Origin of the sequence: Pseudomonas sp. SR18 (genome assembly GCF_023701505.1) — a bacterium.
Classification (GTDB): Bacteria; Pseudomonadota; Gammaproteobacteria; order Pseudomonadales; family Pseudomonadaceae; genus Aquipseudomonas; species Aquipseudomonas cyclaminis.
The window spans coordinates 1-101569 of record NZ_JAMQAU010000021.1; the positions used below are offsets into that span (position 1 = coordinate 1).

At 60.8% G+C, this 101569-nt stretch carries 89 protein-coding genes, 1 rRNA gene and 1 pseudogene; 40 read left to right on the forward strand and 51 right to left on the reverse strand.

Translation table 11 applies throughout. The annotated features are described in order from the left end of the window. Both rrf and mrdA read left to right on the forward strand, forming a co-directional pair. Positions 1 to 110, forward strand: a 5S ribosomal RNA gene (gene rrf, locus NDJ82_RS24265); the annotation flags it as partial. Between the two features lie 273 nt (positions 111 to 383). After that, complete coding sequence (mrdA, locus tag NDJ82_RS24270; protein WP_099584831.1) at positions 384 to 2276, forward strand: penicillin-binding protein 2; 1893 nt, start codon at positions 384 to 386, stop codon at positions 2274 to 2276. Position 2277: 1 nt separating this feature from the next. Here the strand turns inward: mrdA and NDJ82_RS24275 are convergent, their stop codons facing one another. Beyond that, on the reverse strand, positions 2278 to 2679 hold the full coding sequence (locus tag NDJ82_RS24275; protein WP_099584832.1) for a GFA family protein: 402 nt from the start codon (positions 2677 to 2679) through the stop codon (positions 2278 to 2280). A gap of 99 nt (positions 2680 to 2778) precedes the next feature. Here NDJ82_RS24275 and NDJ82_RS24280 point away from each other — a divergent pair, with 99 nt between their 5' ends. The 4 genes from NDJ82_RS24280 (at position 2779) to NDJ82_RS24295 (ending at position 7134) form a co-directional block, all read left to right on the forward strand. Further along, positions 2779 to 3246 (forward strand): SRPBCC family protein, encoded by a 468-nt coding sequence (locus tag NDJ82_RS24280; protein ID WP_250926444.1) that lies wholly within the window; start codon positions 2779 to 2781, stop codon positions 3244 to 3246. Between the two features lie 115 nt (positions 3247 to 3361). After that, entirely contained in the window at positions 3362 to 5719 is a 2358-nt protein-coding gene (locus NDJ82_RS24285) for a DNA polymerase II (RefSeq protein WP_250926445.1), read from the forward strand. 42 nt (positions 5720 to 5761) lie between these two features. Next, a complete protein-coding gene (locus NDJ82_RS24290) occupies positions 5762 to 6394 on the forward strand; it encodes a glutathione S-transferase N-terminal domain-containing protein (protein ID WP_250926446.1) in 633 nt (210 codons plus the stop codon). 164 nt (positions 6395 to 6558) lie between these two features. Further along, the gene (locus NDJ82_RS24295) at positions 6559 to 7134 is read left to right on the forward strand and encodes a DUF4174 domain-containing protein (RefSeq protein ID WP_112194421.1); all 576 of its coding nucleotides are present in this window, start codon (positions 6559 to 6561) and stop codon (positions 7132 to 7134) included. A gap of 40 nt (positions 7135 to 7174) precedes the next feature. On the opposite strand, the gene NDJ82_RS24300 is transcribed toward NDJ82_RS24295, so the two are convergent. The 15 genes from NDJ82_RS24300 to NDJ82_RS24370 all read right to left on the reverse strand — a co-directional run bounded on the left by NDJ82_RS24300 (position 7175) and on the right by NDJ82_RS24370 (position 27014). Further along, positions 7175 to 8218, reverse strand: a complete 1044-nt coding sequence (locus NDJ82_RS24300) for an acyltransferase family protein (protein WP_250926447.1) — start codon at positions 8216 to 8218, stop codon at positions 7175 to 7177. 22 nt (positions 8219 to 8240) lie between these two features. Further along, positions 8241 to 9650, reverse strand: a complete 1410-nt coding sequence (locus NDJ82_RS24305; protein WP_250926448.1) for a lipid II flippase MurJ — start codon at positions 9648 to 9650, stop codon at positions 8241 to 8243. Beyond that, positions 9650 to 11086, reverse strand: a complete 1437-nt coding sequence (locus NDJ82_RS24310; RefSeq protein WP_250926449.1) for an O-antigen ligase family protein — start codon at positions 11084 to 11086, stop codon at positions 9650 to 9652. The genes NDJ82_RS24305 and NDJ82_RS24310 overlap by 1 nt, the downstream gene beginning before the upstream one ends. Then, positions 11083 to 12186 carry a glycosyltransferase family 4 protein gene (locus NDJ82_RS24315; RefSeq protein ID WP_250926450.1) on the reverse strand — a complete coding sequence of 368 codons (1104 nt, stop codon included), beginning with the start codon at positions 12184 to 12186 and terminating at the stop codon, positions 11083 to 11085. Before NDJ82_RS24315 ends, NDJ82_RS24310 begins: the two co-directional genes overlap by 4 nt. After that, entirely contained in the window at positions 12177 to 13394 is a 1218-nt protein-coding gene (locus NDJ82_RS24320) for a glycosyltransferase family 4 protein (RefSeq protein ID WP_158876386.1), read from the reverse strand. The genes NDJ82_RS24315 and NDJ82_RS24320 overlap by 10 nt, the downstream gene beginning before the upstream one ends. An 8-nt stretch (positions 13395 to 13402) precedes the next feature. After that, positions 13403 to 14731 carry a GH39 family glycosyl hydrolase gene (locus tag NDJ82_RS24325; protein ID WP_250926451.1) on the reverse strand — a complete coding sequence of 443 codons (1329 nt, stop codon included), beginning with the start codon at positions 14729 to 14731 and terminating at the stop codon, positions 13403 to 13405. Further along, positions 14721 to 15911 (reverse strand): glycosyltransferase, encoded by a 1191-nt coding sequence (locus NDJ82_RS24330; RefSeq protein WP_191948404.1) that lies wholly within the window; start codon positions 15909 to 15911, stop codon positions 14721 to 14723. Before NDJ82_RS24330 ends, NDJ82_RS24325 begins: the two co-directional genes overlap by 11 nt. Next, positions 15911 to 17902: a GumC family protein gene (locus NDJ82_RS24335; protein ID WP_099584844.1), complete on the reverse strand. Its 1992-nt coding sequence runs from the start codon at positions 17900 to 17902 to the stop codon at positions 15911 to 15913. Before NDJ82_RS24335 ends, NDJ82_RS24330 begins: the two co-directional genes overlap by 1 nt. Before the next feature lie 14 nt (positions 17903 to 17916). Then, positions 17917 to 18693: a polysaccharide biosynthesis/export family protein gene (locus NDJ82_RS24340; protein WP_099584845.1), complete on the reverse strand. Its 777-nt coding sequence runs from the start codon at positions 18691 to 18693 to the stop codon at positions 17917 to 17919. Positions 18694 to 18722: 29 nt separating this feature from the next. After that, positions 18723 to 19634 (reverse strand): glycosyltransferase family 2 protein, encoded by a 912-nt coding sequence (locus tag NDJ82_RS24345; protein WP_099584846.1) that lies wholly within the window; start codon positions 19632 to 19634, stop codon positions 18723 to 18725. A gap of 1 nt (position 19635) precedes the next feature. Continuing rightward, positions 19636 to 21096: a mannose-1-phosphate guanylyltransferase/mannose-6-phosphate isomerase gene (locus tag NDJ82_RS24350; RefSeq protein WP_250926452.1), complete on the reverse strand. Its 1461-nt coding sequence runs from the start codon at positions 21094 to 21096 to the stop codon at positions 19636 to 19638. Further along, complete coding sequence (locus NDJ82_RS24355) at positions 21096 to 22535, reverse strand: undecaprenyl-phosphate glucose phosphotransferase (RefSeq protein ID WP_250926453.1); 1440 nt, start codon at positions 22533 to 22535, stop codon at positions 21096 to 21098. The genes NDJ82_RS24350 and NDJ82_RS24355 overlap by 1 nt, the downstream gene beginning before the upstream one ends. Positions 22536 to 22969: 434 nt before the next feature. Continuing rightward, positions 22970 to 25456, reverse strand: coding sequence for a TonB-dependent siderophore receptor (locus NDJ82_RS24360; protein ID WP_250926454.1), 2487 nt, complete (start codon positions 25454 to 25456; stop codon positions 22970 to 22972). Between the two features lie 105 nt (positions 25457 to 25561). Further along, positions 25562 to 26512, reverse strand: a complete 951-nt coding sequence (locus tag NDJ82_RS24365; protein ID WP_250926455.1) for a FecR domain-containing protein — start codon at positions 26510 to 26512, stop codon at positions 25562 to 25564. Further along, complete coding sequence (locus tag NDJ82_RS24370; RefSeq protein ID WP_191948400.1) at positions 26499 to 27014, reverse strand: sigma-70 family RNA polymerase sigma factor; 516 nt, start codon at positions 27012 to 27014, stop codon at positions 26499 to 26501. Before NDJ82_RS24370 ends, NDJ82_RS24365 begins: the two co-directional genes overlap by 14 nt. A 158-nt stretch (positions 27015 to 27172) precedes the next feature. Between NDJ82_RS24370 and NDJ82_RS24375 the strand changes: the two genes are divergently transcribed. Further along, the gene (locus NDJ82_RS24375) at positions 27173 to 27802 is read left to right on the forward strand and encodes a LysE family translocator (protein ID WP_191960350.1); all 630 of its coding nucleotides are present in this window, start codon (positions 27173 to 27175) and stop codon (positions 27800 to 27802) included. 33 nt (positions 27803 to 27835) lie between these two features. Here NDJ82_RS24375 and inhA read toward each other — a convergent pair whose 3' ends face one another. Continuing rightward, a complete protein-coding gene (gene inhA / locus NDJ82_RS24380; protein ID WP_250926456.1) occupies positions 27836 to 28516 on the reverse strand; it encodes an isonitrile hydratase in 681 nt (226 codons plus the stop codon). 89 nt (positions 28517 to 28605) lie between these two features. On the opposite strand from inhA, the gene NDJ82_RS24385 reads away from it, so the two are divergent. Continuing rightward, a complete protein-coding gene (locus tag NDJ82_RS24385) occupies positions 28606 to 29574 on the forward strand; it encodes a GlxA family transcriptional regulator (RefSeq protein WP_250926457.1) in 969 nt (322 codons plus the stop codon). On the opposite strand, the gene NDJ82_RS24390 is transcribed toward NDJ82_RS24385, so the two are convergent. The 3 genes from NDJ82_RS24390 to NDJ82_RS24400 all read right to left on the reverse strand — a co-directional run bounded on the left by NDJ82_RS24390 (position 29544) and on the right by NDJ82_RS24400 (position 33312). Continuing rightward, on the reverse strand, positions 29544 to 30470 hold the full coding sequence (locus NDJ82_RS24390) for an alpha/beta fold hydrolase (RefSeq protein ID WP_250926458.1): 927 nt from the start codon (positions 30468 to 30470) through the stop codon (positions 29544 to 29546). The genes NDJ82_RS24385 and NDJ82_RS24390 overlap by 31 nt on opposite strands. 207 nt (positions 30471 to 30677) lie before the next feature. Continuing rightward, the gene (locus NDJ82_RS24395; protein WP_250926459.1) at positions 30678 to 32519 is read right to left on the reverse strand and encodes a glycoside hydrolase family 15 protein; all 1842 of its coding nucleotides are present in this window, start codon (positions 32517 to 32519) and stop codon (positions 30678 to 30680) included. Beyond that, a complete protein-coding gene (locus NDJ82_RS24400; RefSeq protein ID WP_112194452.1) occupies positions 32512 to 33312 on the reverse strand; it encodes a glucose 1-dehydrogenase in 801 nt (266 codons plus the stop codon). Before NDJ82_RS24400 ends, NDJ82_RS24395 begins: the two co-directional genes overlap by 8 nt. A 155-nt stretch (positions 33313 to 33467) precedes the next feature. On the opposite strand from NDJ82_RS24400, the gene NDJ82_RS24405 reads away from it, so the two are divergent. From NDJ82_RS24405 to NDJ82_RS24430, 6 genes are all read left to right on the forward strand, one after another. After that, positions 33468 to 33968, forward strand: a complete 501-nt coding sequence (locus NDJ82_RS24405) for a sigma-70 family RNA polymerase sigma factor (protein ID WP_099584858.1) — start codon at positions 33468 to 33470, stop codon at positions 33966 to 33968. Between the two features lie 29 nt (positions 33969 to 33997). After that, on the forward strand, positions 33998 to 34942 hold the full coding sequence (locus tag NDJ82_RS24410) for a FecR family protein (RefSeq protein WP_250926460.1): 945 nt from the start codon (positions 33998 to 34000) through the stop codon (positions 34940 to 34942). Positions 34943 to 35039: 97 nt separating this feature from the next. Continuing rightward, positions 35040 to 37445: a TonB-dependent siderophore receptor gene (locus NDJ82_RS24415; protein WP_099584860.1), complete on the forward strand. Its 2406-nt coding sequence runs from the start codon at positions 35040 to 35042 to the stop codon at positions 37443 to 37445. Between the two features lie 367 nt (positions 37446 to 37812). Then, a complete protein-coding gene (locus NDJ82_RS24420) occupies positions 37813 to 38556 on the forward strand; it encodes a hypothetical protein (protein WP_250926461.1) in 744 nt (247 codons plus the stop codon). Positions 38557 to 38728: 172 nt separating this feature from the next. Next, positions 38729 to 38956 carry a hypothetical protein gene (locus NDJ82_RS24425; protein WP_250926462.1) on the forward strand — a complete coding sequence of 76 codons (228 nt, stop codon included), beginning with the start codon at positions 38729 to 38731 and terminating at the stop codon, positions 38954 to 38956. A 155-nt stretch (positions 38957 to 39111) separates the two neighbouring features. After that, positions 39112 to 40023 (forward strand): hypothetical protein, encoded by a 912-nt coding sequence (locus tag NDJ82_RS24430; RefSeq protein ID WP_250926463.1) that lies wholly within the window; start codon positions 39112 to 39114, stop codon positions 40021 to 40023. 56 nt (positions 40024 to 40079) lie between these two features. Here NDJ82_RS24430 and NDJ82_RS24435 read toward each other — a convergent pair whose 3' ends face one another. Beyond that, positions 40080 to 41231, reverse strand: coding sequence for an MFS transporter (locus NDJ82_RS24435; RefSeq protein ID WP_250926464.1), 1152 nt, complete (start codon positions 41229 to 41231; stop codon positions 40080 to 40082). A gap of 174 nt (positions 41232 to 41405) precedes the next feature. On the opposite strand from NDJ82_RS24435, the gene NDJ82_RS24440 reads away from it, so the two are divergent. The 5 genes from NDJ82_RS24440 to NDJ82_RS24460 all read left to right on the forward strand — a co-directional run bounded on the left by NDJ82_RS24440 (position 41406) and on the right by NDJ82_RS24460 (position 48479). Further along, entirely contained in the window at positions 41406 to 42392 is a 987-nt protein-coding gene (locus NDJ82_RS24440; RefSeq protein WP_250926465.1) for a diaminopimelate epimerase, read from the forward strand. A gap of 302 nt (positions 42393 to 42694) precedes the next feature. Further along, entirely contained in the window at positions 42695 to 44713 is a 2019-nt protein-coding gene (locus NDJ82_RS24445; RefSeq protein ID WP_250926466.1) for a type VI secretion system Vgr family protein, read from the forward strand. Continuing rightward, complete coding sequence (locus tag NDJ82_RS24450) at positions 44713 to 45549, forward strand: DUF4123 domain-containing protein (RefSeq protein WP_250926467.1); 837 nt, start codon at positions 44713 to 44715, stop codon at positions 45547 to 45549. Before NDJ82_RS24445 ends, NDJ82_RS24450 begins: the two co-directional genes overlap by 1 nt. Beyond that, positions 45542 to 46324, forward strand: coding sequence for a hypothetical protein (locus tag NDJ82_RS24455; RefSeq protein ID WP_250926468.1), 783 nt, complete (start codon positions 45542 to 45544; stop codon positions 46322 to 46324). The genes NDJ82_RS24450 and NDJ82_RS24455 overlap by 8 nt, the downstream gene beginning before the upstream one ends. A 4-nt stretch (positions 46325 to 46328) precedes the next feature. Beyond that, entirely contained in the window at positions 46329 to 48479 is a 2151-nt protein-coding gene (locus tag NDJ82_RS24460; RefSeq protein WP_250926469.1) for a lipase family protein, read from the forward strand. A 9-nt stretch (positions 48480 to 48488) separates the two neighbouring features. Here NDJ82_RS24460 and codA read toward each other — a convergent pair whose 3' ends face one another. The 4 genes from codA to NDJ82_RS24480 all read right to left on the reverse strand — a co-directional run bounded on the left by codA (position 48489) and on the right by NDJ82_RS24480 (position 52870). After that, positions 48489 to 49724: a cytosine deaminase gene (gene codA / locus NDJ82_RS24465; protein ID WP_112194465.1), complete on the reverse strand. Its 1236-nt coding sequence runs from the start codon at positions 49722 to 49724 to the stop codon at positions 48489 to 48491. An 84-nt stretch (positions 49725 to 49808) separates the two neighbouring features. Continuing rightward, entirely contained in the window at positions 49809 to 51101 is a 1293-nt protein-coding gene (gene codB / locus NDJ82_RS24470; RefSeq protein WP_250926470.1) for a cytosine permease, read from the reverse strand. A gap of 256 nt (positions 51102 to 51357) precedes the next feature. Continuing rightward, on the reverse strand, positions 51358 to 51714 hold the full coding sequence (queD, locus tag NDJ82_RS24475; protein WP_017736453.1) for a 6-carboxytetrahydropterin synthase QueD: 357 nt from the start codon (positions 51712 to 51714) through the stop codon (positions 51358 to 51360). A 76-nt stretch (positions 51715 to 51790) separates the two neighbouring features. Continuing rightward, positions 51791 to 52870, reverse strand: coding sequence for a patatin-like phospholipase domain-containing protein (locus NDJ82_RS24480; protein WP_099584869.1), 1080 nt, complete (start codon positions 52868 to 52870; stop codon positions 51791 to 51793). A 158-nt stretch (positions 52871 to 53028) separates the two neighbouring features. Between NDJ82_RS24480 and NDJ82_RS24485 the strand changes: the two genes are divergently transcribed. From NDJ82_RS24485 to NDJ82_RS24500, 4 genes are read left to right on the forward strand one after another with little or no spacing between them, the layout of a single operon-like run. Next, on the forward strand, positions 53029 to 53331 hold the full coding sequence (locus NDJ82_RS24485; protein ID WP_250926471.1) for a PepSY domain-containing protein: 303 nt from the start codon (positions 53029 to 53031) through the stop codon (positions 53329 to 53331). Then, entirely contained in the window at positions 53331 to 53642 is a 312-nt protein-coding gene (locus NDJ82_RS24490; protein ID WP_099584871.1) for a PepSY domain-containing protein, read from the forward strand. Before NDJ82_RS24485 ends, NDJ82_RS24490 begins: the two co-directional genes overlap by 1 nt. Then, a complete protein-coding gene (locus NDJ82_RS24495; protein ID WP_099584872.1) occupies positions 53642 to 54310 on the forward strand; it encodes a response regulator transcription factor in 669 nt (222 codons plus the stop codon). The genes NDJ82_RS24490 and NDJ82_RS24495 overlap by 1 nt, the downstream gene beginning before the upstream one ends. Further along, positions 54307 to 55626: a sensor histidine kinase gene (locus tag NDJ82_RS24500; protein ID WP_099584873.1), complete on the forward strand. Its 1320-nt coding sequence runs from the start codon at positions 54307 to 54309 to the stop codon at positions 55624 to 55626. Before NDJ82_RS24495 ends, NDJ82_RS24500 begins: the two co-directional genes overlap by 4 nt. Positions 55627 to 55652: 26 nt before the next feature. On the opposite strand, the gene NDJ82_RS27770 is transcribed toward NDJ82_RS24500, so the two are convergent. Then, positions 55653 to 56408, reverse strand: coding sequence for a methyl-accepting chemotaxis protein (locus NDJ82_RS27770; protein ID WP_371926575.1), 756 nt, complete (start codon positions 56406 to 56408; stop codon positions 55653 to 55655). A gap of 102 nt (positions 56409 to 56510) precedes the next feature. After that, positions 56511 to 57827: pseudogene (locus NDJ82_RS27775) on the reverse strand (methyl-accepting chemotaxis protein); the annotation flags it as partial. A gap of 318 nt (positions 57828 to 58145) precedes the next feature. On the opposite strand from NDJ82_RS27775, the gene NDJ82_RS24510 reads away from it, so the two are divergent. Together NDJ82_RS24510 and ctpM are read left to right on the forward strand one after the other, a co-directional pair. Then, positions 58146 to 59465 (forward strand): Na+/H+ antiporter NhaC family protein, encoded by a 1320-nt coding sequence (locus NDJ82_RS24510; protein WP_191948416.1) that lies wholly within the window; start codon positions 58146 to 58148, stop codon positions 59463 to 59465. A gap of 61 nt (positions 59466 to 59526) precedes the next feature. Beyond that, positions 59527 to 61206 (forward strand): methyl-accepting chemotaxis protein CtpM, encoded by a 1680-nt coding sequence (gene ctpM / locus NDJ82_RS24515; protein WP_112194471.1) that lies wholly within the window; start codon positions 59527 to 59529, stop codon positions 61204 to 61206. Here ctpM and trhP read toward each other — a convergent pair. Continuing rightward, positions 61203 to 62516, reverse strand: coding sequence for a prephenate-dependent tRNA uridine(34) hydroxylase TrhP (gene trhP, locus NDJ82_RS24520; RefSeq protein WP_099584877.1), 1314 nt, complete (start codon positions 62514 to 62516; stop codon positions 61203 to 61205). The two genes, ctpM and trhP, sit on opposite strands and share 4 nt — an antisense overlap. Before the next feature lie 160 nt (positions 62517 to 62676). Here trhP and NDJ82_RS24525 point away from each other — a divergent pair, with 160 nt between their 5' ends. After that, positions 62677 to 63744, forward strand: coding sequence for an AI-2E family transporter (locus tag NDJ82_RS24525; protein ID WP_099584878.1), 1068 nt, complete (start codon positions 62677 to 62679; stop codon positions 63742 to 63744). 3 nt (positions 63745 to 63747) lie between these two features. On the opposite strand, the gene NDJ82_RS24530 is transcribed toward NDJ82_RS24525, so the two are convergent. The 3 genes from NDJ82_RS24530 to NDJ82_RS24540 all read right to left on the reverse strand — a co-directional run bounded on the left by NDJ82_RS24530 (position 63748) and on the right by NDJ82_RS24540 (position 64815). Further along, entirely contained in the window at positions 63748 to 63930 is a 183-nt protein-coding gene (locus tag NDJ82_RS24530) for a hypothetical protein (protein WP_099584879.1), read from the reverse strand. Positions 63931 to 64021: 91 nt separating this feature from the next. After that, complete coding sequence (locus NDJ82_RS24535) at positions 64022 to 64216, reverse strand: hypothetical protein (RefSeq protein ID WP_032886687.1); 195 nt, start codon at positions 64214 to 64216, stop codon at positions 64022 to 64024. A gap of 245 nt (positions 64217 to 64461) precedes the next feature. Beyond that, the gene (locus NDJ82_RS24540) at positions 64462 to 64815 is read right to left on the reverse strand and encodes a hypothetical protein (RefSeq protein WP_099584880.1); all 354 of its coding nucleotides are present in this window, start codon (positions 64813 to 64815) and stop codon (positions 64462 to 64464) included. 156 nt (positions 64816 to 64971) lie between these two features. Here NDJ82_RS24540 and NDJ82_RS24545 point away from each other — a divergent pair, with 156 nt between their 5' ends. Beyond that, positions 64972 to 65790, forward strand: coding sequence for a shikimate 5-dehydrogenase (locus NDJ82_RS24545; RefSeq protein WP_250926472.1), 819 nt, complete (start codon positions 64972 to 64974; stop codon positions 65788 to 65790). 119 nt (positions 65791 to 65909) lie between these two features. On the opposite strand, the gene NDJ82_RS24550 is transcribed toward NDJ82_RS24545, so the two are convergent. Continuing rightward, positions 65910 to 66557: a YceH family protein gene (locus NDJ82_RS24550; RefSeq protein WP_099584882.1), complete on the reverse strand. Its 648-nt coding sequence runs from the start codon at positions 66555 to 66557 to the stop codon at positions 65910 to 65912. A 117-nt stretch (positions 66558 to 66674) separates the two neighbouring features. Here NDJ82_RS24550 and NDJ82_RS24555 point away from each other — a divergent pair, with 117 nt between their 5' ends. Next, positions 66675 to 67184: a DUF1993 domain-containing protein gene (locus NDJ82_RS24555; protein ID WP_250926473.1), complete on the forward strand. Its 510-nt coding sequence runs from the start codon at positions 66675 to 66677 to the stop codon at positions 67182 to 67184. 71 nt (positions 67185 to 67255) lie between these two features. Here the strand turns inward: NDJ82_RS24555 and sstT are convergent, their stop codons facing one another. Continuing rightward, complete coding sequence (gene sstT / locus NDJ82_RS24560; RefSeq protein WP_099584883.1) at positions 67256 to 68476, reverse strand: serine/threonine transporter SstT; 1221 nt, start codon at positions 68474 to 68476, stop codon at positions 67256 to 67258. 240 nt (positions 68477 to 68716) lie between these two features. Between sstT and NDJ82_RS24565 the strand changes: the two genes are divergently transcribed. Next, positions 68717 to 69874 carry an MFS transporter gene (locus tag NDJ82_RS24565; protein ID WP_099584884.1) on the forward strand — a complete coding sequence of 386 codons (1158 nt, stop codon included), beginning with the start codon at positions 68717 to 68719 and terminating at the stop codon, positions 69872 to 69874. A 4-nt stretch (positions 69875 to 69878) separates the two neighbouring features. Here NDJ82_RS24565 and nhaR read toward each other — a convergent pair whose 3' ends face one another. Then, a complete protein-coding gene (gene nhaR, locus NDJ82_RS24570) occupies positions 69879 to 70781 on the reverse strand; it encodes a transcriptional activator NhaR (protein WP_112194477.1) in 903 nt (300 codons plus the stop codon). Between the two features lie 134 nt (positions 70782 to 70915). On the opposite strand from nhaR, the gene NDJ82_RS24575 reads away from it, so the two are divergent. The 4 genes from NDJ82_RS24575 to mnmH all read left to right on the forward strand — a co-directional run bounded on the left by NDJ82_RS24575 (position 70916) and on the right by mnmH (position 74174). Further along, a complete protein-coding gene (locus NDJ82_RS24575) occupies positions 70916 to 71167 on the forward strand; it encodes a hypothetical protein (protein ID WP_112194479.1) in 252 nt (83 codons plus the stop codon). A gap of 28 nt (positions 71168 to 71195) precedes the next feature. Beyond that, positions 71196 to 71945 (forward strand): TerC family protein, encoded by a 750-nt coding sequence (locus tag NDJ82_RS24580; protein WP_032886672.1) that lies wholly within the window; start codon positions 71196 to 71198, stop codon positions 71943 to 71945. A gap of 94 nt (positions 71946 to 72039) precedes the next feature. Then, positions 72040 to 73074, forward strand: coding sequence for a selenide, water dikinase SelD (gene selD / locus NDJ82_RS24585; protein WP_250926474.1), 1035 nt, complete (start codon positions 72040 to 72042; stop codon positions 73072 to 73074). Beyond that, positions 73074 to 74174, forward strand: coding sequence for a tRNA 2-selenouridine(34) synthase MnmH (gene mnmH, locus NDJ82_RS24590; protein WP_112194483.1), 1101 nt, complete (start codon positions 73074 to 73076; stop codon positions 74172 to 74174). Before selD ends, mnmH begins: the two co-directional genes overlap by 1 nt. On the opposite strand, the gene NDJ82_RS24595 is transcribed toward mnmH, so the two are convergent. Next, positions 74164 to 75219: a permease gene (locus tag NDJ82_RS24595; RefSeq protein WP_250926475.1), complete on the reverse strand. Its 1056-nt coding sequence runs from the start codon at positions 75217 to 75219 to the stop codon at positions 74164 to 74166. The genes mnmH and NDJ82_RS24595 overlap by 11 nt on opposite strands. A gap of 44 nt (positions 75220 to 75263) precedes the next feature. Then, positions 75264 to 75965: a histidine phosphatase family protein gene (locus NDJ82_RS24600; protein WP_099584890.1), complete on the reverse strand. Its 702-nt coding sequence runs from the start codon at positions 75963 to 75965 to the stop codon at positions 75264 to 75266. Positions 75966 to 76220: 255 nt separating this feature from the next. Here NDJ82_RS24600 and NDJ82_RS24605 point away from each other — a divergent pair, with 255 nt between their 5' ends. From NDJ82_RS24605 to hemB, 3 genes are all read left to right on the forward strand, one after another. Further along, positions 76221 to 76919, forward strand: a complete 699-nt coding sequence (locus NDJ82_RS24605) for a glutathione S-transferase N-terminal domain-containing protein (RefSeq protein ID WP_250926476.1) — start codon at positions 76221 to 76223, stop codon at positions 76917 to 76919. Between the two features lie 3 nt (positions 76920 to 76922). After that, positions 76923 to 77765: a PhzF family phenazine biosynthesis protein gene (locus tag NDJ82_RS24610; protein ID WP_250926477.1), complete on the forward strand. Its 843-nt coding sequence runs from the start codon at positions 76923 to 76925 to the stop codon at positions 77763 to 77765. Between the two features lie 116 nt (positions 77766 to 77881). Continuing rightward, entirely contained in the window at positions 77882 to 78856 is a 975-nt protein-coding gene (gene hemB, locus NDJ82_RS24615) for a porphobilinogen synthase (RefSeq protein ID WP_112194491.1), read from the forward strand. A gap of 58 nt (positions 78857 to 78914) precedes the next feature. Here the strand turns inward: hemB and NDJ82_RS24620 are convergent, their stop codons facing one another. The 5 genes from NDJ82_RS24620 to NDJ82_RS24640 all read right to left on the reverse strand — a co-directional run bounded on the left by NDJ82_RS24620 (position 78915) and on the right by NDJ82_RS24640 (position 85897). Further along, on the reverse strand, positions 78915 to 79328 hold the full coding sequence (locus NDJ82_RS24620; protein WP_250926478.1) for a hypothetical protein: 414 nt from the start codon (positions 79326 to 79328) through the stop codon (positions 78915 to 78917). Positions 79329 to 79477: 149 nt separating this feature from the next. Continuing rightward, entirely contained in the window at positions 79478 to 79840 is a 363-nt protein-coding gene (locus NDJ82_RS24625) for a hypothetical protein (RefSeq protein WP_250926479.1), read from the reverse strand. 329 nt (positions 79841 to 80169) lie between these two features. Then, entirely contained in the window at positions 80170 to 80580 is a 411-nt protein-coding gene (locus tag NDJ82_RS24630) for a hypothetical protein (protein ID WP_250926480.1), read from the reverse strand. 134 nt (positions 80581 to 80714) lie between these two features. Continuing rightward, positions 80715 to 81101 (reverse strand): hypothetical protein, encoded by a 387-nt coding sequence (locus tag NDJ82_RS24635; RefSeq protein WP_250926481.1) that lies wholly within the window; start codon positions 81099 to 81101, stop codon positions 80715 to 80717. Then, a complete protein-coding gene (locus NDJ82_RS24640; RefSeq protein ID WP_250926482.1) occupies positions 81098 to 85897 on the reverse strand; it encodes an RHS repeat-associated core domain-containing protein in 4800 nt (1599 codons plus the stop codon). The genes NDJ82_RS24635 and NDJ82_RS24640 overlap by 4 nt, the downstream gene beginning before the upstream one ends. Positions 85898 to 86325: 428 nt before the next feature. On the opposite strand from NDJ82_RS24640, the gene NDJ82_RS24645 reads away from it, so the two are divergent. Further along, the gene (locus NDJ82_RS24645) at positions 86326 to 87411 is read left to right on the forward strand and encodes a DUF1615 domain-containing protein (RefSeq protein WP_112194501.1); all 1086 of its coding nucleotides are present in this window, start codon (positions 86326 to 86328) and stop codon (positions 87409 to 87411) included. On the opposite strand, the gene NDJ82_RS24650 is transcribed toward NDJ82_RS24645, so the two are convergent. Beyond that, positions 87412 to 88206 carry a DUF4349 domain-containing protein gene (locus NDJ82_RS24650; protein ID WP_191960521.1) on the reverse strand — a complete coding sequence of 265 codons (795 nt, stop codon included), beginning with the start codon at positions 88204 to 88206 and terminating at the stop codon, positions 87412 to 87414. It abuts the gene before it with no gap. A 155-nt stretch (positions 88207 to 88361) separates the two neighbouring features. On the opposite strand from NDJ82_RS24650, the gene NDJ82_RS24655 reads away from it, so the two are divergent. Continuing rightward, entirely contained in the window at positions 88362 to 88778 is a 417-nt protein-coding gene (locus NDJ82_RS24655) for a PaaI family thioesterase (protein ID WP_099585098.1), read from the forward strand. 101 nt (positions 88779 to 88879) lie between these two features. On the opposite strand, the gene NDJ82_RS24660 is transcribed toward NDJ82_RS24655, so the two are convergent. Genes NDJ82_RS24660 through NDJ82_RS24670 form a run of 3 tightly spaced genes read right to left on the reverse strand, consistent with a single transcriptional unit; the run spans position 88880 to position 91467 of the window. Next, positions 88880 to 90061 carry an acetyl-CoA C-acetyltransferase gene (locus NDJ82_RS24660; RefSeq protein ID WP_099585097.1) on the reverse strand — a complete coding sequence of 394 codons (1182 nt, stop codon included), beginning with the start codon at positions 90059 to 90061 and terminating at the stop codon, positions 88880 to 88882. Positions 90062 to 90072: 11 nt separating this feature from the next. After that, on the reverse strand, positions 90073 to 90732 hold the full coding sequence (locus NDJ82_RS24665; RefSeq protein ID WP_099585096.1) for a CoA transferase subunit B: 660 nt from the start codon (positions 90730 to 90732) through the stop codon (positions 90073 to 90075). A gap of 36 nt (positions 90733 to 90768) precedes the next feature. After that, positions 90769 to 91467, reverse strand: coding sequence for a CoA transferase subunit A (locus NDJ82_RS24670; RefSeq protein WP_017530493.1), 699 nt, complete (start codon positions 91465 to 91467; stop codon positions 90769 to 90771). A gap of 133 nt (positions 91468 to 91600) precedes the next feature. On the opposite strand from NDJ82_RS24670, the gene NDJ82_RS24675 reads away from it, so the two are divergent. Then, a complete protein-coding gene (locus NDJ82_RS24675; protein ID WP_250926483.1) occupies positions 91601 to 92506 on the forward strand; it encodes a LysR family transcriptional regulator in 906 nt (301 codons plus the stop codon). 61 nt (positions 92507 to 92567) lie between these two features. On the opposite strand, the gene NDJ82_RS24680 is transcribed toward NDJ82_RS24675, so the two are convergent. From NDJ82_RS24680 to NDJ82_RS24705, 6 genes are all read right to left on the reverse strand, one after another. Next, a complete protein-coding gene (locus tag NDJ82_RS24680) occupies positions 92568 to 92897 on the reverse strand; it encodes a hypothetical protein (protein ID WP_032886651.1) in 330 nt (109 codons plus the stop codon). Between the two features lie 506 nt (positions 92898 to 93403). Continuing rightward, positions 93404 to 94249, reverse strand: coding sequence for an NAD-dependent protein deacetylase (locus NDJ82_RS24685; RefSeq protein ID WP_250926484.1), 846 nt, complete (start codon positions 94247 to 94249; stop codon positions 93404 to 93406). Between the two features lie 9 nt (positions 94250 to 94258). Beyond that, entirely contained in the window at positions 94259 to 94699 is a 441-nt protein-coding gene (locus NDJ82_RS24690) for a CBS domain-containing protein (protein ID WP_250926485.1), read from the reverse strand. A gap of 131 nt (positions 94700 to 94830) precedes the next feature. Further along, entirely contained in the window at positions 94831 to 96780 is a 1950-nt protein-coding gene (locus NDJ82_RS24695) for a DNA topoisomerase III (RefSeq protein ID WP_250926486.1), read from the reverse strand. Positions 96781 to 96996: 216 nt separating this feature from the next. Continuing rightward, positions 96997 to 98622: an MFS transporter gene (locus tag NDJ82_RS24700; protein ID WP_158876487.1), complete on the reverse strand. Its 1626-nt coding sequence runs from the start codon at positions 98620 to 98622 to the stop codon at positions 96997 to 96999. A gap of 65 nt (positions 98623 to 98687) precedes the next feature. Continuing rightward, on the reverse strand, positions 98688 to 100334 hold the full coding sequence (locus tag NDJ82_RS24705; RefSeq protein WP_158876485.1) for a GMC family oxidoreductase: 1647 nt from the start codon (positions 100332 to 100334) through the stop codon (positions 98688 to 98690). A gap of 129 nt (positions 100335 to 100463) precedes the next feature. On the opposite strand from NDJ82_RS24705, the gene NDJ82_RS24710 reads away from it, so the two are divergent. Continuing rightward, positions 100464 to 101354 carry a LysR family transcriptional regulator gene (locus NDJ82_RS24710; RefSeq protein ID WP_099585088.1) on the forward strand — a complete coding sequence of 297 codons (891 nt, stop codon included), beginning with the start codon at positions 100464 to 100466 and terminating at the stop codon, positions 101352 to 101354. Positions 101355 to 101569 lie beyond the last annotated feature (215 nt).

A 101569-nucleotide genomic window follows, 5' to 3' on the forward strand; every position in this document is an offset into this window, starting at 1 on the left:
GACCATAGAGCATTGGAACCACCTGATCCCATCCCGAACTCAGTAGTGAAACGATGCATCGCCGATGGTAGTGTGGGGTTTCCCCATGTGAGAGTAGGTCATCGTCAAGATTAAATTCCAGAACCCCTGTTTGCTAACGCAAACAGGGGTTTTGTTTTGGGCGCTCGGAAAGCGCCGCAATTGCTCCGGGGCGCTTCTCGTATATCCGCCGGGGCGGCAGGACGACCCCCTAGCCATCAATCTGCAAACCCTCCTCCAAGTACCGTTGAGGAATTCAATGCAAAGTGTTTCTGCATTTTTGGTATGGTGCAGCACATTTTCCCAAGGATTGATCTTTCATCGCAGGATGCGGCGTCGACCTTCTTCAACGAGATGCGGTAGCAATGCCTGAACCTATAACGATTAAAGATCACGAAAAAGAGCACCGTCTGGTCAATAAACGCCTGCTCGCTTGTGCGCTGTTGGTGATTGGCATTACATGCGCCCTGGTGGGGCGTATGTATTTCCTGCAGGTCGTGCAGTTCGACTATCACTCCACCATCTCTGAAAACAACCGTGTTCATGTGCTGCCCATCACGCCGACGCGTGGGCTAATCTACGACCGCAACGGCGTGGTACTCGCCGACAACCGCCCCAGTTACAACCTGACCATCACCCGGGAGCGCACCGCCGACCTCAAGGGCGAATTGGACGATATCGTCAACCTTCTGCACCTGCCTGCCGAGGACCGCGGACTGTTCGACAAAGCCCTGAAGCAGGCACGTCACCCTTTTGTCCCAGTGACATTGTTTTACGAGTTGACCGAAGAACAGATCGCATTGCTGGCAGTGAATGAGTTTCGCCTGCCAGGTGTCGACGTAGAGCCGCAGTTCGTCCGTCACTATCCGCTAGGCGCGCACTTCGCTCACTCCATTGGCTATGTGGGACGCATCAACGAGAAAGAATCCAAGGCCCTGGACTCGGTGGAGTACCGCGGCACGCAATCCATCGGCAAGACCGGTATTGAGCGATTCTACGAGTCCGAGTTGCACGGTCATGTCGGCTATGAAGAAGTCGAGACCAACGCCCAGGGCCGTGTGCTGCGAGTGCTCAAGCACACCGATCCGATCCCTGGAAAAAGTATCGTCCTGAGCCTTGACGTTAAACTCCAGGAAGCGGCAGAGGAGGCGCTTGGCGATCGCCGTGGTTCCGTGGTTGCCCTTGACCCGCAAACAGGCGAAGTACTGGCCATGGTCAGCAAACCGAGTTTCGACCCGAACCTGTTCGTCACCGGCATCAGCTTCAAGGAATACGCTGCACTGCACGACTCCATCGACCGACCTCTGTTCAACCGCGTCCTTAGAGGCCTGTATGCACCGGGCTCGACCATCAAGCCAGAAGTGGCCATCGCCGGTCTGGACAGCGGCGTAGTCACCGCTCAAACCCGGGTGTTCGACCCCGGTTACTACCAACTGCCCGACTTCGACCATAAATACCGTAACTGGAACCACAGTGGCGACGGTTGGGTGGACATGGACGCAGCCATCATGCGCTCCAACGACACCTACTTTTACGATTTGGCCCACAAGCTGGGTATCGACCGCCTGCACGACTATCTGGCGGAATTCGGCCTTGGTCAGAAGGTCTCCCTGGATATGTTCGAAGAGTCAGCTGGCCTGATGCCATCCCAGGCTTGGAAACGTGCAACCCGCCGCCAGCCTTGGTTTCCGGGCGAAACCGTGATCCTCGGCATCGGCCAGGGCTACATGCAGGTCACGCCGCTGCAACTGGCCCAGGCCACTGCGCTGATCGCCAACAAAGGTGTATGGAACCGACCGCACCTGGCCAAGACGATCAATGGCGTACCGCCCGTTGACGAAAACCCCATGCCGAACGTTGTGCTCAAAGACCCGCGTGACTGGGAGCAGGTCAACCACGGCATGCAACTGGTGATGCACGATCCGCGCGGTATCGCCCGGGCTGCTGCGCAAGGCGCGCAATACCGCATCGCCGGCAAGAGTGGCACCGCCCAGGTAGTCGCGATCAAGCAGGGCGAACGCTACAACCGCGAGAAAACCCTGGAACGCCACCGTGATAACGCCTTGTTTGTCGGCTTTGCTCCTGCGGAACATCCGAAAATCGTAATTTCGGTGATGATCGAAAACGGCGAGGCGGGTGGTCGCGTCGCGGGGCCGGTGGTGCGGCAGATCATGGATGCTTGGTTGCTGGACCAGGAAGGTCACCTGAAGCCGCAATATGCAACGCCGGCCAAGGCACCGGGCGATCCGCGCGTCTAGGTCATATCTTCCACTCGTCCCAGTGCTCCACGTCCTCATAGGCAAGCCAGGGCACTTCATGACTCGTCCAGATGTGCGAGGTAGGACTGACGCCCGGATCATCATCCAGCGTCGCCACTCGCACAATGACATGAGGTTGCTGCCTGCGTTCCGCCATCAGGTGTGAGCCGCAGCACTTGCAGAAATGTCTGAATTTACCCGGTGACGATTGGAAGGCCACGAGCAGTTCCTCTCCCTGCGTCCAGCGAAAATGCTCGCGCATCACCCCGGCCGTTGCGACAAACGCCGCCGCGTGTATTTTGCGGCAACTTATACAGTGGCAGTGGCTGATGGGCATATCCAATGTGTCCACCTGATAGCGCACACCTTTGCAGAAGCAACTTCCATTCAATGGTTCAGTCATAACGTATTGCCGGGTTCAAGGAGGGGGTCATCATCATTGCTTACAACCTCAGGTTGCGCATTGTTTGATGTCGCCTACTGTCAATGGAGGAGGTGACTTATGCACGTATTAGATCGCATCGAGCGAAAGGTCCTGCTCAACGCTTCACGCAAACAGGTCTGGGAAGCGCTGACCAATGCCGAGCAATTCGGTCATTGGTTTGGCGTCGCCCTTAAGGACAAAGTCTTTGTGGCCGGAGAAACCATCGAGGCCCAGATTACCTACCCAGGTTACGAGCACGTTGTCTGGAAAGCCAAAATCGAACGCATCCTGCCACAGACGTTGTTTTCCTTCTGGTGGCATCCGTTTGCGGTGGAGAAGGGCGTCGATTATGACAAGGAAACGCCCACCCTTGTGGAGTTCACCATTGAAGATCGCGCGCCGGGCATCCTGCTGCGGGTGGTCGAATCCGGCTTCTACAACGTGCCCCAAGCCCGCCGCCAGAAGGCCTTCAAGATGAACTCTCGTGGCTGGGACGAGCAAATGGGTAATATCGAAGACTTTCTGAACAAAGCCCGTCGGGCGTGAACCAAACGGGCATCATTGCTGATGCCCGCGCTTACCGCTTTCAGCTTTCATGGGGGCGTTTGCCACGATGCCGCGTAGAATCAACGCCTGAAAGCGATTCCTGAGGTGCGGTACGGTGGATTTACAGCAGGGTTTTGTCCTGACCCGGCATTGGCGCGATACCCCGGCGGGCACGGAGGTGAGTTTCTGGCTCGCCACCGACCAGGGGCCAAGGTTTATCCGCCTACCCGTGCAGACCTCGGTGATGTTTATCCCTGAAGCCCACCGCAAGCCACTTGATTGGCTGCTCAAGGGCGAGCGCGATATCGAACTGCGCCCGCTGCAGTTGTGCGATTTCCACCACCGTCCGGTGCTGGGCCTGTATACCCGCCAGCACCGCCAACTGATGGATGTGGAAAAACGCCTGCGCGCGGCCGGCGTCGATGTCTACGAAGCCGATGTACGCCCGCCTGAGCGCTATATGATGGAGCGCTTCATCACAGCCCCCGTCTGGTTCGGCGGCACGCCCGACGCCACGGGCGCGCTGTGCGACGCGCAGATGAAACCCGCGCCCGATTACCGCCCCCCGCTCAAACTGGTGTCCCTGGACATCGAGACCACCGCCCAGGGCGACCTGTATTCCATCGCCCTCGAAGGCTGCGGTGAGCGCCAGGTCTACATGCTCGGCCCGCCGAACAAAACCGATTCAGTCGACTTCAAGCTCGACTACTGCGACACCCGCGCCCAACTGCTCGAACGCCTCAACCAATGGCTCGCCACCTTTGATCCAGACGCGATCATCGGCTGGAACGTGGTGCAGTTCGACCTGCGCGTGCTCCACGAGCATGCCCAACACCTCAAGGTGCCGCTCATGCTCGGGCGTGGCGACGAACCCATGGCCTGGCGCGAACACGGCAGCCGCAATCATTACTTCGCCGCAGCGGCGGGGCGCCTGATCATCGACGGGATCGAAGCCCTGCGATCAGCCACGTGGAGCTTCGAATCCTTCAGCCTGGAAAACGTCGCGCAAACCCTGCTGGGCGAAGGCAAGGACATCTCCACGCCCTACCAGCGCATGGACGAAATCAACCGCATGTTCGCCGAGGACAAGCCTGCCCTGGCGCGCTACAACCTCAAGGACTGCGAACTGGTCACGCGGATTTTCGAGAAGACTGAACTGCTCAAGTTCCTGCTCGAACGGGCCAGCGTCACCGGGCTGCCGGCCGACCGCAATGGCGGATCGGTCGCCGCATTCACCCACCTGTACATGCCGCTGATGCACCGCCAGGGTTTCGTCGCGCCCAACCTGGGGGACAAACCGCCCCAGGCCAGCCCCGGCGGGTTTGTCATGGACTCGCGTCCCGGCCTCTACGAATCGGTGCTGGTACTCGATTACAAAAGCCTCTACCCGTCGATCATCCGCAGCTTTCTGATCGACCCCGTGGGCCTGATCGAAGGCCTCAAATACCCGGAAGACAGCGACTCGGTAGAAGGCTTTCGCGGTGCGCGTTTTTCCCGCACGCGTCATTGCCTGCCGTCCATCGTCGCCCGTGTCTCCGAGGGCCGCGAAGTGGCCAAGCGTGAACACAATGCGCCGCTGTCCCAAGCCCTGAAAATCATCATGAACGCGTTCTACGGCGTGCTCGGTTCCAGTGGTTGCCGCTTTTTCGATACCCGGCTGGCCTCGTCGATCACGATGCGCGGCCACCAGATCATGCGCCAGACCCGCGAGCTGGTTGAGGCTCAAGGCTATGAGGTGATCTACGGCGACACCGACTCCACCTTCGTCTGGCTCGGCAAGGCCCATTCCCAGGAGGATGCCAGCCGGATTGGCCAGGCATTGGTGCAGCACGTCAATGCGTGGTGGCGCGAGCATCTGCACAGTGCATTCGGCCTGCAAAGTGCCCTGGAGCTGCAATACGAAACCCACTTCACGCGCTTTCTCATGCCGACCATTCGCGGTGCGGAGGAGGGCAGCAAAAAACGCTATGCCGGCTTGGTCACCCGCGCCGATGGCCGCGAAGACATGGTCTACAAAGGCCTGGAGACCGTGCGCAGCGACTGGTCGCCCCTGGCCCGGCAATTCCAGCAGGAACTCTACCAGCGCATCTTCCACCGCCTGCCCCATCAAGACTACATCCGCGATTACGTGCGCCGTACCCTGAGCGGCGAATTCGACGAACTGCTGATCTACCGCAAGCGCCTGCGCCGCCGGTTGGATGACTACGAACGCAATGTGCCGCCCCACGTGCGCGCCGCGCGCCTGGCCGATGACTACAACGACCGCCTCGGGCGCCCGCGCCAGTACCAGCGTGGCGGTTGGATCAGCTATGTGATCAGTGTCAACGGCCCTGAGCCGCTGGAAGTGCGCCAAGCCCCCATCGACTACGATCACTACGTCACCCGGCAGTTGCAGCCGGTGGCGGACGCGATTCTGCCGTTTGTGAATGACGATTTCAGCACCTTGGTCGGCGGACAGATGGGGCTGTTCTGACCTTTAACCACGGTGTATCCCCAGCGATAGGAGACAACGCCCATGTACACGCTCTACGGCACTGACGAATCCGGCTCCTGCATGATCGAGATTGCCTTGCAACGTTGCGCGGTGCCGTGGCACCGGGTGGACGCCAGCTCGTGGCAGGAAAGCGCGGGCAGCGATGCCCTGGCGCGCATCAACCCGCTCAAGCAGATCCCTACGTTGGTCACGCCCGATGGCCAGGTGCTGACCGAAAGTGCGGCGATCCTGATCCACCTGGGCCTTGAGTTTCCCGGCTCACAGCTGCTGGGCGGCGACCGTGCGCAAGTCATCAGGGGCCTGGTGTACATCGCCGCCAATTGCTATTCGGCGATTGGTATTATCGACTACCCGCAACGCTGGCTGGGCAATGCCAATGAAGCGGCCCAAGCGCAGCTGGTAACCGGGACTCGTCGCTACCTGCATCAGGCCTGGGTGGTGTTCGCCGATCAGTTCGAACACCAGCTGTTTGCCCCGAACGGTGAGCCGAATGCACTGGCAATCATGGCCGCAGCCGTGTCGCGCTGGGACGACGCGCGTGAGGCATTGAGCCGCTTGGCCCCCGGCTTTGCCCAGACGCTGGCGCAGGTGGATGCCGACCCTGTCGTGGCCCCTGTGTTTGCGCGGCATTGGCCGGACTGGAAGGTCTCGTAATGTGTCCGCAATCAACGGAAACAATCACGCATGTTCGCGCCAAACCCTTGCTTAGCGGGCTCCCTGACCTACGCTTTCTTAAAGCTGTGTAGGAATCATCCTTGAATTTGACTGTCGCAGACATGAAACTCAAGAACCCTGCATGGAATTCAAAGGAGGTGCGCATGCTCATCCGGTCGCTGACCCTGGCTACCTTGATGGCTTTTACGGGGCCGCTGTTGGCTGCTGATGATATCAACCCGCTCAAGCAGGACCTGGGCAAGGCCCGGCCGCTTGTGGTGGTGGAGCTTGATTCAGGCAACTCCACGCTGGCGACCCTCAAGAAACAACTGGACGAACCTGCCACCAAGCAGTCCTTTGAAGAGCGCGCCATGGTGTTCTACACCGTGAAGTTCGGCAGTATCGGCGCCGAAGGCGAGAAGTTCGCCAAAGACCCCAAGGACAACAAAAAGCTCACGCCGCCCGAAACCAACGCACTGATCCGTGCGCTCAAACTGGGCGCGGGCAGTGGCACCAAGGTGATCCTTATTGGCAAGGACGGCGAGAAAAAAGTCGAGAAAACCGTGCCACCGGATACCCTCGACCTGAAGGAGTTCTTCAGCACCATCGACCAGATGCCCATGGCGGAGAAAGAAGCCGCTGCCGCCGCAGAACCCGAGCCGGCCCCACCTGCGCCAGCCAAGGGCGCCAAACCGGCCAAACCGGGCAGCAAGCCCGCCCCGCAACAACTGGACGATTGAAACACAGGCCTATGTGGGCGCTGCTCGCTCCCACATAGGTTCAGCGGCGCTGTCCAGGCGCTTTGCGTACCGGAAACGGAAAGTAGAAAAACCGCAAGAACGCTACCCGCTTGATCACTTCCCCGATCAACAACGGCACCACCACCGCCACGACAAAACCGATGCAGGCCGCGATAAATGCATGCAGCCCGAGACGCTCCATCAGGTCGAAGGTCTTGTGTTGGATCTCGCCATGAAAGATCAACAGGATCAGGGTCGACTGGCCGATATAGGTCATAGCCCGGGTGATCAGTGCCGATACCATCAGCACCCGCGCCAACGCCCAGCACAGGTACACGCCGATCACCGCCAGCAGGCTGGTCCACAGCCAATGGTCGTAGCGTCGTTGCGCCAGGTCCATGGTATCGCCTCGATAGAGGAACACCGCAGCGAACAACCCGATGGAAACCAGCAAGGTCAGCAAGGAGCCCTCATGCGTGCGCAGCCAGTCGCGCAGCAAGTAGCCATAGACAAAACACGCGCTGCTGATCAGGGTGATATCCAGGCTGAACGGCAACCCTGGCAACACCCACGCGTGGCCGCCGATGGTTACCGGCAATTGCCAGAACCACGGCAGCGTCCAGATGCCAATCAGCAGCGGCACCAGCATCACCACGCAACTCAGTGCGAGCGGCAGGCGTTGGATCAGGCGCAACAGCAGCCAACTGAACAGAATCGCGACCCAGAAGTGCGGCAAAAACCACAGCGCCTGCCACGGGATGGTGTCCACCGAGGCGTACAGCACGCCGCCGATGTCCGGCAGCAACGGCTGGCCGCGTAACACATCGCGCACGATCACATACAACAGCATGGTGAAGAAAAAAGGCTTGAGCAGGCCATCGGCCTTGCGCACGGCCATTTCCACAAACGGCTGCTCTGGCTTGAAAAACACCCCGGACAGAAAGAAGAACAACGGCAGCACGAACGACGCCAGGATCGGATACATCAGCTCCCGGGACGTCGCAACAAACCAGCTGTGGGCATACACGATCACCAGGATGCCGATGCCTTTGGCGATATCCATCTGGATCCAGCGATGTTTCATGGGTGTCTCCCCAGTCGATCCTTCATGCCTTGCGCCATGGCTTGAGCCACAGCCCCATCCCGAGCAACACCGCCGCGCCGGCCAGGGTGCTCAGCCCCAGTTGCAGCCACACGCCTTCAAGACGAAACAACACCAGTGCCGCCACGCCCAGCGCCAGCGTATTGAGCAGCCAGTGCCGTGCCCAGGGCAGGGCGCCGAGCAGTGCCTGGCGCTGCATCAGCAGCAGCCCGGTGCACATCACGCCCGCCAGCGCAGCCAGTGGAATCCCGGCCAGGCCGAACACAAACGGCAATACGCCGAGCAGCAGCACGTTGACCAGGCTGCCGAGCAATTCGCAACGCAGCGGCTGGCGCGTGTCGCCGGCGGCGTAGGCGTAACGCGCAAGCAAGGCGTTCCAGGCGCCGAACACCAACGGCACGGCAAACCACGCCAGCAGCAGCGGCAACGGCGAGTCCGCCGATTGTTGGGGCAACAGCAGCGCCACCAGGCTCGGTGCCGCAGCGACCAGCCCGACGCCGGCGGGCAGGGTCAGCACGCTGGCGGTTTCCAGGCCGCGCTTGAGCAGAGCCAGGCGCGCATCGCCCTGGCGCCGGCTCATCATGCCCAGCAGCACCTGGTTGAGGCTCATCAGAGCAATCAGCGGCAGGTTCATCAGCTTGCGGGCCAGGTTGACCCACGTCACCGCGCCCTCGCCGAGCAGCGAGGCCACGAGTCTTTCGATCAGCGCCAGGCCCTGGCTGGCCCCGTTGCTGATCAACAAGGGACCGATACGTTCGCCCAGCTCGCGCAGCGGCGCGTAGGTCAGTTGCCAGCGCCACGGCCGCCAGCCCTGACGCCACATCGACGGCAGCAACGCCAGTGGCATCAGCAGGCTCCCGGCGAGGCACGCCAGGGCCAGTGAGTGAGGTTGGGTCGCGGTGCCCGCGAGGGCGAGGTACGTCACGGGTGGCAGGTTGAACAACAACGAGCCCAGCCCGGCCAGCACAAAACGTTCGCTGGCCTGCAACGGAATGCTGAACAACGCATGCAGCATCAAGCCCGGTACGCACCAGGCGACGACTTGCAGGTTGCTGCTGGCCATCGCCGTCGCAGTGTCGGCCAGGCCCGGTCCGAGCACTTGCACCAGCCACGGCGCCGACAACGTCAGCAGCAGGCTGGTGACCAGGGCGATCAGCATCAAGGCCGGAAACAACACCGCCAGCCAGTCCAGCCGTTCGCCGTCCTTGCGCGCCAGGTACAACGGCAACGCCGCCGCACTGAGCAAGCCGCCGGCCAATGACATGCGCAGCGCCTCGGGCAAAAACAGCGCAATCAGGAACGCATCGCTGCGTTCTCCCGCGCCCCAGGCCGCCACCAGCAACCATTCACGCGCAAACCCCAGGCACAGGCCCAGCAGCGTCGCCAGGGTCAGCCATGCAGCGGAGCCGAGCATCAGGGCTGTGCGCCGTTGAGCAGCGGTTTGCGATAGACCACCGTTTTGACCTGCGGCAGGCGCGCCGGAAACAGTCGCCGCGCTTCCAGTACGTTGATGCCCACCATCAGCCAGAACAGCGCCACCATCACCACTGCAAAACTGAAGTAGTGGTCAAACAAGCCGCTCACCAGCGCCGCCAGAATTCCCGCCGTGGTGCCCAGCCACAGGGCGTTGTCCTTGGTCAGGCGGATCGGGCCTTTCTCCGGGCGGGCTTCACGCCACCAGCGCACGGTCACTGCCACAAACAGCAGCATGCCGACGAGGCCGATCTTGTAGATGTAGTTCAGCCACAGGTTGGAGATGCCCAGCAGGTGAGTGCCCGGCACCGGCGGGTCGACCTTGAAACCGATGCCCAACGGGTACGCCGCCACGGCTTGAGGGAACATGCGGTACTCGTCAAAACGCACTTCGGTACTGGCGTTGTCCGAGGAAAAAATCGTCGCCAGACGATCCTGCAACGGCGGATAAGCCATCACCAGCGCCACCGTCAGCGCCGCGCCGATCATCAACAGGCGACCGGTGTACGGCACGCGCCGCGTGGCCATCCACATCAGCACCAGCGCCAGGCTGACCATCGCGCCACGGCTACTTGCCAACAGCAGCGCGGCCGCTCCCAAGCAGGCCACGCCCAGGCCCAGTGCGCGTTTCCAGCCTTGCTCGGTCATGCCGAAACAGAAGGCCAGTGGCAGCAGCAACGCCATGATCCCGCCGATGGCATTCGGGTGAGTCCACGGCGAGCCCATGCGCGAAGACATGGCCTCCAGACCAAATTTGAGCGTGTCGAAGTTGGCGTAGTTGAACAGCCTCAGGATGGGCGCGATCCCGGCCCCTGAGCGCGTACTTACGAACACCGCGATGGACAGCACCAGCATCGCCAGGGTGCCGAGCAACAGGGCGATCACCAGGGACTCGCGGCGCTTCTGGTCCACCAGCAATTTAGCGGCGAGGAACACCCCCGACAGGTTCAGCAACCAGCGCAGCCAGTTGGCCAGGCCACTGCTGCTGTCGGCCTGGGTGATGACCTGCCCGACGATGAAGGGGAACACGCTGAACAGCATCAACCACAGCAGCATCTGATCGGTGGGACGTCGGACCAGGCTGGGCGCCTGGGGCAGGCGCGAGAGGAAGCTGTGCCACAGGATCGCGCCCCAGGTCAGGGCCAGAATCGCCTCGCTCACCGTGGTACGAATGCCCAGGTTGACCGTCGAGTACGGCATGAACGTCGCCACGGCGGCAAACAGCAACAGGCCCCAGAACGGAAAGCGCAGGATGGTCACCGCCGCCGCCAGGCCAGCCACGGCGACAAACGCCTTGGCCGGCGACAGCAGCAGGGCCAGGGCGCCAAACAGCAGGCCGAAGAGGATCGCGACGAGGCTTGCCAGATTGTCTCTCACGTCAGTTCCTCGATCAGTTCGGCCAGGCGCCGACGGTAGGCTTGGTGGTTGAAGCGCTGCGCCCATTGGCGCCGTTGCTCGGGGGATTCTTCGTCGGCCTGCTCACCCAGGCCGACCATCAAGTGCACCAGCGCCGGGCCATCGGTGGGCGAAAAGCGCGGGGCCGAGGGCGGGGTGATTTCATCCAGTGACGTACCGCTGGCCACCGCGACGGGGGTGCCGACGCTCAGCGCTTCGATCACCGGCAGGCCGAACCCTTCGGCATAGGAGGGTTGCCACAGGCGCGAGGCCTGGCGGTACAGCGCGTGCAACTCTGCATCCGACACACCGCTCAAGGCGCGAATGCCCGGCAGCGCGCGTTGGGCTTCGGGCAAATGATCGAGGCTGCCTACCAAGACCAGCTCCGGCACGGCGGATGATTGGCTGCGTGCCTGCTGCCAGGCGTCCACCAGGAACGGCACGTTCTTGCGCAACTCGCGGGTGCCCACCAGCAACCAGTAACGCGCTGGCAACTGGCGTGCGCTGAGGTCGGCGGCCAGCGCGGAGAACCCGTCGACCTGGTTGGGCAGTACGCGAATCTTGCCCGCCGCCTTGGGAAACAGCCGCGCGGTTTCATCGGCGCTGTACTGCGACGGCGTCCATACGCGGTCGGCGCTGTGTACCGCGTAGGCAATCGACAGGCGATCGCTGGTCTTGTAGATCAACGCCTTCATCCGGTTGGCGTGGTAGTTGTCCAGGGTGATCTGAAACAGATCATGCAACATCACGACGGTGCGCAACCCCGGCGGTTTGGGTGGTAGCGGCAGGCCCATATTGAAAGTGCTGATGTACAGATCGATATGCTGCTCGCGCAAGGCCCGCGGCAGGAAACCCGCCTCGAAACGCAGGCGATTCTGCGGCTGATGCATGGCCGTCTTGGCGCAGCCCCAGGGCGGACAATGGGCCCACAACCGGGTTTCATCGCCCAAAGGCGCCACGGTAAAGCGCTCGACCTCGGTGCTTGGCAGGGTGTGCAGCGCACTTTCCAGCGCATACACCTGGCGGCTGATGCCCGATTGCGGCGAGGTGCCGACGGTGCGGTAATCCAGGCCTACACGCATGCCGGCTCCTTTTGGTTTTGCGGCACGAGGGTGGCGTAGACCTGCTCCAGCTGGCTGGCGGCGACGCTCCAGTCATGGGCGCGACGCACATAGGCGCGGCCCGATTCCCCCATGGGGGTGGCGGCGCCGGGAAACTGCAGCAGGCGCACCACCGCATCGGCCAGCTCGGTGGCGCTTTGTCCGCCGAGGTAGTCCAGGCCTTCCACCAGGTCCAGCCCGGAGACGCCTTGCTCGGTGCTTGCCAGCGGCAAGCCGGCGGCCAGGGCTTCGAGCACCTTGAGTTTCGAACCGCCGCCGTGGCGCAACGGCGCCAGAAACACCGAGCAGCTCGATTGCAGATTCAGCAGGTTGGGCACAAAGCCTTGCCATTCGATGCGCGGGTCTTTCCAGCGCTCGCGCCAACTGTCCGGCATGCCAAAACCGCACACGCTCATGCGCGCGTCCGGGCAGCGCACCCAGATCTTGGGCAGGATTTCATCCAGGGCCCACTCGATGGCGTCCACGTTCGGCGCGTATTCATAGTTGCCAAGGAACAGCACACGGCGGGTCGACGGGTCGGGATGGGCGCCGGCAAAGTGATCGCAGTCCACGCCATTGACCACCACGGGCACCGGTTTGCCGGCTATTTTTTCCAGGGTCTTCGCGTCGCTGTCGGTGACGGCCACCACCTGCGCGGCCTGGCGCATCACTCGGCGTTCCCAGCGCGCATAGCGCCATTGATCGTAGCGAATGAAGGGCAGCGCCCAGCGCGGCAAACGGTCGTAAGTGGCCGCGCCGAGGGCAGACTCCACATTATGTTCGGTCAGCACAAACGGCTGGGATCTACGCGCCAGGGCATCTTCGTAAGGCTGGAAGCTGTAGCTGTGCTCGATCTGCACCACGTCCCACGGCTCACCCAGCAACCAATTGAAGGTGTCCTGCAACTCGCCCGACAAGCCATTCACGCTGGCCAGCAGCGGGTAGGGCGCCAACAGCCCGGCCACCAGGGTCGTGAAGCTGCGCAACGGGCGGCGCGGCAGGATGATCAACTGTTCGACAAACGCTTCCAGCACCTGGCGGTCGGTGAGCGACACCGGGTGCTTGTCATGCAGCAACAAGGTGATCCGGTGCCCACGCGCCGCCAGGCTGCGCAGCAGATGGAACTGGCGCGTCTTGCCGCCGCTGGTGGCGGGCGAGGGCGAGTAGGGCAGGATCCATAGAATGCGCATGGCAGGCCTCACTCCCATAACAGAATTTGCAGGTTCGGCTTGACCGTGACGGTCAGCCCGTGGGTGCCGCTCACCGGGGTTTGCGTGCCACGCAGCGGGTCATACAGGGTGGCGCTGGCCAAGCCGGGCAAGTGTGCATTGCCGCCCTCGGCCGACCAGAAAAACCACAACTTGCGCCCGTCGGTGCGGGTCCAGCCGATGCTGAACAGGCCGTCGGGCAACTGGTCGGCGCTGGGCGGGTCGCCGGGGGTGAGCTTTGGCCCGCTGACGTCGAGGAAGTTTTTCAGCGCGCTGTAGACCGGCTTGGGGTTGGCGTCGATGTCCAGCAAACCGTAGGACTGATCACGCACGCTGGCGCGCTGGTCCAGATCGCTCAAGGTGAACAGGAAGATCCTGTCGTAATCCAGCGCGCTCATCAGTGCCAGGCGACGCACCACGTAATCGGCCTGGGCCTGTGGGGTGATGATGTCCTGGGCGTCCTTGGGACCAGTGTAGGTCGACCAGCCCCACTCGGTGCTCCACAGGGTCTGCACGCCGGCGTTGCGCAGCGCCTGGTTGAGCGCGCTGGTCTTGGCGATAAAGTCCAGGTTGGCCGGGTCGTTGCCTTCGGGCAATTGGGTGTAGGGATGGTAGGAGATAACAGTGTTCAGGCTGGCCACACCGAGTGCGCCGAGGGCGTCCAACATGGTCTGGCCGTTGGGCATTTCGCTGAAGAACGCCATGCCGGCAGCGACCACCGGTTTGCTCGGGGTCACGGCCCGTAGCGCGGCGGCGGTGCTGGTCAGCAGCGTGGCGTAGCCGGCCGGATCGGCCACCGGGCGCCAGAAGCCCAGCAGGTTCGGTTCATTCCACACTTGCCAGGCGTCGACGCTGGGGTAGCGCTGGGCCAGCAATGCCATGCGGTTGGCGAATACGTTCGGGTCTTTCGGCGGGTACTGGTCCTGATACGGCGCACCCACCGGTGCGGTCGTGGCGAACGGTGCCGAACCGACCAGGTAGAACACCGACTTGAGTTGATTGTCCTGCAGCTTGCCCACCAGTTGATCCAGGGTTGCCACTTGGTACTGGCCTTCGACGGGTTCCAACTGATCCCAATGCAGGTCCAGGCGCACCCACTCCAAGCCCAGCGCCTTGAGACGGTCGATCTGCTTCTGGTAACGCTCGGGGCTGAACCACAGGAACTGCGCGTTCACCCCCAGAAAATCCTTCCACACCACCTCTTTGTTGCCCTTGAGCACATGATTTTCGGCGTCCGCCTGGCGCCCCCACAAAAACGCGGTCAGGCCCAGGGCGGCGACCACGGCCAAGGTGGCAAAGTAGGTGTGTTTACGTGCCATGGCGGGTGCCCTCGATGGCCTGCTCAAACAGTGTCTTGAATTTCAGCGCGGTCAATGGCCACAAGCGCTCGCGGCCGATTTCGCCGGCGCGCTCGGCCCAGTCCCGGGCCAGCAGCGGTGTGCGCGCCAGGCGCAGCAGTTGCTCGCTGAGTGCGGCCACGTCGCCTTCGGGGTAGATGGCGCCGTTGCCGCTGGCGACTTCTTCGGCAAACGCACGGGCATCCGAGGTAATCGCACCACGACCGCACGCCGCTGCCCAGGACAACGCGCCGCTGGTGCCGCGTTGGCGCCCGAGCAGGCCGAGTTTTTTCGATTCACGGTACGGCAGCACCATCACATGGTGCGCCTGGATAGTCTGGGCGATCTCGTCGGCCGGCAGGTTCAGTCGCCAGTCGATCGCATCCGTCAGGCCGAGGTCGGCGATCTGGCTGTTCAACTGTTCCAGGTAATTGCCGCCTGCGCCGAACGCCATTTCGGCAGCAGTACCACCGGCCAGGGTCAGGCGCACACGGTCACGCCGTTCGGGGGCTTGTTTGAACACAGCAGCCAGGGCCTGCAACAGGTCCTCGATGCCTTTGCCCCGGTAGATAAAACCGAAGTACAGCAGGTGCAACGTGTCCAGCGGCGGCAGCGGCACGGGTGGGATGGCCAGGTTGGCGTGGTTGATCACCGCCACTTTGCCCGCCGGCAATTGCATGCGCTGGCTCAGGCATTCGGCGCCCAGGCGGGTGAGGGTGATCAGCCGTGTCAGGCCTTTTGCGACCTGGCGCTCTTCACGCAGGGTCAGCGGGTCGGCCAGCACCACCGCCGCCTGGGGCAGCGGGCTGGGCAAGCGTTCCAGCAGGTTCAACGGAAACGGCAACTGCTCGCGCCGCCACACGATCCGTTCCGGGTCATGCACGGTGGCGGTCAAGGGCAAGGCCGGGTGGGCCTTGCGCAGTTCACGCAGGGCCAGAAACTCACCCAGGCGCCCGCCGCCCAACTCGGCGTGGACCAGGTCCACGCTCTGCCAGTCGAACGCAGCGATGGCCTGCTTGATCGCCTCGCTGTTGCCCGCCACACCGGTCAACGGCGTCAGCACCGTCACACCCAGGTGTTCCAAAGCCGTGCGGAAATGGTTCGCGTAGTCGGCGATCCCGTTTTTTTCCGGCGGCAATGGGGCGAGCAGGGCGATGCGCATCAGAACACCCTCTGGTACTTGGCGATGGTCTTGAGCACTTTGGCCGGCACTTCGAACTTACGCCGGTTGATGATGATGCCGTCCACCTTGCCGAACGCCGTATTGAGGATCGACAGCGCGTGCTCGACCACGGGCACTGTGCTGGTATTCGCTTCCACCACCAGGGCGATCAGGTCGGCGCGGCGCAGGTTGATAAACGCGTCGCGGTTATCCAGCAGTGCGGACGCGTCCAGCAGCACCACTTCGCCCGGCTGGGCGGGTTCAGCCCCGCCGACACGCACGGTGATGCCGTTTTCCTCAAGCAACCTACGCAGGTGTTCCACCACAAATGTCACCCCTTCGCCATGGCGCGCCGAGGTCAGCCCCAGCGTCATGCCTTGCTCGGCAATCCGCTCCAACTGCAGCAAGCCGTACAGGCGGTAGATGCTCGCGTTGAACGCGTTGGTGCCTTGGGCGGTGCTGGTGTCCAGCTCCGGCAGGGTGGTCCACAGCGGCAGGCCGAACTTGCGTTCCACCAAACCGCCGTCGTGGATGCGCTGGTCGAGCAGGTAGCACAGGTAGATCACCAACAGGCCCACGACGATGGCAAACGGAATCGCCAACAGCAGCATCATCAGGGTTTTCGGGAAGATGCGACCGGGGTTCAGGGTGGCCTCTTCGATCACCGCGATGTTGCTGATCTGGCTGTTATCCAGTTCACGGTCGATGCGCGACTTTTCCAGGTTGTCCACGTACAGCGCGTAGTTGCGTTCGGCGGTGCTCAGCTCGCGGCCCAGGCGGGTCAACTCCGGTTCGATCTCCAGGGCTTGCTTGCGTTGGGCTTCCAGGTTGCTCAGTTGCTTTTGCTGCTGGAGCAGTTGGGTGCGCAGTGCCAGGTTGTTGCTCGTTTCATCCAGCAGCACCCGCTGCAAGTGGATTTCCAGGGTGTTGGGCGCACGGTTTTCCGAGCTCTGCACAGTGTTGCTTTCGCTGGCGACGTGGGCCTGCATCGCGCGGATCGACGCATCCAGAGCTTTGACCGGCGGCGCGTTATCCGTGTAGGTGCGCAGCATGTCGGCCTTTTCCAGCAGCTTCTGGTTGAGCAGGCGACGCAAGTCTTGCTGCTGTGGGTTGAGTGCGATCTGGCGCACCGTGGTCACTTCTTTGGGCTGCGTCTTGAGCTGGGTGCGGGTGCTCCCGATGGCGCTGTCGGAAGACGCGATCAGGCGCGAAGTATTGAACGTCTCGCCGCGCAACACATTGATGCGCTCGGACAAGTCCTCCAGGCGATCAGTGATGCTGGCTGCGCCGATCTCATTGAGGTGTTTGAGAATCTGCTCCTTGAGGCTCTTGATCTCGGTGGCGCTGGTGGACACCTGGCCTTCATAGAAGACATACAGGCTCTTGCGCCCCAGTGCCTGGGTGCGTTCGTTGATGTAGGTCTCGACCCAGTCCTTGACCACCGCCTGGGCGATTTGCGGGTCACCCCAGGTGAAGCTGATGTCCATCACCGTGGAGCCCGCGGCGTGGCTCACGTCGAAGTTCTTCTCCAGGCTGGCTGCCAGGCGTTCGACCGGCGTGGTTTTTTCGACGATGCCCACCGTTTCCAGGACCACGCGCAGGCCGTCGAAGACGCCGTCGACCGCACTTTTGACGTAGTACTTGGTGCGCTTCAAAAAGCCCTCGGGCGGCGGCTGATTGGCAATCGCTTCCAGGTAGTGCTCGGCCACGGCCCTCACGATAGGGCGCCCGGTCAGCAGCCGCTCTTCATCGACAATCGGGTCGCGCTGGGTGCTGGGCATTACCAGTGCCTGGCGGTTACTGATCTCAATGGGCAGGGTCGAATCGCGCCCCGGTTTCACCAGCAGTCGAGCGGTGGATTCGTACTTGGCCGGCAGCAGGAAAGCCCCCAGCAGTATGATCACCAACGCGGCAATGGCGGCCAGCTTGAACTCGTGCCGGAAGATGAAGAACAGGCGTAGCAGATCACGAAAAGAACGGATCTCGATCATGGGATGTCGCTCCTTTAGTTGTTGCCGCCGCTGGTGCGCGTGTAGTTGTAGCCAACCCCAATGGACTTGGTGAACGGGATCAGTTGGTTCATGTAGGTATCGACTCCCTGAATGCGCTCGCCCACGTTGGATTTGGGCACGAACACCACATCACCGCGTTGCAGGTGCACCGGTTTGCGCCCGTTGGGGCCGGTCCTGAGCAGTTGGCTGAAGTCCAGGAAATAAGCGCGATAGGCGCCTTGGGCGTCTTCGCGCAGCAGCGCAACCATGCTGGCGTTGCCCGCCGGGCTGACCCCGCCGGCGCCGACAATCGCCTGTTCCAAGGTGTTGGCCGTGGCGATCTGCACCGCCGTCGGGTTATTCACCGCGCCGCCGACAATCACCGTGTTGCCGGGCGCCTGGTTGATGTTCACCGTCACACGCGGCTCGCGGTACGTCTGCGCAAGCTTGCCGGTCAGCTCTGTCGCCAGCTCCGAGGGCTGGCGCCCGGCAACCTGGATCGGGCCCAGGAATGGGTAGTTGATCTTGCCGTCGGTCTGCACGGTGTACAGCGTCAACTCGTAGATCGTGCTGACGTTGAACGCCGACAGCGTCGGCATCTCGCCGGCATCGCGCACGATGCGCAACTGGTCGCCGATACGGATGCGTTCTACCGCCGGCGGCAGCTGGGCCAGTTGTTCGAGGGCGCGCTTGCCTTCCTCGACGGTCTTGCTGTCGGGCGGCACGATGCGCGCCGGCGTATTGCAGGCGGCCAGAGCCATCATGGCCACGACGAGCAGGGTTCGTTTCATCAAGGGGGACTTCCTGTGGGTCATGATGCTCACCTCCAATAACCGGGAAACATGCTGATGCGCCGCTTGAGGGCGAGAGGCAGGCGACGCTCAAGATGGCCCAGGCGATAACCGAGCAACTTGAACGCACTGCGTACCAGCACCTCCGGCACGCGGTGCAAGGCGCCGGCTTTGCGCAAGGCCGCGAGTTCGGCCAGTACATAGCGTTTGCCTTCGCCACCCGCGTCGCCAAAGGCCTGTTTGATCCACGGCTCGCGGCCATAGAACACGCCGATATCGAAGTAGCGATGAAATTCGTCCATGAGTTTGTAATCGTGTGAGTGATGCACCAGCGCCGTGGCGGCGTAGCGCACCTTGTAGCCGTCGAGCAGCATGCGCGCAGCGACGTAGGCGTCTTCGCTGCCGATCACGTCGACGGGGAAACCTCCCACCGCGTGCAATGCACTGCGCCGGTACACGGAAAACGAGTCGGAGCTGAAGCAGGTCTTGATCCCCAGCGTGGGTGCATCGGCCAGGCTTTTACTGCGGCTGTGCTCGGGGTAGTTGAAGTGCCGCGATTGCGCGCCCAGCACCCCCGCGTCGGGGTGGGGCAGTTGGCGTCCGTAGGCGACGCCGTTGAGCGGGTCCTGCTGCAACTCGGCGAGCAGGTTGGCGAAGGTCTCGGGCGTGGCGGGAATGGCGTCCTGGGTCATCACGATCAACGCATCGCCACCCACCTGCTCGCTGGCCCAGCGGCGGGTGCCGCCGTGGTTGAAGTCACGGGCGTCGATCACTTCGACCCGAGCGCCGAACTCGCGAAAACGCGCCACGGTGTCATCGCTGGAGGCGCTGTCCACCACCAGCATCTCGTCCGGCTGCAGGGTTTGCATCTTCAGCGCCGGCAGCAGGCGTGCCAGGTGGCTGGAGGCGTTACGGGTCGGGATGATCAGGGACGTGCGCATATCATTTTTTCACGTCGGCGGGCGCACGGCCGTAAATGTCGTCGAAGCGCACGATGTCGTCTTCGCCCAGGTACTCGCCGCTCTGCACCTCGATCATCACCAGGTCGATGATGCCGGGGTTGGTCAGCCGGTGTTTGTGCCCGGCCGGGATGTAGGTGGACTCGTTGGCGTTGATCAGGAATTCCCGTTCGCCGTTGGTGATCTGCGCCGCGCCGCTGACCACCACCCAGTGCTCGCTGCGGTGGTGGTGCATCTGCAATGACAGCGATGCCTGGGGCTTGACCACGATGCGCTTGATCTTGAAGCGGCTGCTTTCCTCCAGCACGGTGTAGGTGCCCCACGGCCGGGTGACGGTGCGGTGCAGGCTGTACGCCGGATGGTTCTGGCGCTTGAGCTCGGCGACGATGTAGCGCACATCCTGGCTGCGTTGGGCATCGGCGATCAGCAGCGCGTCGGGGGTGTCGACGATGATCAGGTCGCGCACGCCCACGGCGCCCAATACGCGCTTGGGTGAGTCGATGTAGCAGTTGTGCACGTCATGCAAAATCGCTTCGCCATTGACCTGGTTGCCATGGGCGTCGCTGGGGGTGAGCTGGCGCAGGGCTTCCCACGAGCCGATATCGCTCCAGCCAATGTCACAGGGCACCACGGCCACTTGGTCGGACTTTTCCATCAGTGCTACATCGATGGAAATGTCCGGCGCGCTGCCGAAGGCGTCGGCGTCCAGTTCACGCTGGCGCGAGGTGTTGTTTTGCAGGCTCTGGCTGTGTTCCAGCGCGGCGCGTGCGGCTCCCAGCACGTCCGGGGCATGGGCGGCCAGTTCGTCCACCAGGGTGCTGGCCTTGAAGCAGAACATGCCGGCATTCCACAAGTGCTTGCCGCCGTCGAGGTAGCCTTGGGCGGTCGCCAGGTCGGGTTTCTCGACGAAGCGTTTGACCCGGTTGCCGTGGCGCAGTTTTTCACCTTGTTCGATGTAGCCAAAACCGGTTTCCGGATGGTCGGGCTGGATGCCGAAGGTCACCAGGTAGCCGGCTTCGGCGAGGTCCCGGGCCTGGGTCACGGCGTCGGCGAACGCGACTTCATTGAGAATCAAATGGTCGGCAGGCATCACCAGCAATTGCGCATCGCCGCCGAAGTGTTCCTGCACATGCAACGCTGCCACTGCGATGGCCGCCGCCGTATTGCGGCCGAACGGTTCCAGCAACAAGTCCAGAGGCAGGCGGGCGTTGTTGACCGACCGGTAGTCATCGAGGGTGCGAAACAGCAGGTCGCGGTTGGTGACTGTCAGTACGCTTTGCACCCCAGGCAGTTTGGCGGCGCGCTGGAAGGTTTTTTGCAGCAGGCTCTGGCCGTCACGCATGCGCATGAAGGGTTTGGGCATGTTCTGCCGCGACACCGGCCACAGCCGGGTGCCCGAACCACCGGAAACGATGCAGGGAATCAATCCGTTGAGGGTATTCATCAATAGACTTCCTTGGTGGAAAGGACGGCCGGGACCGTCATGAAAACGATGTACAGGTCAAACCACACCGACCACTTGGAGATGTACTCCAGGTCGTACTCGACACGTTTCTGAATTTTGAACAGGGTGTCGGTCTCACCTCGGTAGCCATTGATCTGCGCCCAACCGGTGATGCCGGGCTTCACGCGGTGGCGCGAGCTGTACTCACTCACTGCCACTTCAAACGGAACACCGGCGGCCTTGGTCGCGGTGGCATGGGGGCGCGGGCCGACCATCGACATGTTGCCCAGCAGCACGTTGAACAGCTGCGGCAGCTCGTCGATGCTGGTCTTGCGGATGATGCGGCCCACGCGGGTGATACGTGGGTCCTGGCGGGTAGTCTGGCGTTCGGCGGTGAAATCGCTCTGGTCGGTGTACATCGAGCGGAACTTGAACACGCGGATTTCGTTGTCGTTGTAACCGTAGCGGTTCTGGCGGAACAGCACCGGCCCCTTGGAGTCGAGCTTGATCGCAATCGCCGTGGCCACCATCACCGGCGACAGACACACCAGCGCCAGGCTGGCGAGAAAGCAATCCTCCAGGCGCTTGATCACCGGCGACCAGCCACGCAGCGGCAGTTGCGAGGTGTTGAACATCAGGATGCCGCCGACGTCGGTGATTTTGCTGTGGCCGTAGCGCAGGGCCGCCATGTCGGGCACCAACATCACGTTCACCGACATCTGCCGCAGGCGGTTGACCAACCCGTGGATGCGCTGCTCGGCGGCCCATGGCAGGCAGATCATCACTTGGTTGACCTGTTCGGCGCGGATCAGTTTTTCCAGGTCGCGGGTGTTGCCCAACAAGGGCAGCTTGCTCAATTCCTTGGGGATGCGTTCGGTGCGATCGTCGATAAAACCGACCAGTCCGGAGCGGATATCTCCATTGCGTTGCAGGTGGTCGGCGACGTGCACGGCGGTGTCGGTAAAACCCAGGATCACCGTGCGTTGCAGGTATTTGCCCTTGCGCATCAGGTTGCGGTAGAGGCGCAGCATCAGCAGGCGTTCCAGGCAGAACAGGCACAGGCTGGCGACGTACCACGCGGCCAGGTTGCGCGGGGTCAACTGCGGGAAAAACTGCAGGATCTGGTACATGAACAGCAGGATGCAAAACGCCGCGGACCACGCCTTGATCTTGGTTTTCAGGCGTAGCCGGTTACTGAACAATTCTTCGGAATAGATGCCCAGAGCCTGGAACAGAATGATCGTCAGGACCGCGAAAAATACCAGCAGGCCGAGGAAATGACTACGTAGCTCCGGGTCCATCGGGTCGATGAAAACCACCAGCACCAACGGGGGCAGAATGGCGCTCAGACCATGTATGAATTTGACGAAAACAACAAAGAACTCAACAAAACCGGCACGCGTTAAAAACAGGCTGTCGACGGACGACTTTTCTCGCATAAAACATCCCTCATTGCACTCCAGACGCAGCTGTTCGGTTGATGTATTCAATAAAGCAGCAGGCTGCTTTAGAGGCACGTCGAACTACGGCTACGCTGGGTAATACGCAACTTTTCATTCAAAAAATATATATTCATTTGAATGGTTTTCGCGGGTGTCGTGACTAAAGGAGTGTTTCCTTTTCAATGCTAGTCAACGGATTGACGATGGTGCGGAGGTGGCATGCTAGACAGGTTTATCAGTCTCTTTTTCGGCATTTTATTGACATTCCTTGTCCAGTCACTCGGTGAAGGGGGGTGTGTTTTTGAGTGTAGGAACAAATGTGAGATTTTTCCTGCTTAACGGTAAAACCTTTTTATAAACGCGGTAGGAAAGGGGGACAAAGAGGGGAGGCAGGGCGCACTAAGTGCCCTGCCAGCGGGGTTTTCGAGGGGTTAGAAGTTGCCTTTCAAACTCACCGTAAAATTACGCGGTTCGCCATAAAAGTTGCCCCAGGAGGCGGTGCCCACGGTGTTGTAGTAGGTTTTATCAAACAGGTTGTTGCCATTGAGCGCCACTGTCCAGGTGTCATCCACACGGTACGCCAGGCGTGCGTTCCAAGTGGCGTAACCGGGTTGTTCGAGCTTGATGGTCTGCACGCGATAGTTGCTGCTCTGGGCATTGACCCCTGTGCCGACGCTCCATTTCGACAGCGCGCCGTCGAGCTGGTAGTCGCCCCACACGCGCAGCATGTGACGGGGCACGTAGGTGTTGGACGTGCCACCCTGCTTCGCGACGTCGATGGTGCTCAGGGATTGGGTCTGGGTGTAGGTATAGCCGCCGAACAGTTGCAGGCGTTCGAGCACTTCACCGCTGATTTCGGCCTCCACGCCCTGGGCGCGCACCTTGCCTTTGTCGGTGTAGCAAAAGCCGTCGGCGGAGGTCGCGCATTGGGTGGTGTAGTCGGACTCGGCGCCGTTTTTCTCAATCGCGCGGAACAATGCCAGGGAGCTGTTGAGGCGCCCGTCGAACCATTCGCCCTTGATGCCCAACTCGTAGTTGTCGCCGACCTTCGGCTGGAGGGCCGCGCCGTCGACGGTGGCGTAAGAGCTTTGCGGCTGGAAAATATCCGCATAGCTGGCGTACACCGAGAGGTGCTCGTTGAGGTCGTAGATCAGCGCGGCAAACGGCGTGACTTCGCCGGTTTCGCGGGTGCGTGCATCCTGCGTGGCCCATTCGCCCCAGGCCAGGTTGTAGGATTGGCGACGGTTCTCGTACCAACTGACGCGGCTGCCGACGATCAGCATCAGCGGCTCGGCCAAGCGCAGGCGCAAGGTGGCATAGGTGCCATATTGAGTGGCGGTCTCCTTGACCGTGCCACCCCGGTACATGTTCGGCCAGAAGCTGCTGTTGGCCGGTTCCGGGAAGTGGTGATCGGGTTGGTAGATGCTCTGGCGCCTGGGCAGGTTCTGGATCGCGTACACGTCGTCCTGGGTACCACGGCTGCCGTTGGCACCGAGGATCAGCTCATGCTCCAGGCCAAAGGCTTCGAACTTGCCGTCGACGTAGGCGTCGAGGCCGAAGTCCTTATGGTTGTAGTCCATCAGCGCCGCGTAAGAGTTGGCAGTGGGCGTCGGGTTGTCGTAGGCGATGGTGCCTTCGCTGGCGGCGTACTTGGTGTCTTGCAGGTTGCGGCTGTGCACCGCCGAGACCTTGAGTTTCCAGTCATCGTTGAATTGATGGGTCAGGTCGGCGAAGAACGTGGTGCGCCGGCTTTGCCAGTCGTTCCAGGACTGGCCCAGACACGTGGAGCGGCTGAGGTTGGCGCTTTTGCCATCGGCGTAGCGCGGCAGGCCGCCCCAGCACGGGCTGGCGTCGACGTCTTCGTAGCTGGCGCCGACGCCCAGGGTGGTGTCGGGGTTGAGGTCGATGTCCAATGCGCCATAGAACGCCTGGTCCTGGCGCTTCTGAATGTCCATGTAGGAACCGCGAGTCTGCTGGCTGATCGCTGCGCGGCCGCGCACGGTGCCGCTGTCATTCAACGGGCCACCGGTGTCGACGTCGGCGCGGTAGTTGTCCCAGGTGCCGGCGGACAACGACAGGCTGGTGGTGGGCTTGGCCTGTGGTCGTTTGCGCACGAAGTTCACCGCGCCGCTGGCGGTGCCGGCGCCCTTGAGCATTCCGGCTGCGCCCTTGAGCACTTCCACCCGGTCGTAGATCGCCATGTTGGCGCTGAAACTGTCGGCTTGTACGTAGTCCTTGCCCATGTCCAGTGGCACGCCGTCGTACTGGTACTGGCCGAGCATCTTGAAACCACGGGAATAGAAGTACTTGCCGCCCATGGGCGACTCGTACGTGGTGATCCCCGGCGTGCGTTCCATCACGTCGTCAATGGTGGTGAGGTTCTGGTCATCCATCAGTTGGCGGGTCAGCACACTGACCGACTGCGGTGTTTCCCGCAGGCTATGTTCACCTTTGCCGATGGTCACGGCGCCGGTGGTGTAGGAACCGGTGCCATCGGTAAGGGCACCCAAGCGTTCGCCGGTGACCATTGTGGCGCCCAGGTTCAGTGCACCGGTTTGGGCTACTTGCGGCAGGAGCAACCACGTGTTGTTGCCCTGGCGCTGGGCGTCCAGGCCTTGGCCTCGCAGCAACTGGCCAAGAGCCTGTTGCGGGTCGAAGCGGCCGCTGAGGCCTGGGCTGGCCTTGCCGGCGACACTGGTGGCGTCGTACGACAGGCTGACACCGGCCTGACGGGCGAACTGGTCCAGCGCGTTGGCCAGGGAGCCGGCGGCGATCTGCCAGTCGCGGGTCTGGGTATCGCCGGCTGGGGTTTCAGCCCCCACGGCCAGCGGCACGGCGGCGCTGCTCAGGCAGGCGCCGAGCAAAGCGGCCTGCACCGTGCGCTTGAGGGGGGAACGTTGGAAGGGGATCGCTTGCATGACCGCGGGATGCTCCTGAAGGAAGTGAACAGAACCGGCCTGTTGATCGGCCTTTCCTTACAGGTCGAGCGGCAATGCGAATTCACCTCATTTATTTTTGACGGGTTATACGCGGGGCGAGACGGTCACCCAATAACGGCTGCGGTAGGTGACGTCGACCTTGAGCGAATGCGCCACCAGGCTGAGCACTTGATCGGTATCGTCCAACTGATAGGTGCCCGACACGCGCATCCCGGCGACCGCTTCGCTGCAACGTAGCAGGCCGTTGCGATAACGTCCCAGCTCGGCAAGGAAGTCATCCAGGCGCATGTTGTGGGCGCTGATCACGCCGTCGCTCCAGGCCCAAGGGTCCAGGCCATTGGCGCGGGGAGGGCGAATGCCATGGCGGTCGAACAGCACCTGTTCGCCCGGCTGGATCAACTGCCGGGCGCTGGCGTCATGGCGGCCTGCAAACAGCGCCACCGTGCCCTGTTGTACGGCGAGCAACGTGCCTTGGGCGTCTTCACGCACCAGGAAACGGGTGCCGAGGGCGCGCAGGTAACCGTCGCGGGTCTGCACCCAGAAGGGTCGGCTGTCGCCGCCGGTATTGACCAGTATTTCACCCTGGCGCAAGTGCACCAGGCGCCGCTCCTGATCAAACGCCGTATCGAAGGCACTGGCGCTGTTGAGCTGGATGTGGCTGCCATCGTTCAGCGCCACCCAGCGCCGTTCCCCGGTGACGGTGCGGTAATCGGCCAGCATGGCGGGCAGCGGCGTGTAGTCGCGGCCAAGCCAGGTCAAACCAGCCGTGCCGGCCACCAGCCCGAGCAGTTTCAAGCCGTCACGGCGGCTGATGCGTTGGCGCGCACCGCGCAGGGCATGGCGCCCAACCTGGGCCGGTAACTGGCTGAAATCGTCATTCATGGTCGCCACCCGCTGCCACACCTGCTGGTGTTCGGCGCTGGTGTGCAGCCAACGGTCAAATGCGGCGGTGCTGGCATCGTCGGCGGGGTTGAAGCGCAGTGTGATCATCCACTGGATGGCCTGGTCGACCAGGCGCGGGTCATCGTTCGGCATATCGCAACCGATAACAGGCGTGCAGTGCCTTGGCCAGGTCGCGTTCCACGGTGGCCTTGGATACGTTCAGGCGCAGGGCGATCTGTGCGCAGGTCAGGCCGTCGAGTTGGGCCAGCAGGAACGCCTCGCGCGCACGTGGCTTGAGTTGGTCGAGCAGGCGGTCGATACGTTCCAGGCTGTCGAGGATCAACCGCCGGGTTTCCTCCGACGGCACTTGCACCTGCGGGAAATGCGCGAGGCTTTCCAGGTAGGCGCGCTCCAGTTCACGGCGGCGGTACTGGTCGATCATCAGGCTGCGCGCGATGCTGCTCAGGTACGCGCGGGGCTGCTGCACCGTCTGCTGCTTGCGCGCATTGAGCAGGCGCACGAAGGTTTCCTGGGCCAGGTCGGCGGCATGCTCGCGGCAACCGGTGCGCCGGCTCAACCAGCTACGCAGCCAGGAATGATGGGCATGGTACAGCTGGCCGATAGCGGCATGGTCCAGTGGGTGATCGCTCGACATGGGCATCCTGGCGCAGCAGTCTTAATTGATAATGTTTCGCATTCTAGACGTTGGCCGTGGCAATGAGCAATCACCGGGGGGCATTGTATCCAGCACAATTTTTTGTTTGCCCAAGGCCGGCCGATTAGGCTGCGTGCTTTCCCGACGGAGGGCTGAGCATGATCGACGTGACGACCCTGGCGATATTTTCCGGTGCAGTGGTGCTGTTGCTGCTGTCTCCGGGACCGAACATGGCCTTTGTTGTCAGCCACGGCGTGACTCACGGCTGGCGCGGTGGAATAGCGTCGGCGCTGGGCATCATTGTGGCGGACCTGCTGCTGACGGTATTGACCGCCAGCGGGGTGACGGCGCTGGTCGCCAGTTGGCCGCCATCCTTTGATGTGATCCGGTATGCGGGGGTGATCTACCTGTTGTGGCTGGTGTTCAAGACCTTGCAGAAAAGCCCTGGTCTGGGCATGGCCCACATCAACCGTGTGCCCTTGGGCCGAGTAGGTTGGCAGGCGATGCTCAATAGCTTGCTCAACCCCAAGGCATTGCTGTTTTTTCTGGTGTTCCTGCCGCAGTTCGTAAGGCCCGAGGCCGGGCCTATCGCCCTGCAATTGCTGGTGCTGGGCGGCGTGCTGACCGTGATCGCCGGTGTGTTTCACGCACTGCTGGGGTGTTTTGGTGGCGGGCTCAGCCGGTTCTTTGCCAGGCGCACACACAGCGCCTGGCTGCAGAAGTGGGGTCTGGCGACGGTACTGATGCTGCTGGCCGTGCGCCTGGCGGTGATGTCGCGCCCCAACTGACTGGCATCAGGGCAAGCCTTGCCCGCTACAGCGTCAGCCCAACCGCGCCGCCGCCCGTGCGGTGATCTCGCCGCGCACCCGGCGCGATTCCACCGTGCGCTTCTTCGCCTCTTCCAGCACATGGGCGGGCGCCGTCTGGGGGCTGCCCGAATCGAACGGCGGCGCCGGTGCATATTCGATCTGCAACTGCACCAGTTGCGCCGCCGCTTCGCTGTACAACTCAGCCGCCAGGACCAGCGCGAAGTCGATCCCCGCCGTGATCCCGCCGCCGGTAAACAGGTTGCCGTCACGCACCACGCGCTCCTGCACCGGGATGGCGCCGAGCGGGGCGAGCATGTCGTGGTAGGCCCAGTGGGTGGTGGCCTTGCGACCGCGCAGCAGGCCCGCCGCGCCGAGTACCAGCGAGCCGGTACACACCGAGGTCACGTAGCGCGCGGTCTGGGCCTGGGCCTTGAGGAAGTCCAGGGTGGCCGGGTCTTCCATCAGCGCGCCGACGCCGGAACCGCCGGGCACGCAGAGCACATCCAGGTTGGGGCAGTCGGCATAGGTGGTGGTCGGTGTGAACACCAACCCGGTGCTGGACGTGACCGGCGCCAGGTCTTTCCACACCAGGTGCAACTTCACATCCGGCAGCGAGCCCAGCACGTCATAAGGGCCGGTCAGGTCCAGTTGCTGAATGCCGGGAAACAACACAAAGCCGATCTGCAAGGTCATCAAGAATGCTCCGATAAGGGGTGGACGGCTTCACTCTAGAGGCCTAGGCTTTGGCGAATACGCCATTGACCCCACGAATCACGCCAATCATGCCCAGAATTGTCCACGTCCTCGCTTTCGATAACGCCCAGGTGCTCGACGTGACCGGGCCGTTGCAGGTGTTCGCCTCCGCCAATGACTTGGCCCGCCAGCGCGGCCTGCCGTTGCCTTACGCCGTCTCGGTGATCGCCGCCCAGCGTGAACCGGTGATGACCTCTGCGGGCCTGGCCCTGGTGGCCGAGCCCTTGCCCGCCGTCGATGCGCCGTGCGACACGCTGGTGATCGCTGGCGGCTGGGGTGTGTACGGCGCTTCTGAGGACCTGGCGCTGGTGGACTGGGTGCGGGAAAAGGCCCGGCACACCCGGCGCATGACCTCGGTGTGCACGGGCGCCTTTTTGCTCGCCGCCAGCGGCATGCTCGACGGCTGCCGCGTGGCGACCCACTGGACGCGCTGCGAAGAACTGGCGCGCAAGTTTCCTTCCCTGACGGTGGAGTCCAACCCGATCTTCATCCAGCAGGGCGCGGTGTGGACGTCGGCCGGTGTGACCGCCGGCATCGACCTGTGCCTGGCCCTGGTGGAAGAAGACCTCGGCGGCGCAGTCGCGCTGGAAGTGGCGCGGCACCTGGTGGTGTTTCTCAAGCGGCCCGGCGGCCAATCGCAATTCAGCGTGACCCTGTCGCTGCAAAAGGGCGACAGCCGCTTCGCCGAATTGCACGCCTGGATAGCCGAAAACCTCACCCTGGAGTTGAACATTGCGACCCTGGCCGCCCAGGCCGGCATGAGCGAGCGCAGCTTCGTGCGCCACTACCGCGCCGAAACCGGGCAGACCCCCGCGCGCGCCGTCGAACTGATCCGCGTCGAAACCGCCCGCCGGCAATTGGCGGACAGCAACGCGTCAATCAAACGCATCGCCGTGCAGTGCGGATTTGGTTGTGAAGAAACCCTGCGCCGCAGCTTTTTGCGGGCCTTGTCAGTCACGCCCCAGGCCTATCGCGAGCGCTTTTGCGCGGTGTCGTAGGCGAGCAATTCCAGCACGGCATCCAAGGTGGCTTGCGGTGCTTCCTGGGGAATATTGTGGCCCACGCCGGGCAACACCTGGCGTCGGTAAAAACCGCTGAAGTGCTCCAGGTCGTCGTCCTCTTCCGGCGGCGGGCCTACGCCGTCATCGGCACCGCACAACGAGATGCTCGGCACCGAGATCGCCGGTTGCAGCGCCAGCGCCTGCTCGATGGCTTCCAGCGCAGGATCGCCGGGCGCGTACATGAAACGGTGGCGGTAGGAGTGAATCACCACCTCGACAAAGTCCGGGTTATCGAAGGACGGTGCGGTCTGCCCATACAGAGCCGGCCCCTCGGCCCAGGACGGTGACCATAGCGACCACAGCAGCTCGCAGAGTTCGCGGCGGTTGGCGGTCAACCCGTCCACACCGCGCTGGGTATGAAAGTAATACTGGTACCACAACCGATGCTCCGTCACCGGCGCCCGAGGCGTGGGCGACTTGGCAATGTCCTGGATGTTGTAGCCGTCCCCGGTCACCAGCCCGCGTACCCGCTGCGGCCACAGCGCGGCAACGATACACGCGGCGCGCCCGCCCCAGTCATAACCCGCCAGCGTGGCCTGCGCGATGTCCAGCGCATTCATGAACTCCAGCAGATCCCTGGCCAACGCCGCCTGTTGCCCGGAACGCATGACCTGCGCGTTGATAAATCGCGTTGGCCCATAACCGCGCAAATACGGCACCAACACCCGGCAGCCGCGCTCAGCGAGCACCGGCGCAATCGCGTCATAAGCACGCGGGTCGTAAGGGAAACCATGCAGCAGGATCACCGGCTCGCCATCGGCAGGACCGTGGGCCTCGTAGTGGATGTCGAGCACGGAGGTTTGCACGTGGAGCAATGGGGCGGTCAGGGTCATGGTTGGGCTCCGTGGTTGGCCAGCGTTAGTACATTTGAAGGGAAGCAAGCCCCCTGTGGTGAGCGGGCTTCTGTGGTGAGCGGGCTTGCCCCGCGCTGGGCTGCGCAGCAGCCCCAATAAAGGCAATAAGGTTTAGCCCTTGAGTGTGTGTCGGTCAATGCGCCACGCATTTGGAGTGCGATGCATCGGCGCCTTACCGACCAGCTCTCAAGGTTGCCACACCGTTTTCTCCCCACTCAACTTGCGGTCCAGGAACGTCGCCGCGCTGATCAGCGCCAAATGGCTCAACGCTTGTGGCGTGTTGCCCAGATGCCGTGCATGGCTGTCGAACTCTTCGGCGTACAGCCCCAGTGGGTTGGCGTAGCGCAGCAGTTGTTCGAATTCCAGGTGGGCTTTCTCCACCTGGCCGGCGCGGGCCAGGCATTCGACGTACCAGAACGAGCACGCGGTAAATGCGCCTTCGGTGCCTTGCAGGCCGTCGATCTGGCTGTCGTCGTTGCGGTAGCGGTAGACCATGCCGTCACGCACCAGGCTTTTCTGGATCGCGTCCAGGGTGCTCAACCAGCGCGGGTCGGTGGCCGCGACGAAGCGCACCAGTGGCATCAGCAGCATCGAACCGTCCAGCGCCGTGCTGCCGATGTGCTGCACAAAATGCCCGCGTTCGTCGTTCCAGAAGTTGCTCCAGATGTCGGCGTAGATCGCTTGGCGCGTCTTGTCCCAGCGCGCAAATGGCGCCGGCAACGAGCGTTTGGAAGCCAGGCGGATTGCGCGGTCCAGGGCCACCCAGCACATCAGTCGCGAATGCAGGAAGTGGTGTTGCTCGCCGCGCATTTCCCAGATGCCCACGTCTTTCTGGTCCCAGATTTCGCAGACCTGATCGACGACTTCTACCGTATGTTTCCAGCCCTCGTGGGAGATGGCTTCGCCGTACTTGTTGACGAGGTACACCGCGTCCATCAACTCCCCATAAATATCCAGCTGGATCTGGTCGACCGCTTCATTGCCGATGCGCACCGGCCTGGCGCCACCGTGGCCACTCAGGTGATCCAGGTGGGTTTCAGGCAACTCCTGGCGACCGTCAATGCCGTAGAGGATGTTGATTTTGGTCGGCTGGCCGCAGCAGTCGCTGACCCGGCCCTTGAGCCAACGCATGTAGGCATTGGCCTCGTCGACAAAACCCAGGCGCATAAAGGCGTAGACGGTAAACGACGCATCGCGGATCCAGGTGTAGCGGTAGTCCCAGTTGCGCTCGCCGCCGGGTGATTCCGGCAGCCCGAAGGTGGCGGCAGCAATGATTGCGCCGTGTTTGCGCGAGGTCAGAAGTTTGAGCGCCAACGCCGAGCGGTTGACCATTTCGCGCCAGCGCCCGCGGTAGTTCGATTGGGCGATCCAGCCACGCCAGAACTTCAAGGTGTGAGCCAGCGCCAGGTCGGTACAGCGACTGTCGACACGTTCATCGTCCTGGCCGCCGAGGACAAATTCGGCGCCTTCTTCCTGAGTCAGGGTAAAGCTCGCCACGGCCGCGTTGTCTTCGAGTTGCAATGGATGGCTGCTCGACAGACGCATACCGGGCTGGCCATCGGCGTCGAAGCACACAGTGCCGTTATCGAGGGAGGCGTTGGTTGGCGTGCGTGCATAGTCGTGGCGCACGGCGCAGCGCAGGTGAATGTTGGCCTGGCCGCTGACCACGCGTATCCGACGGATCAGCAGGGGCAGGTCATCGACTTCTTCGCTGATGCTGAGCAGGTCGGTGATTTCCACCACGGCTTCATCGCTGAGCCAGCGGGTTTGCAGCACATTGGTGTCCGGCAGGTAGATCTGTTCGCGGCGGGCGTTGGGCAGGTCAGGCGTGAGTTGGAAGATGCCGGCGTCGGGGGTGTCGAGCAGCGCGCAAAAGATCGACGGGCTGTCGAATTCCGGCCAGCAGAAAAAGTCGATGCTGCCTTTATTGTTCACCAGCGCGGCGCTGCGCATGTCGCCGATGATGCCGTGGGCATCGATGGCGCTCTGGGCTTCGTTTTTAAAATCAACCTTCTTCAAATCAACCATTGCCACGAAACTCCGGATACAGGCTCATGCCGCCATCAATGAACAAGGTGCTGCCGACCACATAGTCGGAGGCGTCGCTGGCCAGCCAGACCACGGCGTTGGCCACGTCTTCCACATCGCCGACGCGGCCATATGGAATTAACTTGAGCAGCTCTTTTTCCGCCGCGCCTTCGGTGGCGGCGCGGTTGATCGCCGTGCGAATCGCCCCTGGCGCGATGCCGTTGATGCGGATGCGCTGTTCGCTGACTTCCTGGGCGAGGCTGCGCATCAGCATCTCCACGCCGCCTTTGGACGCGGCGTAATTCACATGCCCGGCCCAGGGGATCAGTTGGTGCACCGAACTCATGTGGATGATTTTTCCCGCCGCCCGCGACACACCTTCACGGATGCCCTGGCGGTTGAAGATACGCAGCGCGGCGCGGGCACAGAGGAACTGGCCGGTGAGATTGACGCCGATCACGCTGTTCCAATCGTCGAGGGTCATGTCGACCACGGCGGCGTCCTTCTGCATGCCGGAGTTGGCCACCAGGATATCCAAGTGGCCGAACGCATCGAGGGTCTGGGCGAACAGCCGTTCTACATCGGCCTCTTTGGACACGTCGGCGCCAAGGGCAATCGCCCGGCCGCCGTCGGCGTTGATCTGCGCCGCCAGTGCTTGCGCCGGGGCGGCCTGGCGGTTGTAGTTCAGCACCACCGCAGCCCCGGCCTGCGCCAGGGCCTTGGCCGCGCCAGCGCCGATTCCGGAACTGGCGCCCGTCACCAGTGCCACTTGTTGCTCCAACGAGATGTGCATTGCCCACCCAGCCTGTTAATTGATGAGTTCAGTTAGCTGACTGATGGCGCACAAGGTAAGTTCATCCACGGGGCAGCCGGCGGGCGACAGGTAGCAATTGCTCCACTTAATAGGAAGCATTACTATTCACGCCCCGCCTCCCCAGTGCTTCCGCGATGATCCCTCAGCCGCCCCGCAGAACAGGCTTTTTCGAGCACTACGAAGAGTTGATCGGAACCTGGACGCGCCGCCTGAGAAACCGTCAGCAGGCCGAAGACCTGGCCCACGACACCTTTGTGCGGGTGCTTGAGTCCACCTCCACCGACATCACGCAACCGCGCGCCTATTTGCATCAAACGGCGCGCAACATCGCGGTGGACGCCTACCGCCGCGAGGACCGCCGCGACGCCATCGCCCTGGAAGACTTTGATCAGCGCTCACCCCACAGTGGCGACCCGGAGCATGCCATGCACGCGATCCAGTTGGCGCAATCCATCGAGCGGGCCTTGGCCGAGTTACCGCTCAACTGCCGCAAGATTTTTATCTGGCAGAAAATCGAGGGCCTCACCCAGCAGGAAATCGCCGAACGCCTGGGGTTGTCCAAGAACATGGTGGAAAAGTATATGATCCGCACCCTGCGGCATCTGCGTGACCGCCTGGACGCGCTGGCCCCATGACTCAAGCTCGCTCTGAAACAGGACCTTCCATGATGCATAGCCGTGCCCGCGATGAAGCCGCGCAATGGTTTGTACGCCTGCAAGACGCCGAGCTGGACGCCACCGAGCGCCAGCGTTTCGACGCCTGGCGCGCTGAAAGCCCCGAACACCAGTATGAATTCGATGTGCTGCAAGGCCTGTGGAGTGCCACCGACCTGCTGCCCAAGGCCCGTTTGCAGGCGTTATGCGAGGCGCCTCCCAAGCGGCGGGCCGTGCTGCGTTATGCCGTCGCGGCCAGTGTGGTCGCGATTGCCCTGGGGCTGGGCCTGTTCAGTGGCCTTGATCATCCGAAGCCCTACAGTGCCGAGTTCAGCACGCGCCTGGGTGAGCATCGCCAGGTGGCACTGCCGGACGGTTCGGTGATGGAGTTGAACAGCCGCAGCGTGGTGGCGGTGCACTACGAAAAAAGCCGGCGCGGTGTGGAGCTTAAACAGGGCGAAGCCATGTTCAGCGTCGAGCACGACACCAGCCGCCCCTTTGTGGTCGCGGCCGGGGCAGGGCAGGTGACGGTCACCGGCACGCGCTTTGATGTGCGCCGCGATGACGACCAGACCCGGGTGATGGTTGAGGCCGGCACCGTGAAGGTCCAAGGGCGTTCACCGGATGAGGTGGTGACACTGACGGCGGGCCTGGGGACGCATGTGGACCGCAAAGGGCTGGTGGCGGCGTCCTACGCCGTGAATACCGATGAGCTGACGGCCTGGCGCAGCGGCAAACTGGTGTTCAACGACGCGACGCTGGGGGAAGTGGCGCGGGAAGTGTCGCGCTATCGCGAGCAACCGCTGCGCGTCAGCTCGCCTGCCGTCGGTAACCTGCGGCTGACCAGCGTGTTCAAAGCCAACGACACCGATGCCTTGCTCAAAGCATTGCCGCACATCCTGCCGGTAACCCTGCGAACCCTGCCGGATGGCAGCCAGGAAATTATTTCACGCTGAGGTTCAGGTTTTCTCCGCGCCCATCGTCTTCTCCTGCAGCTGCAACTGGTTTGCATTAACAGCCGCATACTCTTGCGATCACAGGACTGGGTCAGACGTGAAAATACTCGCCGTTAACAACAATAAAATCTCCCGTTGGGCGCCATTGGCCCTGGCACTTGCCGTCAGCGCCGCACTGCCTGCGGCCTATGCGGCCGACGCTATCCATATCCAGGCCCAGCCCCTGGGCGCGGCGCTGAGCCAGTTGGGCCAGCAAACGTCCTTGCAGGTGTTTTTCAGCCCCGACATGGTCGCGGGCAAACAGTCACCTGCTGTCGACGGCAACCTCTCTCCCGAACAAGCCCTGCGCCAATTGCTGCAAGGCAGTGGCCTGGACTATCAGATCGACGCCGGTTCCGTGACCCTGCGCCCGCTGAGCGTCGGCACCGGTGAGGCCGGTTCGCCTGTGGAACTGGGTGCCACCGACATCCGCGTGGTCGGCGACTGGCTTGGCGATGCCAATGCCGAAGTGGTGCAAAACCATCCTGGCGCCCGCACGGTGATTCGCCGTGAAGCCATGGTGGAGCAGGGCGCGATGAACGTCGGTGACGTGCTGCGTCGCGTGCCTGGCGTGCAGGTGCAGGAATCCAACGGCACCGGCGGCAGCGATATTTCCCTCAACGTCGGCGTGCGCGGCCTGACGTCACGCCTGTCGCCACGCTCCACGGTGCTGATCGATGGCGTGCCGGCGGCGTTCGCGCCATACGGCCAGCCACAGCTGTCGATGGCGCCGATTTCCGCCGGTAACCTTGACAGCATCGACGTGGTGCGTGGCGCCGGCTCCGTGCGTTATGGGCCGCAGAACGTCGGCGGCGTGATCAACTTCGTGACCCGTGCGATCCCGCAGACATTTTCCGGCGAGGTCGGCACCACCCTGCAAACCTCCGCCCATGGCGGTTGGAAGCACATCGAGAACGCCTTTATCGGCGGCACGGCCGACAACGGCATCGGCGTTGCGCTGCTGTACTCCGGGGTCAATGGCAACGGTTATCGCAACAGCAACAACTCCAACGACATCGACGACGTAATCCTCAAGACCCACTGGGCACCCACCGATCAAGACGACTTCTCGCTGAACTTCCACTACTACGACGCCAGCGCCGACATGCCCGGCGGCCTCACCCAGAAGCAGTTCGACGCCAACCCGTACCAGTCGGTGCGCGACTGGGACAATTTCAGCGGGCGGCGCAAGGATGTGTCCTTCAAGTACATCCGGCAGATCGACGACCGTACCCAGGCCGAAGTGCTGACCTACTACTCCGACAGTTTCCGTGGCAGCAACATCGCCAACCGCGACCTCGCGACCCTGGGTTCCTACCCGCGCACCTACTACACGTTCGGCATCGAGCCGCGGGTGTCCCATGTGTTCGATGTGGGCCCCAGCACCCAGGAAGTCAGCGTCGGTTATCGCTACCTCAAAGAAGGCATGCATGAGCAGGCCACCAGCCTGAACCTGATCAACAACGTGCCGACACCGGGAGGGCAGAGTGACGGCCACGTGTATCAAGACCGCACAGGCGGTACCGAAGCCAACGCGTTCTATATTGATAACAAAATCGATATCGGCAAGTGGACGGTGACGCCTGGAATTCGCTTCGAAGATATCCGCACCGAGTGGCACGACCGCCCAGTGGTTGCACTGAACGGCACCCGCACCTCGGAAAAACGCCGCGAGGTCCACAACAACGAACCCCTGCCGGCCTTGAGCGTGATGTACCACCTCTCCGATGCCTGGAAGTTGTTCGCCAACTACGAAACGTCTTTCGGCAGCCTGCAGTACTTTCAACTGGGCCAGGGCGGAACCGGCGACCAGACCGCCAACGGCCTGAACCCGGAAAAGGCCAAGACTTACGAGGTCGGTACTCGCTACAACGACAGCGTGTGGGGCGGCGAACTGACGTACTTCTACATCGACTTCTCGGATGAACTGCAATACGTCAGCAATGCCGTGGGCTGGACCAACTTGGGCGCCACCAAGCACACCGGCATCGAAGCGTCGGCTCACTATGACCTGTCGAACCTGGACCCACGCCTGGACGGCCTGACCGCCAATGCCGGTTTTACCTACACCAAGGCCACCTCCGAAGGTGACGTACCCTTCAAGGGCCGTGACCTGCCGTTGTATTCACGGGAAGTGGCCACGTTGGGCCTGCGCTACGACGTCAACCGCTGGACCCATAACCTGGACGTTTACGCCCAGTCCGGCCAGCGCGCACCGGGCACCACCAGCACCTACGTCACCCAAGGCACGGCAGACGGCCAATACGGTGATATCCCCGGTTATGTTTCAGTCAACGTGCGCAGCGGGTATGACTTCGGCGAGCACCTGTCGAACCTGAAACTGGGCGTGGGCGTGAAAAACCTGTTTGACCAGCAGCACTACACGCGCTCCAGCGACAACAACGCCGGGCTGTATCTGGGCGAGCCGCGTACTTTCTTTGTGCAGGCGAGCGTCGGGTTTTGATTCTGCGCTGACATCCAGATGTTGCCGCCCCTCCCGACCAGGGGCGGCCATGCACAGGTTGCACGGCAAGCGCCTGTATGGGCTCTTCCTACGAGGTATTGGAAAACTTCAGCACTTTCAGGAACCGACTTCCCCTGTTCTGCCACACAGAAAGAGCCTGCTTGCGCTGGTTTTTTTGACGGTTAGTTGACGTCGAGGGCTGGGTCCGCGAGGTGAGGCGCCTGAAAAAACCGAACTGGAGAGCTCAATGTCGGTATCAGTACTCAACCAACCTGCTACACAGTCCCCCAATCACGACACACACGCAGGTGCCCCGTCCGGTCCTGCGCAACCTCATCCGTCTGCAAGTCGCCAGCAGACGGTAGGCGTGACCTTCAACACTCAAGGCCGCCAATCCGGGCTGATGTTTGATAGCGCACCGAGGCACCCGGCACCGTGCCACGGCCACTTGCGCCCGGGCCCACCGGCGCGTCCGCTGCCTGAGGGCGTGCGACCAAATCCAGGCCCGCCACCGCGTCCGAATCCCTCGCGGCCGGATCCTCATTATTCCAAGCGAACTGGAGAGCAACTGGCCGAGCAGTTATTGAAAAATTATGATGCCTTTCGGGGGCCATGGCCGTCGCGAGAGGTCACGACCCAAAGCGTACACAATATGGCGGCTCGCCCATTGACCGGTAATCCGCACATTGACAGCAATATTCGCCTGGCAAGAGAGCTGGTGCGCCGTCCGGAACTGATGCAGGCCTTGGATCGAAACGGTCGGACAGGTGAATTGGATAACCGCTTGTCCAGGAATGACATCAAGAGCTATCTGCGTTCCGACAACCCCTTGAAACTCGCCACCGACAAAGACATCGTCTCGGACGTACTCAGGCATTTTAATGCGTTGAAGGGGGGGTTCTGGAACCGTTCAATAGAGCTCAGTACGTTCGAAAAACTCGCGTCGCAACCTTTGACCGGTGATCGGCATAGGGATCATCTCATCCAATTGTCCAAGGAGGTCATGGCGCGCTCGAACCTGGGTGGATTGATGGACAATATTTTTGGACCGTTGCGTGACGGAAAGGCTACGCGATCCGAACTGTTGAAGCTGCTGAGCCTGCTGGGTTAGACCCCCCGACTGCCTCGTGCCGCGCAGCACGGGGCACCCGGCAGTCAAATGCGCATGCATGAGCCGCACGTTCAATCATGAACACATCATCTACGCAACGCCACGGCTTAGAAAACGACCTCCGCCACTGGCTATCGGCGGGTGCCTTTATCTACCGGATAAGGTCTTGACCATGAATTCGCCATCATTTGAACCCCGCCACGCCCAGTACAACGCTGCGACGCTGGTCATGCCACCCCCGCAGGTCAATCTCACGTCGTCGCCCAAGAGCAGCTTCAAGGCACCTACCGCCGAGGATTTCGACAAGGGTGCTCGAACGCTGGCAGAAGAACAGGCGTCCAGTTCGCCGTGCTCACTCTTCCCGAGTATCTGGAGCAAGCTCAAGCTGCCCAGGCGTTAAGTATGCCGGGGTGATGCGAGTCGGTCCCTGGGCGGGCAGATGGTTACAGTTAGTCGAATTTTGCTCGGCCTTTCGGAGGAACCACTGATGCATGAACGCCACTCAGCCTGTGTCAGTGCTTAGGCGATGGAGTCAACATTTAGTGGAGAAGAACCATGATTAGCAGGGTTAATGATTTATTACGTACAGTACCGAAAGCCGCCGATGCGCTACCGGGAGGCGGGGGGCATGCTCGATTTTCGGTAGATTCGCGTGCGCTGGGCAAGCCACTCCCCGTTGCACAGCCTTATTCCGATCGATTCGCCAACGGTGCCGCCCGGCATTTTGACGGTCAGAACATGTACGGTGGCATGTCGAAAGTCGGGAATCCTTACGTCAGTTCGGACGACCACCTGCTGGCGACCGACTTGAGTAACAATCTGAAGTTGCCAGTACTGGATGCATTCAAGGAAGACGGGCACCTGACCCAGCAATCGATGCACAAGATCGCGAGCGAGGACCCGAGCACCAGCGCGGTCCCCGAGCGCGTCATCATGCTGTTTCGGGAGACAGTCAACCGCCCGCGTTTGAACCAGGCGGTGCTTGGAAAGGATCGACACCTCACCGCTGAAAGTCTGTCCAAGGCCTCGGGTTCATTGGTTGGCAATACCAACCCCAACACCCAGAGCGCAGATCCGTACCATGCGAAAACCGATCTGCAGCTGGTCCAGGCATTCAGAGCCATGTTTGATGACATACGCGATAGGTCGGAAGACTACAGTTTCTTTTTTGAGAAGCACCGCTATGTAAAGAAAGACACGATTATCGAGATGAGCAAGGACCCCGACGAAACGGATAAAAATGGTCAGACCGTGCGGGATCCGGCGACCGGGTTCCCGAAGAAAAAATACAGCGAGAACCAGGTGTATATCACCAAGAATTTGGTTGAGCGAGGCTTGCTCGACTCGTTGGACAGTAACAAGGCGAACGGCACCAATATTTTTGGCAGCCATAACCATGACGGCTGGATCAAGAACTACAGCGTTGACCGCTGGATGGAAAACGAGAAAAAAGAAAAAGGCCTCTGAACGCGCTTTCTGAGGGAGCTTCTTGAGCGACTCAAGAAGCTCATGCTCTATTTCACTTATACCCGCAGTATTTTTCCGCTGATTGCCACGGCCACCAGCAATCCACCGATCAACAGGAAGGCGCTTGCCAGGCTGCTGCCGTGAGCAATGAAGCCGATCATGGCGGGCCCGGCCAGAATACCGGCATACCCCAGCGTGGTAATGGCGGGTACAGCGATATGCTCCGGCATGAGGGTCTGCTTGCCGACGGCGGTGTAGAGCACCGGGACGATATTTGAACAGCCGGCCCCCACCAGCGCGTAACCCAGCAACGCCATCTCCCAGGCAGGCGACAATGTGGCGAGAAAGACCCCGGCGGCTGCCAGGGAACCCCCCGCCATAATCACCCGCGTAGCGCCCAGGCGCCGTACGATGGCATCGCCAGTCAGGCGTCCCGCGGTCATGGTCAAGGCGAAGGCGGCGTAACCCAGGCCGGCGTAGGCTTCATCCAACCCGCGCTCGGCGCTGAGGAACACCGCGCTCCAGTCGAGTACCGCCCCCTCGGCAAGAAAAACGATAAAGCACAGGCAGCCGATAAACAGCACCACGCCGTGGGGAATCGCAAACGCCGGGCCCGAACTTTCACTGCCGTAGGGCAGCAAGTGCGGCGCGGCCTTGAGCAGCGCCACCGCCATGATGACGATCACTACCAGCGTTGCTTGCAGAGGCGACAGGCCCAACCCCAATAACCCGGCAACCCCCGCAGCCCCAACGATGCCGCCCAGGCTGAACAGACCATGAAAGCCCGACATCATGGTTTTGCCACTCGCGCGCTCAACAATGACGGCTTGCAGGTTCACCGTGGAGTCCACCGTGCCCAGCCCCGCGCCAAACAGAAACAACCCGGCGATCAGCAACGGAATCGAGCTGACCGTGGCGAGTATCGGCAAGGCCAGGCAGATCATGACCGTGCCGGCGCTCAGTACACGTCGGCAACCGTAGCGTGATGCCAACGCACCCGCAGCCGGCATCGCGATGATCGACCCCACCCCTAGACATAACAACAGCAGACCCAGCGTGCCATCACTCAACGCCGCACGCGCCTTGGCATAGGGCACCAGCGGCGCCCAGGCTGCAATACCGAAGCCGGCAATGAAAAATGCGATACGGGTCGATATTTGTTCCAGTCGCCCGGGAACCACGGGCGCTGAGGTGGGGATGGCAGTCATGAAGAATCCTTGGTTTTGCGTTCAACGAACGATGTCCGGCGCGACATCCTTGCACATCAGGCCTTGGGGATCGAGCCGGGTTCCCACAAACGCTTTGTTGTGTAATACGCTGCTGTTCCAGTGTGTAGGCAATCGAACGGACTAAACGATGAAGATTTTCAGGCAGGCGGCGCCATGACCCGGTTCTATGATGCACGGGGCAATATTTATGGCGTAGTCAGCCCTGCGTTTTTACGCGGCCGGGGTATCGAGCTGCCCGATAGCGCCGCGCAGGCCGCGTGTGCTCGCGAGCATTGGGCGTCCCTGGCGATAACGTCGGAGTGCGACTGGGGGGCGACGCCGCGTCCAGCCAATGCGAAAGCCCACCGATGTGATGGCTTGCTGGTTGGCCCCTTCCAGGCCGAGCCGCCGTTTGACCTGTTGATCGTCAACACCGACGGCTCGTTGGCCGAACGCAGTGGCAACGGGCTGACGATTTTTGCCCAGGCACTCACCGACCAGGGCCTGATGACCCAAGCCTGTGAATTGCGCGTGCATCATGACAAACCTGATGCGGGGTCGCCGGTAGCAACGCGGGTCGAGCCAGCCGTCCATGAGCACCGCCAGGGCTTCTGGCTGGCATTGGGTTTGCCCGGTTTCGGGCCGTCGGCGGTGGGCGCGCACGGCGTCGAGCAGGCGTTGCTCGGCGGTACTGAACTGAGCCACGTAACAGCGTTGGCGGCGATTGACTCGCAGTGGACCCACAGCCAGTTTGTGCGCGTGGGCAATCCCCATTGCGTGACGTTGGTCGAGCACGTGTCGGCCTTGCCGGACAACCTGCTGATGCAGCAGCCCGCGCTGTTCGAACAACTGCAGGCAATAGCCTTTGCGCCCCCGGCAGGCAGTGGTCAGCCCTGTTTGGCGGGGGTCAATTTGCAGTGGGCGGCCCGGCAGTCCGGCAATCGGATTATTGCCCGGGTGTTCGAACGGGGAGAGGGCCCCACGGTATCCTCCGGCACCAGCGCCAGTGCCGTGGCATGTGCGGCGTGGCGAGCGGGTTGGGTCGAAGGTGGTGAAGTGGCGGTGGTGATGCCGGGTGGCACTGCGCCAGTGCGTTTGCAGACGCAGGCTGAAACGCTACTGAGCGTCAGCCTTTTTGGGACTGCATCGCCTCAGGCATAAACCTGTTTGAACGGCTGAAGCCCGGAATGGTTGTCAGCCGTTTCGCTATCTATTAGTTATTTAACTGCAAGTTGTTGTAGGGGATTTCTTTTTTTAATTAAGTGGTCTAGGGCCTCGATTCTTTGTTTCCTAAAAGACACTTCTAGCTTTGCCGTACGAAACTTCTTTTTTACTTTAACAGGGCCGATTTTTTTCCTGGGATCGCTAAGCTTTGCGGCGTTCAGGCGCTTTTTATCGGCATTTATTCAGTGTTCAGCCGGATAAAAATTCAGATTGGCAATAACATTGGCGGGTAACAAAGGATGGTTGACGCGTTTGTTTCTTCACGTTTCAAGTTGATATTTCCCTGTATGAATACAGACTTCCAGGTACTTGAATTCAAAGGCCAGGAGTTTCTCGATCAACCGTATTTCATCCAGATAAAGGGCGTCAGCGAAGACCCCAACCTTGACCTGGAGGCATTGCTTCATCAACCCGCCTACCTGGATTTCGGTGAAGCCAGCGAAGGCCTGCACGGGCAGGTTTACGCGATCGGCCGGCAGGATCCGGGTCGACGACTCACCTGCTACCACCTGACGCTGGCACCGCGTCTTGCCTACCTTGCCCACCGGCGCGACCAGCGGATTTTCCAGCAGCGCAGCGTTCCCCAGATCATCGCCACAGTCCTTGAACATCACGGCATTTTGGCCGACAGCCATGTCTTTGAGCTGGGCCCGGTGGTGTACCCGCCGCGCACGTTCTGTGTGCAATACGCGGAAACCGATCTGCAGTTCGTCCAGCGGCTGTGCGAAGAGGAGGGCATTCATTACCACTTCCGTCACAGCGCAGACGCGCATGTGCTGGTGTTTGGCGATGACCAGACTGTGTTTCGCCGCTTGCCCGCGCAGCGTTATTCCCCAGCAGGCGGACCGAAGGCTGAAACGCGGGTTATCCAGCGTTTCGATGTGCGGCTTCGTACCCGCAGTGGGCAAACGGTGCGGCGTGATCATGATTTCGAGCATCCGTCCCTGCGCCTGCAGGCCGCTGCGGGTTCCACAGCAGAACAGTCCCTTGAAGACTACCGCTATCCCGCCGGGTTCAGTGGCCATGAACGGGGTTTGCGCCTGGCTCGCAGAGGCTTGGAACGCCATCAGCGCGACCGTTATCGTGCGTCGGGCAAAAGCGACCAACCGGCGCTGTGCAGTGGGCACTTTCTTGAGTTGCGTGACCATCCAGATCCGCTTTGCAACGATTTGTGGTTGATTACCTCGGTCCGTCATGAGGGCTATCAGCCGCAGGTGCTGGAGGAGGCAGTAAGTGAGGACGGCACCTTCCAGGGGTATCGCAACCGCTTCACGGCGACACCGTGGAGGGCGACGCATCGACCGCCCCTCAAACACCCCAAGCCGACCATCAACGGCACCCAGACCGCAACGGTGACCGGGCCTGCCGGTGAGGAGGTGCATTGCGATGCGTACGGCCGGGTGAAAGTGCGGTTTCACTGGGACCGGCTGGACAAGACCGACGACAAAAGCAGTGGTTGGGTGCGGGTGGCGTCGGCTTGGGCCGGTGACGGGTTTGGCACCACGATGCTCCCACGGGTGGGCATGGAAGTACTGGTGACGTTTCTGGAAGGAGACCCGGACCAGCCGTTGGTCCACGGTTGCCTGCCCAACGCGTTGCACATGCCGACCTACCCCTTGCCGCAACACAAGACCCGCAGTGTCTTGCGCAGCCGCAGTACCCTGGGCGGCGGCGGTTCCAACGAGTTGCACGTTGAAGACCGTCGTGGCGAGGAACTTATTTACGTCCGCGCTCAACGGGATCTTGAACAGCGGGTGGGGCATGACGCTCACCTGGAAGTCGCGGGTGAGCGGCGGGAAATCATTCGGGGGTTAAGCACGGTTCACCTGGAAAGCGAAGAGCGTCGTCACGTCACGGGTGATCGCAAGGTGGTACTTAAAGCCAGCGATCACTTGGATGTGCAGGGCGATAGCCAGACGTATGTCGGGCAAACCCTGGTGATTGAAGCGGGGCAACAGGTGCATCTCAAGGCCGGTGTCAGCCTGGTGATCGACGCAGGTGCGCACCTGAGCTTCAAAGCCGGAGGAGAGCATCTGGTTATCCAGGCGGGCGGCATTTTCGCCAGTCGGCCCATCACCTTGGGTGGCACACCGTCCGCCGTCCGTTCGGCGAAGTCTGCATCGGTTGTCGAGCGCCCGAAAGTCTCCGTTGTCCAGGGCGCCATCATGCACTTGGCCAGGGAACTGGGCGCGGACTTCTGTGCGGTGTGCGAGTGCTGCCGAGAAGGGCTGTGCAATGTCAGTGAGAGGGCGGCCTGATGGACACTCTTCCAAGCCAATGGATGAGCCAACAACTGCAGGCAGGGCGCAGGTTGTGCTTGATACTTGAAGGCGAGAACGCAGCCCGCCAGCCGATGTTGGCAGCGCGGGGGTTACCCGAGTATTGCAGCCTCTACGCACAAACCCCGCTGGCGGAAATCGCCACGGCGGGCCCCTTGATCCTGTTGCTGGATCAGGTCGGCGAGCCTGCGCTGCTGAATCTTCTTCAAAAGCCTGAGACGAATTGGGGCTGGTTGGGCAGTTTGCCAACCGTGGACCTGATGGGCGTGACGCAACATTGGCGCGACCGGCTGCTGGTCGGGCCGCAAGGTAACCAGGCGCTGTACCGCTTTCACGACAATCGTACGCTGGCGCGTGCGCTGAACCACCTGAGTAGTGAGCAGTGGCCAGCATTCCTTGGCCCGCTGATCAGTGTGTGCTACTGGCATGAAGGCCGCTGGCACTGTGGGAACAACCCGGTGCCCGGTGACTATCCGGTGCCTGATCCAGTGCCTTGGCTGAGCATACCCAACCCAAATACCCACGCCATTTTGCACGCCAATATCTTGCGTTATCTGCTGGCTGAGCATAGTGAAAGCCTGGCGGCGCTGGTCGAATTCCAAGACCCCAGAGTCTGGCTGACCCAGGTGCTGGAACAAGCTCGCGCTTGGCAATGGCGCAGGCCTGAACAACTTGAGTTTTTGGTGGTACGACGGTTGGAAGAGGCCACTCGCGACAGTGGGATTCGTTGGCAGCCAACCGCTGGAGAACCCCCCGAAGATCATTTCCAACGGGTGTTGCAGCAGTGGCGCCGGATGGAGAAAGCAGATGACTAGATGCATCTTGGGGGTGTCGCTTGCGCTGGGAATGGCGGGGCTGTGGGGGTGCGCGGCAAAGCCGGTCGATAGCTTTACGCTGCAGGTGGATTTGCCGCCGCAATTTGAACTTAAAACAGCTGCCAATTACGGGCCCGCGACGGGTGAGGCCTGCACGTTGCCAAGGCGCCGAGGCAAGCGGCCGGAGCGCAAGGTCTTTTTTACAGACTACAAAGCAGCGGCCAGTCGGGTGAGTTATCACTTGCCGCTGAATGAAACAGTGGACGGGTGCCCGCTGGTGTTGCGTGGCGTGGAGTTTGATTTTTATGCGAAATGGGGGACACGGGATGGGGATGTTGGGGGGGATATTGGGGGTATTTCCATTGTTGATCGCCTTGATACGTCCCGGATGCCTGAGTCCGGTGTTCAGGTACTGCCGGGTCAATGTCAGTGGTTGTTTCGAACGGTAGGCACTATTCATGGGATCAGAAAGATTCTGCAATGCCGTTCACTGGGCGCGGCGGGTCAACTGCAAAAAAAAGGCGCAGGTGGGGTTGCACAGCGTGATGAGCTACGTGGGAAGACGCTCAGGGTGGTGCTGACCTTAACGGAGGTGGAACATCCGGCTTTTGACGATAGATGGATAGCTGTTCCTGGCGGGTGGAGGCGTTGCAGAGGTAAAAGTTTCGACGATCTGCACGCGTATTGCGGCAGTAATACCAAGGACTTCACGCCCATAAAAATGCCGGATGGGCGCATATGTGATGTCTATCCAACGTGCAGTGTAAAGGAGTGAAATCATGATGCAGGACGCATGGAAGCGAGCTTTTTTCAGTGACAGGATGCCCGCGTGCTCGTTGCGAGGGACATGGGTGAGCTTTTGCTTAGTGGATGAAACAGGTAGCGGAAAGCCCTATGGCGGTCTTCCATTTACTATCTACGACAGTGCCGGGGCCCCATACGAAGGACGGTTAAATGGTGATGGATTCGCCAAGCTTCAGGGTCTTTATTGTGGCCCCGCGGTTCTAAGTTTAGATAATCAATACACCGGGCAAGAAGAACCTTACCGCGAACTGATGACACGTAGGACTTACCAATTGCCGATCTCCGAACTTCAATTCCGTGCTGAGCGAACGGCTTTTTCAAACCCTGACGGTAAACGTATCGAGAGTAATATTTCACGGCAGAACACGGATTGTTTTTATCAGGTTGAAGTAAGTGATCTAGTTCGCCATACCGCCCATCTCCCCCCGGCAGCACCTTCACCTCACCGCCCCCAACGCCACGCCCTGAAAATGATGGCAGACCTAAGCTTCGGTCCCCCCCAGCCGACCTTGTTCGGGGTCGTACTATTCCCCAATAACCACACCGTTCTTGAAGTCCGCCCGCTTCGAGCCCTGCGCCCGATGTTGTCAACCCAAGACAATTTCTGCGCCTTGAACCTATACCAGTTGGCGTTATTTGCATCACTGAGCTATTGCAGCTTCGGTCAGGTGCCGCCGGAGAACCCCCAGGAGGAAGTGCGTTTTCCGCTGGATCCCAGTGTCGGGAATCTGTTTGCCGAACAGCTCGCTGGGCATCAGGAAGCGTGGCGAGTTGATCCTGAGCAAACACAGCGTTTCTACCCACTCTATGAGGAAGTCCCGTACTCCCGGCGCTTCGAAATCCTGCCGTTCGACCCTGCGTTGTACCCCCAGAATCGCCCGGAACTGGGCGATCAACAGGAACACCCCGCGCGCTCGCATTTCTTCGATGACGAAAAAGACGGTACTGATACCCAAGCGTTCATCACTCACCACGATGAGGTCATCCTGATAGCGGTGCGTGGGACTGCCAGTGCCGCAGATGGATTGCGCGATGCCAACGCCCACCAGGTGCATTTCGCGGAGGGGGTTGGCAAAGCGCACGATGGTTTCTATCAGGCGTACCGAGCAGTACGTAAGTTCGTATTGCGCTACCTCGATCAGTTTCACACCGGCCAGCGCATTGTGATGTGTGGCCACAGCCTGGGCGGCGCGATTGCGTTGCTTCTGGCTGAAGGCTTACGACGAATTCCCGATGCAAACTACAACATCCTCCTCTATACCTACGGCGCGCCCCGTGCCGCCGACTCCGCGTTCACCGCTGGCGCTTCCACGCTGGTCCACCACCGCATCGTCAACCACAACGACCCCGTCCCCAGCGTCCCGGCACCCTGGATGAACACCACCGCGAAACTCTGGATTCCCGGTGCCGTTACGCTATTCAGCGCGCCCACGGCGGGTGGCCTGTTGTTCGCCGCAGGTCTGGTACGCATTGGCGGCAACCCTTACCAGCATCATGGCGAGCAGCAACACTTCATGCCGATCATGCTCCCCGATGGCACGCACTCGTCGGTACTCTGGAAGCCCGGCTGTGAGTCCATCGAAGAGGCAGGCCGCAATCGGGCGTTGCAAGTGCAGGGGGATATGCCCGACCGCGAAGGTTTGATCAGACAGTTGGTGCAATACAAGCAGCACTTCATGACCGCCAGCTACATACCTGCCGCCTGGGCGACGTTGCGGCGCTGGCAACAAGCGGTGGACAGCGACGGCCCTCTGGTGACCCAGCGCGAATTCGACCTGCTCGACCATGCCCTGGCGTCCATGCGCAAACAACTGCAAGACAAGCGGCGTGAATTGACTCGACATCGCCCAGCCAACGACCGGACCTATGCATATCACGAGCCCTTGAACGCCGAGATCGACCGCCTGAACAGCAGTCGCGAACGCCTGCAAACCCTGCGCTGGCGGCGTCTTGAGGCCCGCGATATCTACGGGAGCCATGCCCATTCCGTCACGTTGCAACCTTGCCTCAAGCGCTGGTTCCGCCATCGTGAAAATCAGACGCGGACTCAGATCGCCAGTATCCCTCCCGCCACGCAGAGCGAGTTGGGGAGGGCGCAACCGCTGGATATCGACTCAATCCAGTGACCCGCTCGCTTACACAAACTCTACCTGTGCCGGCTGACGCTTCATCAACACCTTGCCGTTACGAATCGAGTACAGCGGCAGGCCCTGGCTGCGAATCACTTCGTAGTCGCTGTCCGCTGAAAGGATCAACAGGTTGGCCGGGCGTCCAGGCTCCAGTCCGTAGCGATCACCCAGGGCCATGGCCTTGGCGCTGTTGTCGGTCACCAAATCGAGGGCGCTTTGCAGGTTGCGGTAGCCGAGCATGTGGCAGATGTGCAAACCGGCTTCCAGCACCCGCAGGATATTGCCGTTGCCCAGCGGGTACCAGGGGTCGACGATGGAGTCCTGGCCGAAGCACACGTTCATGCCGGCTTCGAGCAGTTCGTTGACCCGCGTGACGCCCCGGCGTTTCGGGAAGCTGTCGAAGCGGCCTTGCAGGTGGATACTTTCGGTCGGGCATGAGACGAAGCTGATACCGGAGTGCCCCAGCAGGCGAAAGAGCTTGGCGCAGTAGGCATTGTCGTAGGAACCCATGGCCGTGGTGTGGCTGGCGGTGACGCGGGCCCCCATGTCGCGGCTGCGGGCTTCTTCGGCCAGCACTTCGAGAAAGCGCGAATGGGGGTCGTCGGTTTCGTCGCAATGCACATCGACCAGGCAACCCGTGCGTTCGGCCAGGTCCATCAGGAACTTAACCGAACTCACGCCTTGGTCGCGGGTGTATTCAAAGTGGGGAATGCCGCCGATCACGTCGGCGCCCAGGCGGATGGCTTCTTCCATCAGCTCGCGGCCATTACGGTAGGACTCGATGCCCTCCTGGGGAAAGGCGACGATTTGCAGGTCGATCAGGTGCGTGCTTTCTTCGCGCACTTGCAGCATGGCCTTGAGCGCCGTGAGGTCCGGGTCGGTGACGTCGACATGGGTGCGTACATGCTGGATGCCGTGGGCGGCGAGGGCCTGGATGGTTTTCTTGGCGCGGGTCCTGGTGTCTTGCTCGGTGATGGTGGCCTTGCGTTCGCCCCAGCACTCGATGCCTTCGAACAGCGTGCCGCTCATGTTCCAGCGGGGTTCGCCGGCGGTAAGGGTGGCGTCAAGGTGGATATGGGGTTCGACGAAGGGGGGGATCACCAGGTTGGCAGCGGCATCCAGGTCACCGGCCGTCAGTACGGGCGGCGTCGCTTGTGGGGTGATGCTGGCGATCCGGCCGTTTTCCAGGTGCAGATCATGCAGGCCTTCACGGTCGCGCAGGCGGGCGTTGATGATGTGCATGGGCAAGTTCCTCTTGGCTAAAAACAATCAGGCAGACAGTCGCCAGATCATCAGGGCGATGCCGATGTCCAGACGGTCATCAGGTTACCATTCTCGTGAAACCCGGGTTCCAGGGTCAGCGTCAGCCAGCGGCACCCGCACGCGCAGTACGGCGGTCAGTGCGATGTAGGTGAGCGATGCCGCAGCGATCCCCACCAACGGCGCGACCCATGGCGAGTTGAATGCCAGCACGGTGCCCACTGCATACGCCACCAGCCCCGGCCAGTTGAACGCCGGCAGGCGTGCGTCGGCCAGGCGAGGGTAGTGGCCGCGATAGCGGTAGAAGAAGTCCGCCATGATGACGCCACCAATCGGCGGGATCACCGTGCCCAGCAGGATCAGGTACGGCACCAGCATGTCGTACATGCCGAGCAGCGCCAGCAGAGTGCCGATCACCGCGCCGGCCAGGGTGACCGTTTTGCGGCGTTTGGTGCGCAAGAGATTGCAGCCGGCCACGGCGAAGTTATAGATGGTGTTGTCCTGGGTGCTCCAGATATTGAGCAGCAGCATCGCCATCGCCGCCATGGCAAAGCCTTGCAGCAACAAGACTTCCACCACATCAGGTTGCTGATAGACGATGGCGCCATAGGCTCCTATCAGCACCATCACGCCATTGCCGATAAAGAAACCGATCAGGCTGGCCAGCACCGCCACCCTGGCCGAGCGGGAAAACCGCGTCCAGTTGGTGGCCTGGGTTGCGCCGCTGACGAAGGTGCCGAACACCAGGGTAATAGCCGTGGACAAGTCCAGTTCAGCGCTCGGCACTACCGCCAGCAACCCATCCAGCCCGCCGACTTTCATCGTGGCGACCCACATCGACAAAAACAGCAACAAGCCCATGGCCGGCACTGCGATGTAGGACAAAATCTCCAGCCCGCGATAGCCCACGTAGGCCGTGGCGCAGAACACCAGCCCGAACAGCACCATCAAGGCCAGCACGCTGCCCTGGCTCAGCTCGAAATATTTACCCAGCACCACGGCCGCCGTGGCTGTTCCCCAGGCGTACCAGCCGATTTGGGTGAAGCCGAGGATCAAGTCACTGAGCTTGCTACCCACTTCGCCAAAGCAGAAGCGCCCCATCAGCACCGAGTTCAAACCACTCTTGAAAGCGATGTAGCCCAGGGCTGCGGCGTAAATACCCAGCAGCAGGTTACCCAACGCCACTACCCCGAGCATGTCAGTGAAACTGAACGCCACCCCCAACTTGCCGCCGGCAAACATGGTCGCGGTAAAAAACGTAAAGCCCAGCAGCACCATGGCGGTCGATGCCAGGCCCTTGCGCGCATGCATGGGGACTTCGCTTAAGGGGTAATCGTTGCCCGGTTCTTGCTGCGTCATGTGCCTTGCTCCCTGAATGAGTGACGAGGCCTGTTGCACCGCGCGTGCCAAATCAGTCGCAGTGACCGGCGTTCGGTACGGTGCACAATCTTTATAGCCAAACAGGGAGCCAACGCAGGAGGGAGTGTCCGTGGTGCCCAATCGGGCACGAAAGCGGTGCGGGGGTGATACAAATTGGATCAGTGGATTCGCCACCACAGTTGGTGCGCAGCCACAAAAAAACCACCGCCAAGGGTGGTTTTTTCACAACGCCGGCTTACTCGCCGCGATAGATGCAGCCGCTGGTGCAGGTCTCATGGATGCGGATCGCGCTGAGTTCCGGCAAAAGCGGTTTCAGTTCAGTCCAGATCCACTTGGCCAGCACTTCGCTGGTTGGGTTTTCCAGGCCTGGGATGTCATTGAGGTAGTTGTGGTCGAGGCGTTCGTAGAGCGGCTTGAAAATCGCCTTGATCTCCGAGAAGTCGCGAATCCAGCCGGTATGGGGATCCAGGTCGCCGCTCAGGTGGATCGCCACCTTGAACGAATGCCCATGCAGGCGCCCGCATTTGTGGCCATCCGGCACGTGCGGCAGGCGGTGGGCGGACTCGAAGGTAAACTCTTTGAAGATTTCCACAGTATTTTCAGCTCGGTCAGGTATCTGGCAGGCGGCGAGTTTAACAGCTTGATCACGCGCCGCGCATACCGCTGGGTCAAAGCGCCTGCAAGCGCTCGCCCAAGCCACCGTTATCCGCCAGTTGCAGAAACTCATCCCCCAGCCGCTGGCTTTCGCTCATCGCTGTTTGCCAGTATTTATTGCGGCTTTTGTCGTCGCCCAAAAAGCGCTTGAAGTCGCTGCGGTCCGGCAGTTTGCCGTGGGGCAGGCGGGCCAGGTAGTCCCTGGACGGCGCCAGCAGCAACACGTCCTGCAAACCCTGTTGATTGCTGCGCCGCCATGGCAGGCCTTTGTCGAACCAGCCGGGGATCACCCGATCGGTGAAGTGCGGGTACAGCACGATGTCCTCGCCGTGGTAGGGCAAGTCGAGGTGGTAGTCCAGCAGGCCACCGTCGCGGTAGGTGCCGGCGCCCGCGCCGGGCAGGTCGCGCACGCCTTGCATCACCATGGGGATCGAACCCGAGGCAAGCAACGCCTGGCGCAGGTTGCCTGCATCCAGCTCAAGAAACCGCGACGGAAAATCCTTCAGCGGATGCACCGGTGGCAACTGGCGCGGGTCATGGATGATCAACCGTTCGAAGTGCCGCGACAACCGTGCGCGGCCACGCAGGTTATCGGCAATCACCGACGACAGGCCCAGGCCCAGGCGTCCGCGATGGTCATCGGCGAGCAGGCCGTGGCTTTTGACTACCATGATGTTCAGCCGATAGTCGGGGTTGTCCAGCACCCGCGCGTCGCGGCCGGCCAGCAGGTCGTCGAGCATGCGCTGGCAGCTCTGGGTGACCTCGGCCATGGTCACCCCTTTGGCAAAGCGTTGTTCGTTGTACAGGCGGCCGAGGTCCAGCAGGCCTTGCACCGGGTCGGGCAGGCAAGCGCTGGCAAAGCGCCAGGAGCCGATGGACGCACCGATCAGCGCCCGTTCCCGTGGTGCCCGAGGCAGCCAGTCGCCGAACAGCGCCAGGTCCAGGCCCTGGATGCCCAACGCCTTGGGGCCGCCGGCCGCACCGGGAAGGATGCCGACATCGACAGGCTCAAGGCCTTGTTCGCGGATGCGGGTGAGGGCGCGTTTGCCGGCCTTGAGGGTCAGGGCGGGAAACTTGATGTGGATGGCTGTCATACCGGTCTCTGTTGAAGCGAGGGGGCAGTATAGGAAATCTCGCAAGCTGTGGGAAAACCGCTGTCCGCGCAATTGCCATGGTGGCAATTCAGTTTCAGTTAAGTTGCAGCAGATACCGTGGCCGGCGTAGGAATAACATCGTGTAACGGAGACTTATCATGAATCGCCTCACTGCTCTGGTCGCCGCCGCTATCATCGCCTCCACGGCGACCCAGGCCGGAGCCGTGGACCCCGACAAGCCACTGACCGTGCCGGCCACTGTTACAATTGTCGCCTTTGACCAGTTGGAAGCCACTGCGCTGGCCCTGCACCCCGGTTCGACGCTGCTGGACACCGATCTGGACGAAGCGTACGGCAAGTATGTCTACGAGGTCGAACTGGAAGATCGCAACGGTATTGAATGGGACGTTGAATTGGACGCGCTCACCGGGCAGGTTCTCAAGAATCATCAGGATACGTAATGAAGGTAAATTTACGCACCGGCAGTCGCGTGGCGTTGGTGTTGGTGGTGTTCTGCTCGGGCTTGCAGGCCCGCGACCTCAACCAGGATGAAGCCCTCGCGCTGCGCCAGCAGGGCGTGATCCTGCCGCTGGAACAACTGTTGCAGCAGGCCATGGCACGGTATCCCGGCTCCCGTCTGCTGGAGGCGGAGCTTGAGAAAAAACACGGCCAATATGCCTACGAAGTGGAGCTGGTGACCACCGAAGGTGTGGTGCGTGAGATTAAACTCGACGCCACCAACGGTGTACTGATCAAAGACGAGGAAGACTGATGCGCCTGCTTCTGGTGGAAGACAACGTACCCCTGGCCGATGAACTGCTGGCCGGTCTGCAGCGCCAGGGCTATGCCGTCGACTGGCTGGCCGATGGGCGCGACGCCGCGTATCAGGGGCGCAGCGAACCCTATGATCTGATCATCCTCGACCTTGGCCTGCCCGGTCTGCCCGGCCTTGAGGTGTTGGCGCAATGGCGTGCGGCCGCATTGGCCACTCCGGTGCTGGTCCTTACCGCCCGCGACTCGTGGGCCGAGCGGATCGAAGGGCTCAAGGCCGGTGCCGACGACTACCTGAGCAAACCTTTTCACCCTGAAGAGCTGCACCTGCGCATCCAGGCGCTGTTGCGCCGTTCCCACGGCCAGGCCAACCAGCCCACCTTGCAAGCCGCCGGCCTGCACTTGGACGAAGGCCGTCAATGCGTACTGCGCGACGGTGACGAGATCCAACTGACCGCCGCCGAGTTCCGCCTGTTGCGCTACTTCATGCTGCACCCCGAACAGATCCTGTCCAAAAGCCACCTGGCCGAGCACTTGTATGACGGCGAGACCGAGCGCGACTCCAATGTGCTGGAAGTCCACGTCAACCACCTGCGCCGCAAACTGGGCCGCGCCGTGATCGAAACCCGGCGTGGCCAGGGTTACCGCTTTGGCGCCAGCCCTGCATGAAGTCGATTCAGCGCCGCCTCAGCCTGGGCCTGATCAGTGTGATGGTGATTGTCGGCCTGGTGCTGGCACAAACCAGCCTGTGGTTATTCGAAGCTGGCTTGCAGCGCTATCTGGAAGCAGGGTTGCGCAACGACGCTGAAAACCTGTTGGTGGCGCTGGTGCGCGGGCCCAACGGCGTGCAGTTGGATGAGCAGCGCCTGTCGCCGGCCTATCAGCGGCCGTTTTCCGGGCATTATTTCCGGATTGATTTCGCCGACACTCATTGGCGCTCCCGTTCGCTGTGGGACCAGGAGTTGCCCCAACTGCCCGAAGCCGGGATCAAGGGCAACCTGCAACTGGGCCCGGAAGGCCAGCAATTGCTGGTGTTGCGTTCGGACTACAAACGCTTTGGCCAGTCGATCTCAATCAGCGTGGCCCAGGACTACACGCCAGTGCGGGAAAGCTTCCGGTTGATGCGTCAGATCGGCCTGGTGCTTGGGTTGGCGGCGTTGCTGCTGGTGTTGGTCCTGCAGCGGGTCACTGTGCGCCGTGCCTTGCGCCCGCTGGAAACTGCGCGCAATCAAATCGCCCAGTTGCAACAGGGCCAGCGCTCGCAACTCGACACCCAGGTTCCGCTGGAACTGGAGCCGCTGGTAGCGCAGATCAACCACTTGCTGGCCCACACCGAAGACAGCCTCAAGCGCTCACGCAATGCCCTCGGCAACCTCGGGCATGCCCTTAAAACGCCACTGGCCGTGTTGCTGAGCGCGGCGTCGAGCGAGGCGCTCAAGGATCATCCCGAGCTGAGCAAACTGCTGCGCAACCAGTTGGAACAGGTGCAACAACGCCTTAATCGTGAGCTCAACCGCGCACGCCTGGCCGGCGAAACCCTGCCGGGTGCCTTGTTCGACTGTGAAAAAGAACTGCCCGGTTTGCTGGCCACCCTGAACATGGTCCATGGCGAGCACCTGGACCTCAGCTACCACGCCGCCCCCGGCCTGCAATTGCCCTGGGACCGGGAAGACCTGCTGGAACTGCTCGGCAACCTGCTGGATAACGCCTGCAAATGGGCGGATGCCGATGTGCGGCTGACGATCAGTGAAACCGCCCGCAGCTACCTGCTGGCGGTTGAAGACGACGGCCCCGGCATCCCCGAAACCCAGCGCGACCAGGTGTTCAGCCGTGGCACGCGCCTGGATGAGCAGATCGACGGCCATGGTTTGGGGCTGGGGATCGTGCGGGATATCGTCGAGGTGTGGGGCGGGGTACTGCAATTGCAGGAAAGCGAGCTGGGCGGTCTCAAGGTGCTGATCGAATTACCACACCGCCAGATCTGACCGCCCGTATCTACGGCTGATTCAGATCAGACCCGAAACTGATCCATCAATCCCTGCTGCTGATTTGCCAGGCTATTCAATGCCTGGCTCACCCGCGCCGACTCATTGGCCTGTTCCGACAGCGACTCGGTCACATCGCGAATGGTCGCCACGTTGCTGTTGATCTCCTCGGCCACTGCGCTTTGCTCTTCCGCGGCGCTGGCGATCTGCAGGTTCATGTCGCTGATGACCGTGACCGCATCGCCGATCTGGCGCAGGGCGGTGACGGCCTGGCCGACCTGTTCGACGCTGCCCTGGGCCTGGCGATAGCTGTTGCCCATGGAGCCGACCACATCCTCGGTGCCGCTTTGCAGTTGCTCGATCACCAGGCGGGTTTCTTCCACCGATTCCTGGGTGCGCCGCGCAAGGTTGCGCACCTCATCCGCCACCACCGCAAAGCCACGACCGGCCTCACCGGCGCGGGCGGCTTCGATGGCGGCGTTGAGCGCCAACAGGTTGGTCTGCTCGGCAATGCCGCGAATCACTTCCAGCACCGAACCGATTTTCTCGCTATTGGCGGCCAGGCCTTCGACCTGGCCCATGGCGGTGCTCATGTCCGCCGCCAGGTGACCGATGTTGGTGGTGGTCTGGTCGATCACGGTCAAACCGTCGCGGGTGGCCTGGTCGGCATCGCGTGCGGCTTGCGCGGCCTGGGCGGCGCTGCGGGCTACATCCTGGGCGGTAGCACTCATCTCGTGGGAGGCAGTGGCCACCTGGTCGACCTGGCGGTATTGCTGCTCCATGCCGGCGCTGGTCTGGGTCGCAATCGCGGCGGATTGGTCGGCAGTGCCACGGGCGTCCTGCACCGAGCGCTTCACCTCGGCAATGATCGGTTGCAGCTTGTCGAGGAAACGGTTGAACCAGCCCGCGAGCTGCCCGAGTTCATCTTTCTTGTCGTAGGCCAGGCGCCGGGTCAGGTCGCCTTCGCCGCTGGCGATGTCTTCGAGCATGTGCGCCACGCCGAGGATCGGCCGCGTCACGCTGCGGGCCATCAGCCACACCAGAATCAGACCGATCACCGCCGCCAGCAGGCCCAGCCCCAACTCCAGCAGCGTGCCACGTGCATTGTCGGCATCCAGTTGGGCCTTCAGCGTTTCGGCGGGGCCGACCAGGACTTTTTCCGGTACATCCAGCAACACGCCCCACAGCTTGCCGTCAGGAATCGGCGCGAACGGCGCCAGCACTTTGAGCTGATGGTCGGTGCGCAGGCTGCGGATCTGTGGGCCGCTGGCCAGTGCACTGAGCACTTGCGCGCCGCTGACGGTGTCGACCTGATCCAGGCGTTTGCTCAACTGGGTGGCGTCCGCGCTGTAGCCGGCCAGCAAGCCGGTAGCGCTGAGGATGCTCACCTGAGTCTGGCCGTCGTACAGTTTCTGGCTGGCCTGTTGGCTCACGGCCTGCAGGCTGTTGAGGTTGATGTCCACCGACAGCGATGCGATGACTTTGCCATTGACGGTCAGCGGGAACACGATGCTGGTCATCAGTACGTTCTGGCCGTTGATCATATAAAAGTAGGGTTCGATCACGCAGGGCTTGAGCGTCGTGCGCGGGCAAGTGAACCAGGCGTTGGCCGGTTCACCGCTGGGGCCGATGCTTGTGTCGGCCATATCGCTTTCCGGCAGGGCCATTGAGGTGAGCGTGCCCGGCGTCGGCTGCGACCAGTACAGGGCGAAGCGGCCTTTGTCGTTGCTGCCCAACTCTGCCTGATCGGCGAACAACTCGTCCTTGCCGTCCAGCGCATTGGCTTCGAACACCAGGGACAACCCCAGCAGGTCCGGGTTGGCCTGCAAGGCGGCCTTGACCTGGCGGGTCAGGTCTTCGCGGGTGTCGAAGGCGTCGAGGAAGCGCTTTTCGGCCTGCTCGCGCAGGAACAGCACTTGACGGGAAAAGCCATGGCCGTACTGGTAGGCATCCATGAACTGACGACGGATACCCAGCGCCTGGGCTTCGCCTTGAGCCTCGATGCGCGCCTGGGCGGAGGTATTGAGCATCTGCATGCTGGAGGCCTGGACCTGCTCCGAACTCTGCGCCATGCGATACAGCGACAAACCCACCAGCAGGGTCACGATCCCCAGCAGGCAGAGGCCCGCGAGCAGGGTGATTTTCCATTGAATGGAGAGCTGCCTGAGCGACATCGGGACATCCTTAACCTGAAAGCACATAGAGTCAGGTTGTCGGCTGCTTTGGGGGGTTCTTTATTCAAACGATCAATTTAAATTTGCTTTTTTGGTGAGCAAGCTTGCTTGGGCGGGGCCTTAGAGGGGGGGGTAAAAGCCGGCTCCAGCTGCGCTGTCGAACGGGAGCAAGCTCCCTCGCCACAGCAAGCTCCCTCGCCACGGTTTTTTGACATGCAGCCCCACGTCCTGCAAAGTGCGCGCCCTCTAATAAGACCTCCTTGAAGCCTGCACGCGGGTCGCCAGCCAATGGCCACCTGAGCGAGGGTATGCCTGTTTTTTATGTTTTTGCTTGAGGTAACCATGATTAACGCAGTCATCGCCGCGGTCGGCACCATGCTGGTGCTCAGCCTGTCCCGCGTGCATGTGGTCATCGCCATTATCGTCGGCGCCCTGGTGGGCGGTTTGACCGGTGGCCTGGGCATCGAAGCCACGCTCAAAGCCTTCAACGGCGGTTTGGGCGGCGGTGCGACCGTGGCGTTGTCCTACGCATTGCTCGGCGCTTTCGCAGTGGCGATTGCCAAGTCCGGCCTGGCCCATGCGTTGGCGGACAAGGCGCTGTTACTGGTGGACCGCCAGGACGCCAGCGGCGGCAGCCACGTCAAATGGCTGTTGATCGGCTTGCTGTGGATGGTGGCGATTGCGTCGCAGAACATCTTGCCGATCCACATTGCGTTCATTCCTCTGCTGGTGCCGCCGCTGTTGTACGTGCTGACCAAGCTGCAACTGGACCGACGCCTGATTGCCTGCGTGATGACCTTCGGCCTGATCACCCCCTACATGTTCCTGCCGGTGGGCTTCGGCAATATCTTCCTCAATCAGATCCTGCTGGCCAATGTGGCCAAGAGCGGTGTGGACATCAGCCAGGTCAACGTGACCCACGCCATGAGCCTGCCCGCCCTGGGCATGGTGGTTGGCCTGCTGGTGGCAGTGTTTATCAGCTACCGCAAGAAGCGCGTGTATGACCTGGAAAAAATCGAGCGCGTCGAGCAAGTCGCGGTGCAATACAACCCGCTGACCCTGCTGGTGGCTGGTGTGGCGATTGCCTCGGCGTTCATCATTCAGCTGTGGCTGGACTCGATGATCATCGGTGCCCTGGCCGGGTTCCTGATCTTTTCGGTGTCGGGCATCGTGCGCTGGCGCGACACCGACGACCTGTTTACCGAAGGCATGAAGATGATGGCCATGATCGGCTTCATCATGATCGCGGCCTCAGGTTTTGCCGAAGTGCTCAAGGCCACCGGCGACGTGCGCGCGCTGGTCGAAACCTCGGCGGCGTTTATCGGCCATAGCCGTGGCGTCGGTGCATTGTTGATGTTGCTGGTGGGCCTGCTGGTGACCATGGGCATCGGCTCGTCGTTTTCTACGGTGCCGATTCTTGCCGCGATTTTTGTGCCGCTGTGTGTGCAACTGGGCTTCAGCCCGATGGCCATCGTGTGCATCGTCGGTACGGCGGGTGCGCTGGGCGATGCCGGCTCACCGGCGTCGGACTCCACCCTCGGCCCGACCTCCGGCCTGAACATCGACGGCCAGCATCACCATATCTGGGACACCGTGGTGCCGACTTTCCTGCACTACAACCTGCCATTGCTCGCATTTGGCTGGCTGGCGGCGATGACACTCTGATCTACAGATTCACCGCCGCTGGCCGATAACCTCTCAAGTCGCCTAATAAGAGAGAAAAGCCATGCGTCTGAGCCTGAAGGCCAAAGTCCTGTCCCTCGCCGTTGTGCCGGTGTTGCTGTTCGCCGTGGTGATCAGCCTGACCACTGTGTGGATCCTCCAGGGGCAGGCGCGCAACGAGGTGGATGAAACCCGCCAGCGTCTGCTCAACAACGCCAAGGCCACCCTGCAAAGTTATGTGGAAGTGGCCATGAGCACCATCAAACCGCTCTACGACGCAGCCGCCCCCGGTGATACGGCGGCGCGGGCCGAGGTGGTCAGACTGCTGTCCAACACCAGTTACGGCAAGGACGGCTACTTCTTCGGCTACGACTCAGAGACCATCCGCCTGTTCAAGGGCAACAGCCCTGATGGCGTGGGCAAGAGCTTCAAGGACAACCGCGACCCCAACGGCGTCTACGTCAACCGCGACCTGGTCAAGGTCGGCAAGGACGGCAGCCACTACCTGCAATACAGCTCCACCCAGCCCGGCCAGACCGAACTGGTGCCCAAGCTCGGCTACACCGAATACCTGCCCAAGTGGGACATGGTCATCGGTACATCCGTGAACCTCGACGGCATCGAAGCCCAGGTGGCGGTGGTCGAGGCCAAGGTCGAAAAACGCATGGAAGGCGTGTTGCTGAGTATCCTCGGCGTGGCGGTGGTGGTGCTGCTGGTGATCGCCGCCGTGGGCATGCTGCTGGCCAATACCATCCTGCGTCCCCTGCACTTGATGAAAGCCAACCTCGATGACATCGCTGCCGGTGAAGGCGACTTGACCCGCCGCCTGGCCATCACCAGCCAGGATGAGTTGGGCGACCTGGCCGGTGCGTTCAACCGGTTTGTCGACAAGATCCACGGGCTGGTGCGCCAGATCACGGAAATGACCGCGCAACTGACCGGGCTGGTAAGCCAGGTGTCCGACCAGGCCCAGCGCTCGGAGCAGGCCATGGAACGCCAGCGTCACGAGACCGATCAGGTGGCCACCGCGATCAACCAGATGTCCTCGGCTGCGCAGGAAGTGGCGCGCAGTGCGCAAGGCGCCTCCGTGGCGGCGCAACAGACCGACGCTGAAGGCCAGGCCGCCAAGCGCGTGGTGGACGGCAGCATCGCGCAGATCCATGCACTGGTGAGCGACATCCGCAGCAGCGGCGTGTCCCTCGACAGCTTGCAGCAGGATGTGGCGTCGATTGTCAGCGTATTGAGCGTGATCCGTTCGATTGCCGAGCAGACCAACCTGCTGGCCCTGAACGCGGCGATTGAAGCCGCACGGGCCGGGGAGGCCGGTCGTGGTTTCGCGGTGGTCGCCGACGAAGTGCGCGCCTTGGCCAGCCGCACCCAGACCAGCACCCAGGAAATCCAGGGCATGATCGACCGCCTGCAAAAAGGCACGGTCGCCGCCGTAGACGCGATGCGCCGCTCCAGCGATGCCGGTGACGGCACCTCGGCCCAGGCCAACCAGGCCGGCGCGTCCCTGGACACCATGGCCCAGTTGATCGGCACCATTAACTCAATGAACGCTCAGATTGCCAGCGCCGCCGAAGAGCAGACCGCCGTGGCCGAAGAGATCAACCGCAGCGTGCACCAGATTGCGGTGGCGGTGGACAGCGTCGCCGATGAAACCCAGTTGGGCGCTCAGACTTCTCGCAGCCTGGCGGATTTGGGCCAGCGCCTGGGGCAGTTGGTCGGGCAGTTCCGGATCTAAACGTCGCGCATCAACAGGCCGAAGCGCAGATCCATCTCGGTCGGGATCGGTACATACACGGTGTGCCCATCCCCCGGCGCCACATTGATGGCCTCGCCCTTGGCGTTGTGCAACGTGGTCAGGTCAAAGTGGAAGTTGCCGGCGGGGGTCATCAGCTCCAGGTGGTTGCCCACGGCAAAGCGGTTCTTTACTTTGACCTCGGCCAACTCGCCCCGGCGCTCGCCAGTCAACTCGCCCACAAACTGCTGGCGCTCGGACACGGAGCTGCCGTTCTGGTAGTTCTGGTATTCGTCGTGCACGTGCCGACGGAGAAACCCCTCGGTGTAGCCGCGTTGGGCGAGGGACTCCAGATGGGTCATCAAGTCGCGATCAAATGCCCGGCCGGCCACTGCATCATCGATGGCCTGGCGATACACCTGGGTGGTGCGTGCACAATAGAAGTGGGACTTGGTGCGCCCTTCGATCTTCAGCGAATGCACGCCCATGTGGGTCAGGCGGTCCACGTGCTGCACGGCGCGCAGGTCCTTGGCGTTCATGATGTAGGTGCCGTGCTCGTCCTCGAAGGCGGGCATCTGCTCATCGGGACGGTTGGCTTCCTGCAACAGGAACACCTGATCTGTCGGCGCGCCGATCCCGAGGGTTGGCTGATATTCCTGGACGATATCCCCCGTGGCGTTCTCCACCGCCGGTGTAGCCTGGTATTTCCAGCGGCACGCGTTGGTACAGCTGCCTTGGTTGGCGTCGCGTTTGTTCATGTAGCCCGACAGCAGGCAGCGGCCGGAATAGGCCATGCACAAAGCGCCGTGCACAAACACCTCCAGCTCCATGGCCGGCACCTGCCGGCGGATTTCTTCGATCTCTTCCAGTGACAGCTCCCGCGACAGGATCACCCGGCAAATCCCTTGCTGCTGCCAGAACTCCACGCTGGCCCAGTTCACCGTGTTGGCCTGCACCGACAAGTGAATCGGCATCATCGGGAAATGCCGGCGCACCAGCATGATCAGGCCGGGATCGGACATGATCAGCGCGTCGGGGCCCATGGCAATGACCGGGGCCAGGTCTTTGAGGAAGGTCTTGAGCTTGGCGTTGTGCGGCGCGATGTTGACCACCACGTAGAAGCGCTTGCCCTGAGCATGAGCCTCGTCAATGCCGAGGGCCAGGTGGGCGTGGTCGAATTCATTGTTGCGCACGCGAAGGCTGTAGCGAGGCTGGCCGGCGTAGACCGCATCGGCGCCGTAGGCAAAGGCATAGCGCATGTTTTTCAGGGTGCCGGCGGGGGCGAGCAGTTCGGGGGCGATGACAGGAGGCATGGGCTTGGGTCGCAAAAAAGCGCGAGGGTAGATGAAGCGGTGCAGAGCTTTATTGATCTGGGTCTACGCTTAGCGCAACAAAGATGGCACTCCCAGGAGTTGCGGCGGACTAAGCACCGGGACGTAAACGCGCGCCCTGCTTTTTTGACATGGACCGAACATGAATCAAACCAACCTGCAATTCAAAACCCTGTTGTTGCTGCTGGTCCTGGTGACCGTCGCCTTTATCTGGATATTGCTGCCATTCTACGGAGCGGTGTTCTGGGCGGTCATCCTCGGCATCATCTTTGCGCCCATGCAGCGCCGCCTGCAGCAGCGGTTTGGCTGGAACCGCAACCTGACGTCACTGGCCACCTTGCTGGTGTGCCTGGTGATCGCGATCCTGCCGGTGATCATCACCAGCGCCTTGCTGGTGCAAGAGGGCGCAACGCTCTACAAAAACGTTGAAAGCGGCAAGCTTGACGTGGCCGGTTATATCGAGCAGTTCAAGAACTTCCTGCCGCCGTATTTCCAGCATTTGCTGGACCGCTTTGGCATGGGCAACCTTGAAGGCCTGCGCGAGAAAATCGTCAAGAGCGCGATGCAGGGCAGCCAGTTCTTCGCCACCCAGGCGTTCAGCTTCGGCCAGGGCACGTTTGATTTCCTGGTGAGCTTTTTCATCATGCTCTATTTGCTGTTTTTCCTGCTGCGCGACGGCCCGGAACTGGTGCGTAAAGTGCGCACGGCGGTGCCGCTGGCCGAGCCGCAGAAGCGCCGGTTGCAGCTCAAGTTCAATCGGGTGGTGCGCGCCACGGTCAAGGGCAACGTGCTGGTCGCCGTGACTCAAGGGGCATTGGGTGGTTTGATTTTCTGGTTCCTGGACATTCCCAGCGCGTTGCTCTGGGCGGTGTTGATGGCGTTCCTGTCGTTGCTGCCGGCGGTGGGCGCGGGGATTGTGTGGGGGCCGGTGGCCGCTTACTTCCTGCTCAGCGGTTCGATCTGGCAGGGCGTGGTGCTGGCCTTGTTTGGCGTGTTTGTGATCGGGCTGGTGGACAACGTACTGCGCCCTATCCTGGTGGGCAAGGACACCAAGATGCCGGACTACCTGATCCTGATCTCGACCCTGGGCGGCCTGTCGGTGTTTGGCCTCAACGGCTTTGTGATCGGGCCGCTGGTGGCGGCGCTGTTCATGTCCAGTTGGGCGCTGTTTGTGGAGAGCAAGCCGCGGGTCAAGATGCCGTTGCCATAAGCCTCAGGCGTGGAGCCGGAAGTTCGAGGCGTGTTGCCGTTGTTTTTCGGCGGCGGACAGGGATGTGAGCGGGCCGCTGATGGTTTCGCCATCGCGTACCAGGTACCAGCAGGCGAGCAAGCCCAGCTCCCGAAGGGGGGCGGGGACGGCGCTGCCGATGACGGACATGATTTGAACAGTGGGCATAAGGACCTCCAATCGCTATGGGGGTCACCTTACGGGGCCTGGCGATTTAGGAAAAATCACCTGGGTCAATAGTCGACATCAACAAAAGGCGTCAGTCGACTACCTGATCGAGCATGCTCACCACTTCCTGCTCATTGAGCAGGCCTTTGCGCACCAGGTTTTCCGCCAACAACGCCAGGAACTTTGCAGTGCGGTGGCCTTCCAGGTGCTTGAGCTCCGTGAGGGCGCTGTAGACCTTGCTGGACGTACAGAGGCCAGCGGTGCGGTGCGGGTTTTGTGTGGGCATGGTCTGTCGTCCTTGTTGTTATTGGGTTGTTATTGGGTGGACTGGATCAATAGTGGGAGTGTGGGGTGACACAAACATGACAGCGTAAGCCCCGGTCGGGCAAGTAGACTTTCGACCTTAATAGTGTGGGATGGCCGCTTGGCCATTGTCCTCAGAACGACCTTGGCACGATAAATCCGGACGTCGTACACAAAAAAAGGCCCCGCTTGTAGGGCGAGGCCTGTTTCCGACATCACGATAAGGGCTTACCAACCGCGACGGTAGTAGCCGTGGGGAGGGCCGTAATAACCACGGGGTGGGCCGTAATAGACCGGTGCCGGGCGGTAATACACCTCTTGCTGCACATACACTGGCGGGGGCGGTGCGTAGTAGACCGGCGGTGGCGCGGCATATACCGGCTGCGGTTGCACGTAGACCGGCTGCTGCACATAGACCTCACGGGGTTGGCTGGCAACCACGGAGCCCACTACGGCGGCGCCGACCAGTGCACCCAAGACGGCCGGGCCACCCCATCCACCACCGTGGGCGGAGGCTTGGCCGGCCATAGCGAGTGCACCTACCAGCAAGGCGATCTTGGGGATTTTACGAATCATGGTCATTCCTCGGTTGGTCCCTGCGCTTGTGGTCTGCAATCAATAGACTCAAGTAACGTCGCGGGGATACTTTTAAGACAACATATTTCTGAAAAACAGCACGGCCGCTAGGTAAAGGTTGTGTAAGGTCTGTACCGATTTGCTTACTCAAAGGAGTTATCCATGCAGATGCACCCCAACAAGGACACCCAGCTGTGCATGTCACTGTCGGCCCGCCCCGGGAATTTTGGCCTGCGGTTTCATAACCACCTGTACGAACAGTTGGGTCTGAATTTCTACTATAAGGCGTTCAGCAGCCAGGATTTGCCCGGCGCGATCGGCGGTATCCGGGCGTTGGGCATTCGCGGTTGCGGGGTCTCGATGCCGTTCAAAGAGGCCGCCATTGAATTAGTGGACGAACTCGACGATTCGGTTCAAGCCATCGCCTCCCTCAACACCATCGTCAATACCGATGGGCACCTGAAGGCCTACAACACCGATTACATCGCCGTCGAGCAACTGCTGAAAAAGCACGCTGTGCCGAAAGATTCCACCTTCGCCTTGCGCGGCAGCGGCGGCATGGCCAAGGCCGTAGGCAGCGCCTTGCGCGACGGGGGGTATGCCAAGGGCGTGATCGTGGCGCGCAATGAAGCCGCGGGCAGGGCGCTGGCGCAGAGCCTGGGGTATGAGTGGCGTGCAGAACTGGGCGACATGCGGCCGCAGATGCTGGTCAACGTGACACCGATCGGCATGACCGGCGGCGCCGAGGCCGATGCGCTGGCGTTTGAAGCGGATGCGGTTGATAACGCCGAGACTGTGTTCGATGTGGTGGCGATCCCCGCCGAAACGCCGTTGATCGTGCGTGGGCGGGCTCAAGGCAAGCGGGTGATTACCGGGCTGGAAGTGATTGCAATCCAGGCGCTGGAGCAGTTTGTGCTTTATACCGGGGTGCGGCCAACCCAGGATCAATTCGAAAAAGCCGTGGCCTTCGCTCGAAGCTGAAGATTGCTGGTAATCAAATGTGGGAGGGGGCTTGCCCCCGATAGGGGTCTGTCAGTCAAAGCTGTTCCAACTGAACCACCGCCATCGGGGGCAAGCCCCCTCCCACATTGTTTACTGCGTTACGCCTGTTCCAGATGTGCGAGGCGCTCTTCAAGCGCGGCAATTCGCGCTTCCAACTCTTCTATGCGCTCCGCAGACACGCCAGCCCCACGCTCCACCGGATTCCCCCGCGCCGCGATGATCACCTCGATGTCCGCCGGATCCCCCAGCGCATGGGTATAGCGATCTTCACGCTGCCCCGCCTGACGCGGCACCAGCAGCGCCAATCCGCGAGCAATCAGGCGTTCCAGCTGGTGCACCACTTGCTCGGCATCTTCGAAGTCATGCATGCGCCCGCTACGGGTCAGCAGCTCATTGACGGTCTGCGGTCCACGTAGAAACAGCAGGCCGATCAGGATCACCTGGGCCGGCACGAGCTCCAGCGCCTTGTCTACGCGATGTTCCCAGCGGTCGGCGCGGCTGCCCATCACCAGTCGGGCAAAGCCTTGGCCTTCAAGAGCGCGAAGGCTTTGCCCGACCTGGCCCTGGCTGAGGTTTGTCACCGGCTCACGGCTGGTTTTCTGGTTGCAGGCCAGCACCAGAGCGTTGAGGGTCAGGGGGTAGGTTTCCGGGTTGGTCGCCTGTTTTTCGATCAGGCAGCCCAGAATGCGGATTTCCGTGCTGTTCAGGCGCGGCTCAGGGGTGTCGGTGTCGTGCTCGGCGGTCATCGCGCTTTCCCTATGCAGTGAAGGCCACTAGCCTAATCCTGAAAAAATAAAAGACAAGCCGCAGGCATGGCTATAATCGCCGCTGGTTCCAACCCTGCCATTACCGATGAGACTGTTATGACTATTTCCCTGTACGCCGCCTCCATCCCAGTCTTCAAGCAAATGCTCAACGCCTTGAGCGATGTGCTGAACAAGGCTGAAGCCCACGCCACCGCCAAGAACATCGAACCCAACGCCCTGCTGCAAGCGCGTCTGTTCCCGGACATGTTCGCGCTGGTGCGCCAAGTGCAAATCGCCGTCGACTTCGCCAAGGGTGTTTCTGCGCGCCTGGCCGAGATCGAAGTGCCTAAATACGAAGACAGCGAAGTGACCTTCGCCGACCTGCAAGCGCTGATCGCCAAGGTCCTGGCGTTTGTCGACACCATCAAGCCTGAGCAAGTCGACGGCAAGGAAGGTATCGAGATCATCACTCGCCCGGGCACCCCGAAAGAGAAGTGCTTCAGCGGCCAGTCCTACCTGCTGACCTACGGCCTGCCGCAATTCTTCTTCCACGTCACCACTGCTTACGCCTTGCTGCGCCACAACGGTGTGGAAGTGGGCAAGCGTGACTACATGGGCGCTTTCTAAGCGTCCAGCCATAAAAAAGCCCGGTGTGGTTCACTCAAGAACCACACCGGGCTTTTTTTTGTCAGCGGCGTTTAAGCCGGCTGTTCTTCCTTGCCCAGGCATGCGGCGGCGGTGAACAGCACGTCGGTGGACGAGTTGAGCGCGGTTTCCGCCGAATCCTGCAGCACGCCGATGATGAAGCCGACAGCCACCACCTGCATGGCGATTTCACTCGGGATGCCAAACAGGCTGCACGCCAGCGGAATCAGCAACAGCGAGCCACCGGCCACACCCGAAGCGCCACAGGCACACACGGCCGCGACCACGCTGAGCAGCACGGCGGTCGGCAGGTCGACGTTGATGCCCAAGGTATGCACCGCCGCCAGGGTCAGCACGGTGATGGTAATCGCAGCACCGGCCATGTTGATGGTGGCGCCCAGCGGGATCGACACCGAGTAGGTGTCTTCATGCAGGCCCAGGCGCTTGCTCAACGCCAGGTTGACCGGGATGTTCGCCGCCGAACTGCGGGTGAAGAACGCGGTGATGCCGCTCTCGCGCAGGCACATCAGCACCAGGGGGTACGGGTTGCGGCGCAGTTTCCAGAACACGATGGCCGGGTTGACCACCAGGGCCACGAACAACATGCAGCCGATCAACACCATCAGCAGATGTGCATAGCCGAGCAGGGCGCCGAAACCGGAAGTGGCCAGGGTCGAGGCGACCAGACCGAAAATGCCCAGCGGGGCGAAGCGGATCACCACGCGCACGATCAGGGTCACGCCGTTGGACAAATCATCCAGCACGGTACGGGTGGTTTCGCCCGCATGGCGAATGGCGATGCCCATGCCGATGGCCCAGGCCAGGATGCCAATGAAGTTGGCGTTCATCAGCGCGCTGACCGGGTTGTCCACCACGCTGAGCAGCAGGCTTTGCAGCACTTCGGCGATGCCGCCGGGGGCGGTAACGGTCACCTCGTGGGTGGCGAGCACCAGGGGCGACGGAAACCACATGCTTGCAACCACCGCCACCACTGCGGCGGCAAAGGTGCCGAGCAGGTAGAGGAACAGGATCGGCTTGATGTGCGTTTCCTGGCCGTGTTTATGGTTGGCGATCGACGACATTACCAACACGAACACCAGGATCGGCGCCACGGCCTTGAGCGCGGTGACGAACACCTTGCCAATAAATCCGGTGGCCTGGGCGGCCTCGGGCATCAGCAGGGCCAGCAGGATACCGGCGATCAGGCCGATAACGATTTGGGTAACCAGGCTGACGCGCATAAGTCGTTGCAACAGGGAGGGGGCAGCAGTCATAAACAGTTGTCTCTAGTTTTTTTAGTAGGACGCAGCATTGCAGGCGAAAGCGCTGTAGGAACAGGCGCCAAGTCTACCATGCTGTAGGACACGTCCTGCTCGATGCGGCATTCCGTCACCCGCGCCGTAGGGTCTTGGTCAAACCCGGACACACTCTGTTAAGATTCATCCCTCTCACTTTTCCTATTCCGTCAGCGGGCCCTTCGGGCTGTCGTTGATGTCGTTGTTTCTGGAGTTTTCATGCTGTTTCCCATCCTGCTGCTGTCGGCCGCCGGCTTTACCGTGCTGACCACAGAATTCATCATCGTCGGGCTGTTGCCGTCGATTGCCCGGGACCTGAACGTCAGCGTGTCCCAGGCGGGTCTGCTGGTGACGCTGTTCGCGTTCACCGTGGCAGCGTTTGGGCCGTTTCTGACGGCGTATTGCGCTCGTTTCCCACGCAAGCGCCTGTTTATCAGCATCCTGATCATGTTCGCGGTGGCCAATACCGTGGCCGCGTTGGCGCCGAATATCTGGGTAATGGCCGTGGCGCGGCTGATCCCGGCCCTCGGCCTGCCGGTATTCTGGGCTTTGGCCAGTGAAACGGCGGTCGACATCGTCGGCCCGGAATATGCCGGGCGTGCCATCGAAAAAATCGGCTTCGGCATTGTCTGCGCCACCGTGTTCGGCATCCCGGTGGGCACGCTGATTTCCGATATGTTCGGCTGGCGCACCGCGTTCGCTATCCTGGCGGTGGTGGCGTTGGCCAAGGCTTTGCTGCTGTTTATCTACCTGCCGGTGACGAAGCCGAAGAACGATGAGGTGACACTGCGCTCGCAGTTCAAGATCCTGCGCAACCCCTTGATGCAGGGCCATATCCTGCTGTCGATCCTGGTGTTCAGCGGTATGTTCACGGCCTACACCTATTTGGCCGACATCCTTGAACGCCTGGCTGGGTTTGATGGCACGTTGGTGGGCTGGTGCCTGATGGGCTTTGGCGCGGTCGGATTGATCGGCAACTCTTTGGGCGGCCGTGCGGTGGATCGCCACCCGTTGATCGCGTCGATGGTGTTCTGCGGCTTTATGATCGCCGGCATGGTGGCATTGGTCCCGGCGATTCATTCCACCGTCGGCCTGGCTGCGGCGATGGCGGTGTGGGGCGTGACCCAGGCAGCGATGTTCCTGGTCAGCCATGTGCGGCTGATGAAGGCCGCGCCCCATGCGCCAGCGTTTGCCGCGTCGCTGAACATTGCCGGAGCCAACCTGGGGATTGGCTTGGGCGCGTTGGTCGGTGGGCAGGTGATCGACACCTTGGGCCTGGGCAGCCTGGGGTTTGCAGCGTCCGGGTTTATTCTGGTGTCAATCCTGCTGGCGCTGTGGCTGATGACCGCCAAACAACCGGTCGCCTCCAGGGCCTGAGCCGTCAAGGCAGGGCGGTAAACAACTCGCGCCTTGCCCCTTCGGTAATCGCCACGATGCCGGGGTGCTTGACCTTGCGTTCCACCGAGATCGCGTAGAACGACTCGGTGACCGCGTCAGTCTGGCCAATCAGCGCCACGCCGTATTGGCGCACGACTTCTTCGGCGATCACGCTGGGGGCGATAAAAATCCCGCTGCCGGATTGGCCAAATGCCTGCATCAGGGCGCTGTCGTCGAACTCGCCGATGATCTTCGGCTGGATCTGCTGCTCGGCAAACCAGCGTTGCAGGCGGCTGCGCACCACCGTCTCCGCGCCCGGAATCAACAGCGGCGCGCCATGCAGGCACTGTGGGAAATCGCCGCCATGTTGGTCAGCCAAGGCCTGAGTAGCAAAGAAGCTGATGCCACATTCCCCCAGTTTCTGGCTGTAGCCCTTAATGTCCAGGTGCGACGGCATGGGGCTGTCGGAAATCACCAGGTCCAGGCGCTGGATCGCCAGGTCGGCCAATAGGCGTTCGAGTTTGTCTTCGCGGCAGGTGATGCGCAGCGGCTCGCTCAGCTCCATGGTCGGCGCGATCAGGCGATAAACGATGGACTTGGGCACCACATCCGCCACCCCGACCCGGAACACAATCTGCTGTTCATTGGGTTGTGCGCGCAGCATCGCTTCCAATTCATTACCGGTCTGGAACATTTGCTCGGCATAGGGCAGGGCCTGGCGCCCGGCTTCGGTCAGCTCCAGCTGGCGGCCGACCCGTTGGAACAGCGCGATACCGAAGGTTTGCTCCAGCAGGCTGATCTGCCCGCTGATGGTCTGGGGGGTAAGGTTGAGTTGCTCGCAGGCGCGCACAATGCTGCCGGTCTTGGCCACAACCCAGAAGTAGTGCAATTGTCGGTAATTGAGCATCGCGGCCGTCACTTCGTAAAAACCGAAGTATACGCTAGAAAAATACGAATTTTCCTGAAGTGTTCGCCTGCATAGAATGCCTCGCTATCGCGGGGCCACTATTTGGACCCAATGGTTCTAACGAGGAATACATCATGAAACTCAATTCCCTGGGCGCGGCATCGCTGCTTGCGCTTTCATTGGTAGTGATCAGCGGTTGCGATCAGGTCGAGAAAAGCGCGCAGCAAGTGTTGGGCAAAGCCACCGAGTCGGCCAAGCAAGCCATCGATGACACCCACAAGGCCGCCGAGCAGGCATTGAGTGAAGCGACACAAGGCCTGATCAGCCCGCAGAAAAAGGACGATCAGGAAGAAAAAGAGTCTGACTCGAACAGTAAAGAAGCTTAATTTCCCAGCACAACCTCAGGACTGACCTATGGATTACCTTTTACAACTGGCCGCCAGCCCCACCGCCTGGGTTGCACTGGCCACCTTGATCGTCATGGAAATCGTGCTGGGCATCGATAACCTGATTTTTATCTCCATCCTCACCAACAAACTACCTGAGCAGCACCGGGCCAAGGCACGGCGCATCGGTATCAGCATGGCGCTGATATTGCGCCTGGGCCTGTTGAGCACCATCGCGTTCATCGTGCAGTTGACGGCGCCGGTGTTCGAAGTGCTCGGCCAGGCGTTTTCGTGGAAGGACATGATCCTGATCGCCGGCGGCTTGTTCCTGGTGTGGAAGGCCACCACCGAGATCCATCACAGCATGGACCCGGAGCCGGAAGAGAAAGCATCGGTTGGCAACACCGTGGCCATCGGCTTCGCCGCAGCGATCGGGCAGATCCTGTTGCTCGACCTGGTGTTCTCCATCGACAGCATCATTACCGCCGTGGGCATGACCGAGCACTTGCCGATCATGATCATTGCCGTGGTGACATCGGTGATCGTGATGCTGGTGGCGGCTGAACCGCTGGCCAAGTTCATCAACGACAACCCGACCGTGGTGATGCTGGCCCTGGGCTTCCTGATTATGATCGGCATGACGCTGATCGCCGAAGGCTTCGGCGCCCATGTGCCTAAAGGCTACGTGTACGCGGCCATGGCCTTCTCGGCGGCCATCGAGTGCTTGAACATCGCACGACGTAACCGCCACAAGCGTTTGCTCGCTGCCCGCCAGTAACCGCCGAAACCTGAAAGCCGGCTGTGCTCACAAGAGCCCAGCCGGCTTTTTGCTGTCTGTTAGAATCCCGACACTTGATAGCGTGAGGTCCTACATGAACGAGCCGATTCGTCTTACCCAATACAGCCATGGCGCGGGGTGTGGTTGCAAGATATCGCCCCAAGTATTGGAAGTGATTCTCGCCGGCAGCGGCGCCCAGAACCTCGACCCCAACCTGTGGGTTGGCAATGCCTCGCGGGATGATGCGGCGGTGTACGCCATCGACGACGAGCGCGGCGTGGTCTCCACCACTGACTTTTTCATGCCGATTGTCGACGACCCCTTCGACTTCGGCCGCATCGCCGCCACCAATGCCATCAGCGACATCTACGCCATGGGCGGCGACCCGTTGATGGCCATCGCCATTCTCGGCTGGCCGGTGAACGTGCTGGCGCCCGAGATTGCTCGGGAAGTGATCCGTGGTGGCCGCTCGGTGTGCGACGCCGCCGGTATCCCCCTGGCAGGCGGCCACTCTATCGACGCGCCGGAGCCGATCTTCGGCCTGGCCGTGACCGGCATCGTGCAAAAGCGCCATATGAAGCGCAACGACACGGCTACCGCCGGCTGCCAGTTGTACCTGACCAAGCCGCTGGGCATCGGCATCCTCACCACTGCCGAAAAGAAGGGCAAGCTGCGCGAGGCCGACATCGGCCTGGCCCGCGACTGGATGTGCACCCTCAACAAACCCGGCAGCCGCTTCGGCAAGCTGGCCGGGGTAACGGCCATGACCGATGTCACCGGTTTCGGCCTGTTGGGTCATCTGGTGGAAATGGCTGACGGCAGCGGCCTGACCGCACGCATCGAATATGAAAAAGTCCCACGGCTGCCTGGGGTCGAGTACTACCTGGATCAGGGTTGTGTGCCCGGTGGCACGTTACGCAACTTCGATAGCTACGCCCGCAAGCTCGGGCGCGTGCAAGAGCTGCACAAGCGCGTGCTGTGCGACCCGCAGACCAGCGGCGGGCTGCTGATCGCCGTCACACCTGAAGGTGACGCCGAGTTCCACGCCGTGGCGGCGGAACTGGGCTTGAGCCTGGCGCCGATCGGCGTTCTGGTTGAGCGACAGACCAACGCGGTAGAGGTGTTTTGATGGCAACTGACATCACCGATTACCGCGACATTTTCCTCAGCGACCGGCCGATGATGGATACCCGCGCGCCGGTGGAATTCATCAAGGGCGCGTTCCCCGGCGTGGTCAACCTGCCGTTGATGAACGATGACGAGCGCCAGCGCATCGGCACCTGCTACAAGCAGCAAGGGCAGCAGGCGGCGATTGTGTTGGGGCATGAGTTGGTGTCCGGCGCCATCAAGGCCGAACGCATTGCACAGTGGGCACAATTCGCCCAAGCCCATCCCGACGGTTACCTGTACTGTTTTCGCGGCGGGTTGCGTTCGCAGATTGTGCAGCAATGGTTGAAAACCGACGCCGGCATCGAGTACCCACGGGTCGGCGGTGGCTACAAGGCCATGCGAACGTTCCTCGTGAACACTATTGAACAGGCCACCGTTCAGTGTGATTTCGTGTTGCTCGGCGGCATGACCGGCACCGGCAAGACCGAAGTGCTCGGCCAGTTGCCCAATGCCCTGGACCTTGAAGGCCACGCCAACCATCGTGGCTCCAGCTTCGGCAAGCGCGCCACCACGCAGCCGTCCAACATCGACTTCGAGAACCGTCTGGCGGTGGACCTGCTGAAAAAACGCGCGGGCGGCATTGAGCAGTTTGTGGTCGAGGACGAAAGCCGCATGATCGGCAGCTGCGCGCTGCCGCTGCCACTGCACAAAGGCATGCAGGGCTACTCGATGGTGTGGCTGGAAGACAGCGTCGAAGGGCGTGTCGAACGCATCCTGCGTGACTATGTAGTCGACCTGTGTGTTGAGTTTGATACGGTGTTTGGCGAAGACGGCTACGCATTGTTCGCCGAACGTCTTACCCAAAGTCTGGCGAATATACACAAGCGGCTGGGCGGTGAGCGCTTCCAGCGCTTGCACGCGATCATGCAGGACGCCCTGGCGGAGCAGGCGCGCAGCGGCGCCGTGGACCTGCATCGCGCTTGGATAGAAGGGCTGTTGCGCGAATATTACGACCCGATGTACGCCTTCCAGCGTGAAAGCAAAGGCGCACGGATCGAGTTCGCGGGAGAGCAGGGCGCCGTCACGGCCTATCTGCGCGAGCGAGCACTCAGAGGATAAGCGCTCCGATCAACCCACACACCACGCCCACCAGCATGGTCAACCCGGCTACCGTCACCAGCACCCGCGCATCGAAATCCTTGCGCAGCATCAACAGCGACGGCAGGCTCACGCTCGGCAGGGTCATCAGCAAGGCCACGGCCGGGCCGGTGCCCATGCCCAGCGCCATCATGGTTTGTACGATGGGGATTTCAGCCGCTGTAGGAATTACAAACAGCGTGCCGACAATCGCCAGCGGTACCAACCACACCAGGCTATTGGCCATGGCGCCGTCGACATGGGGGAACAGCCATACCCGCGCCGCGCCCAGGACCAGCACCGCCAGGATGTAGATGGGGATCGTGTTCCAGAACAACTGCCACAACGTGCGCAGCCAACGGCTCAGGAATGGTTGCGACTCCGTGCTGCTGACTTCTGCTACAGCCTCCAATGCCGCTTCCGGCACCTGATCCGGCCGGGCAATACGCTGCGCCACCAGCGACACACCCACCACCAACACAATGCCCGCCACCAACCGCACCGCGGTAAAACCCCAGCCGAGCACAAAGCCCATAAACACCAGGGTGGCCGGATTCAGCACCGGGTTGGCGATCCAGAAGGCCAGCGCCGCGCCCACCGACACCTGCTGGCGGCGCATGCCCGCCGCCACCGGCGCGGCGCAGCAACTGCACATCATGCCTGGCAAGGCGAACAGCCCGCCGCGCACGGTCGAGCCCAGGCCGGCGCGGCCGAACAGGCGTAGCAACCAGTCACGGGGGATCAGCACTTGCAGCAGGGAGCCAAGGATCACCGCCAGCACCGCGGCTTTCCAGATCGCCAGGAAATACACCTGGGCATAGGCCAGTGCTGCCGCCAGTGGCGAGCTTTGTTGATCGTTGAGAATCGAGGCGCCGATGCTGTGATTGTCGGCCGCCACAAACGCCTTGAAGTAGTAGGGCGACCACTTAACGTAATAGAGGCCTACGCAGGCCACCAATAGGAATAGCGCTGGTTTCCACCAGAACGACCAGCCCCGGACGGGCTGGGTGGAGGAGAGGTTGGACATGCTGATGATCCGCCGATGAGTCAATAGCGACGCATCATACGCTGTCAGCTGTCAGCACTCACCTGTGTCGGTTCCGGGCAGGTTTCATCGCCGTCGTTCAAGCCCTGCTTGTAGTTGCGGCTCAGCAGCGAGGCCTTGCCGTTGTGCCAGGTCAGCGTCAGCACATAGAGCGTGTCGTAGTCACTGCCGGACCAGTCGTCGGTAATCGTGTGTTTTTCGCCGGACGCTTCACTCGCCACCTTGTTGATCAGCTCCGGCAGGTAGCCGTGGGACCAGGCGGTGTAGATGGTGGCGTTGTGGTATTTGTCCTCGACCAGCTCATCGGCGAGGTCGCTGGTGTCATTCGCGGAGAATTTAATGTTTACCGGCAGGCCCAATTTGATAGCGCTGGGGCTGATGGTCATCAGTGGGCGAATGTAGCTGTAGGAATTGTCCAGCTCACCTTCCTCGACATTGCGTGTCGGGTTGGCGGCAAATACAAAGTTGGCCTTGCCGAACTTTTCCGGCAGCAGCGTCGCCAGGTTCATTGCGCGGTTCAAGCCCTGGCAATTGAGCTGGCCGAGGCCGCCGGCGGGTTTTTCGCCGTGGCGCAGGAACACCAGGGTTTGCACACCGTCCACAGGCTGGGCGCGGCTTTCACGGGCGTCGAGGGCAGCAACCATGGCACCGCTGACCAGCAGCAGCGGCAGCATGATGTATGAATAGTGTTTGAGTCGTTGCACAAGGCGCAGAGGCTTGATCGTCATTATAGGTTCGAGTCTTCGTGCGTCACGTTAAGGCGGACAAGCCTGGCCCCAATGACGCCGGGGCGTCCTGCGGTGTTCCCTGTCGGTATAGCGAGGTGCCTCCATTCACCGTTTTAGCGCACTTAAGAGTGCACGCGGGCGTATTGGTTCGCCCACGCGGGATAATAGCCCGCCGATGTTGCGCATTGATGACCCATGCAGGACACCGGGTAGATGGCTATCATGGGGACTTTCTGCCTAGCCAGGGACTTACCGATGAACCCACTCGCCGCGTTCCCGATTAATAGCAAATGGCCTGCCCAGCACCCCGAGCGCCTGCAACTGTACTCGTTGCCTACACCCAACGGGGTAAAAGTCTCGATCATGCTTGAAGAGTTGGGCCTGCCGTATGAGGCACACAAGGTCAGTTTCGAGACCCAGGACCAGTTGTCCCCTGAGTTCCTGTCCCTCAATCCGAACAACAAAATCCCCGCGATCATCGACCCCGAGGGCCCAGCCGGCCAGCCTCTGGCGCTGTTTGAGTCCGGCGCAATCCTGATCTACCTGGCGGAAAAAACCAGCCAGTTGCTCTCCGAAGATCCGGCGACACGTTATGAAACGATTCAATGGCTGATGTTCCAGATGGGCGGCATCGGCCCGATGTTTGGCCAGTTGGGTTTTTTCAACAAATTCGCCGGCAAGGCCTACGAAGACAAGCGCCCTCGCGACCGCTACGCTGCCGAATCCCGTCGCTTGCTCGAAGTGCTGGAAAAACGCCTGCTCGGTCGCACCTGGATCATGGGTGATGACTACAGCATCGCCGACATTGCTACCTTCCCGTGGATTCGCAACCTGATTGGCTTTTATGAGTCGGGCGATATCGTCGGCATTGCCGATTTCCCTAACGTACTGCGCGTGCTGGACGGCTTTGTGGCCCGGCCGGCAGTGATCCGTGGACTGAATAGTCCGAGCTGAAGCATGCCGACTTTCGATTTCAAACAACTGGATGTCTTTAGCCGCGTGTCCCTCAAGGGCAACCCGCTGGCAGTGGTTCTGGGTGCCGACAGCCTCAGCGACCAGCAGATGGCGGACTTCGCCAAGTGGACCAATCTCAGTGAAACCACGTTTTTACTGACGCCGCGCGACCCTCGGGCTGACTACCGGGTGAGAATTTTCACCACCTTGCAGGAGCTGCCATTCGCCGGGCACCCGACACTGGGCAGTTGCCATGCGTGGCTGACAGCGGGCGGGATGCCCAAAGGCGAGGAGATCGTCCAGGAGTGCGAAATCGGCCTGGTGCGTATCCGTCGTCAAGGCGATGAACTGGCGTTTATAGCACCGCCGTTGTTGCGTTCCGGCGCGGTGGAGGACGATGTGTTGGAGCGTGTGCGCCTGGGACTGGGCCTGGAGCCGGACCGTATCGTACGCAGTCAATGGGTCGACAATGGCGCAGGGTGGCTTGTGGTGATGTTGGCGGACCGTGATCAGGTCCTGGCGTTACAGCCTGATTATTCACAGCTTATGGGGCTGGCCGTGGGCGTGATTGCCCCCTGTGACCCTGCGCAGGACGATGTGGATACGCAGTTTGAAGTGCGTGGTTTTGTCGCAGGCGACGGCGCGCCGGAAGATCCGGCCACGGGCAGCCTCAATGCCGGCGTCGCCCAATGGCTGTTGCGTGAAGGCCTGGCGCCTGAGCGCTATGTGGTCAGCCAAGGCACGGCCATGGGGCGCGCGGGGCGTATCAGCGTCGAGCGCCAGGGCGAGGAAATCTGGATCGGCGGCGCCGTAGCGGTGTGCATCGACGGGCGTCTACAGCTCTAGATCAATACATTATTGCGAGCGCCGCAATACACTGTTGGCCCCTTGGTATTTGTGCTGCCGGGGCCGGTGGGCATAAGCTTTCGCCCCAAAGTTTGAGTCTTTATGTCAGGAAAACCATGACCAGCCAGTTCCCCCAAGCCCGCCCACGCCGCCTGCGCCGCTCTCCGGAGCTGCGTGGTTTGTTCCAGGAAACCGAGTTCACCCTCAACGATCTGGTGCTGCCGATCTTCGTCGAAGAAGAAATCGACGACTTCGTGCCGATCACCAGCATGCCGGGTGTGCAACGCATTCCCGAGAAGAAGCTCGCTGCCGAGATCGAGCGTTATGCCCGTGCCGGTATCAAGTCGGTGATGACCTTCGGTGTGTCTCATCACTTGGATGCCAACGGTAGCGACACCTGGAAAGAACGCGGCCTGGTCTCGCGCATGTCCTCGATCATCAAGGACGCCGTGCCGGAAATGATCGTGATGTCCGACACTTGCTTCTGCGAATACACCGACCACGGCCACTGCGGCGTGATGCACGGCGCCCACGTCGACAACGACGCGACCCTGGTCAACCTCGGCAAACAAGCCGTGGCCGCTGCCCGCGCCGGCGCCGACGTGATCGCCCCCTCGGCCGCCATGGACGGCCAGGTCCAAGCCATCCGCCGCGCCCTGGATGACGCCGGTTTCACCCATATCCCGATCATGGCCTACTCCACCAAATTCGCCTCGGCCCTCTACGGCCCCTTCCGCGAGGCCGGCGGCAGCGCCCTCAAAGGCGACCGCAAAAGCTACCAGATGAACCCCATGAACCGCCGCGAAGCCGTGCGTGAATCGCTGCTCGACGAACAGGAAGGCGCGGATGCACTCATGGTCAAACCGGCCGGTGCCTACCTCGACATCATCCGCGACATCCGCGAAGCCTCACGCCTGCCGGTGGCGGCGTACCAGGTGAGCGGTGAATACGCGATGATCAAGTTTGGCGCCCAGGCGGGGGCGATTGATGAAGATCGAGTGGTGCGCGAGACGTTGGGGTCGATCAAGCGAGCGGGGGCGGATCTGATCTTTACGTACTTTGCGATGGATTTGGCGTTGGCGGGGATTTAGGGACATCGTTTCTCCCCTGTGGTGAACTGGCTTATCACAGGGGATGGGCAATCATGAATCAGTTAAATTTTTCGTAATCTTGAGCACCTAATGACGCCAACCATTTCCTGAAGAAATCTATTTGTTCCTGTAGGTCGTTTGTTAGATTCTCCTCTTCGTAGTCAAACAAATGGACTATGTCGTCGTTGGTAGCTTGCTGACCTAAAGTCATTTCGTATGCGACGAGTCCCGCGCTCATCTGAGAAGCCATTCTTGACGGTTTAACGTTTATTTTTGCCCCTTTGCATAAAAACGTTATATGCGGGAAGCCTGCCCGGATTTTCGCGAAGCAAATATATAGGTCATGCCCTTCATAAACCTTTTCAAAATTGTCGGCCTCTGAAAATGTCATCGTGAGCTTCGTTGGGTCATATTTGATGGTGACCTGCTTGTGTTCTTTGTTGATTATTGCTTTTATATTTTTAGTTTTCATTTTATTTCCTGTTGGGGTTTGGTATGGAGTATCCGACGTAAGTTCCATCAGGATTTACTGGGGTGGCGACTAATATATCCTCGGTGTCGATTTTGTTATGGGTAGCGAACTCTCCATCTTCAATAAGAAGTGAGTAAGATTTTAAGGTCTTAGATTTTGGTGTCGTTCAACTCAAGTCTATAGAGCTTGAGGCAGTCTAAAAGAACTTTTATGAAGCGTCTTTTGTCAATGATTTTATCTTCAAAATAAGTATCGAAAAGATGAAAAACAGATTCAAAGCTTTCGTCAGTTGATAGGTAGTGTTCAATTGTTTCTATAAGCCACTTCTGTTCATCTTCTAGATATGAAAGAAATTCCGGTTTGGTTAAAGTATGAAAAAGCTCTGAGAGTTCGCTTTCATCATTAATATTTTTTGAGGAGATTATTTCCTCTCTCTCTAAGTTTTTAGTGTTTTCTATGCAGTAAGTGAATAGCAGGCCTCGCAATATTGGTAGGCTTGGTTTTTTCCCCATTATTCAAACTCCGCGTACGCAGTGATTGGTTTTTCGTCTCTGTTGCCGTTAGTAGGATTCTTAGCTGTTTTTACTCGTTCAAGTTGAGATCCTAATGATGTTCGAACTCCGTGTTTTCCAAGACGTGTGCGTCCGGAATTAATTTTTCCAAATCTGATAGATGTCGGTGGATATTTGACTCTGTAATCTCATCAATCCTTGCCTGTCGCTCCGCACATGTCAGTTGCGGTGAAGCCGGTTCTCCGTGATCAACGCTTTGCGTTTTGAGGGCGCGGTTGTTCCTGGTTTGCATCCATCCCCACCCGGACACGAGCTTATAAGTATGAAATTTAATTCCGTTCTCGCCAGACTGACTGGTCTTCAAGGCTGGCTTTTTGGAGATCATCTTTCCAGACCTCATTAGCTAGGCGGTAAACGTCGGCGAAGAAACCTCGAGGGTCGGCGATTTCAGTTTCGTTCCAAGCCATAGTTCTGTATTCGTCGTAATCGCTTTCGAACTCTTTCGAAAAATCAAAATCGGATCTGTTTAGTGTGTCCCTGAGTGCAGATATTAGTGCGAAGCGATGCCTATATGAGAGATACATAAGGTCCTTTAGGATAAAGGTAATTATGATGGTTTCTCTATCCTTTTCATTGTTGGGGTTGTACTTCCGAAGTTTTTTTCCAGCTGTATTTTCAAGGTCGTATATCGATAGGGCTCCTAATAAGTGAGAGATATTTGGGATGTAAGGAGTATTCATGAATGGACATTTCAGCATTGTGTGCTCACTTAGGGAAAGCGGTAGTACGCGTTGATCCCACCCGCCAACTTCACCGGGTTCGCATCTGTCTGAGGGAGCTGCTTCGGAGCCCAACGCAGGTTGAGCTGAGGTTATTAATCTTGAATTGATTCGGACCAGCGTTGGCAGAAATCACGTTGTTGCTGAATGTCGTTGGTGAGGTTGCGTTCCTCGTAAGCAAAAATATGTACGAATTCGCCGTCTGGGTTGCCCATAGTCAGTTCGTAGGCAATAAGGCCATTCGACATATGTGAGGACATTCCAGATGTGTGAACATTGATTTTTGATCCTTTGCACAAAAAACTAATATTTTTCAACTCGGCTCTCAATAAGCCAAAGCTTTCGAACAGGTCTGGTGCTGTATAGGTTTTTCGTTCGCCATTATTCAAAAGCAGACTAAGTGTTGGCTTTCCCGCTTCGTATTCGACTACTGCGCTGTCACGTATGCCGTTATGGATAATGGTTATTTCACGTGACTTCATGGGTATTCTCTCTTGGGGTTCAATATTGTGTATCCCTTGAAGGAGCCGTCTTCGTTGACCGGTGAGGCTCCTAAAATGTCTTTAGAATCTATACGTCCAGGTATAGCGATTTCTACTTCATTCTGGTGCTTTGATCGTGTGCCTAGCTCCTTATTCACGTCTCTTCCTTGGATTCTTCTGAGTGTGTATAGAAAACCTTCCTCAAATCCGAAGCCTGACGCAAATACCAAGGCTTGTTTCCTAGATGTTGAGGTAGGAACAAAGTTACTTGGCGGGCTGGCGTTATTTAAAGAATGCAGGAAAAGATTGGTGCTTTCTCCTCTGCTTTCAAACCCTTTTTCAAATATCTCATCCGGTTCTCTCAAATCTCCACGATACAGGTAACTACGTTTTTTATGTGGCGCAGGAGGTAATGGCGACTGAGTATCAAATTTGACCTGTTCGTTTGGGCCATCAGTTTTAGACCATTGTTTACGTTTACACCCGTCCTCACCCGGACAAGAGCTCAGCCCCAGTGGATCCACCCACCCGGTAGGATTGGGCACGTACTGGTACGCGTTGATCCCGCCCGCCAACTTCACCAGGTCTGGCGTCAGGTAGCGCCCAATATCCGGATTGTAGTAGCGATGACGGTTGTAGTGCAGCCCGCTTTCCTGATCAAAGTACTGACCCTGGAAGCGCAGCGGGTTGTCGATTTTGCTTTTGTCGAGACGACTGATCTGGCCGTAGGCGCGGTAGTGCGCGGACCAGACGATTTCGCCGTCGGGGTCGGTGAGTTCCTGTGGCGTGCCGAGGTGGTCGAGTTGGTAGTGGTAGGGCTGGGTGTCGGTTGGGCCGAAGCCGTCCAGCAGCGCCAAGGGTCGAAAGCTGTCAGGTTCGTAAAGGTAGCTGCGGTGGCGATCTGCATGGTGCTCGGCAATCAGCTTGTCGCCTTTCCAGAAGAACTCCGTGGTTAAACCGTCGACAGTCTTGCTGATACGCCGTCCAAACGGATCGTAGCGGTAGCTGGCGGTTTGCCCGTTGGGTTGTGTGACGGCAATCAGGCGGTGCTGGCAGTCGTAACGGTACTGGGTGACCAGTTGGTGACCTTTGCCTCTGCGTTCACCGATCAGGTTGCCGAAGGCGTCGTAGTCGTAATGCCGGTCGCCCTGGATCATCAGGCGGTTGCCGGCGACGATGTCGGGGCCGGGGCGGTCTTGCATGAGCAGGTTGCCCGCCGGGTTGTGGCCGAAGCGTTCCTGTAGGTCTTGGGAGTGGTCTGCGCGGGTTAGGCGATTCAACGGGTCGTAGTGGTAGTGGTGTTCGCCTTTGCGGGTGTCGTTGAGGCGGGTGAGATTTCCGGATCTGTCGTAGTCGTAGTGGCGTTGGAGCAGGTGGTGTTCTTGCTGTGTTACGGCATGGGCGTGCAGGCGCTGTTGGTCGTCGTAGTGGTAGTGGCTGAGCAGTTGGCCTTGTTGGCGCTGGTGTTCTTGACCGGCTTTGAACAGGTGCGAGGTAAGGGGCTTACCGTTGAGCTTTACCGTGGCGAGATGCCCGCCTTTGGCATGGTTGAACGCCACACGGTTGTTGTCTGGCAGGCGCAGGTGTTGAAGTTGGCCGCAGGCGTCATAGCCATAGCGCAAGGTGCCCCAGCCTTGGTGTTCGGCAGTGAGACGGTTCTGGACGTCATACTCGTAGGCCAGCGCCCAGTGACCGTCGTCGACGCTGAGGAGATTGCCTTGGCGGTCGTAGGCGTAATCGATTTTGTTGCCGTCTGGCAGGATTTTTCGTACGAGACGACCGGCATGGTCGCGCTCATAGCGGGTAACCAACTGACTGCCATCATCGCCGTATTCAGTTTTGTCTCGCAGGTTGCCATTGAGGTCGTAGACGTAGGCCGTGCGCTGGCCATCAAAACCAACTTCCTGCTGGATCAGGCCGTTGGCGTGGTAAGCCAGCCGATAGGTTTCGCCGACTTCGTTTTCAATCTCGGTCAGCAGCAGACGCGCGTTGTCGTAGCAGTACTTGACCTGGCTGCCATCAGCATTGATGCGGCGGCTGATCAGGTGCAGGCCGTCCGCGTATTCGTAGCGGGTAACGTGGCCCCGTTCATCGCGTTCGGCGGTGATTTTTCCGTAGGGGTTGTAGCTATATTCCCGCGTTGCGCCGCCGGGCAGTACGAGGCGAGTCAGCCGACCGGCTGCATCCCACTGGTATTGGGTCAGCGCGCCTTGTTCATCCTCACGGGCAATCTGGCGGCCCAGGTCGTCGTAGCGATAGCGCTTGATGCCCCCGTTGGGCAGTTGCTCTTCAACCAACTGGCCGCGATCATTCCACACCAGCCGCTGGCAACTGTGATCGGGGTACCACACCCCAATCAGTTGCCCGTATTTGTTGTAGCTGTAGTCGGTGATGTGACCGTCGGGATCGGTCCTACGCGTCACGTCGCCCTGATCGTTGCGCTCGTACTTCCAAACCGCTGAGCCTCGCCTTACAACCCGTACGAAGCCGTTGTCATGCTCGTAGGAAGTGGGCTCATCGTCCCCCGGAAACAACGCCACCAAGCGTCCGGCCTCGTCGTACTGATACGCCGTCACCGCACCCAGCGGGTCCTGCTCGACCGTCAGCCGGCCTTTATCGTCGTAGGATTTGAAATGTTCGGCACCGTCCGGATCAATACGCTGCACCAGCCGTGCGCGGTCATCGTGGACATACACTTCCTGGCTGCCATCAGCGTTGTGCACCACAACACTGCCGTCATCCCCCCACACATACCGCGTATCCATCTGCGAAAAACTGGCCCAATGCCGGACACATCGCGCCGCTTTGCCAGACCGTTCCCACGCCCAAAAGAAGCTCGCCCCACCGGCCAACCCGCGCTCAAGAATCACGTGCTGGTCGTCGTAGCGATAAACCTCGCTTTCGCCGACGGCATTGGTCGCTGAGATCAGTCGGCCAATGTCGTCGTAGACGTAGGAAACAACGCTGTGCTCTGTGATCCAGACGTAAGGCGCATGTCCCTTGGCCCGCTGAACCTGGTAGTCCACCGCCACAATGCGGCCCGACTCATAGCGTAAAAACAGCGCGAAACCGACACCGTTATCCAGCCGTTCAATGCGCCCTAAATGGTCCCGACTAATCCGCAGCCGGTTGTCATACGCATCACTGATCGAAACCAGCACCCCATCGCGAAAGTGATAAAACCGCGACGCCTGTACCAGCACCAACTCATCCGGCAAATCCCCCAGATAAATCGCCGCTTCAGCCAGGCTATTGGTGATTGCAGGTCGAGCAACTGTCGGCAGTGGAAACTCAGTCGAGCGGTTCTCATGATCCGTCCACACCACCGAATTACCTGACACAACAAGCCGATGCGCCAGCGAATGACTCCAGCCAAACCCCAGCCCGACATCCATTTCCACCGCACTGGTGCGATACAACCGTGTCCACTCAAACGGCAGAATCCCGTCTAAAACACCGTCAGTCAGCGTAAGTAATTCTTCGCCGGTGACCATCGACACCGGACACCCGTTGGTCACGGTCTTATCCGAAGCCGCAGCAGCATCCCCCTTCGGATTCGTCGCCACGGCAGGCGCGTCGTCGACATGTTCCTGGCGAACCAACACCGTCCGCTGTGTCTTGCCGCGAACCGCCGGCACCGCGTTCGAAACCAGATTCTCCCCAGCCTTCAACGGCGCAGCGGGTACCACCTTGATTGGCACAGCCTCACTCTTGAACAACACCGGCTTTAGCGCTTCGGCATGGCCATCCAGTTGAGCGGTGCCAAACTGTTTGGCTATTTGCTCCAGCCACTTGCGTACACGTTGAGACTTGATACTGCCGAGCACTTTCGTGCTCATACGCACCGCCATGCCCATGCCCGCGGTAGCAAGCCCCAGCAGTAGATAGATCAGCACCTCGGCACCGATCTCCCCCAGCATTTCGTTCATGTACGGAGGCGGCAACATCCTCATCCAGCTGACCAGTGCGGCCAGATGGATGAACATCAAGGGCTCATCACTGAGCACCAGCAGGCCCTTGGCGATGGTCTCTGTGCTCAACGCCAGTAACTGTTCAAATTCATCCTGGGTCAGGTATTGCAGCAGCTTTTCGGCGTTGGCCAAGGGGTCGCTCAGCCATTGGCAAAGCTGCTGGAGGTTGTCCCAGAGTGTGTACAGCGCGTCGCCGAACCCACGGGCATAGGCTTGATGCAATGAGAGATAGCGCTTTAGGAAGTCCGCCTCGGAATAGCCCTTCCACAATGGTTCAAACGTTTCGCTCCATTCAGTACGCAACCACGCTTCCAGTGGCGTGATCACCGACTGATAAGATGCGTAGAGCGCCTTGAAGTGTTCCTTGGAAACGTTGGGGTAGAAGCTGACCCGGTACTGCTGGTTGCGATCACATTCTTTGATTTCAAGAATGCCGCTGGGGCCAATGGTTTTATGAATGGGCTCGCCCAATGGGCCGCCGTTTGGGTCGATGCGCTGCAGCACCACCGGCGTATTGCCAATGGGCACGAAGCGTGAACTTTGAAACATATGCACCAGCGTCAACGTCCCACTGGCTGGACACTGTGCAACGGTCGCACTGGGGAAGAGGGAGCGGTTGATCGGCGCCACCAGCGCCACCTCATCCCCAACCTTGAACACCTGCTCGATATCCAGCGCCGAAAAACTGAAAAAGCTTTCGGCCCAGGCATCGTAGTGATTGAGGCAACTGCGGAAATCACTGAGCACGGACTCGACGTCACGCGTCTTTGAATCCATGGCCGCCAGCACCAGATACCCAATGGCTTGGCTGGTGGCGTTGATCATGAGACAGCCCCGTCAACCAGGGCCTTAACGAAAAGAACCATCTGCAATCCCTCGCACTGTGTATTCAGGCGAGGGACTTTGCAGAGGTTTTCAGGGGGAAGCTGTAGAGCTTATCCGGCGTCCACGTGGGAAGCTTCGACAGCTTTTGTCAGCTTGAAAAAAGCCTTTTGTGACGCGCAAACGCAAGGCCTAATTCCAGCCCTGCAAACGCAGCAGTGAAACACGTGATTCATTGCGAAGACAGACGGTCGCGGTGGGTGACGAGGAAGTTCAGGCTCAGCATGGCATTCAAACTCCTTGTACGAATGGTCGAAGAAAGATCCTGTCATGATCGGCTCGGGCTGGCGAGAGGGCGAGTTGACGAACCCGCGTTAGACTTACCTGTCCATATCCGCAACGCTCGGCCCATTGTTCTTCAAGGAAGCCCCATGTCCCCACGCCGCCTGATCCTGTGCCTCATCCCCTTGCTGGTGCTGGCCGGTTGCTCCACCTCACGCGGCCCGCAGCAACCGGAGCGCAGCGAGGCCGAGGTGAAGGCGCAGATTGTGCGCCTGCTCCCGGCCAAGGTGGCGGATCGCAATGGTTGGGCTCAGGATATCTACACGGCTTTCGACACCCAGAAAATCTACCCCAGCACCGAGAATATCTGCGCTGTGCTGGCGGTGACGGAGCAGGAGTCGACCTATCAGGTCGACCCGCCCGTGCCCAATATGGGCAAGATCGCCCAGGACGAGATCCTGCGCCGCGCTGGCAAGGTGCATGTGCCGGCCTTCGTGGTGCGCAGCGCGCTGCAATTGAGGTCGCCCACCGGCAAGTCCTACGCCGACCGGTTGAATGCTGCCCGCACCGAGAAAGACCTCAGCGGCATCTTCGATGACTTCATCAGCATGGTGCCCTTGGGCAATACACTGTTTGGCGGCTTCAACCCGGTGCACACCGCTGGCCCCATGCAGGTCAGCATCGACTTTGCACAGAAACAGGCGCGGGGTTATCCCTACACGGTGGATGGCACGATTCGTCGGGAGGTCTTCACCCGCCGTGGCGGTATGTACTTTGGCATCGCCCATTTGCTCGGTTATCCAGTGAATTACGACCAGCCGCTGTACCGCTTTGCCGATTTCAATGCAGGTTGGTATGCGAGCCGCAACGCGGCGTTCCAGGCGGCGGTCAGCCGGGCTTCCGGCACTGAGCTGGCGCTGGACGGGGATTTGATCCGCTATGGCTCACTGCTGCCCGGCACCACTGAGCTGGCAGTGCGCTCCCTGGGCGCCAAGCTGGATATGCGCAACCCCAGCATCCGTAGCCAGTTGGAGCAGGGCGAACAGTTGGATTTTGAGGACACCACGCTCTATAAGCGCGTGTTTGCCCTGGCCGACAAGGCTGCCGGTAAACCGCTACCACGGGCGATCTTGCCGGGCATTGTGCTCAAGAGCCCGAAGATCACCCGTAACCTCACCACGGCCTGGTTCGCCAAGCGCGTGGATGAGCGCTATCAGCGCTGTATGAAGCGCTGATCAGGGGCGGCGGCGCACAAACCTGCGCCACAGCCACACCCACAACCAGACCACCGGGAACGCCAGGATCACAAAGGGCAGGACGTAGCTGGCGCGTTCCAGGGCGTCAGCCGTGCCTTCCACCATATTCGTGCCCAGGTTGCTGAACATCCGGCTGAAGCGTGACGGTTGGTTCGCGCCGTCCGAAGAGCGGAAGTTGAGGGTGACACGGTTGGTATCCAGGCGGCGCTGCTGGCCGGCGGCAATCTGGGCCAGCGCCTGCAGGTCGTTTTCGATGCCGGCCTGTTCCTTGCTCAAGACGATCAGGTCGCTGACGGTGATGTCCTTGCGCTTGGCCAGTTCATCAAGGCGGTTTTGCTGGGCTTGCAGACGGTCCCGGCGGCGATTCACATCGTCGACAGCATCGGCCAGGTCTTCGGCGGTGGTGATGCGCTGGCCGAGCGTGCCGCCTTCAGCCGCCATGGCGACCATTGGCTCAACACCCGCTGGCGCGATACGCAGGATCATCTCGCCACCGTTACTGTCTTCGGTGATCCCCAGGATATTGCACGTGCCGAACCGCGCCGTTTCACAGGCCTCACGGGTGGCCTGCATCCGTGGCACGAGTAGGGCGCCGGGCAGGGCCAGGGTCAGCTCATGCTCATAGGCCAATTGGGCGCCGGCCTTGCCTTGTTCCCCATTGACCACCGTGGCGCGGGAGTGATCCTTGGGCGAGCAACCGACCAGGGCCATGCCGGCCAGCAAAATCAACAGAGGCGCGCGAAGCGAGTGAAGGTTGCCGTCCTGATGGCGCATTGCTGTTCCTTGAGGTGTGCGGGGAAATGGGCGGCGATTAAAGCCGGTCTGGCGGATTAACGCAAAGCATCGCGCAAGATTTGTGCGGCTGATGGTGATGGCTAGCGTTCGGAGCGTGGCGTACACGTCAAGCCTGACTCCAAGGAAGACTTGCCATGATTGCTCACGCCGTGCCTGAAGGATTTGTTCCACTGCCTCGCAGCAGCCCATTGCTTGACCTGCTTGGCCCGGCGTATTGCCGGGGTGAAGGCTTGCAACTGGAGGTCGGCCTGCGCGCCGACAATCGCCACGCCAATGGGCGCGGCACGGTGCATGGCGGGGTATTGGCGACGCTGGCGGATATCGGCATGGGCTATGCGATGGCGTTTTCCAGTGAGCCGCCGTTGCCGCTGATCACTGCGAGCATGACCGTGGATTACCTTGGCGCGGTGCAGGTGGGGGAGTGGATTGTGGTGCGGCTGGAGCATCACAAGCGTGGGCGGCAGATGGCGTTTGGGACGGTGAGTCTGCAGGTGGGGGACAAAGTGGTGGCGCGGGCGAATGCGGTGTTTGCGGTGCCGCGCTCGGACTGAAAATGCCGATATAAAAGAGATACTCCTATTGGGGCTGCTTCGCAGCCCAGCGCGGCAAGCCCGCTCACCACAGCAAGCCCGCGCACCACAGATCGTCAATATCAGCTGCGTTCGAGAGCGAGGGCTACGCCCTGGCCGCCACCGATGCACAGCGTTGCCAGGCCTTTTTTGGCGTCGCGTTTGATCATTTCATGCAGCAGGGTCACCAGCACACGGCAGCCTGAAGCGCCGATGGGGTGGCCGATGGCGATGGCGCCGCCGTTGACGTTGACTTTTTCAGCGTCCCATTCCAGCTCTTTGCCCACGGCTAATGCTTGAGCAGCAAAGGCTTCGTTGGCTTCGATGAGGTCCAGGTCACTCAGTTTCCAACCGGCTTTGTCCAGGCAACGGCGGGTGGCCGAGACCGGGCCGATGCCCATGATCGCCGGGTCGACGCCGGCGTTGGCGTAGCTGGCGATACGTGCCAGTACCGGCAAGCCTAGTGCCTTGGCCTTGTCGGCACTCATCAGCAGCACGGCGGCGGCGCCGTCATTGAGGCTGGAGGCGTTGCCGGCGGTGACGCTGCCGTCTTTCTTGAATGCGGGTTTGAGTTTGGCCAGGGATTCGGCGCTGGTGCCGGCACGCGGTTGTTCATCCACGGCGAAGGCGACTGGGTCGCCCTTGCGCTGGGGGATCAGGATCGGCGTGATTTCATCCGCGAAGCGCCCGGTTTCGATGGCCGCGCTGGCTTTTTGCTGGGAGGCGGCAGCGAAGGCGTCCTGGGCTTCACGGCTGATGCCGTACTTGTCCACCAGGTTCTCGGCGGTGATGCCCATGTGGTAGTCGTTGAATGCATCCCACAGCCCGTCGCTGATCATGCTGTCGATCATCTTGGCATGGCCCATGCGCAAACCGGTGCGTGCGGCCGGCAATACGTACGGGGCGAGGCTCATGTTCTCCATGCCGCCGGCGATGATAACGTCTGCGTCGCCGCATCGGATGGCCTGGGCGCCGAGGTGCAAGGCCTTGAGGCCCGAGCCGCAGACCTTGTTCAGGGTCATGGCTGGCACAGCGTGTGGCAGGCCGGCGAGGATCGAGGCCTGGCGCGCGGGGTTCTGGCCCGAGCCAGCGGTAAGCACCTGGCCGAGGATCACTTCATCTACCTGGGCCGGGTCCAGGCCGGTCTGCTCCAGCAGGCGGCGGATCACGGCGGCGCCCAGTTCCGGTGCCGGGATGTTGGCCAGTGAACCTTGAAAGCTGCCCACGGCGGTGCGGGTGGCAGCAACAATCACGACGTCTTGCATGGAATCTGTCCTCACTGGAAGTGCATTTCTGGAACGTGGTCCGGGACGATCAGTTTACCGGCGGTCTTGCTCACAATCTCTTCAACGCTGACGCCAGGTGCGCGTTCCTTGAGGACAAAAGCGCCATTTTCGATTTCCAGGTATGCCAGGTCCGTCAATACACGCTTGATGCAGTTGGCGCCGGTCAGCGGCAGGCTGCATTGGCTGAGCAACTTGGACTCACCATCCTTGGAAGCATGGGTCATGATCACGATGATGTTTTCCGCGCCGGCCACCAGGTCCATGGCGCCGCCCATGCCTTTGACCAACTTGCCAGGAATCATCCACGAGGCGATGTTGCCGAGTACGTCGACTTCAAACGCACCGAGCACGGTGAGGTCGACGTGGCCGCCACGAATCATCGCGAAGGACTCGGCGGAGGAGAAGATCGAGGCGCCGACGCGTGCGGTGACGGTCTGCTTGCCGGCGTTGATCATGTCGGCATCGATGGTTTCTTCCGTAGGAAACGGGCCCATGCCAAGCAGGCCGTTTTCCGATTGCAGCATCACTTCCATGCCTTCGGGGATGTAGTTGGCCACCAGGGTCGGAATGCCAATGCCGAGGTTTACGTAGAAACCGTCCTGCATTTCGCGGGCGACGCGTTGAGCCATTTGTTCGCGGGTCAGAGCCATGGTTGTGTTCCTCTTATTCTTAGGGCCGCAGGCGGATTATTTGCGCACGGTGCGCTGTTCGATGCGCTTCTCGAACGTGCCGCAGATGATCCGGTCGACGTAGATGCCAGGGGTGTGGATCTGCGCCGGGTCCAGCTCGCCCGGTTCGACGATTTCCTCGACTTCAACCACGGTGATCTTGCCGGCAGTGGCGGCCAGCGGGTTGAAGTTCTGGGCAGTGTGGCGATAGATGACGTTGCCGAAGTGGTCGGCTTTCCAGCCCTTGACGATGGCGAAGTCGCCGGTGATGGACTCTTCCATCAGGTACGGACGGCCGTTGAATTCGCGGGTCTCCTTGCCTTCGGCCACTGGCGTGCCGACGCCGGTGGCGGTGAAGAAGGCCGGGATGCCGGCGCCGCCTGCGCGCATTTTCTCCGCGAGGGTGCCTTGAGGGGTGAGGACCACTTCGATCTCGCCGCTGAGCAGTTGCTTCTCGAACAGCGCGTTTTCACCTACGTAGGAGGCGATCACTTTACTGATCTGCTTTTGCTCCAGCAGCACGCCCAGGCCGAAACCGTCGACGCCGCAGTTGTTGGAAACCACGGTGAGGTCGCGGGTGCCTTTGCGCTTGATCTCATTGATGAGGTTCTCGGGAATACCGCACAGGCCAAAACCGCCGGAGAGCACGGTCATGCCGTCTTCCAGGCCTGCCAGCGCTTCCTCGTAGGACGCCACGCGTTTATCGAAACCTGCCATATGCACCTCTAGTTATTGTGTGTGGGCCAGCCAATGAACCGAGTGTTGCGCCGACGGATTGATTTGTTAAGTTGTTTTTTAAGGTTGATTGATTTAGAAAACAGCATAGTCCATTCCCGTTCGGAGCAGCGTCATGACCGTTAAGCAGATGCGTGCGTTTCTCGCCGTGGCCCAAAGCCTGAGTTTTGCCGCTGCGTGCGAGCGCTTGCACCTCTCACAATCGGCGTTGAGCCTGACCATTAAAGGTTTGGAGGAAGGCTTGGGCGGCCGCTTGTTCAGCCGTAACACCCGCAATGTCGCGCTGACGCCGGAAGGTGAATCCCTGTTGCCCCTGGCGCGCCGGCTGATTGCCGACTGGGACAATGCCGAGGACGAATTGCGCCAACGGTTCACCCTGCAACGCGGACGGGTCACTGTGGCGGCGATGCCATCGTTTGCGGGCAATTTGCTGCCGCCGATCCTGAAGATATTCCGCGCACGTTACCCCCAGGTGAATGTGACGGTGCACGACTTGATCAACGAACAGGTACTGGAAATGGTCCGCGACCGCCAGGTGGAACTGGGCGTAGCGTTTGAGCCGTCGGAAGGCTCGTCACTGGCGTTCACGCCGTTGTACCTGGATCGTTTCATTGCCGTAGTGCCGGGTGATTCACCTCTGGCGCAATGTGCCGAGATCGATTGGGCGACCTTGCTGGAACAGCCGTTCATCACCTTGCAGCGGCCGTCCACGGTGCGGGTAATGCTGGAAGAACACTTGGGCGCCTTACAGATGAAACTGCCCGTGGCGTTGGAAAGCCATCAATTGGCAACGGTGGGCAAGATGGTTGCCAGTGGCCTGGGCGTCAGTGCCGTGCCTGCATTGTGTACACGGCAGATGGAAGAGGCAGGTGCCCATTGCATCACCTTGAACAGTCCAGTGATCGAGCGGCCGATTGGTGTGCTCACCAAGCCGGGGCATGAGCTGTCGGCGGCGGCACAAGTGTTGTTTGATATTTTTCGCGACGAAGCCGGCAAAGGACGATTTCCGGCAGTGTTGTAAGAGTGCAATTAAAAAGCCCGCTCGAACTAACGAGCGGGCTTGAATGTTTAATGCTGAGTGATCAGCAGTATCTATCAATCACCTTGACTTGCGACTGGCCTTTAAGGTTCTGCCATTCGGTATTCAATGTATGAAAGACCTGCTCGATAAAGTTGCGATCAGCCGCGGCCTTCTTGCCGACATAACCCTGGCCACGGCGATACACCTTCAGGCGCGCTGCCAGCTCACGGTTATTGCGGTCAAACTCGGCTTCTTCGGTATTGGGCTCCAGGCAGTCAAGTTGCACTTCGCCCGATTTGCCAATCCACAGGATATGGTCGTCGAGTGTGTCTTTCTGCGCTGCGAACATCTCAGCCAATTCGTCGATAGTTGGTTGGTTGTTCAGATTCATGTGTAAGCCCCTTGACCAGTTGGCGATCTATCAGTTGATTCCGTTAAAACTGCTTAGTTGTCTCCGGCGTTGAAAGCCGGGCGTCAGTGACGGTCTGCCGAATACGGGCAGGGTCTTGAACCTGATGCATGTAGTCTTGCTGATGAACTGCTACGCAATGCTTTCATAACGAAGACAAGCAGCGTTTGAGCTCCTTGTACCTATCCCTTTCGAGACGGGTCAGCTTCATCAAGCTGCCTTGTGGGCAGTGCACATCCGGAAAAAACAGCTCGGCGGTCAGACGAGCTCTTTCAAAACGCTTGTTACCAACGCTCCCGATCCGGGAGACGTCTCGATAATGCAAGGACAAAAAGGTTACGTCAACGATTATGTAGTGATTATTTTTAGTCACTACATAAATTGCCGTGGGGACGGGGAAATGCGGGAAAACGTGACTTGGGCGTCATTTTCTGGAGCTGACGGTCAAGCCGTAAAGGCGCTTTTGTGGCGAGCGGGCTTGCGGCAGGTCAGGTCAATCGATCGACAAGCAGGGGTAACAACCGCTCGCACGACGCTTGGATCTTTACCTGCAACAACTCATCCCCACGGGTCTTGCCGAGGTTGATGGCGATCACCGGTTTGCCTTGTTCAACCGTGGCTTTGCACAGGCGGAACGCCGAATACGCCATCAGCGATGAACCCACCACCAGCAACCCCTCGGCGTGCTCCACGGCAGCCATTGCCTTGGCTGCGGTGTCCTGAGCGACGTTCTCGCCAAAAAACACCACGTCCGGCTTGAGCCGCTGGCCGCCGCAATGGGGGCAACTCGGAACCAGGAAGCGCTCTTCAAACGCAGGATCAAGCAGGGTATCGCCATCGGGTGCCTGCACCGCGTCGACGCCAGCCAGGTAGGGATTCTGGCCTTCCATCAGTTGCTGGATCACATCGCGCTCGCTGCGTTGCTGGCAATCCAGGCACAGCACCCGATGCAGGCTGCCATGCAGTTCGATCACATCGTGACTGCCTGCTTGATCATGCAGGGTGTCGACGTTTTGGGTGATCAGTCCGCTGATTTGCTGGCGTTGTTGCAGGGTCGCCAGTGCCAGGTGCGCCTTGTTCGGCTCGGCAATACGCACCCTCGGCCACCCCAGCATCGCACGCGCCCAGTAACGGCGGCGGGCTTGTGGGGTGGCGAGGAATTCCTGGTACATCATCGGCGCCTTGCCCCGGCGCACGCCTTCGCTGTCACGGTAATCGGGGATGCCCGACGATGTGCTGATCCCCGCACCGGTCAGCACCAGAAAGCGCCGTTCGGCCATGGCGCGGTGCAGGGTGTCGAGGTGGTCTTCCTGGTGTTGCAGGCTGTCGAGCATGGGGGCTCCCTATTCGCCGCGGATGTATTGCTCCAGTTGTTTGATCAGATTGGCTTGTTCGGCAATGGCTTCCTTGACCAGGTCGCCGATGGACAGCAGGCCCAGCAACTTGCCGTCTTCCACGACGGGAAGGTGACGCAGGTGACTGTCGGTCATGATGTTCATGCATTCCTCGACACTCTTATGAGTGTTGACGCTTATCACGGGTGAGCTCATGACGTCATCGACTCTGGTGGTCACCGAAGACAGGCCTTTGAGGATGAGTTTGCGCGCGTAATCACGTTCGCTGATGATCCCCACCACCACGCCTTCCTTGACGACCGGCAAGGCCCCGACGTTTTTCTCCGACATCCGCACCAGCGCTTCAAACACGGTGTGGTCCCATTGGATGGTGTGGACGTCCTGGTTCTTCTGGTCCTTGGCTTTGAGCACTTGTGCAACGGTTTTCATGGCGGCCACTCCGGTGTTGTTGTTAGGAAATCAGCAGGTCCCTACAGAATCCTAGACGTCCAACGCGGGAGCAAGGTCCAAAGCGGCGCTAAACCCGTCGAAAAACGTCATTCGCCGGATTTTTTCTGCATTTAGCCTGCATTTGTTGGCTTTTTAGCTCGCTTGGGGCTGGCGGCGATCTTACGTGGGGCGGCCTTGCGCTTCTTTTTCCACGGCGTGGCGCCTCGACCCGCGGGGCTCGCCGGCCCGGTAATGGTCATGCGCATCCCATTGCAGCGCGCCACCTGCTTGCTCATCCACGCCGCCTGCTTGGCGACGAATTCTTCCAGGCTCATTTCACCGCTTTGCACCATGTCCAGTGCCTGCTCCCAGATGGCAGTGGTGCCAGGGTCGGCAATGGCCCGAGGCACAGCGTCGATCAGGCTGAACGCCGCCGGGGTGGCCGACAGCGCCTTGCCGTTTTTCACCAGGTAACCTCGGTCGAGCAGGCCCTGGATAATCCCGGCGCGGGTGGCTTCGGTGCCGATACCGGTGGTGTCCTTGAGTTTTTGCTTGAGCAGGGGGTCTTCCACCAGCTTGGCGACGTTTTTCATCGCCTTGATCAGGTCGCCTTCGGTAAAGGGTTTGGGCGGCTGGGTCCACAAGTCCTTGAGGTTGACCTTGGCCACGGCATAGTCCTGGCCCTGTACCAACGTCGGCAAGGCTTGTGGTGCGGGGGCTTCACGGCCCTTGGTCGGCGCCAGGGCTTCGGGCAAGGCGCGTTTCCAGCCTGCTTCGATCACCACCTTGCCCACCGCGCGCAAGGCAAAGCCCGCGCAGTCGAAATCCGCCTGCGTGCGATCGTATTCATGGTTGGGCAGAAACTGCGCCAGGTAGCGCGCACGAATCAGCGTGTACACCGCTCTGTGTTTGCCTGTGAGCTGCCCGACGTCCTTGCCGGCGCCCGTTGGAATGATGCCGTGGTGGGCGCTGACCTTGGCGTCGTTCCAGGCCCGCGAGCGGCGTTGGGGATCGATATGGGGCATCAGCTCGTTGACCGCTGCGTCGGCCCGGCCCAGAGCGGCAAGAATCTTCGGCGCATCGCTGTGCTGGCTCACGGGCAGGTAGCCGCAGTCACTGCGTGGGTAGGTGATGACCTTGTGGGTTTCGTAGAGGGATTGGGCGATGTCCAGGGTTTCCTGGGCGCCGAGGCCGAGCTTCTTGGAGCAGATTTCCTGCAATGTGCCGAGGTCGAAGGGCAGGGGCGCCACTTCGCGCATGCGTTCGGTACGCAGTTTTACCAGGCGTGCGCTGGCGGCGTTGCTCATCGCATCGGCGGCTTCACGGGCAAGTTGAGGATTGAGGCAGCGGCCTTGATCGTCGCAGGCGTCTTCGGCGGCACGCCACTGGGCGGTGAAGGTCATGCGCTCGTGACGCAGGTCCACATCAATGGCCCAATAAGCCACCGGCACGAAATCGGCGATGCTGCGGTCGCGGTCCACAGCCAGGCGCAGGGTCGGGGTTTGCACCCGGCCTACCGGCAACACACCTTGATAACCGGATTGACGCCCCAGCAAGGTAAACAGACGACTCATGTTCATGCCGATCAGCCAGTCGGCACGGGAGCGGCCCAGGGCCGAGTGATACAGGCTGAAGGTTTCGGCACCCGGCTTGAGCGCTGCCAGGGCTTTGCGAATGGAAGCGTCATCCAGCGCCGATAACCACAAACGCTGGATCGGCCCGCGATAACGACAGTGCTCCACCAACTCGCGGGCGATCATCTCGCCCTCGCGGTCGGCGTCGGTGGCGATCACTAGCTCCTGGGCTTCCCCGAGCAGGCGCTTGACTGCCTTGAACTGGCTGGCGGTCTTGGGCTTGACCCGCATCTTCCATTTTTCCGGGACGATTGGCAGGTCGGCCAGCACCCAGCGCTTGTACTTTTCGTCGTAGGCGTCGGGCGGAGCGGTTTCCAGCAGATGGCCGATGCACCAGGTGACTGTGACCCCATTGCCCAGCCAGCACCCGTCGCCCCGGCGACTGGCGCCAAGCACGGCCGCGATATCCTTGGCCTGGGAGGGTTTTTCACAGAGGTACAGCCGCATGGTCAGCCCATTCGTTTCACAGTTGAATGGAGAGCAGGATGGGCATAAGAAGGGAATTGAGCAACTGTTATCTGTATGGATATACAGCTATTTATGTAGGCGCTGGGGAATGAATGTGGAAGGGGGCTTGCTCCCGATAGTGGCATACCAGTCACTGCAACGCTGACTGTACCATCGCTATCGGGGGCAAGCCCCTCCCACAGGGGATCTTCGGGATCAGTTTTTATCGATATCCACATGCCGCGTTTCTTTGAGGCAGATCATCCCCACGATCAGGCTTACCCCGGTCACGACCACCGGGTACCACAGCCCGTAGAAGATATCCCCGGTGTACACCACCAGCGCAAACGACACGGTCGGCAGGAACCCGCCAAACCAGCCATTACCGATGTGGTAGGGCAAGGACATCGAGGTATAGCGGATGCGCGTCGGGAACAATTCCACCATCAGCGCCGCCAGCGGGCCGTAGCACATGGCCGCGATCAGGATCAGTGCGACGATCAGCACCACCACCATAACCTTGTTGACCTGAGCCACATCCGCCGAAGTCGGATAACCGGCCAGGGTCACGGCGCCGCGCAGGGCCTTTTCGTCAAAACCGTCGATGCGCACCTCGCCCACGCTCACCTGCACCGGGCTGCCGGCGGGTGCGGCGGCGCTGCTGTAGGGCAGGCCTTGCTTGACCAGGAAGGTCTTGACCTTGTCGCACGGGCTGTCAAATTTCGCCTTGCCCACCGGGTCGAACTGGAAGGTGCAGGTGGCCGGGTCGGCGAGTACGGTGATGGGGGCTTGAGTGCTGGCCTGGTCCATCGCCGGGTTGGTGTAGTGCGCCAGGCTCTTGAAGATCGGGAAGTACAGCACGGTGGCCAGCAGCAGGCCGAGCATCAGCACCGGCTTGCGGCCGACCTTGTCCGACAGCCAGCCAAAGAAGATAAAGAACGGCGCGCCGATCACCACGCTGATAATCAGCAGCATGTTGGCCAGCGCCGGGTCCATCTTCAGGAACTGCGTGAGGAAAAACAGCACGTAGAACTGCGACGCGTAGAAGGTCACCGCTTGCCCGCCGTTGATGCTGAACAGCGCAATCAGCACCACCTTGAGGTTTTCCCATTTGCCGAACGACTCACGGATCGGCGCCTTGCTGGCCTTGCCTTCCTCTTTCATTTTGAGGAACGCTGGCGACTCGTGCAGGCTCATGCGGATCCAGGTGGAAATGCCCAGCAGCACGATGGAAAACAGGAACGGAATCCGCCAGCCCCACACTTCGAACTGGTCACCGGTGAAGTAACGGCAGGCCAGCACTACCAGCAGCGACAACAGCAGGCCGATGGTCGCGGTGGATTGAATCCAGCTGGTATTGAGGCCACGTTTGCCGGCCGGTGCATGCTCGGCCACATAGGTTGCCGCGCCGCCGTATTCACCGCCCAGCGCCAGGCCTTGCAGCATGCGCAGCACGATCAGGATGATCGGCGCCGCGATGCCGATGCTGGCGTAAGTCGGCAGCAGCCCGACGCAGAAGGTGGCGACGCCCATCAGGATGATGGTGACGAGGAAGGTGTACTTGCGCCCGATCATGTCGCCCAGGCGGCCGAATACCAGCGCGCCAAACGGGCGCACCACAAAGCCGGCCGCGAAGGCCATCAAGGCAAAGATAAACGCCGTGGTGTCGTTGACCCCGGCAAAGAACTGCTTGCTGATCACGGCCGCCAGGGCGCCGTAGAGGAAAAAGTCATACCACTCGAACACCGTCCCCAGGGACGAGGCGAAGATGACCTTTTTTGAGTCGTTGGTGGTGCTGGCGGTGTTGACCGTCGAGCCCAAGGGTTGAGCATGTTCTGACATCGGGTAGCCCTCACAGTGATTATTTATTGTTGTTCCACTGTCGGCGCCAGGTGCGGCGCCGCTATTCAGATTGCATGAACCAGTTCTTTCTCCGGGGCGAGGCTCCTTGTAGGCGGCGAAAGGATCAGCTGCGCGGCTTTCTCCGCGATCATCAGCGTGGGTGAACAAGTGTTGCCGGAGGTGATGCGCGGCATGACCGAGGCATCAGCGATGCGCAGGCCGGGCACGCCATGCACCCGCAGTTGCGCATCGACCACTGCGTCTTTGTCGCTGCCCATGCGGCAGGTGCCCACCGGGTGGAAAATCGTCGTGCCGATACGGGCGGCGGCTTCGTGCAGTTCCTCTTCGGTTTGCAGCGAATCACCGGGCAGGTATTCCACCGGTTTGAACTGGCTCAGGGCGGGGGCGGCGACGATGCGTCGAGTCAGGCGAATCGCGTCGGCGGCCACGCGCAAGTCTTGCGGATGGCTGAGGTAGTTGGGCCGGATCAGCGGCGCATCCGCCGGGTTGGCCGAGCGGATATCGATACGGCCACGGCTTTGCGGGCGCAGGTCGCACACCGAGGCGGTGAACGCCGGGAACGCGTGCAACGGTTCGCCGAAGCGCTCCAGGGACAGCGGCTGCACGTGGTATTCAAGGTTGGCCGAAGTCTGTTCCGGGCCGGAGCGGGCAAAGGCGCCGAGCTGACTGGGTGCCATCGACAGCGGGCCGCTGCGGTCGTACAGGTAGCGCAGGCCCATGCCCATCTTGCCCCACACGGTGCCGGCGATCTGGTTCAGGGTGCGGGCGTTTTCCAGCTTGTAGATCAGCCGCAATTGCAGGTGATCCTGCAGGTTGCCGCCCACGCCAGGCAGTTCATGCAACACGTCGATGCCCAAGGGCTTGAGCACGCTGGACGGGCCGATGCCGGAGCGTTGCAGAATGCCCGGCGAGCCCACGGAGCCGGCGCACAGCACGATCTCCTTGCGCGCCTTCCAGCTCATCTGCTGGCCGTTTTGACGCCCGACCACTGCCGAGGCGCGGCCGTTTTCCAGGACCACGCGGTCGACTTCGACTTCAGTCAGCACGGTGAGATTGGGACGTTGGCGAATAGGCTTGAGAAACGCCTTGGCGGCGTTCCAGCGCACGCCGGCCTTCTGGTTGACCTGGAAGTAGCCGCAGCCTTCGTTATCGCCCTCGTTAAAGTCATTGATATTGGCGATGCCACTTTGCGCCGCCGCCTCGCGAAACGCATCCAGGATCGGCCACGACAGGCGCTGCTGCTCGACGCGCCATTCACCGCCGTCGCTGTGGAACTCGGAACCACCGGCGAAGTGGTTTTCGCTTTGTTTGAACAGTGGCAGCACGTCTTTCCAGGCCCAGCCGAGGTTGCCCTCAGCGGCCCAGCCGTCGTAGTCCTGTGCCTGGCCGCGCATGTAGATCATGCCGTTGATGGACGAGCAGCCGCCCAGCACCTTGCCGCGCGGGTAACTCAGGGCACGGCCTTGCAGGCCTTCCTGGGCTTCGGTCTTGAAGCACCAGTCGGTGCGCGGGTTGCCGATGCAGAAGAGGTAGCCGACCGGGATATGGATCCAGGGGTAATTGTCGCGGCCACCGGCTTCGAGCAGCAGCACGCGGTGGGCGGGGTTGGCGGACAGTCGATTGGCCAGCAGGCAGCCTGCGGGGCCGGCGCCTACTACCACGTAATCGTATTCAGCAGCTGCAATGGGCATCTGAGGTCTCGCTTGTTTTTCTTATTGGCTCCATCCTAGTTGTTAGTTTTCGTCTTAAAAATGTTAGTTTTTACCCAGCTGCTGTGCGTTTTTAAACAGCGCTGCCCTGGCTGATGGAATGGAGGCGACATGTTCGACTGGAATGACCTGCGGTTCTTTCTTGAGCTCCAGCGCAGCGGCCGCCTGCTCACCGCTGCGCAACGCCTGAAAACCACCCACGCCACCGTGGCCCGGCATATCGAGGCCATCGAGAAGAGCCTCGGCACCGCGTTGTTCGTGCAGCATGCCCAAGGCTATGAGCTGACGCCTTCCGGCGAAGCGCTGCTCAAACACGCCGAAGCCATGGAAAACGTCGCACTGCTGGCCGAAGACGAACTCACCCATTGCGCCGCGCCCCTGGGCAAGATTCGCCTTGGCGTGGCTGAAGGGCTGGGGGTGATGTTCCTCGCCAGTCGCATGGGCGGGTTGTTCGACCGTTATCCGGGATTGGAGGTGGAGCTGGTGGCGGTGCCGCGCTTTGTCAGCATCCTCAACCGCGAAGCGGAAATCAGCATCCATCTCGAACGCCCCAGCGTCGATCAACTGGTCACCCGCAAACTCACCGATTACCGCCTGGCGCTCTACGCCAGCCGCGCCTACCTGGACCGCAGCCCACCCATCGAAAAACGCGAAGACCTCGCCGCCCATGCCTGGATCGATTACGTCGACGACCTGCTGTTCAGCCAGGAGCTGAAACTCCTCAGCAGCTTCTGCCGCAATCCCAAAGTGGTGTTTCACAGCACCAGCGTCATCGCCCAGCACCAGGCGGCGCGCTCCGGGTTGGGCATTGCGGTGTTGCCGTGCTTCATGGCCTCGGGCGACCCGGATCTGGTGGCTGTGTTGCCGGGGGAGGGGATCCAGCGTAGCTACTGGATCAGTTCGCGTCGGGAGCTGCACAAGTCAGTACGATTGCGGGTGTTGTGGGATTACGTGGTGGAACTGTGCGCGCGGGAGCAAGGGTTGCTGCTGGGCGAACCTTGACTGAAGAAACCGGATAAGAAGGGGGGAGGGGGCTTGCCCCCGTGACAACCTGATAGCCGACGCGTATCTAATTGATGACCCGCGATTTAAATGTGGGAGGGGGCTTGAACTGGCCTAATGATTTTGGACACTTCATTCGGGCGCTATGATAGCGCCCAAATTTGAGGTGTTTGGATATGCGTAAATCTTATTCGAGTGAGTTCAAGCTCAAGGCC

Coding starts and splice junctions, on each gene's coding strand:
- NDJ82_RS24535 (WP_032886687.1), bottom strand. CDS start 64,216: ATGCCCACACAAAACCCGCACCGCACCGCTGGCCTCTGTACGTCCAGC.
- NDJ82_RS24410 (WP_250926460.1), top strand. CDS start 33,998: ATGATGCATAGCCGTGCCCGCGATGAAGCCGCGCAATGGTTTGTACGC.
- NDJ82_RS24365 (WP_250926455.1), bottom strand. CDS start 26,512: ATGCCGAACGATGACCCGCGCCTGGTCGACCAGGCCATCCAGTGGATG.
- NDJ82_RS24280 (WP_250926444.1), top strand. CDS start 2,779: ATGCACGTATTAGATCGCATCGAGCGAAAGGTCCTGCTCAACGCTTCA.
- codB (WP_250926470.1), bottom strand. CDS start 51,101: ATGACGCAGCAAGAACCGGGCAACGATTACCCCTTAAGCGAAGTCCCC.
- NDJ82_RS24340 (WP_099584845.1), bottom strand. CDS start 18,693: ATGAAACGAACCCTGCTCGTCGTGGCCATGATGGCTCTGGCCGCCTGC.
- mnmH (WP_112194483.1), top strand. CDS start 73,074: ATGGCAACTGACATCACCGATTACCGCGACATTTTCCTCAGCGACCGG.
- mrdA (WP_099584831.1), top strand. CDS start 384: ATGCCTGAACCTATAACGATTAAAGATCACGAAAAAGAGCACCGTCTG.
- NDJ82_RS24595 (WP_250926475.1), bottom strand. CDS start 75,219: ATGTCCAACCTCTCCTCCACCCAGCCCGTCCGGGGCTGGTCGTTCTGG.
- NDJ82_RS24565 (WP_099584884.1), top strand. CDS start 68,717: ATGCTGTTTCCCATCCTGCTGCTGTCGGCCGCCGGCTTTACCGTGCTG.
- NDJ82_RS24610 (WP_250926477.1), top strand. CDS start 76,923: ATGCCGACTTTCGATTTCAAACAACTGGATGTCTTTAGCCGCGTGTCC.
- NDJ82_RS24685 (WP_250926484.1), bottom strand. CDS start 94,249: ATGCTCGACAGCCTGCAACACCAGGAAGACCACCTCGACACCCTGCAC.
- NDJ82_RS24375 (WP_191960350.1), top strand. CDS start 27,173: ATGATCGACGTGACGACCCTGGCGATATTTTCCGGTGCAGTGGTGCTG.
- NDJ82_RS24300 (WP_250926447.1), bottom strand. CDS start 8,218: ATGAAACATCGCTGGATCCAGATGGATATCGCCAAAGGCATCGGCATC.
- NDJ82_RS24485 (WP_250926471.1), top strand. CDS start 53,029: ATGAATCGCCTCACTGCTCTGGTCGCCGCCGCTATCATCGCCTCCACG.
- NDJ82_RS24360 (WP_250926454.1), bottom strand. CDS start 25,456: ATGCAAGCGATCCCCTTCCAACGTTCCCCCCTCAAGCGCACGGTGCAG.
- NDJ82_RS24345 (WP_099584846.1), bottom strand. CDS start 19,634: ATGCGCACGTCCCTGATCATCCCGACCCGTAACGCCTCCAGCCACCTG.
- NDJ82_RS24355 (WP_250926453.1), bottom strand. CDS start 22,535: ATGCGAGAAAAGTCGTCCGTCGACAGCCTGTTTTTAACGCGTGCCGGT.
- NDJ82_RS24705 (WP_158876485.1), bottom strand. CDS start 100,334: ATGCCCATTGCAGCTGCTGAATACGATTACGTGGTAGTAGGCGCCGGC.
- NDJ82_RS24480 (WP_099584869.1), bottom strand. CDS start 52,870: ATGACAGCCATCCACATCAAGTTTCCCGCCCTGACCCTCAAGGCCGGC.
- NDJ82_RS27770 (WP_371926575.1), bottom strand. CDS start 56,408: ATGGAGCAGCAATACCGCCAGGTCGACCAGGTGGCCACTGCCTCCCAC.
- NDJ82_RS24670 (WP_017530493.1), bottom strand. CDS start 91,467: ATGGCAGGTTTCGATAAACGCGTGGCGTCCTACGAGGAAGCGCTGGCA.
- NDJ82_RS24550 (WP_099584882.1), bottom strand. CDS start 66,557: ATGACCGCCGAGCACGACACCGACACCCCTGAGCCGCGCCTGAACAGC.
- NDJ82_RS24490 (WP_099584871.1), top strand. CDS start 53,331: ATGAAGGTAAATTTACGCACCGGCAGTCGCGTGGCGTTGGTGTTGGTG.
- NDJ82_RS24555 (WP_250926473.1), top strand. CDS start 66,675: ATGACTATTTCCCTGTACGCCGCCTCCATCCCAGTCTTCAAGCAAATG.
- selD (WP_250926474.1), top strand. CDS start 72,040: ATGAACGAGCCGATTCGTCTTACCCAATACAGCCATGGCGCGGGGTGT.
- NDJ82_RS24500 (WP_099584873.1), top strand. CDS start 54,307: ATGAAGTCGATTCAGCGCCGCCTCAGCCTGGGCCTGATCAGTGTGATG.
- inhA (WP_250926456.1), bottom strand. CDS start 28,516: ATGACCTTGCAGATCGGCTTTGTGTTGTTTCCCGGCATTCAGCAACTG.
- NDJ82_RS24605 (WP_250926476.1), top strand. CDS start 76,221: ATGAACCCACTCGCCGCGTTCCCGATTAATAGCAAATGGCCTGCCCAG.
- NDJ82_RS24575 (WP_112194479.1), top strand. CDS start 70,916: ATGAAACTCAATTCCCTGGGCGCGGCATCGCTGCTTGCGCTTTCATTG.
- NDJ82_RS24650 (WP_191960521.1), bottom strand. CDS start 88,206: ATGCGCCATCAGGACGGCAACCTTCACTCGCTTCGCGCGCCTCTGTTG.
- NDJ82_RS24580 (WP_032886672.1), top strand. CDS start 71,196: ATGGATTACCTTTTACAACTGGCCGCCAGCCCCACCGCCTGGGTTGCA.
- NDJ82_RS24305 (WP_250926448.1), bottom strand. CDS start 9,650: ATGCTCGGCTCCGCTGCATGGCTGACCCTGGCGACGCTGCTGGGCCTG.
- NDJ82_RS24620 (WP_250926478.1), bottom strand. CDS start 79,328: ATGAAAACTAAAAATATAAAAGCAATAATCAACAAAGAACACAAGCAG.
- NDJ82_RS24495 (WP_099584872.1), top strand. CDS start 53,642: ATGCGCCTGCTTCTGGTGGAAGACAACGTACCCCTGGCCGATGAACTG.
- NDJ82_RS24440 (WP_250926465.1), top strand. CDS start 41,406: ATGACCCGGTTCTATGATGCACGGGGCAATATTTATGGCGTAGTCAGC.
- NDJ82_RS24385 (WP_250926457.1), top strand. CDS start 28,606: ATGCCCAGAATTGTCCACGTCCTCGCTTTCGATAACGCCCAGGTGCTC.
- NDJ82_RS24290 (WP_250926446.1), top strand. CDS start 5,762: ATGTACACGCTCTACGGCACTGACGAATCCGGCTCCTGCATGATCGAG.
- NDJ82_RS24635 (WP_250926481.1), bottom strand. CDS start 81,101: ATGAAGTCACGTGAAATAACCATTATCCATAACGGCATACGTGACAGC.
- codA (WP_112194465.1), bottom strand. CDS start 49,724: ATGCACATCATCAACGCCCGCCTGCGCGACCGTGAAGGCCTGCATGAT.
- NDJ82_RS24625 (WP_250926479.1), bottom strand. CDS start 79,840: ATGGGGAAAAAACCAAGCCTACCAATATTGCGAGGCCTGCTATTCACT.
- NDJ82_RS24275 (WP_099584832.1), bottom strand. CDS start 2,679: ATGACTGAACCATTGAATGGAAGTTGCTTCTGCAAAGGTGTGCGCTAT.
- sstT (WP_099584883.1), bottom strand. CDS start 68,476: ATGACTGCTGCCCCCTCCCTGTTGCAACGACTTATGCGCGTCAGCCTG.
- NDJ82_RS24700 (WP_158876487.1), bottom strand. CDS start 98,622: ATGTCAGAACATGCTCAACCCTTGGGCTCGACGGTCAACACCGCCAGC.
- NDJ82_RS24445 (WP_250926466.1), top strand. CDS start 42,695: ATGGTTGACGCGTTTGTTTCTTCACGTTTCAAGTTGATATTTCCCTGT.
- NDJ82_RS24430 (WP_250926463.1), top strand. CDS start 39,112: ATGATTAGCAGGGTTAATGATTTATTACGTACAGTACCGAAAGCCGCC.
- NDJ82_RS24680 (WP_032886651.1), bottom strand. CDS start 92,897: ATGAATCTGAACAACCAACCAACTATCGACGAATTGGCTGAGATGTTC.
- NDJ82_RS24425 (WP_250926462.1), top strand. CDS start 38,729: ATGAATTCGCCATCATTTGAACCCCGCCACGCCCAGTACAACGCTGCG.
- NDJ82_RS24370 (WP_191948400.1), bottom strand. CDS start 27,014: ATGTCGAGCGATCACCCACTGGACCATGCCGCTATCGGCCAGCTGTAC.
- NDJ82_RS24530 (WP_099584879.1), bottom strand. CDS start 63,930: ATGCCCACTGTTCAAATCATGTCCGTCATCGGCAGCGCCGTCCCCGCC.
- NDJ82_RS24645 (WP_112194501.1), top strand. CDS start 86,326: ATGTCCCCACGCCGCCTGATCCTGTGCCTCATCCCCTTGCTGGTGCTG.
- NDJ82_RS24695 (WP_250926486.1), bottom strand. CDS start 96,780: ATGCGGCTGTACCTCTGTGAAAAACCCTCCCAGGCCAAGGATATCGCG.
- NDJ82_RS24330 (WP_191948404.1), bottom strand. CDS start 15,911: ATGCGCATCGCCCTGCTCGCCCCATTGCCGCCGGAAAAAAACGGGATC.
- NDJ82_RS24335 (WP_099584844.1), bottom strand. CDS start 17,902: ATGATCGAGATCCGTTCTTTTCGTGATCTGCTACGCCTGTTCTTCATC.
- NDJ82_RS24405 (WP_099584858.1), top strand. CDS start 33,468: ATGATCCCTCAGCCGCCCCGCAGAACAGGCTTTTTCGAGCACTACGAA.
- NDJ82_RS24325 (WP_250926451.1), bottom strand. CDS start 14,731: ATGGCACGTAAACACACCTACTTTGCCACCTTGGCCGTGGTCGCCGCC.
- NDJ82_RS24315 (WP_250926450.1), bottom strand. CDS start 12,186: ATGCGTGTAGGCCTGGATTACCGCACCGTCGGCACCTCGCCGCAATCG.
- NDJ82_RS24690 (WP_250926485.1), bottom strand. CDS start 94,699: ATGAAAACCGTTGCACAAGTGCTCAAAGCCAAGGACCAGAAGAACCAG.
- NDJ82_RS24710 (WP_099585088.1), top strand. CDS start 100,464: ATGTTCGACTGGAATGACCTGCGGTTCTTTCTTGAGCTCCAGCGCAGC.
- trhP (WP_099584877.1), bottom strand. CDS start 62,516: ATGCCTCCTGTCATCGCCCCCGAACTGCTCGCCCCCGCCGGCACCCTG.
- NDJ82_RS24540 (WP_099584880.1), bottom strand. CDS start 64,815: ATGACCATGATTCGTAAAATCCCCAAGATCGCCTTGCTGGTAGGTGCA.
- NDJ82_RS24640 (WP_250926482.1), bottom strand. CDS start 85,897: ATGATCAACGCCACCAGCCAAGCCATTGGGTATCTGGTGCTGGCGGCC.
- NDJ82_RS24455 (WP_250926468.1), top strand. CDS start 45,542: ATGACTAGATGCATCTTGGGGGTGTCGCTTGCGCTGGGAATGGCGGGG.
- NDJ82_RS24450 (WP_250926467.1), top strand. CDS start 44,713: ATGGACACTCTTCCAAGCCAATGGATGAGCCAACAACTGCAGGCAGGG.
- NDJ82_RS24665 (WP_099585096.1), bottom strand. CDS start 90,732: ATGGCTCTGACCCGCGAACAAATGGCTCAACGCGTCGCCCGCGAAATG.
- NDJ82_RS24435 (WP_250926464.1), bottom strand. CDS start 41,231: ATGACTGCCATCCCCACCTCAGCGCCCGTGGTTCCCGGGCGACTGGAA.
- hemB (WP_112194491.1), top strand. CDS start 77,882: ATGACCAGCCAGTTCCCCCAAGCCCGCCCACGCCGCCTGCGCCGCTCT.
- ctpM (WP_112194471.1), top strand. CDS start 59,527: ATGCGTCTGAGCCTGAAGGCCAAAGTCCTGTCCCTCGCCGTTGTGCCG.
- NDJ82_RS24655 (WP_099585098.1), top strand. CDS start 88,362: ATGATTGCTCACGCCGTGCCTGAAGGATTTGTTCCACTGCCTCGCAGC.
- NDJ82_RS24350 (WP_250926452.1), bottom strand. CDS start 21,096: ATGAATACCCTCAACGGATTGATTCCCTGCATCGTTTCCGGTGGTTCG.
- NDJ82_RS24400 (WP_112194452.1), bottom strand. CDS start 33,312: ATGCACATCTCGTTGGAGCAACAAGTGGCACTGGTGACGGGCGCCAGT.
- NDJ82_RS24395 (WP_250926459.1), bottom strand. CDS start 32,519: ATGGTTGATTTGAAGAAGGTTGATTTTAAAAACGAAGCCCAGAGCGCC.
- NDJ82_RS24390 (WP_250926458.1), bottom strand. CDS start 30,470: ATGACCCTGACCGCCCCATTGCTCCACGTGCAAACCTCCGTGCTCGAC.
- NDJ82_RS24545 (WP_250926472.1), top strand. CDS start 64,972: ATGCAGATGCACCCCAACAAGGACACCCAGCTGTGCATGTCACTGTCG.
- NDJ82_RS24295 (WP_112194421.1), top strand. CDS start 6,559: ATGCTCATCCGGTCGCTGACCCTGGCTACCTTGATGGCTTTTACGGGG.
- NDJ82_RS24525 (WP_099584878.1), top strand. CDS start 62,677: ATGAATCAAACCAACCTGCAATTCAAAACCCTGTTGTTGCTGCTGGTC.
- NDJ82_RS24320 (WP_158876386.1), bottom strand. CDS start 13,394: ATGCGCATTCTATGGATCCTGCCCTACTCGCCCTCGCCCGCCACCAGC.
- NDJ82_RS24675 (WP_250926483.1), top strand. CDS start 91,601: ATGACCGTTAAGCAGATGCGTGCGTTTCTCGCCGTGGCCCAAAGCCTG.
- NDJ82_RS24460 (WP_250926469.1), top strand. CDS start 46,329: ATGATGCAGGACGCATGGAAGCGAGCTTTTTTCAGTGACAGGATGCCC.
- NDJ82_RS24660 (WP_099585097.1), bottom strand. CDS start 90,061: ATGCAAGACGTCGTGATTGTTGCTGCCACCCGCACCGCCGTGGGCAGC.
- NDJ82_RS24630 (WP_250926480.1), bottom strand. CDS start 80,580: ATGAATACTCCTTACATCCCAAATATCTCTCACTTATTAGGAGCCCTA.
- NDJ82_RS24600 (WP_099584890.1), bottom strand. CDS start 75,965: ATGACGATCAAGCCTCTGCGCCTTGTGCAACGACTCAAACACTATTCA.
- nhaR (WP_112194477.1), bottom strand. CDS start 70,781: ATGCTCAATTACCGACAATTGCACTACTTCTGGGTTGTGGCCAAGACC.